The sequence below is a fragment of the Pseudomonas sp. XS1P51 genome, from assembly GCF_054897845.1.
Genome location: NZ_CM142707.1, coordinates 1,877,584 through 1,989,000 on the forward strand (window position 1 = coordinate 1,877,584; position 111,417 = coordinate 1,989,000).

The 111,417-nt window shown below is 60.2% G+C and carries 113 protein-coding genes and 4 pseudogenes (2 of these 117 cut by a window edge); 37 read left to right on the forward strand and 80 right to left on the reverse strand.

Going from position 1 to position 111,417, the window contains the following annotated elements; translation table 11 throughout:
• The 6 genes from tssF to tssA all read right to left on the reverse strand — a co-directional run.
• Window positions 1-1,504: the 5' portion of a type VI secretion system baseplate subunit TssF gene (gene tssF, locus ACYZUD_RS08550; RefSeq protein WP_462023559.1), read on the reverse strand. Its footprint begins 212 nt before the window's first position; 1,504 of the gene's 1,716 nt are visible here — the first part of the coding sequence; the start codon lies at window positions 1,502-1,504; the stop codon falls past the left edge of the window.
• A gap of 3 nt (window positions 1,505-1,507) precedes the next feature.
• Entirely contained in the window at window positions 1,508-1,927 is a 420-nt protein-coding gene (tssE, locus tag ACYZUD_RS08555) for a type VI secretion system baseplate subunit TssE (protein ID WP_462023561.1), read from the reverse strand.
• 70 nt (window positions 1,928-1,997) lie between these two features.
• A complete protein-coding gene (locus ACYZUD_RS08560) occupies window positions 1,998-2,486 on the reverse strand; it encodes an Hcp family type VI secretion system effector (protein ID WP_020291465.1) in 489 nt (162 codons plus the stop codon).
• Between the two features lie 159 nt (window positions 2,487-2,645).
• Window positions 2,646-4,130: a type VI secretion system contractile sheath large subunit gene (tssC, locus tag ACYZUD_RS08565; protein ID WP_462023564.1), complete on the reverse strand. Its 1,485-nt coding sequence runs from the start codon at window positions 4,128-4,130 to the stop codon at window positions 2,646-2,648.
• A gap of 3 nt (window positions 4,131-4,133) precedes the next feature.
• The gene (gene tssB, locus ACYZUD_RS08570; protein WP_247397917.1) at window positions 4,134-4,631 is read right to left on the reverse strand and encodes a type VI secretion system contractile sheath small subunit; all 498 of its coding nucleotides are present in this window, start codon (window positions 4,629-4,631) and stop codon (window positions 4,134-4,136) included.
• Window positions 4,632-4,729: 98 nt separating this feature from the next.
• Complete coding sequence (tssA, locus tag ACYZUD_RS08575) at window positions 4,730-6,286, reverse strand: type VI secretion system protein TssA (RefSeq protein ID WP_462023566.1); 1,557 nt, start codon at window positions 6,284-6,286, stop codon at window positions 4,730-4,732.
• 511 nt (window positions 6,287-6,797) lie between these two features.
• On the opposite strand from tssA, the gene ACYZUD_RS08580 reads away from it, so the two are divergent.
• Window positions 6,798-7,853: an AraC family transcriptional regulator gene (locus ACYZUD_RS08580; protein ID WP_462023568.1), complete on the forward strand. Its 1,056-nt coding sequence runs from the start codon at window positions 6,798-6,800 to the stop codon at window positions 7,851-7,853.
• Here ACYZUD_RS08580 and ACYZUD_RS08585 read toward each other — a convergent pair.
• Window positions 7,847-9,124, reverse strand: a complete 1,278-nt coding sequence (locus tag ACYZUD_RS08585; RefSeq protein ID WP_462023570.1) for an MFS transporter — start codon at window positions 9,122-9,124, stop codon at window positions 7,847-7,849. The two genes, ACYZUD_RS08580 and ACYZUD_RS08585, sit on opposite strands and share 7 nt — an antisense overlap.
• Window positions 9,125-9,345: 221 nt before the next feature.
• Window positions 9,346-9,762 (reverse strand): annotated as a pseudogene (locus ACYZUD_RS08590) (TolC family protein); the annotation flags it as partial.
• A 385-nt stretch (window positions 9,763-10,147) separates the two neighbouring features.
• Here ACYZUD_RS08590 and ACYZUD_RS08595 point away from each other — a divergent pair.
• Window positions 10,148-10,378 (forward strand): annotated as a pseudogene (locus tag ACYZUD_RS08595) (transposase domain-containing protein); the annotation flags it as partial.
• A 172-nt stretch (window positions 10,379-10,550) separates the two neighbouring features.
• Here the strand turns inward: ACYZUD_RS08595 and ACYZUD_RS08600 are convergent.
• Genes ACYZUD_RS08600 through ACYZUD_RS08615 form a run of 4 tightly spaced genes read right to left on the reverse strand, consistent with a single transcriptional unit; the run spans window position 10,551 to window position 15,662 of the window.
• A complete protein-coding gene (locus ACYZUD_RS08600) occupies window positions 10,551-11,525 on the reverse strand; it encodes an ornithine cyclodeaminase family protein (RefSeq protein WP_462023572.1) in 975 nt (324 codons plus the stop codon).
• Window positions 11,522-13,576 (reverse strand): oxidoreductase, encoded by a 2,055-nt coding sequence (locus tag ACYZUD_RS08605; RefSeq protein ID WP_462023574.1) that lies wholly within the window; start codon window positions 13,574-13,576, stop codon window positions 11,522-11,524. The genes ACYZUD_RS08600 and ACYZUD_RS08605 overlap by 4 nt, the downstream gene beginning before the upstream one ends.
• 17 nt (window positions 13,577-13,593) lie before the next feature.
• On the reverse strand, window positions 13,594-14,979 hold the full coding sequence (locus ACYZUD_RS08610; RefSeq protein WP_462023576.1) for an aminotransferase: 1,386 nt from the start codon (window positions 14,977-14,979) through the stop codon (window positions 13,594-13,596).
• A gap of 38 nt (window positions 14,980-15,017) precedes the next feature.
• The gene (locus ACYZUD_RS08615) at window positions 15,018-15,662 is read right to left on the reverse strand and encodes a TetR family transcriptional regulator C-terminal domain-containing protein (protein WP_462023578.1); all 645 of its coding nucleotides are present in this window, start codon (window positions 15,660-15,662) and stop codon (window positions 15,018-15,020) included.
• A gap of 190 nt (window positions 15,663-15,852) precedes the next feature.
• On the opposite strand from ACYZUD_RS08615, the gene ACYZUD_RS08620 reads away from it, so the two are divergent.
• From ACYZUD_RS08620 to ACYZUD_RS08635, 4 genes are all read left to right on the forward strand, one after another.
• Window positions 15,853-17,448 carry an ABC transporter substrate-binding protein gene (locus tag ACYZUD_RS08620; protein WP_462023580.1) on the forward strand — a complete coding sequence of 532 codons (1,596 nt, stop codon included), beginning with the start codon at window positions 15,853-15,855 and terminating at the stop codon, window positions 17,446-17,448.
• Between the two features lie 73 nt (window positions 17,449-17,521).
• Entirely contained in the window at window positions 17,522-18,505 is a 984-nt protein-coding gene (locus ACYZUD_RS08625; RefSeq protein ID WP_331190166.1) for an ABC transporter permease, read from the forward strand.
• Window positions 18,506-18,522: 17 nt separating this feature from the next.
• A complete protein-coding gene (locus tag ACYZUD_RS08630) occupies window positions 18,523-19,389 on the forward strand; it encodes an ABC transporter permease (RefSeq protein ID WP_462023583.1) in 867 nt (288 codons plus the stop codon).
• Window positions 19,386-20,969, forward strand: a complete 1,584-nt coding sequence (locus ACYZUD_RS08635; RefSeq protein WP_462023584.1) for an ABC transporter ATP-binding protein — start codon at window positions 19,386-19,388, stop codon at window positions 20,967-20,969. The genes ACYZUD_RS08630 and ACYZUD_RS08635 overlap by 4 nt, the downstream gene beginning before the upstream one ends.
• Before the next feature lie 753 nt (window positions 20,970-21,722).
• Here ACYZUD_RS08635 and ACYZUD_RS08640 read toward each other — a convergent pair.
• Window positions 21,723-22,802, reverse strand: a complete 1,080-nt coding sequence (locus ACYZUD_RS08640) for a tyrosine-type recombinase/integrase (protein WP_462025205.1) — start codon at window positions 22,800-22,802, stop codon at window positions 21,723-21,725.
• Entirely contained in the window at window positions 22,688-22,945 is a 258-nt protein-coding gene (locus ACYZUD_RS08645) for an integrase arm-type DNA-binding domain-containing protein (protein ID WP_462023586.1), read from the reverse strand. Before ACYZUD_RS08645 ends, ACYZUD_RS08640 begins: the two co-directional genes overlap by 115 nt.
• A gap of 129 nt (window positions 22,946-23,074) precedes the next feature.
• Between ACYZUD_RS08645 and ACYZUD_RS08650 the strand changes: the two are divergent.
• Window positions 23,075-23,524, forward strand: a pseudogene (locus ACYZUD_RS08650) (Arm DNA-binding domain-containing protein); the annotation flags it as partial.
• A gap of 441 nt (window positions 23,525-23,965) precedes the next feature.
• Window positions 23,966-24,514, forward strand: coding sequence for a hypothetical protein (locus ACYZUD_RS08655; RefSeq protein ID WP_462023588.1), 549 nt, complete (start codon window positions 23,966-23,968; stop codon window positions 24,512-24,514).
• Here the strand turns inward: ACYZUD_RS08655 and modC are convergent.
• The 4 genes from modC to ACYZUD_RS08675 are packed head-to-tail and all read right to left on the reverse strand — an operon-like array spanning window position 24,511 to window position 27,916.
• Window positions 24,511-25,611 (reverse strand): molybdenum ABC transporter ATP-binding protein, encoded by a 1,101-nt coding sequence (modC, locus tag ACYZUD_RS08660; RefSeq protein ID WP_462023589.1) that lies wholly within the window; start codon window positions 25,609-25,611, stop codon window positions 24,511-24,513. The genes ACYZUD_RS08655 and modC overlap by 4 nt on opposite strands.
• Before the next feature lie 2 nt (window positions 25,612-25,613).
• Window positions 25,614-26,309: a molybdate ABC transporter permease subunit gene (gene modB / locus ACYZUD_RS08665; RefSeq protein ID WP_462025206.1), complete on the reverse strand. Its 696-nt coding sequence runs from the start codon at window positions 26,307-26,309 to the stop codon at window positions 25,614-25,616.
• 12 nt (window positions 26,310-26,321) lie between these two features.
• The gene (gene modA, locus ACYZUD_RS08670) at window positions 26,322-27,074 is read right to left on the reverse strand and encodes a molybdate ABC transporter substrate-binding protein (protein WP_462023591.1); all 753 of its coding nucleotides are present in this window, start codon (window positions 27,072-27,074) and stop codon (window positions 26,322-26,324) included.
• Between the two features lie 23 nt (window positions 27,075-27,097).
• On the reverse strand, window positions 27,098-27,916 hold the full coding sequence (locus ACYZUD_RS08675) for a TOBE domain-containing protein (RefSeq protein ID WP_462023592.1): 819 nt from the start codon (window positions 27,914-27,916) through the stop codon (window positions 27,098-27,100).
• A 182-nt stretch (window positions 27,917-28,098) separates the two neighbouring features.
• Here ACYZUD_RS08675 and ACYZUD_RS08680 point away from each other — a divergent pair, with 182 nt between their 5' ends.
• Entirely contained in the window at window positions 28,099-28,530 is a 432-nt protein-coding gene (locus tag ACYZUD_RS08680; protein WP_462023593.1) for a TOBE domain-containing protein, read from the forward strand.
• A 108-nt stretch (window positions 28,531-28,638) separates the two neighbouring features.
• On the opposite strand, the gene ACYZUD_RS08685 is transcribed toward ACYZUD_RS08680, so the two are convergent.
• From ACYZUD_RS08685 to ACYZUD_RS08735, 11 genes are all read right to left on the reverse strand, one after another.
• A complete protein-coding gene (locus tag ACYZUD_RS08685; RefSeq protein ID WP_065835919.1) occupies window positions 28,639-29,181 on the reverse strand; it encodes a flavodoxin in 543 nt (180 codons plus the stop codon).
• 221 nt (window positions 29,182-29,402) lie between these two features.
• Entirely contained in the window at window positions 29,403-30,734 is a 1,332-nt protein-coding gene (clpX, locus tag ACYZUD_RS08690) for an ATP-dependent Clp protease ATP-binding subunit ClpX (protein WP_462023594.1), read from the reverse strand.
• On the reverse strand, window positions 30,727-31,614 hold the full coding sequence (nifM, locus tag ACYZUD_RS08695) for a nitrogen fixation protein NifM (protein WP_462023595.1): 888 nt from the start codon (window positions 31,612-31,614) through the stop codon (window positions 30,727-30,729). The genes clpX and nifM overlap by 8 nt, the downstream gene beginning before the upstream one ends.
• The gene (locus ACYZUD_RS08700; RefSeq protein WP_462023596.1) at window positions 31,607-32,074 is read right to left on the reverse strand and encodes a nitrogen fixation protein NifZ; all 468 of its coding nucleotides are present in this window, start codon (window positions 32,072-32,074) and stop codon (window positions 31,607-31,609) included. Before ACYZUD_RS08700 ends, nifM begins: the two co-directional genes overlap by 8 nt.
• A gap of 197 nt (window positions 32,075-32,271) precedes the next feature.
• Window positions 32,272-32,616, reverse strand: a complete 345-nt coding sequence (gene nifW, locus ACYZUD_RS08705) for a nitrogenase-stabilizing/protective protein NifW (RefSeq protein ID WP_462023597.1) — start codon at window positions 32,614-32,616, stop codon at window positions 32,272-32,274.
• On the reverse strand, window positions 32,613-33,152 hold the full coding sequence (locus ACYZUD_RS08710; protein ID WP_462023598.1) for a hypothetical protein: 540 nt from the start codon (window positions 33,150-33,152) through the stop codon (window positions 32,613-32,615). Before ACYZUD_RS08710 ends, nifW begins: the two co-directional genes overlap by 4 nt.
• Before the next feature lie 11 nt (window positions 33,153-33,163).
• The gene (gene cysE, locus ACYZUD_RS08715; protein WP_462025207.1) at window positions 33,164-33,952 is read right to left on the reverse strand and encodes a serine O-acetyltransferase; all 789 of its coding nucleotides are present in this window, start codon (window positions 33,950-33,952) and stop codon (window positions 33,164-33,166) included.
• A gap of 2 nt (window positions 33,953-33,954) precedes the next feature.
• Complete coding sequence (nifV, locus tag ACYZUD_RS08720) at window positions 33,955-35,103, reverse strand: homocitrate synthase (RefSeq protein WP_462023599.1); 1,149 nt, start codon at window positions 35,101-35,103, stop codon at window positions 33,955-33,957.
• Between the two features lie 45 nt (window positions 35,104-35,148).
• The gene (gene nifS, locus ACYZUD_RS08725; protein ID WP_462023600.1) at window positions 35,149-36,357 is read right to left on the reverse strand and encodes a cysteine desulfurase NifS; all 1,209 of its coding nucleotides are present in this window, start codon (window positions 36,355-36,357) and stop codon (window positions 35,149-35,151) included.
• Window position 36,358: 1 nt separating this feature from the next.
• The gene (nifU, locus tag ACYZUD_RS08730; RefSeq protein WP_462023601.1) at window positions 36,359-37,336 is read right to left on the reverse strand and encodes a Fe-S cluster assembly protein NifU; all 978 of its coding nucleotides are present in this window, start codon (window positions 37,334-37,336) and stop codon (window positions 36,359-36,361) included.
• Window positions 37,337-37,397: 61 nt separating this feature from the next.
• The gene (locus tag ACYZUD_RS08735; protein ID WP_065835928.1) at window positions 37,398-37,721 is read right to left on the reverse strand and encodes a HesB/IscA family protein; all 324 of its coding nucleotides are present in this window, start codon (window positions 37,719-37,721) and stop codon (window positions 37,398-37,400) included.
• A 317-nt stretch (window positions 37,722-38,038) separates the two neighbouring features.
• Here ACYZUD_RS08735 and ACYZUD_RS08740 point away from each other — a divergent pair, with 317 nt between their 5' ends.
• A complete protein-coding gene (locus ACYZUD_RS08740) occupies window positions 38,039-39,277 on the forward strand; it encodes an MFS transporter (RefSeq protein WP_462023602.1) in 1,239 nt (412 codons plus the stop codon).
• On the opposite strand, the gene ACYZUD_RS08745 is transcribed toward ACYZUD_RS08740, so the two are convergent.
• Window positions 39,244-40,020: a phytanoyl-CoA dioxygenase family protein gene (locus tag ACYZUD_RS08745; protein ID WP_462023603.1), complete on the reverse strand. Its 777-nt coding sequence runs from the start codon at window positions 40,018-40,020 to the stop codon at window positions 39,244-39,246. The genes ACYZUD_RS08740 and ACYZUD_RS08745 overlap by 34 nt on opposite strands.
• Window positions 40,021-40,555: 535 nt before the next feature.
• Between ACYZUD_RS08745 and ACYZUD_RS08750 the strand changes: the two genes are divergently transcribed.
• The gene (locus tag ACYZUD_RS08750) at window positions 40,556-40,774 is read left to right on the forward strand and encodes a Nif11-like leader peptide family natural product precursor (protein ID WP_065835931.1); all 219 of its coding nucleotides are present in this window, start codon (window positions 40,556-40,558) and stop codon (window positions 40,772-40,774) included.
• A gap of 75 nt (window positions 40,775-40,849) precedes the next feature.
• On the opposite strand, the gene ACYZUD_RS08755 is transcribed toward ACYZUD_RS08750, so the two are convergent.
• From ACYZUD_RS08755 to nifH, 19 genes are all read right to left on the reverse strand, one after another.
• Window positions 40,850-41,269, reverse strand: coding sequence for a hypothetical protein (locus ACYZUD_RS08755; protein ID WP_462023604.1), 420 nt, complete (start codon window positions 41,267-41,269; stop codon window positions 40,850-40,852).
• 2 nt (window positions 41,270-41,271) lie between these two features.
• Window positions 41,272-42,018 carry a Rossmann-like domain-containing protein gene (locus tag ACYZUD_RS08760; RefSeq protein WP_462023605.1) on the reverse strand — a complete coding sequence of 249 codons (747 nt, stop codon included), beginning with the start codon at window positions 42,016-42,018 and terminating at the stop codon, window positions 41,272-41,274.
• Window positions 42,015-42,386 carry a hypothetical protein gene (locus ACYZUD_RS08765; RefSeq protein WP_462023606.1) on the reverse strand — a complete coding sequence of 124 codons (372 nt, stop codon included), beginning with the start codon at window positions 42,384-42,386 and terminating at the stop codon, window positions 42,015-42,017. Before ACYZUD_RS08765 ends, ACYZUD_RS08760 begins: the two co-directional genes overlap by 4 nt.
• Window positions 42,386-42,886: a hypothetical protein gene (locus tag ACYZUD_RS08770; RefSeq protein WP_462023607.1), complete on the reverse strand. Its 501-nt coding sequence runs from the start codon at window positions 42,884-42,886 to the stop codon at window positions 42,386-42,388. The genes ACYZUD_RS08765 and ACYZUD_RS08770 overlap by 1 nt, the downstream gene beginning before the upstream one ends.
• A gap of 4 nt (window positions 42,887-42,890) precedes the next feature.
• The gene (locus ACYZUD_RS08775) at window positions 42,891-43,214 is read right to left on the reverse strand and encodes a 2Fe-2S ferredoxin (RefSeq protein WP_462023608.1); all 324 of its coding nucleotides are present in this window, start codon (window positions 43,212-43,214) and stop codon (window positions 42,891-42,893) included.
• Between the two features lie 28 nt (window positions 43,215-43,242).
• On the reverse strand, window positions 43,243-43,536 hold the full coding sequence (fdxB, locus tag ACYZUD_RS08780; protein WP_462023609.1) for a ferredoxin III, nif-specific: 294 nt from the start codon (window positions 43,534-43,536) through the stop codon (window positions 43,243-43,245).
• A gap of 68 nt (window positions 43,537-43,604) precedes the next feature.
• Window positions 43,605-43,814 carry a CCE_0567 family metalloprotein gene (locus tag ACYZUD_RS08785; protein ID WP_462023610.1) on the reverse strand — a complete coding sequence of 70 codons (210 nt, stop codon included), beginning with the start codon at window positions 43,812-43,814 and terminating at the stop codon, window positions 43,605-43,607.
• A 10-nt stretch (window positions 43,815-43,824) separates the two neighbouring features.
• Window positions 43,825-44,307 (reverse strand): NifX-associated nitrogen fixation protein, encoded by a 483-nt coding sequence (locus tag ACYZUD_RS08790; RefSeq protein ID WP_462023611.1) that lies wholly within the window; start codon window positions 44,305-44,307, stop codon window positions 43,825-43,827.
• Window positions 44,308-44,359: 52 nt separating this feature from the next.
• Window positions 44,360-44,836 (reverse strand): NifB/NifX family molybdenum-iron cluster-binding protein, encoded by a 477-nt coding sequence (locus ACYZUD_RS08795; protein ID WP_462023612.1) that lies wholly within the window; start codon window positions 44,834-44,836, stop codon window positions 44,360-44,362.
• A 3-nt stretch (window positions 44,837-44,839) separates the two neighbouring features.
• Entirely contained in the window at window positions 44,840-46,216 is a 1,377-nt protein-coding gene (gene nifN, locus ACYZUD_RS08800; protein ID WP_462023613.1) for a nitrogenase iron-molybdenum cofactor biosynthesis protein NifN, read from the reverse strand.
• Window positions 46,217-46,226: 10 nt separating this feature from the next.
• Window positions 46,227-47,642: a nitrogenase iron-molybdenum cofactor biosynthesis protein NifE gene (gene nifE, locus ACYZUD_RS08805; protein ID WP_462023614.1), complete on the reverse strand. Its 1,416-nt coding sequence runs from the start codon at window positions 47,640-47,642 to the stop codon at window positions 46,227-46,229.
• A gap of 226 nt (window positions 47,643-47,868) precedes the next feature.
• Window positions 47,869-49,449, reverse strand: a complete 1,581-nt coding sequence (locus tag ACYZUD_RS08810; protein ID WP_462023615.1) for a methyl-accepting chemotaxis protein — start codon at window positions 49,447-49,449, stop codon at window positions 47,869-47,871.
• A gap of 88 nt (window positions 49,450-49,537) precedes the next feature.
• Window positions 49,538-50,281, reverse strand: a complete 744-nt coding sequence (locus ACYZUD_RS08815) for a 4Fe4S-binding leucine-rich repeat protein (protein WP_462023616.1) — start codon at window positions 50,279-50,281, stop codon at window positions 49,538-49,540.
• A 3-nt stretch (window positions 50,282-50,284) separates the two neighbouring features.
• Window positions 50,285-50,554, reverse strand: a complete 270-nt coding sequence (locus tag ACYZUD_RS08820) for a DUF6129 family protein (RefSeq protein ID WP_065835944.1) — start codon at window positions 50,552-50,554, stop codon at window positions 50,285-50,287.
• Complete coding sequence (locus tag ACYZUD_RS08825) at window positions 50,551-51,300, reverse strand: dinitrogenase iron-molybdenum cofactor N-terminal domain-containing protein (RefSeq protein WP_462023617.1); 750 nt, start codon at window positions 51,298-51,300, stop codon at window positions 50,551-50,553. The genes ACYZUD_RS08820 and ACYZUD_RS08825 overlap by 4 nt, the downstream gene beginning before the upstream one ends.
• Window positions 51,301-51,304: 4 nt before the next feature.
• Window positions 51,305-51,526 (reverse strand): putative nitrogen fixation protein NifT, encoded by a 222-nt coding sequence (gene nifT, locus ACYZUD_RS08830; protein ID WP_065835946.1) that lies wholly within the window; start codon window positions 51,524-51,526, stop codon window positions 51,305-51,307.
• A gap of 110 nt (window positions 51,527-51,636) precedes the next feature.
• Complete coding sequence (gene nifK, locus ACYZUD_RS08835) at window positions 51,637-53,208, reverse strand: nitrogenase molybdenum-iron protein subunit beta (protein WP_462023618.1); 1,572 nt, start codon at window positions 53,206-53,208, stop codon at window positions 51,637-51,639.
• Window positions 53,209-53,301: 93 nt separating this feature from the next.
• A complete protein-coding gene (gene nifD, locus ACYZUD_RS08840; RefSeq protein WP_065835948.1) occupies window positions 53,302-54,783 on the reverse strand; it encodes a nitrogenase molybdenum-iron protein alpha chain in 1,482 nt (493 codons plus the stop codon).
• Window positions 54,784-54,989: 206 nt separating this feature from the next.
• Window positions 54,990-55,865: a nitrogenase iron protein gene (nifH, locus tag ACYZUD_RS08845; RefSeq protein WP_065835949.1), complete on the reverse strand. Its 876-nt coding sequence runs from the start codon at window positions 55,863-55,865 to the stop codon at window positions 54,990-54,992.
• Window positions 55,866-56,322: 457 nt separating this feature from the next.
• Between nifH and ACYZUD_RS08850 the strand changes: the two genes are divergently transcribed.
• Both ACYZUD_RS08850 and ACYZUD_RS08855 read left to right on the forward strand, forming a co-directional pair.
• Window positions 56,323-57,180, forward strand: a complete 858-nt coding sequence (locus ACYZUD_RS08850) for an SIR2 family protein (RefSeq protein WP_462023619.1) — start codon at window positions 56,323-56,325, stop codon at window positions 57,178-57,180.
• Between the two features lie 44 nt (window positions 57,181-57,224).
• Window positions 57,225-57,791, forward strand: coding sequence for a hypothetical protein (locus ACYZUD_RS08855; protein WP_462023620.1), 567 nt, complete (start codon window positions 57,225-57,227; stop codon window positions 57,789-57,791).
• Between the two features lie 197 nt (window positions 57,792-57,988).
• Here ACYZUD_RS08855 and ACYZUD_RS08860 read toward each other — a convergent pair whose 3' ends face one another.
• The 9 genes from ACYZUD_RS08860 to rsxA all read right to left on the reverse strand — a co-directional run bounded on the left by ACYZUD_RS08860 (window position 57,989) and on the right by rsxA (window position 64,620).
• Entirely contained in the window at window positions 57,989-58,399 is a 411-nt protein-coding gene (locus tag ACYZUD_RS08860) for a NifB/NifX family molybdenum-iron cluster-binding protein (protein WP_462023621.1), read from the reverse strand.
• 2 nt (window positions 58,400-58,401) lie between these two features.
• Window positions 58,402-59,130, reverse strand: a complete 729-nt coding sequence (locus ACYZUD_RS08865; RefSeq protein ID WP_462023622.1) for a dinitrogenase iron-molybdenum cofactor biosynthesis protein — start codon at window positions 59,128-59,130, stop codon at window positions 58,402-58,404.
• Window positions 59,131-59,209: 79 nt separating this feature from the next.
• A complete protein-coding gene (locus ACYZUD_RS08870) occupies window positions 59,210-59,476 on the reverse strand; it encodes an RnfH family protein (RefSeq protein ID WP_462023623.1) in 267 nt (88 codons plus the stop codon).
• 49 nt (window positions 59,477-59,525) lie between these two features.
• Window positions 59,526-60,251: an electron transport complex subunit E gene (locus ACYZUD_RS08875; protein WP_462023624.1), complete on the reverse strand. Its 726-nt coding sequence runs from the start codon at window positions 60,249-60,251 to the stop codon at window positions 59,526-59,528.
• Window positions 60,248-60,925, reverse strand: a complete 678-nt coding sequence (locus tag ACYZUD_RS08880; protein ID WP_462023625.1) for an RnfABCDGE type electron transport complex subunit G — start codon at window positions 60,923-60,925, stop codon at window positions 60,248-60,250. The genes ACYZUD_RS08875 and ACYZUD_RS08880 overlap by 4 nt, the downstream gene beginning before the upstream one ends.
• On the reverse strand, window positions 60,922-62,013 hold the full coding sequence (locus ACYZUD_RS08885; RefSeq protein WP_462023626.1) for an RnfABCDGE type electron transport complex subunit D: 1,092 nt from the start codon (window positions 62,011-62,013) through the stop codon (window positions 60,922-60,924). Before ACYZUD_RS08885 ends, ACYZUD_RS08880 begins: the two co-directional genes overlap by 4 nt.
• Window positions 62,010-63,464 (reverse strand): electron transport complex subunit RsxC, encoded by a 1,455-nt coding sequence (rsxC, locus tag ACYZUD_RS08890; protein WP_462023627.1) that lies wholly within the window; start codon window positions 63,462-63,464, stop codon window positions 62,010-62,012. The genes ACYZUD_RS08885 and rsxC overlap by 4 nt, the downstream gene beginning before the upstream one ends.
• Before the next feature lie 21 nt (window positions 63,465-63,485).
• Window positions 63,486-64,010 (reverse strand): RnfABCDGE type electron transport complex subunit B, encoded by a 525-nt coding sequence (locus ACYZUD_RS08895; RefSeq protein WP_462023628.1) that lies wholly within the window; start codon window positions 64,008-64,010, stop codon window positions 63,486-63,488.
• Between the two features lie 37 nt (window positions 64,011-64,047).
• Window positions 64,048-64,620: an electron transport complex subunit RsxA gene (rsxA, locus tag ACYZUD_RS08900; RefSeq protein ID WP_462023630.1), complete on the reverse strand. Its 573-nt coding sequence runs from the start codon at window positions 64,618-64,620 to the stop codon at window positions 64,048-64,050.
• Between the two features lie 440 nt (window positions 64,621-65,060).
• On the opposite strand from rsxA, the gene nifL reads away from it, so the two are divergent.
• The 10 genes from nifL (at window position 65,061) to ACYZUD_RS08950 (ending at window position 73,756) form a co-directional block, all read left to right on the forward strand.
• Complete coding sequence (gene nifL / locus ACYZUD_RS08905; RefSeq protein WP_462023632.1) at window positions 65,061-66,623, forward strand: nitrogen fixation negative regulator NifL; 1,563 nt, start codon at window positions 65,061-65,063, stop codon at window positions 66,621-66,623.
• Between the two features lie 17 nt (window positions 66,624-66,640).
• A complete protein-coding gene (gene nifA, locus ACYZUD_RS08910) occupies window positions 66,641-68,206 on the forward strand; it encodes a nif-specific transcriptional activator NifA (protein ID WP_462023633.1) in 1,566 nt (521 codons plus the stop codon).
• Window positions 68,207-68,267: 61 nt separating this feature from the next.
• The gene (locus ACYZUD_RS08915; protein ID WP_462023634.1) at window positions 68,268-68,957 is read left to right on the forward strand and encodes a thiopurine S-methyltransferase; all 690 of its coding nucleotides are present in this window, start codon (window positions 68,268-68,270) and stop codon (window positions 68,955-68,957) included.
• A 177-nt stretch (window positions 68,958-69,134) separates the two neighbouring features.
• Complete coding sequence (nifB, locus tag ACYZUD_RS08920) at window positions 69,135-70,643, forward strand: nitrogenase cofactor biosynthesis protein NifB (protein ID WP_462023635.1); 1,509 nt, start codon at window positions 69,135-69,137, stop codon at window positions 70,641-70,643.
• 36 nt (window positions 70,644-70,679) lie between these two features.
• On the forward strand, window positions 70,680-70,958 hold the full coding sequence (locus ACYZUD_RS08925) for a 4Fe-4S binding protein (RefSeq protein ID WP_065835964.1): 279 nt from the start codon (window positions 70,680-70,682) through the stop codon (window positions 70,956-70,958).
• Window positions 70,959-70,968: 10 nt separating this feature from the next.
• Complete coding sequence (locus ACYZUD_RS08930; RefSeq protein WP_462023637.1) at window positions 70,969-71,412, forward strand: ArsC/Spx/MgsR family protein; 444 nt, start codon at window positions 70,969-70,971, stop codon at window positions 71,410-71,412.
• A gap of 20 nt (window positions 71,413-71,432) precedes the next feature.
• Entirely contained in the window at window positions 71,433-72,005 is a 573-nt protein-coding gene (locus ACYZUD_RS08935; protein WP_462023638.1) for a nitrogen fixation protein NifQ, read from the forward strand.
• The gene (locus tag ACYZUD_RS08940) at window positions 72,002-72,328 is read left to right on the forward strand and encodes a thiosulfate sulfurtransferase GlpE (RefSeq protein WP_462023639.1); all 327 of its coding nucleotides are present in this window, start codon (window positions 72,002-72,004) and stop codon (window positions 72,326-72,328) included. Before ACYZUD_RS08935 ends, ACYZUD_RS08940 begins: the two co-directional genes overlap by 4 nt.
• Window positions 72,329-72,377: 49 nt before the next feature.
• Window positions 72,378-72,722: a Grx4 family monothiol glutaredoxin gene (gene grxD / locus ACYZUD_RS08945; protein ID WP_462023640.1), complete on the forward strand. Its 345-nt coding sequence runs from the start codon at window positions 72,378-72,380 to the stop codon at window positions 72,720-72,722.
• Between the two features lie 14 nt (window positions 72,723-72,736).
• The gene (locus tag ACYZUD_RS08950; RefSeq protein ID WP_462023641.1) at window positions 72,737-73,756 is read left to right on the forward strand and encodes an FAD:protein FMN transferase; all 1,020 of its coding nucleotides are present in this window, start codon (window positions 72,737-72,739) and stop codon (window positions 73,754-73,756) included.
• Window positions 73,757-74,146: 390 nt separating this feature from the next.
• On the opposite strand, the pseudogene ACYZUD_RS08955 reads toward ACYZUD_RS08950, so the two are convergent.
• Both ACYZUD_RS08955 and ACYZUD_RS08960 read right to left on the reverse strand, forming a co-directional pair.
• Window positions 74,147-74,643: pseudogene (locus ACYZUD_RS08955) on the reverse strand (methyl-accepting chemotaxis protein); the annotation flags it as partial.
• 129 nt (window positions 74,644-74,772) lie between these two features.
• Window positions 74,773-75,633: a LysR substrate-binding domain-containing protein gene (locus ACYZUD_RS08960; protein ID WP_462023643.1), complete on the reverse strand. Its 861-nt coding sequence runs from the start codon at window positions 75,631-75,633 to the stop codon at window positions 74,773-74,775.
• 174 nt (window positions 75,634-75,807) lie between these two features.
• Between ACYZUD_RS08960 and ACYZUD_RS08965 the strand changes: the two genes are divergently transcribed.
• From ACYZUD_RS08965 to ACYZUD_RS08995, 7 genes are all read left to right on the forward strand, one after another.
• Window positions 75,808-77,016, forward strand: a complete 1,209-nt coding sequence (locus ACYZUD_RS08965; RefSeq protein WP_462023644.1) for a glutamine amidotransferase-related protein — start codon at window positions 75,808-75,810, stop codon at window positions 77,014-77,016.
• A gap of 214 nt (window positions 77,017-77,230) precedes the next feature.
• On the forward strand, window positions 77,231-78,055 hold the full coding sequence (locus tag ACYZUD_RS08970) for an ABC transporter substrate-binding protein (protein WP_462023645.1): 825 nt from the start codon (window positions 77,231-77,233) through the stop codon (window positions 78,053-78,055).
• A gap of 72 nt (window positions 78,056-78,127) precedes the next feature.
• Entirely contained in the window at window positions 78,128-78,853 is a 726-nt protein-coding gene (locus tag ACYZUD_RS08975) for an amino acid ABC transporter permease (protein WP_462023646.1), read from the forward strand.
• Between the two features lie 12 nt (window positions 78,854-78,865).
• Window positions 78,866-79,618 carry an amino acid ABC transporter ATP-binding protein gene (locus ACYZUD_RS08980; protein WP_462023648.1) on the forward strand — a complete coding sequence of 251 codons (753 nt, stop codon included), beginning with the start codon at window positions 78,866-78,868 and terminating at the stop codon, window positions 79,616-79,618.
• 11 nt (window positions 79,619-79,629) lie between these two features.
• Window positions 79,630-80,799: a M20 family metallopeptidase gene (locus ACYZUD_RS08985; protein ID WP_462023649.1), complete on the forward strand. Its 1,170-nt coding sequence runs from the start codon at window positions 79,630-79,632 to the stop codon at window positions 80,797-80,799.
• On the forward strand, window positions 80,796-81,896 hold the full coding sequence (locus tag ACYZUD_RS08990) for a mandelate racemase/muconate lactonizing enzyme family protein (protein WP_462023650.1): 1,101 nt from the start codon (window positions 80,796-80,798) through the stop codon (window positions 81,894-81,896). The genes ACYZUD_RS08985 and ACYZUD_RS08990 overlap by 4 nt, the downstream gene beginning before the upstream one ends.
• Before the next feature lie 2 nt (window positions 81,897-81,898).
• Window positions 81,899-83,071 (forward strand): M24 family metallopeptidase, encoded by a 1,173-nt coding sequence (locus ACYZUD_RS08995; RefSeq protein ID WP_462023651.1) that lies wholly within the window; start codon window positions 81,899-81,901, stop codon window positions 83,069-83,071.
• An 87-nt stretch (window positions 83,072-83,158) separates the two neighbouring features.
• On the opposite strand, the gene ACYZUD_RS09000 is transcribed toward ACYZUD_RS08995, so the two are convergent.
• The 3 genes from ACYZUD_RS09000 to ACYZUD_RS09010 all read right to left on the reverse strand — a co-directional run bounded on the left by ACYZUD_RS09000 (window position 83,159) and on the right by ACYZUD_RS09010 (window position 86,259).
• Window positions 83,159-84,364 (reverse strand): pyridoxal phosphate-dependent aminotransferase, encoded by a 1,206-nt coding sequence (locus tag ACYZUD_RS09000; protein ID WP_462023652.1) that lies wholly within the window; start codon window positions 84,362-84,364, stop codon window positions 83,159-83,161.
• Window positions 84,365-84,476: 112 nt separating this feature from the next.
• Entirely contained in the window at window positions 84,477-85,262 is a 786-nt protein-coding gene (locus ACYZUD_RS09005; protein WP_462023653.1) for an SDR family oxidoreductase, read from the reverse strand.
• A 43-nt stretch (window positions 85,263-85,305) separates the two neighbouring features.
• Window positions 85,306-86,259, reverse strand: coding sequence for a GntR family transcriptional regulator (locus ACYZUD_RS09010; protein ID WP_462023655.1), 954 nt, complete (start codon window positions 86,257-86,259; stop codon window positions 85,306-85,308).
• Window positions 86,260-86,440: 181 nt separating this feature from the next.
• Here ACYZUD_RS09010 and ACYZUD_RS09015 point away from each other — a divergent pair, with 181 nt between their 5' ends.
• The 3 genes from ACYZUD_RS09015 (at window position 86,441) to ACYZUD_RS09025 (ending at window position 89,336) form a co-directional block, all read left to right on the forward strand.
• Entirely contained in the window at window positions 86,441-87,364 is a 924-nt protein-coding gene (locus tag ACYZUD_RS09015; RefSeq protein WP_462023657.1) for a dihydrodipicolinate synthase family protein, read from the forward strand.
• 77 nt (window positions 87,365-87,441) lie between these two features.
• Window positions 87,442-88,395, forward strand: coding sequence for an agmatinase (speB, locus tag ACYZUD_RS09020; RefSeq protein WP_462023658.1), 954 nt, complete (start codon window positions 87,442-87,444; stop codon window positions 88,393-88,395).
• A 146-nt stretch (window positions 88,396-88,541) separates the two neighbouring features.
• The gene (locus tag ACYZUD_RS09025) at window positions 88,542-89,336 is read left to right on the forward strand and encodes a transporter substrate-binding domain-containing protein (RefSeq protein WP_462023659.1); all 795 of its coding nucleotides are present in this window, start codon (window positions 88,542-88,544) and stop codon (window positions 89,334-89,336) included.
• 103 nt (window positions 89,337-89,439) lie between these two features.
• Here the strand turns inward: ACYZUD_RS09025 and hutG are convergent, their stop codons facing one another.
• The 3 genes from hutG to pxpB are packed head-to-tail and all read right to left on the reverse strand — an operon-like array spanning window position 89,440 to window position 91,970.
• Window positions 89,440-90,243 carry an N-formylglutamate deformylase gene (hutG, locus tag ACYZUD_RS09030; protein ID WP_462025208.1) on the reverse strand — a complete coding sequence of 268 codons (804 nt, stop codon included), beginning with the start codon at window positions 90,241-90,243 and terminating at the stop codon, window positions 89,440-89,442.
• A 33-nt stretch (window positions 90,244-90,276) separates the two neighbouring features.
• Window positions 90,277-91,242, reverse strand: coding sequence for a 5-oxoprolinase subunit C family protein (locus ACYZUD_RS09035; RefSeq protein ID WP_462023660.1), 966 nt, complete (start codon window positions 91,240-91,242; stop codon window positions 90,277-90,279).
• Window positions 91,239-91,970: a 5-oxoprolinase subunit PxpB gene (gene pxpB, locus ACYZUD_RS09040; protein ID WP_462023661.1), complete on the reverse strand. Its 732-nt coding sequence runs from the start codon at window positions 91,968-91,970 to the stop codon at window positions 91,239-91,241. Before pxpB ends, ACYZUD_RS09035 begins: the two co-directional genes overlap by 4 nt.
• Before the next feature lie 162 nt (window positions 91,971-92,132).
• Between pxpB and ACYZUD_RS09045 the strand changes: the two genes are divergently transcribed.
• Complete coding sequence (locus ACYZUD_RS09045) at window positions 92,133-92,906, forward strand: LamB/YcsF family protein (RefSeq protein WP_462023662.1); 774 nt, start codon at window positions 92,133-92,135, stop codon at window positions 92,904-92,906.
• Window positions 92,907-92,972: 66 nt separating this feature from the next.
• Here the strand turns inward: ACYZUD_RS09045 and ACYZUD_RS09050 are convergent, their stop codons facing one another.
• The 5 genes from ACYZUD_RS09050 to ACYZUD_RS09070 form a co-directional block, all read right to left on the reverse strand.
• The gene (locus ACYZUD_RS09050; protein WP_462023664.1) at window positions 92,973-94,292 is read right to left on the reverse strand and encodes an OprD family porin; all 1,320 of its coding nucleotides are present in this window, start codon (window positions 94,290-94,292) and stop codon (window positions 92,973-92,975) included.
• A 131-nt stretch (window positions 94,293-94,423) separates the two neighbouring features.
• Complete coding sequence (locus ACYZUD_RS09055) at window positions 94,424-95,719, reverse strand: TRAP transporter large permease (protein WP_462023665.1); 1,296 nt, start codon at window positions 95,717-95,719, stop codon at window positions 94,424-94,426.
• Entirely contained in the window at window positions 95,716-96,243 is a 528-nt protein-coding gene (locus ACYZUD_RS09060) for a TRAP transporter small permease subunit (RefSeq protein ID WP_462023666.1), read from the reverse strand. The genes ACYZUD_RS09055 and ACYZUD_RS09060 overlap by 4 nt, the downstream gene beginning before the upstream one ends.
• Before the next feature lie 7 nt (window positions 96,244-96,250).
• Window positions 96,251-97,276, reverse strand: a complete 1,026-nt coding sequence (locus ACYZUD_RS09065; protein ID WP_462023667.1) for a TRAP transporter substrate-binding protein — start codon at window positions 97,274-97,276, stop codon at window positions 96,251-96,253.
• Window positions 97,277-97,631: 355 nt separating this feature from the next.
• Window positions 97,632-98,879, reverse strand: coding sequence for a D-amino acid dehydrogenase (locus ACYZUD_RS09070; RefSeq protein ID WP_462023668.1), 1,248 nt, complete (start codon window positions 98,877-98,879; stop codon window positions 97,632-97,634).
• 133 nt (window positions 98,880-99,012) lie between these two features.
• Here ACYZUD_RS09070 and ACYZUD_RS09075 point away from each other — a divergent pair, with 133 nt between their 5' ends.
• Window positions 99,013-99,369, forward strand: coding sequence for a RidA family protein (locus ACYZUD_RS09075; RefSeq protein WP_462023669.1), 357 nt, complete (start codon window positions 99,013-99,015; stop codon window positions 99,367-99,369).
• On the opposite strand, the gene ACYZUD_RS09080 is transcribed toward ACYZUD_RS09075, so the two are convergent.
• The 8 genes from ACYZUD_RS09080 to ACYZUD_RS09115 form a co-directional block, all read right to left on the reverse strand.
• Entirely contained in the window at window positions 99,366-100,814 is a 1,449-nt protein-coding gene (locus ACYZUD_RS09080; protein WP_462023670.1) for an N-acyl-D-amino-acid deacylase family protein, read from the reverse strand. The two genes, ACYZUD_RS09075 and ACYZUD_RS09080, sit on opposite strands and share 4 nt — an antisense overlap.
• 2 nt (window positions 100,815-100,816) lie before the next feature.
• Window positions 100,817-102,460, reverse strand: a complete 1,644-nt coding sequence (locus ACYZUD_RS09085; RefSeq protein ID WP_462023671.1) for an ABC transporter ATP-binding protein — start codon at window positions 102,458-102,460, stop codon at window positions 100,817-100,819.
• Window positions 102,457-103,332, reverse strand: a complete 876-nt coding sequence (locus ACYZUD_RS09090; protein ID WP_462023672.1) for an ABC transporter permease — start codon at window positions 103,330-103,332, stop codon at window positions 102,457-102,459. Before ACYZUD_RS09090 ends, ACYZUD_RS09085 begins: the two co-directional genes overlap by 4 nt.
• A gap of 10 nt (window positions 103,333-103,342) precedes the next feature.
• Window positions 103,343-104,284, reverse strand: coding sequence for an ABC transporter permease (locus tag ACYZUD_RS09095; RefSeq protein ID WP_462023673.1), 942 nt, complete (start codon window positions 104,282-104,284; stop codon window positions 103,343-103,345).
• A 35-nt stretch (window positions 104,285-104,319) separates the two neighbouring features.
• A complete protein-coding gene (locus ACYZUD_RS09100) occupies window positions 104,320-105,918 on the reverse strand; it encodes an ABC transporter substrate-binding protein (RefSeq protein ID WP_462023674.1) in 1,599 nt (532 codons plus the stop codon).
• 115 nt (window positions 105,919-106,033) lie between these two features.
• Window positions 106,034-106,888 (reverse strand): D-amino-acid transaminase, encoded by an 855-nt coding sequence (locus tag ACYZUD_RS09105; protein ID WP_462023675.1) that lies wholly within the window; start codon window positions 106,886-106,888, stop codon window positions 106,034-106,036.
• A 17-nt stretch (window positions 106,889-106,905) separates the two neighbouring features.
• On the reverse strand, window positions 106,906-107,892 hold the full coding sequence (locus ACYZUD_RS09110) for an N-carbamoyl-D-amino-acid hydrolase (protein ID WP_462023676.1): 987 nt from the start codon (window positions 107,890-107,892) through the stop codon (window positions 106,906-106,908).
• Between the two features lie 59 nt (window positions 107,893-107,951).
• Window positions 107,952-108,872: a LysR family transcriptional regulator gene (locus ACYZUD_RS09115; protein ID WP_462023677.1), complete on the reverse strand. Its 921-nt coding sequence runs from the start codon at window positions 108,870-108,872 to the stop codon at window positions 107,952-107,954.
• Window positions 108,873-109,043: 171 nt separating this feature from the next.
• Here ACYZUD_RS09115 and ACYZUD_RS09120 point away from each other — a divergent pair, with 171 nt between their 5' ends.
• The gene (locus tag ACYZUD_RS09120) at window positions 109,044-109,943 is read left to right on the forward strand and encodes an AEC family transporter (protein ID WP_462023678.1); all 900 of its coding nucleotides are present in this window, start codon (window positions 109,044-109,046) and stop codon (window positions 109,941-109,943) included.
• A gap of 4 nt (window positions 109,944-109,947) precedes the next feature.
• Here ACYZUD_RS09120 and ACYZUD_RS09125 read toward each other — a convergent pair whose 3' ends face one another.
• The gene (locus ACYZUD_RS09125) at window positions 109,948-110,883 is read right to left on the reverse strand and encodes a hydroxyacid dehydrogenase (RefSeq protein WP_462023679.1); all 936 of its coding nucleotides are present in this window, start codon (window positions 110,881-110,883) and stop codon (window positions 109,948-109,950) included.
• A gap of 120 nt (window positions 110,884-111,003) precedes the next feature.
• Here ACYZUD_RS09125 and ACYZUD_RS09130 point away from each other — a divergent pair, with 120 nt between their 5' ends.
• Window positions 111,004-111,417 carry the 5' portion of a DUF1989 domain-containing protein gene (locus ACYZUD_RS09130; RefSeq protein WP_462023680.1) on the forward strand. 222 nt of this gene lie beyond the right edge of the window, so only the first 414 of its 636 coding nucleotides appear in the window; it begins with the start codon at window positions 111,004-111,006; its stop codon lies off the right edge, out of view.

Below are 111,417 nucleotides of genomic sequence, written 5' to 3' on the forward strand. Positions count from 1 at the left end.
CACGAATAAAGCGCCGCTCGTAGCTGACGGTGACTTTTTCGATGGCATCGATGCGCCGCTGGTTGGCGTCCTGGGCACCTTCGCCGACACTGGGCAGATAAAGCGCGAGCAGGCCGCGCAGGTAGTCGCGATCGGCCAGGCGGAAGTGGTTGGCATTGAGCTGCGAGAGCATGCGCCACAGCAACTTGTCGTCGAACTTGGGCGGCTGGCACGGTGTAATGCCGCGAATGCTCTTGAATTCGACCCTGGGCGGCGTGTTGTCGGTAGGCTGGTTCAAATCCCCGAGGCGCAGGCTTTCCGGCAGCTTGCCATTGGTGCAGAGCAAGCCGATGGACAAGGTCATCTCGCCCGGCACTTTGCCTTCGCTGTAGGGCAGGCTCAGATAGTGGTCATAGCCTTGGGCATCGATGCTCGACGGGCGGATGCGCAGGTTATAAGTGTCGCGCTGCGAGAAGGTATTGAACGGTTCCAGCAGCCGCTCCCCTCCTCCGGCGGAATAAGCACTGACCTTGAGCACCGAATGAATCCGCATGCTCATGCGCTGTCCATGGTCGGCAGGCTGGATGCGATAGTCGACTTGCTTGTGGTCGATGCGCAGCGGGTGCGCTTCCTGGGCGAACAGATTGATCGCCGGGGTCACCCCCAGCATGAAACTGTTGGCCGACAGATTCGGCGTCCAGTCCGGCAGGTTTTCGAACATCAGGCGCACGCTGAAGCGCCCGTCCGAGCCTCTTGCTCGCCACTGTTTGAACCCGCGAAGCTCGATAAACAGAAACTTCTCGGGCAACGCGAAGTATTCCTGCAGGCAACGATAGGCCGGGTGCGCGGTATCGGGAAACGGCAGCAAGGTGTTGCTCGCATCGAATCCCAGGCCACGCAAATGGCTGGCCGGCAGTACGGTCATGGGCTGCTCTTGCGCAGTAATACGAATCTCACGCAGGTTGAGCTGCAGCAGACGCAACAACTTGGAGCCATCGACCAGGCCATCACCCAGATAGAAACGCAGGCTGTCGGCCAGCCAGCTATTGGGATCGGCGGTGGTAAAAGCGAAGTCCAGAACCAGACTGCGCTCTTCACCGGCGCCGCCGTCCCAGCGGCTACCGACCAGTTGCAACGGTTCCAGATCGACCGCCGCGGTGCTGCTAAAGCGCACCCGCTGGCCATCGACCGGCACCGAGGCAATTTCGCATCCGGTCTCGATACGCGACACCTCCTGCAATGCTGTACGGGGCTGAAATTGCAGCAGCGTCAGGCAGGGCAAGGGTTGCAGGTAATGGGGATAGAGCAGTTGCGCCAACTCTTGAATGAACTCGGGAAACTCGTCGTCCAACCGTTGGCGAACCATCCCGGTAAGAAACGCCACGCCTTCGAGCAAGCGCTCGACATCCGGGTCATTGGCCGAGTCCACCCCCAGCAGCGGCGCCAGGGCCGGGTTGCGACGGGCAAACTCATCGGCCAGACGCCGCAGTTGGTTGAGTTCACTTTGATAATGGCTGTTGAGCATGACTTAGTGCATCGCCAGGGACACGCGACCGTCCGAAGACACACGCGTTGCCAGGTGAATGGGAATGTCCCGGTCGTCGATCGACACCACGCCTTCAAGGTTGAAACTCAGCGACAACACTTCCTGGGCGCCTTCGGCGACCAGGATGCGCGGCGACTTCAAGCGAGGCTCATAGCGGGCGATCATGCGAGTCATGTTCTCGATTATTTGCGTGGTCTCGCCGGTCGCAAACGAACCGGCCAGATTGGTGAAATCGGGTACGCCAAACTCGGCGTCGATAGGCACGCTGCCGCGCCGGGTATTCAAAATGCGTTGCAGGTGCTGGACGATCGACTGCGTCAACACTTCAGCCTGGGTCAGGTGTGTACGACCGGTTTCGGCCTGCAGGCTTGTGATGCGCTCCAGCAATCGCTTTTCTCTCAACGCGGTGTACCTTCTGCAATGGCAAGAACACCGCCCTGGACCAGGGCGGCATTGAACAGTCGAGCCTGGCTTACGCTTTTGGCGCCAACCACGAGTCTTCGGCTTCGATACCGTCCGGAACCCAGGTCCAGACGATTTTTTCGTAGGTGATGCCGATGTCTTCCATATGGCCCATTTGCTTGAACTCAGGGTTCAATACGTTTGGCACCCAGGTGTGGGCCGAAACGAGCACGGCATTGCTCAGGGTGATGGTGTAGTACTTTTCTTCGGTGCCTTTAGGCGAGATCCGATAGAACTCCAGTACAACGGACTTGAGCTGCTCGCCGGAGGTCAGGGCTTGCAGCAGCTTTGGAGAGGACTTGTCGATTTCCTTGGTCAGGGTCATGCCCTGGTGAACACGTTTGCCGGCCGGCAGGCCGGTCTGCGGATTCTTGGGAATATCGATCAGGTGTTCGACGGCCTGAACAAGGATCATTCCTTCATGACCGGTAACGGTGCTGGAACCTTCGATCTTGCCTTGGTTCTGGCCTTCGATACTCAAGTAGCATGGCATTGGCATAACGTGTACTCCGGGTTTAATCAGTTAGTTTTCAGGCATCGATCAGAGCCTCTGGCCCTGTCTCGCTGCGTTGAATCCATCTTATGGAAACGCCGAGGCAATGACCCTCGGGTGAACACCTGAATGGGCAACGGCTGCGTTGCCCATTCGCGCTACCGATCAGCTCTTGTCGAGCTTGCCCACCAGCGACAGCGTGAAAGACGCGCCCATGTACTTGAAGTGCGGGCGAACTTTCAAACCGACGCGGTACCAGCCTGGATCCCCTTCGACGTCGCTGACGGTAATGTCCGCCTGACGCAGTGGACGACGGCTGCGCACACCGGCCGCGGGGTTATCCATATCGGCCACGTACTGGCGAATCCAGGTGTTGAGTTCTGACTCCAGGTCGCCGCGCTCTTTCCAGGTGCCGATGTTTTCGCGCTGGATGACCTTGATGTAATGGGCCAGGCGACTGACCACAAAGATGTACGGCAGTTGGGTGCCCAACTTGAAGTTCAGCTCGGCTTCCTTGCCTTCTTTGTCATTGCCGAAGAACTTGGGCTTCTGGCACGAGTTGGCGGAGAAGAACGCCGCGTTATCAGTGTTCTTGCGCATGGTCAGTGCGATAAACCCCTGCTCGGCCAGCTCGAACTCGCGGCGCTCGGAAATAAGCACTTCGGTCGGAATCTTGGTCTGGGTTTCGCCCATGGCCTCGTAGTTGTAGATCGGCAAATCACCGACAGTACCGCCACCCTGTGGGCCAATGACGTTGGCGCACCAGCGGTACTGGGCAAAGCTGTCGGACAGGCGACTGGCGAAGGCAAACGCGGCGTTGCCCCATAGGAAGTCCTGGTTACCACCACCGACGTTTTCGTTGTAGCGGAAAGTCTTGGCGGGAATAGTGTCTTCGCCATAAGGGGTGCGCAGCAGGAAGTGCGGCAAGGTCAGGCCAACGAAACGCGAGTCGTCGCTTTCGCGAAAGGCATTCCATTTGGTGAACTGCGGCCCCTCGAAGACGGCTTGCAGATCCTTGAGATTGGGCAGGTCGGCAAAGCTGTCGATGCCGAAGAACTGCGGTCCGGCCGAGGCGATGAAGGGCGTGTGGGACATGGCCGAAATGGCGGCGACCGATTGCAGCAACTTCATGTCCTGCGGGCCCGGGTTGAACTCGTAGTTACCAATGATGGAGCCGAACGGCTGGCCGCCGAACTGGCCGAACTCTGCGGTGTACACCGCCTTGTACAGACCCGAACGGGTGATCTCCGGCGCATCCTCGAAATCTTCGAGCAGCTTCTCTTTGGAAACGCTGAGGATTTCCAGCTTGTTGTTCTCGCGAAAATCCGTGCGGTCGACCAGAAACTTCAGCGAGCGCCAGGACGACTCCAGCTTCTGAAACTGCTGATGGTGAATGATCGCGTCGACCTGCCGACACAGCTTGGCATCCAGCGTGGCGATCATATCGTCGATCAATCCGGCGCTGACCTTCTCGGTCTGCCGGGCCGGCTCGAGCAGCTCGGTGACAAAGGCTTCGAGGCCCTGACGGGTGACGGCATAAGCCTCGTCGCCCGGCTTGACGCGAGTCGCTTCCACCAACTGATCCAACAGGGAAATCGACTCGACCGCTTGGCCGGTCGTGTTCGCTGCCTGACTCTTTTCTTCGCTCATGGGTTATTCCTTGTCCTTTACGCCGAGTTCCGAGAGCAAACGCTCGCGGGCACCGTCATCGTTCATCAGGGCCTGAAGCTGCTTGCGAAATTCCGGCAAATTGCCCATCGGCCCTTTCAAAGCCTTGAGCGAATCACGCAGGGCGATCAGTTGCTGCAACTCGGGAACCTGGGCCACGATGGCATCCGGCTCAAAATCGCGAATGGACTGGAAGGTCAGCGATACCGGGAGCTGCTCATCCTCTGGCGCGTTTTCCGCCAGACGATTGGGTACCGCCAACTGCAGACTCAGGTTCTGGCCCTTGAGCACATCGGTGAAATTGTCTTTGTCGACGCGGATCGGTTTGAGGTCTTCAACCGGCGTATCGTCTTCACGCAAGGTGAAGTCGCCGATCACCAGTTGCTTGAGCGGCAGCTCGACCTGTTCCTGCGCGCCACCGGTGTCAGAGCTGTAAACAATATTGACGCGCTCTTTAGGCGCGACCGAACCTTCACTAGCCATTAAATCTCACTCCTGTTTAGCGGACTCGCTCAACGCAGCCGTTAGAAAACTCATGGCATGGATATGCACACGCCTGTCAGGTATTGCCTGTTGCCCATTCAACTTGCCTGCGGGCTGGCCAACCGCCAGAAAGCCGGCAAATCCATCGCAGCCAACCGTTGCGCCCACAACGCACTCGAACCGCCGTCGTCATGCGCCAGTGCCGACTCCAACAACGGCCGGACCAGATCCGGCTCCCAACGATCCAGGCCCTGCTCCGTCGCTTCCTGGAGCAACACATCCAAGGCCACACGCAACTGAGCGCGAGGGTCGAAACGCTGTAGCAAATGGCACTGGGCCGCGCGCAGGCGAAACCGCTCGCGGCCACTGCCGGCCTCTCGCACGGCGACCTGCAAGCGCGCCAACGCTTCGTTCAAACGTCCTTCAGCGGCATCACGCCCGACCTCGTCGATCAGCGCCTGCAGCCCGTTTGTGGCGCCGCTGCTGGCCGCCGGTGCCAATCCTTCGAGCCAACTGCGGGTTGCGCCATCGGCGAAGGGCTGGCCGTCGGCGAATGTCAGCTCGACCAGCGACGGCAAGCGCGCCAGAAAATGACGTGTTTCCAGGGCCAGGCTGGCGACACCGGCCATCGCCTCCGACCCCAGCCGTGAGAGCGCGGCATGGCTGGCCCTATTGAGGTCCAGCCAAAAGGGATAGTTCGTCAACCGACCTTCGCAAAAGCGCACGATGTCCAATGGTTCCCCGACGCTCTGCAAGCGACTGAAAGCCTCAAGTTCCGCATCCGAGGGCGGCGGTACGCGCGTCGTGCAGCCTTGCGCCGGAGGTGCGTGCTCCAGGGTCGTCCAAGCCAATTGGCGATTGAGGCGAAACAGCAACGGCAAGGTCGCTCTGGACTCCAGACAGAACCCCAGCAGCGGCGCAAGCGAGGCAAATACTGTATTGACCGCGTTCTCGATGGCCTCATCGCTCTCAAGACGGCCCAATGGCTGAACCGGCGCAAGGACCAGAGGCGGCGCCGGGGCTGAGGGCGCGTGCGCAACCGGCGTCGGGATCGCCGCAGCCGCATCGACTGCCGGCGCAACCTCCTGCGACGTAGCAGCTATCGGCTCGACACTGGCTTGCACCGGTAACTGCGATAGACGACGACGCAACGCAAAAAAGCTCGGACCGTCGGCGTCCCGATCCCGCCACTGGCTATCGATGGCGTCCCAGTCTTCGAGCAAGCCCGCCAATTGTTCGCCAGGCACCGCTTCAAAGCTGCCTTCAAGCTTCGCTGCAAGCCACTCGAGCATCCACTCGGCCTGGTTGCGCCGGGCACGCAATCGCGCCGGCGGCGGGGTCAGGATCTCCCAATACAACTCAAGCATTTCGCGCAAGATGTGCACGCCGTTCGCCAGGCCGGAAGCACCTTGCAGGGTGGTCCAGGCACATAACAACCAGACCGCGGCATTGAAGTCCTTGCCCTCTTCTCGAAGCACTTTTACGCAGGCATCGGCGACTTTCTGCCAATCCACCCCGGACTCGGCGTGGATATTGTTCAATTTGTCCACTTCGATTTGCGCGAGCGAAAAAGCCGCGCCTTCTCGAGGGTTGGCGCCAGCAGGATGAGTCAAACTGATCGCAAACGAACCTACTTCCCGGTCGAGGCAACTCATCCGTTACTCCTGATACTTCAATAGGTTCAAAGGTGTCGCTCACTCAGCCGCTGGACAAGCATGTGCCAGCCAAGACATCGGGACCATCAGGTGAACACCTGAATTACTTGCCCGTTGAAACTGCCCTTTCAGATCAGCGCTGCGAACATGACAAGGCCAATACCGACGGGACTTTATTTGAGAAACAAGCGCACGCGTTCAACGCGTGGAAACACATTGACGCGGTGAAACTCGAATTCGCGTCAATCTATCAAGCGTCTTGCAGACGGCTTGACCCTGCGTTGCAACTTTTCAATTATTTTCAGGCGCCCTGCCCCGTGCTTGACGGCGCCGGGAAGTGCACAGGTTGGATGCCGAGAAGGATTGTCATTACTTTCACGGAGAAAGCGGCTATAAGGAGATCGACAGAGAATTCTGACTGGCTGTCGGCAAGGGGCGTGGACGTATATCGGGTAGAGGCAATGCCTGTTCACGGGTCGATAACATAGGCTTTGCGGGCTGTAGTGAATTCATGAGTAAACCAGCTTCAGTCATATACGCCCCTGAACACTTCGGCTCCAGGCACGCCCATGATCGCTTTGAGGTCAGCGCCGAGCCTGTTGCCAACCAATTGCTGGCGTGGCGTGATCGGGTCGGACACGTCATCGACGTCCTGCCGACATCCCACGCAACGACCACGCACTTCAACGCGAGCATTGACCGCTACAAACTGGGTGATCGAGTCTTTACCGACTGCTCAAGCGACGCTTTGTTGCTGGACCGTTCGATCGCGCGCATCTCTACCGACAAAGTCCGGGACTATGTGTTTCAGGTCTTCACCCAAGGCGCAATGGAGTCGATTCGAGGCGGCTCACAGGACAGTGGCACATCCGCCATGGCAAGCATCGTTGCCATGGACATGAACCAGCCGATCAGAATGAACCGGGGATGTTGCCGCGTATTGACCTTCTTTGTCTCGCGCCCGGTCGTGGAGGCCGCGCTGCCCCATGCCGAGTCGATCCACGGGCGTGTCTTCGAGAATACGACGCCTATCACCCAGTTGATGATCGAGCATGTCGCGGCGTTTTCAAGAAAACTGCCGGGCATGACCAGCGCCGAGGCTGCGTCGTCATTCGATACCGCCGTTCAACTCATGCTCGCGGCGTTTTCGAAACAGGCCAAGCTGGGCGGGCACGTGCGGGCGGCAGCGCGCAGCGCGATGTTCGATAAAGCCAGGCGTTATGTGCAAAACAACCTGTACCAACCCTGGTTGACGCCAGAGTACGTGCTGATGGCCATGCAACTGCCTCGTGCCACGCTCTACCGTCTGTTCCAGCATGAGGGGGGATTGGGTCGCTATATCCTCAACTGCCGACTGCGCGAAGCCGCAGATGAACTGGTGCGCTATCCGGACCGGCAAGTGATTGAGATCGCCTACAGCCTGGGGTTTAACAGCGCATCGGCCTTTACCCGCGCGTTTCGTCGCCGCTATGACCTGGCTCCGCAGGACCATCGCCTGACGGCGGCACAGCGGATAAGCAAAGCCGCGCAGGGTAACCGTAACGTCGCCGGCCGAATCGATCAGTGAGTCGGCCGGCCGGCGGGAAACCTGACTAATGCGAACAGGCTGACCAATAGCGCACCCAGCAGATACCAGGAGGGCGCCATTGCGTTCTGGGTAACACCGATCAACCAAGTCACAAAAAACGGACAGAACGCCCCGAAGATAGTCACGCCGAAACTGTAGACCACCGACATCCCCGTGGCACGATGATGCGCCGGAAAAGCCTCCATGATCATAACGGTGGTGACACCGTTGTTGCCCATCGCGACAGCCGAATAGACGCCGATGATCAGCAACGAAGTCAGCTCGCCCACACCATGGGTCAAGGCGAGAAACACCGGATAGACCAACAGGATGCTGACGATCATCGTCACGTATTGGGTAGGTTTGCGTCGCGGCAGCTGATCGGCGAGCCGGGCAAACAATGGCGCGGCGATGAACAGCATCGCACTGGAAATGCACGCCGAGAGCAAGCTCATGCTCGGCGACAGGCCTAACGTGCGGACCAGATAGGTCGGCATATAGAGCACCATCAGGTAGATGCTTGCGGTGGGGGTTGCCATCATCAAAATCCCCAGCAATAGCTGGGGGCGGTGGCTGTTCAGCAAGACACGCAGCGACGGTGAATGGGGACCGCGCCGTGTTGTCTCCACCATATTGCGACGAATGAACCACCCAAACGGCGCAATCAAAAGCCCAAGCACGAAAGGAATACGCCAGCCCCAGGCCAGCAACTGCTCGGGCGTCAGCAACGAGGTCGTGGCGGCACCGACGACAGCACCCACCAACACCGCGGCAGCCTGGCTGGCGGAGCGCCAACTGACCAGATAGCAGCGTTGATCGCGGGGCGCCAGCTCCATCAGCACCACAGACGACACCCCTATCTCCCCTCCGGTTGCGACCCCCTGCAGCAACCGCGAGAGCACCAGTAACAACGTTGCGGTGACGCCGATAGATGCATGCGTCGGCATGAAAGCGATCAAGGCGGTACCTGTCGCCATCAATAAATTGCTGACATTCAAGCCGGCTTTTCGCCCTTTGCGGTCAGCCAGGTTGCCGATCACGATTGCGCCCAGCGGGCGCATCGCAAAACCGATGCCAAACGTCAGCAAGGCCATCAGCAACGAGGCGAACGAGCTGTCCGATGGAAAAAAAAGCTTGCCGATGATCACGGCAGAAAAGCTGTATACCGTGAAGTCGTAGATCACCAGGCCATTGCCAACGACCGTCGCCAGTATCACCTTCTTCGATTGCCTGAAGGTCACCGGACAAGCGCCAGATTCAAGATTCGACATTTAGGGGCGGTCCCGTCGAGTAAATCAAAGCGCGCTTGGTAGCGAACACGTCGGCCAAAAAGCCCATCATGGGCACCTATGGCGCTAACAGCTCGAGAGACCGGCTATTGGGTGTGCAGCGCCTTCCTGGCGAGTGCATCCTACGGAACAATGTCGGACTTGTATGTACCCATTTACAACGCAAGCAGGCGTGCATCCACGGCGGCTCAGTGATACGGTTTCTACAATAGCCTCGCGAATCTTCCAGCGTAACGCAGTGTGATCAAATCCTGCTGAGCGCTGTACAGCGAACGCTGGGCATCCAGGGCTTCGAGGTAACTTTGCGAGCCTCCGCGGTAAAGCGCGTCGGCCAGTTCAAAGCTTTTGCGACTAGCGTCGGTCAAGGCTTGCTGAGCGGTGAGGCGTTGGTCCAGGGTGCTACGCACCGCCAAGGCATCGGCCACTTCCTTGAAGGCTGTCTGCAGGGTTTGTTGATAGGTCTGCACCTGAATCTCGTGCTCGACCTTGGCCGCGTCCAGAGTTGCGCGGTTACTGCCTGCATCGAAGATCGGCAGGCTGACGCTCGGGCCAAACGTCCACGCGCCGCTTCCGGACTTGAACAAGCCGGACAACGCCGAGCTCGGGGAGCCGCGGCCTGCGCCCACCTTACAACGACCCCGCTTGGGATGAATACTTCGAGTCCCGCTGGGGCAAGAGGATGCTCACTTCCGTAAAAGGTCGAGCCAAGCTGTATCGAATATGGGTGCGACAGAGCGGCCACTGCTACGTCTGCTTCAAGCCGGTGACCAAAGACACACCGTGGCATAGTCGCCATATTGTGAAGCTAGCTCATGGCGGGACGGACGCGGCGGCCAATTTTGAGATCTACCACCTGCGCTGCCCGAGGGATGTGCAATTTGCCTATGCCGATGATGTGCAACCGGGTGCCTAGAGGTGCCTTAGCAGAGGCTTGAGCCGTGTGCTGGGGAGCTCGCATGCACGGTTCTTAGGGGGTTGGACGCGAGCAACCGCGTCTGACTACCCGACCAGCAGATCCGGCCATGGGCTCTTGGACGCAAGAACTGGTTCTTCGCAGGATCGTTGCGCAGTGGCAAACGCGCGGCGGCGCTGATGAGCCTGATCCAGTCGGCCAAACTCAACGGGCATGACCCATATGCTTACTTGAAAGACGTTCTGGCGCGACTGCCAATGCAGCGAGCAAGTGAGATTGCCGAGTTGTTGCCGCATAACCGGATGCCGTTGCGCAACCTGTGATCCCCGTTCGTTTACGACCGATCACCTTCTTGACGGATTCTGGATATTAGGAAGGGCAGTGTCACCGGGCCGTTGATGGAAGGTAGCCACCTATTTCTGGGATTATTTCAGGCAACTGAAGCGTGAAGCAAACCGATCAGGGACTTGTCAGAACTCCTGGATCAATGTGGACTTATGAGGCCCACTCCACACCCACCTCAGTCGCCAGAAACTGCGCGGCGAACAGATCCAGATGCGCCCCACCAGCATTCTTGAACAGCGTCACCTGCCCTGCCTCAAGGGTAGGTATTTCATACCCTTGGCACAACTCGAACAGATCGGCACGCACATCGGCCCAACTGATCAAACCGCTGACGACCGGTTGCAACAGGTCACCACTGTGCCGGCTGACCTCGCGCGAATCGACATAAATCTGCGCCCGTGCAATCGTCGCGTCGTCGGCCTCGCGCATATCTTCCTGCCAACTGCCAACCAGATTGACATGGGCGCCGGCCTTGAGCAACGCGCCCTTGATCAGCGGTTGCTGGCTCATGGTCGCACTGCAGACCACATCAGCTAACGGTAGGGCTTGATCCAGGTCAGTGACCACCTGGCAGTCGATACCGGACGCCTGTAGGTGCGCCGCTAGTGCTTCGGCGCGCGGCATCGTACGGTTCCACAGCAAGACCCGCGTCAGTGACGGCCGTATTTGGATGAAGGCCTCGACCAAGGGTCCGGCCATGTCACCTGCGCCGATCATCAGTAGCGTCGAGACGTTGATAGGCGCCAGCAGCTCCAGCCCCAGTGCCGAGTCGGCGGCGGTCTTGCGCAACGTCAGCGCGGCACCGTCGGCAATGAACAAGGGCGTACCGGTGCGCCCGTCGAAGGCAGCGTAAATGCCTTGCACCGTGGGCAACGGCACCCGAGCCCGAACGTTGTCCGGGAACACCGAGAGCAGCTTGACCCCCATCATGCGCTGCCCACTCCAGGCCGGCAGCAGCAAAAAATTATTACCGCGCCCCGCACCCGGTTCATCCATGCAGACGTCTTCACTGATCGGCATAGGCTGCAGATGCGCCTCGCGCAGCGCCTGCACCAGGCGGCGATAGTCCAGCAGACGGTGGACCCGCTGCGCATCGATCCACAGCAGCGTACTAGCTTCACTCATAAAACCAATCCCAGACGCATCGCATCAAGCATGGCGGCGTGCACATTACGACTGCTCAGTGCATCGCCGATACGGTACAGCGCAAACCCGTCGCGCCCCCCCATAGGCTGCGGCTTAAGTTGCAGAAACTGAGGTATCTCCAACACCCCATCGTTGCAGGACATTCCCCGAAGCCCTTCAAACACTTCGTCCAGTGGGGCAGTACCCCGTTCCACCACCACCTTGTCGGCGCGCCGCTCAAGCAATGTGCCCGTCAACTCATGACGAAACGTTGCCATCAGGCCACCTTCGGCATGACGGCTGACTTGGATCAGATGGTGATCACCGGTCACGTCGATGCCGTGCTGGGCATATTGCTTGCGATAGATCGCCCGGGACGAATACTCCATTTCCATCGCCAGACTTTCGTCGATTCCCACCAGTGATACCTGCGCGCCTTGCTCGGCAAGGTGCAGCGCCGTTGACACGCCTTCATGGCGGCCGCTGCCGTCGTACAACAGATAATGCCCGCTGACCGGTGCCGTGCCCGCCAGCACGTCCCAAATGCTGAGACAGTGTTCAGCACCTTCCAGCCAGTCAAGATCCGGTAGTCCACCGGTGGCGACAATCACGACCTCGGGCGATTCGGCCACGACCTCTTCGACGCCGGCATAGACGTCATAGCGCACCTCCACACCCAGGCGTTGCAATTCAGCCACACGCCAGTCGACGATGCCGATCAGATCACGCCGCCAGGTAGCCCGAACCGCCAACAGCAGTTGCCCGCCCGCCTGGCTACCGGCTTCCAGCACCAGCACTCGATGTCCACGTTCGGCCGCCACCCGTGCGGCCTCAAGCCCCGCTGGCCCGGCGCCTATCACCAGAACTTTGCGCGATGGCTGTGGGGACCGCTCGATCACCTGAGGCAACTGCGTCTCGCGCCCTGAAGCCGGGTTGTGGATGCAGTTGACCTTCTTGTGCATGCAGTACGAAGCGCCCACGCAGGGGCGGATATTGGCCTCTTCACCGCGCATCAGTTTGTTGACCAGTTGCGGGTCGGCCATGTGCGCGCGGGTCATGGCAACCATGTCCAGCAACCCCTCACCGATGGCGTAACGCGCCGTAGCCAGGTCGGCGATGCGCGCGGCATGGAACACCGGCAGGCAGACCTCGCGACGAAACGCGCCAACGTTGTGCAGGAACGGCGCGCTGGGCGAAGCCATGCCCGGCATGTTCTGTTCGGCGAGGGCGATGACGGTGTCCATGCGCCCGAAGATGCAGTTGAAATAGTCCACCAGCCCTTCACGCTGGAACAGTTGGGCCAAGGCTATGCCTTCTTCAAAACCGAGGCCATCGTCGATACCTTCATCGATGACAAAGCGGATGCCGACGATCATCTTCTCGCCGACCTGCCGGCGAATTTCCTCGTAGACCATCAGCCCGAAGCGCGCACGGTTCTCCAACGAACCGCCGAAACGGTCATGGCGCTGATTGGTACGCGGCGAAAAAAACTGCCCCAGCAGGTGCCCGCCGGTCAGGGTTTCCAACCCATCCAGGCCGCCCTCCAGGCAACGCTTTGCAGCAGCCCCGTAAGCCTTGACGATGCGCCGGATGTCGTGCTCGTCCATTTCACGGGAAAACGCCCGGTGCTGGGTCTCCCGGGAGCGCGATGGTGCAATGCTGGGCAACCAGTTATACGACGTGGCATCGGCCCGCCGCCCCAAGTGAGAAATCTGGCACATCAACGCGGCGCCATGCCGATGGATACGCTCGGAAAACTGTTGGAATGGCGCAATAATCCCATCGTTGGACAAGTCCAGCTGTCCGCTGCCACCCCAACTGGAGTCGGCATCTACCATTGACGAACCACCGAACATAGTCAGTGCGATGCCGCCTTTGGCCTTTTCCTCGTGATAGCGCTGGTAACGCTCCAGCGGCAACCCGCCCTCCTCCAGAAAGGGCGCGTGGCTGGTGCTCATGATGCGGTTGCGCAGAGTCAAGTGCTTGAGTTGCAAAGGCGCGAGCAAGGGGTCCTGCTTGCGGCCCGGAACAATCAACGGCGAACTGGACATCGACCACCTCGTGGCGATTAGCGGGCGTATTTTTCGGCAGCGTGCAGCAAGCTTGCGCGCAGGATCTCGATCATGCTATCGATCTGCTCGCGGGTGATAATCAGCGGCGGCGACAGCACGCACATGCTGCCAATGGGCCGCACGATCAGACCCAGTTCATAGCATTGGCGGTCGACGTACTGGGCGATCTCGCGGTCCAGTTCCGTGGCCGCCGGCGTGGTTTCGCCCGCAGCGCACTCGATGCAGCCGAGCAGGCCGATGCTGCGCACATCACCCACCAGCGGCAAGCCGGCCAGGCTCTGCAGGCGTTCCTGAAAATACGGAATGATGTCCCGGACATGTTCCAGCAGATGGTCGTCGTCGAACACCTGCATGTTGGCCAGTGCTGCCGCGCAGCTGACCGGGTGCCCGCTGAAGGTATAGCCGTTGCTGTAGCAACTGCCGTTAGCATTGTCGCCACTCACACGATCAAGCACTGCGTCGCTAATCACAAAGCCCCCCAGCGGCACATAGCCGGAGGTGACGCCTTTGGCGAAGGTGATGATATCCGGGGTGATGTCGAACAACTCTTGCGAGGCGAACCAGTGCCCGCAACGACCGAAGCCGGTGACCACCTCATCACTGATGTAGAGGATGTCGTGGCGCCGGCAGATATCCAGAATGCGACGGTGGTAGCCCTTGGGCGGGATCAGGATGCCGCCAGAGGCCAGCACCGGCTCGGCGATGAAAGCGCCGATATTGTCCACGCCAATGGACGCAAGACGGTCTTCGAACTCAGCCAGTAACTGCTCGAGAAATTGGGCCTCAGAGGTGCCCGCCGGCTGGCGATACAGGTTCGGCGCGCTGAGAAACGAAAGCTCCGGCAGTGCCAGGTCAAAATTCGGTCGATTACCGGCGCGCCCCGAGCAAGCAGCAGTCAGATGCGTGCTGCCATGGTAGCCGTCGATGCGGCACAGAATGCCCTTCTTGTTCGGCCGGCCCAGCACATTGTTGTAGAACTGCACGAAGCGCAGCGCCGAATCCACCGCCGTCGAGCCGCCGGTGGTAAAGAACACCCGGTTCAGATCGCCCGGCGCCACTTCGGCGATACGCTGGGCAAGCTCTGCCGAGGGGCCGTTCATGGAGTACCAGGGCGTGTTGTAGCACAACTGCATCGCCTGTTGCGCCAGGGCGTCAGCAATTTCCTTGCGCTGGTAGCCGATCTGCGTACACCACATGCCAGCCGGGCCGTCGATCAGCTTGTGGCCCTGAGCGTCGAACACGTAGACGCCCTCACCCTTCATCAGCAAAGGCCGGGTGCTCCGACCCAGCTCCGTCATGTCTTCGGCGGGCACCAGCAGATGTTGGCGAGCGGCCTGACGCAGTTGAGTGGCGTCAAGCGGGAGATTGAGGCGTTCAGACATGGCGAAACTCCTTTAAGGGCAGAACGATCAGGGCGCATCTAGGGCGCGGGCAATGAGAATTCGTCAGGAAAAAAAACGGCCATGTAGGCGTAGCAAAGCCTGCGCGACGCCTCTCGCTGGGCAGGTCCCGTCTCGCCGGTGACATGGTTGAACGTCCAGCAGCCGTCGCTCAGGGCATACAGGCCAAAAGCGATTTGCGCAGCCGGCAGGTCCAGTTGTCTATCAACGGCCAGCGCCTCAACCAATTCGGTTATGGAGGCCAGCGAGCGCCGCTTGAGCTCACCGCAACGTGCCCGATAAGCCGATACCCGCGAGGTCTCGGCCCAGAAGGCCATCCACACGGCGACGTTTTTGGGTTTGGCGATGCGCTTGTCAAAGTCCAGGTCGATGACCAGCCGCAGGCGTTCGGCCACGGTGGCAGTATTGGGCGCCAGAATCTTGTCCCAGAGCACTTCGTATTCCTTGACCAGCATATCGAGCGCCGCCAGCAGCAGGCGTTCCTTACTCTTGAAATGGAACGCGACCACACCGTAGCTGCAACCCGCTTCTACGGCGATGTCATTCATGGTGATACCCGACAGGCCCTTGCGAGCGATGACCGTGACTGTCGCCGCGAGCAATTGCTCCTGGCGCTCAGCGACCTGATCGGATTTGTTGGCAGGCTTTGCAGTGACTTTAACCAATCTATTTCCCCCAGCATTGTAGTGGGCCGTCAGCAGCCCAGTTGCCATGTGCCAGAGAAGATAGACTGACTGGACAATCAATATCAAGTGGTTGACTAATCAATCAACCACGAATAGCTTGAGTGGCACGCAGGTCAGCTGCGTCAGGGGTTCGAGAAAACAGCCATGCATTTTTTTCGGGGATGATCAGATGACGCACAGCAAAGACCCAGATGACACCTGCAACGGTTTTTCACGCCGACGCTTTCTGGAAGTGGCCACGGTTCTGGGTGCCAGTGCCGCCATGGCTTCAGCATTACAACCGGGCATGGCGTTCGCTGCCCCCGCGACGCCCAAGGCTGGCGGCCACGCCCGCTTCGCCATCAACGACGGCGCACCCAGCGATAGCTACGACCCTGCTGGCTGGTTGACCTCTTTTGCTCAGGCTGCATTTGGCGGCACCCTCACCAATGGTCTGACGGAACTGGCGGTCGACGGTTCGATCGTGGCGGCACTCGCCGGGAGCTATCAGGCCAATGGCGACCTGACGGTGTGGACCTTCACCCTTCGCCCGGGCCTGGTGTTCCATGACGGCCGCCCGGTCACCCCCAATGATGTGATTGCCTCGTATCGTCACCACATGAGCAAGGACTCCACCTCCGGGGTCAAAGCCTCACTCGATACCCTCACCGACATCAGCGCCAAGGGCGAGCACGATGTGGTGTTTACCCTCAGTGGTGGCAACGCCGACTTCCCGTACACCGTGTCCGATAACCACCTGGCGATCATGCCGGCCAACGCTGACGGCAGCCTGGACTGGCAAAAGGGCGTCGCTACCGGTCCGTACATGGTCGAAAGCTTTCAGCCAGGCACCGTGCTAAAAATGAAGCGCAACCCGCACTACTTCAAGAAAGGCCTACCCTGGTTCGATTCAGTTGAGTTCGTCAGCATTGCCGACGTGGCGGCGCGCACCAATGCCCTGGTTACGGGCGAAGTCGACTACATGGTTGACGCCGATATCAAGACCCTGGCCATGCTGGAACGCAACCCCAAAGTTCACGTTTTACGCACCGCTGGCGTGCGGCACTTCAGCTTCGACATGAACGCCAAAGTCGCGCCCTTCGACAAGCCTGAGGTGCGCCTGGCCATGAAGTACGCCATGGACCGTGAGGCCATTCTCAAGAAGGTTTTCCTGGGCAACGCCAAAATCGCTGACGACAACCCCATCGCACCGCAGATCAAGTTCGCCACACAACCCAAACCGCTGCACACCTATAACCCGGACAAAGCTCGCGCCCTGCTCAAACAGGCGGGCCTGGACAGCATTGAAGTGGATCTATCGGTCGCCGATACCGCTTTCCCCGGCGCTGTCGATGCCGCGCTGTTGTACAAGGACTCGGCGGCCAAGGCTGGCATCACCATCAATGTGATCCGCGAGGCAGATGACAGCTACTGGGACAAAATCTGGCAGCACAAGCCGTTTGTCGCCTGCGACTGGCTGGGTAAACCGACCCTGGACGCCATGTTCACCACGTCCTATGCCAGCAACGGCCCATGGAACGACACTGGCTGGGCCAATCCGACTTTTGACCAGTTACTGGTACAAGGCCGCGGCGAGTCCGATCCGGTAAAACGCCAAGCCATTTACGCGCAGATGCAGCAAATCTTGCATGACGATGGCGGGGCCATTGTGATGGTGTACGCACAATTCATCGACGCCGTGTCGGACAAGATCGCCCATGGCCCGCTGGGCAATATGTTGCAGTGCGACAACTTCCGCATGGCCGAGCGCTGGTGGATGGCCTGAGTCGACTGCGCACCCTGTACTGACACCCTGCACGGCATGGGGTCGTGCGGCTGGCAAAACTCGGGAAATAACCATGGACAGTGCGCTTTCAAACCCGGTATTGCGAACCACTGTGCAACGCCTGGGCATGGGCCTGGCAACGCTGGCGGCGGTATCGCTGCTGGTGTTTTCAGCGGTATTGCTGCTGCCCGGCGACTTCGCTAAGGCTACCCTCGGCCGCTCCGCCACCCCTGAAACGGTGGCGGCCCTCCAACGCCAACTGGGCTTGGACCAACCGTACAGCGAACGTTACCTGCACTGGGTGGGCGGCGCGCTGACCGGCGACTTCGGCCTATCGTTCACTTCCCGCGCCGGTGAGCCGCGTCCGGTCATGGGCATCGTCGCACCCCGCCTGAAAAACACCCTGTTGCTGGCCGGCATCACCGCACTGGTGGCGGTTCCGCTGGCGCTGCTGCTCGGTATTCTTGCCGCAATCAAGCGTAACAGCTGGCTCGACCGGTTGTGCAACCTGACGACGCTGGTGAGTATTTCGTTTCCAGAGTTCTTCGTGGCCTACACGCTGATGCTTTTGTTTGCGGTCAAGCTGCCGTGGTTCTACTCACTGGCTCGCATTACCCCCGGCATGAGCGTCGGCGACATCGCCTTGCACCTTGCGCTCCCGGTGCTGACCCTGACTCTGGGCATTGTCGCGCACATGATGCGCATGACCCGCTCAGCCATCGTCAGCCTGCTGACCAGCCCCTATATAGAGATGGCCACGCTCAAGGGAATTGCCCCATGGAGGATCATTCTGCGCCATGCCCTACCCAATGCCTGGGCACCGATCAGCGCGGTGGTGGCCTTCAACCTCGCTTATCTGGTGGTCGGCGTGGTCGTCGTGGAAGTGGTGTTCGTCTACCCCGGTGTCGGTCAGACCATGGTTGACGCAGTACGCTCGCGAGACATTCCAGTGGTGCAGGCCTGCGCGCTGATCTTCGCCGCAACCTACATCGCCCTCAACCTGGTGGCCGACATCGTTGCCATCACCACCAACCCACGGTTGCTGCACCCGCGATGACAGACGAGACCCCACCCATGACGGTACTTTATACGGCCCCGCTCGAACGTGTGACGGTCAGTCGCTGGCAGCGCTTGAAGCGCAAACCCTGGATGGTCTACCTGTGTGCGGCGATCGTTATCGGCTACCTGCTGGTGGCGTTGTTGGCGCCCTGGCTTGCGCCCCACGGCGAAGCAGAGGTCATCAGCGACCAACCGTATGCTCCCTGGAGCAGCGAGTTCTGGCTGGGTACCGACCAGATCGGTCGCGACGTGCTCAGCCGCCTGATCTACGGCACACGCAACTCGGTGGGCATCGCGGTGCTCACCACCCTGCTGGCGTTTTCCGTCGGTGCCAGCCTGGGCGTGTTCGCCGCGATTCGTGGCGGCTGGATAGATAACCTGCTGTCCGCCGCCATCGAAACCTTGATGGCGATACCGCAACTGATTCTGGCCCTGATTCTGCTGGCAGCGCTTGGTCCGTCGATTCCCAATATCGTGCTGATCATCGCCGTGATCAACGCCACGCAAATCTACAGGCTGGCACGCACCACTGCACGCAACGTGGTGGTGATGGATTTTGTCGAGGCCGCACGGCTGCGCGGTGAAGGCACAGCATGGATACTGCGCCGTGAGATCCTCCCCAATATCCTGCCGGCCCTGATCGCCGAGTTCGGCCTGCGCTTCTGTTTTGCCTTCCTTACCATCTCGGCCCTGTCATTCCTGGGTCTGGGCATCCAGCCGCCCTCTGCCGACTGGGGCACCATGGTGCGCGAAGGCGCGACCTTCATCAGCTACGGCGACATCACTCCGCTGATTCCGGCCGGTGCCATCGCCCTGCTGACCCTGGCGGTGAACGTGGTGGTCGACCATTTCCTCGACCCGACCGACGAGCACCGACCATGAGCACCGAGCTGCTGCGCATCTGCAACCTGACCCTGGACGCACGTAACGGTAACGACTGGCAGCCCATCGTGCAGGAAATCGACCTGACTCTGGCGCGTGGCGAGGTACTGGGCCTGATAGGCGAGTCCGGCGCCGGCAAATCCAGCCTGGGCCTGGCAGCCGCCGGATTTACCCGCGCCGGCTGCCGGGTGCGTACAGGCGAGGTCTGGTTCGACGGTGTCGATCTGATCAAGGCCGGCGACAAGCACTGCCAGCAACTGCGCGGGCGACGTATCGCCTATGTCGCGCAAAGCGCCGCCGCTGCTTTCAACCCGGCACGGCGCCTGCTCGACCAGACCATCGAAAGCGCCCTGCTGCACGGCATACCCCGTGACGAAGCCGAAGCCATCGCACGGCAGCTATACAGCCAACTCAGTCTGCCTGACCCGGATCACTTCGGTGAGCGCTATCCGCACCAGGCCTCCGGTGGTCAGTTGCAGCGAGCGATGACCGCCATGGCGATGATCTGCAAACCCGATCTGATCATCTTCGACGAACCGACCACTGCGCTCGACGTCACCACCCAGGTCGACGTGCTGACGGCTATCCGCAACGCTATTGCGCAGTCTGGGAGTGCCGCTCTGTACATCACCCATGATCTGGCTGTGGTGGCGCAAATGGCCCAACGCATCATGGTACTCAAGCGCGGCAAACTGGTGGAACAGGCGCCCACCCGGCAAATGCTTGAAGCCCCGACCCAGGCTTACACGCGCAGCCTGTGGGCGGTGCGCCAGTTGACCAAGGCAGCGGAGCCTGAGGCAAGCTCCCAGATCTTGCGCATCGAACGACTCAGCGCTCACTACGGACACGTGAAGGTGCTCGACGACATAAACATTGATGTGCCCCAGGGTCGCACCACCGCAATCATCGGCGAGTCTGGCTCAGGAAAGTCCACACTCGCCCGCTGCATCACCGGCTTACTGGCGGTGAGCGGCGGGACGGTGCAGTTTGCCGGGCACCCCCTGACAGCGCGTTACGCTGAACGGCCGCTGGAGCAATTGCGGCAGATCCAGTTGGTTTACCAAAGCGCCGACACTGCCCTGAACCCGAAACAGACCGTGCGTGAATTGCTCGGGCGGCCATTGGCGTTTTATCACGCCCTGGGCGGGGCAGCGCTGCAGCAGCGTCTGCGCGAACTGATGGAGATGATCGAGCTGAGCCCCGATCACCTCTCGCGCCTGCCCGGCGAACTCTCGGGCGGACAAAAGCAGCGCGTGGCGATTGCCCGTGCCCTGGCGGCCGAGCCACGCCTGATCATCTGCGACGAAGTGACCTCGGCATTGGACAAGCTGATCCAGCAAGGCATCATCAACCTGCTGTTGCGCCTACAGAAGGAACTGGGGGTGTCGTACCTGTTTATCACCCACGACATTGCGACCGTACGCGCGATTGCCGACCGCATTGTGGTAATGCACCAAGGCCAGGTGGTGGAACAAGGCACCCGCGAACAGGTGCTCAACCCGCCTCATCCAGCCTATACCGAGCATTTGCTGGCGTGTGAACCGCAGATGACCGAAGGATGGCTGGATGCGCGGATCTGAGGGGCACGCCCGTTGTTATTAGCCAGCAGATCTAAAGCTTAGATAAGAGCGTGATTTTCGTTCTGATGCACATATTTGATATCGAGCGTGGTTGGACAGAAACAAATCCGCCTGCGCCGCTGTCATCGCCAACAATACATCCAAGATCATTCGTACCTTGGGCTGGATATAGCGCGTGCGCGGCCAGATGACATGGATCGGCATCTGCGCTCCGCGGTGGCAATCTAGAACTGTAAACAACGCACCACTGCGTAGATGGTCATCGATTAGCCAAGAGGGCAACTAAGACAACCACAGCCATCCCAACACCGCCTCGTTAATGCGTCTCAACGCGCGCGGGAGCGGTGTGGATTCCACCAAAAGCCAGTGTGAGCTGGCGGGACATTTGGCACAAAAGGACGTCATGTTTCCGCTGAATATTTTCTTTCACTACAATTATTTAGCTCACTTTTCAGTGCGAAAGGTGTCGCAAACCCAAAAAGTGACTTTGACGCTGTTTTAGCGGTTTTTTGGCACAGAAATCTTGCTCTAACGCCCGTCGCTGCTGCTTGTGCCAAAGCCGGTACAAAGCAGTGCCATAGTTGTCGCTTGCTCACAGTGGGCAAAAAGTGGGGTCAAAACTCATTTATACAAAAAAATCACCCCCCATAAAAAATCCAACCACCGCTAAGTGGCTGGATTTTCTATGTAAATATGGTCGGGACGGAGTGATCCGAACACTCGACTCGCCCTCCTAGCACGCCATGTTAGGAATCAACATAGTCCAGCTGCGAGCCCAGAAAAACCCGTTGGAGCTCGGCCGAGCTGCGGCATGTGTGCTTCGGGCGTAGGCGGCGGAACGCCGACCTCTAGGGCATCTAACAAATCCGCCCAATATTGCATCATCCTACGTCTAGGCTCGACGTATTCCGCATGATTGTACGCAGCCCGAATTTGGTTGGCATCAGCGTGAGAAAGCTGCGCCTCGATCCATTCCTCTACAAAGCCAACCTCGTTGAGCGCCGTTGAGATGGTAGCCCTGATGCCATGACCGGTGAGCCTCCCTTTGTAACCCATCCGGCTGATCGCGGTGTTAAGGGTATTTTCACTGATCATTTCCTGCGGTTCGTATCGGTGAACCAGCAGATACCGTGCACCGCGCGCCCTTAACTTCATCATCCGCTGCACAATTACAATTGCTTGAGTGGAAAGCGGAATCACATAAGGTGGAATCTCATTCCCCTGTGTTCGCACACGACTTCGGAGCTGCTTCACACCCTCCGGTGGTACCAGCCAGATCCCCTTGTCGAAGTCGAATTGGTCTGGCGTCGCCGCCCGCAGCTCTCCTGTACGCACGCCCGTCAGCAGCAATAGACGAATGCCAAGTCGTGTCTTTTCTGCACACCCATAGTGGGTGACGGTCCTGAGCAATCCTGGAAGTTCATTTACTTGGAGGAAAGGATTATGGCGAACTGGCCGCGGCGTCTCGGCAACGATATCAAGGTCTGCTGCAGGGTTCACATCAATGAGCCCTTCCGCCATAGCAAAACGAAAGATCTGGTTGAGCCAGGTGCGCACCTTTCGAGCAGAGACCAGCGCACCTCTGCGCTCAATTCGCCTAATGAGCTCCAGCACGTCACCACGAGAAATATCCGCGATCGGAAGATCGCCCAAACACGGCAGCATGTCCTTCTTCAGGTATTTGCTGGCTTGCCCTGCACTGCCCTTATTGCTTTTCGTCAGTTTTTTACTTCGGAACTCATGCCAGCGATCAGAAACCGCTTCAAACGTGTTGTTGACGGCGTGAGAGGCTTTCTGCCGCTCTGCGCGACGATGCGATCGGGGATCGGGGATCGGGGATCGATATTGTTGGCCACCAGCGCACGCGCAGCCTCTCTCCGCCGACGAACCTCCTTGAGACTCACGTCGGGATAGGTACCGAGGGAAATACGCAATTGCTTGTCATCTCCTTTTTCATACTTCTTGAAAGATTCCAAAATTTTACTCTGGATTTTTCCAAGCGAGTATTTACTTGAGTTCCAGCGGTGTTCTGCTCTACGAGAGCCCAGTAACGTCCATCAAGAGCCGACGTTTTTGTGGGGGGAAAAGTAGGGGGAACTCATTTTATGGCCAAAATCACCATCAAAGAACTCGAGTCGCTGACCGCCGATGATGCCGGCCGAATCCTCAGGGAGGATGGCAATCTCGCCGGTCGAATCTCAGTCCGCAAGGACGGTGTGTCGGTCAGCTTTTTCTATCGTTATCGCTGGGGCGACCAGAACAAAGAGTACGCCTGCGGAACCTGGCCGCGCAAATCCCTGACTGACATCCGCAAGGCGCGTAACCAGGCCAGGGCGCTCATTGACGAGCAGATCAATCCCAGCGAGCAAAAGAAAACCGCCAAGGCACAGGCATACGCCGCTGCTAACGTAGAGGCCAAACAAGTAAAAACGACGAAGGTGCAAACGCTGACCGTCCAGGATCTGGTCAAGGCCTGGCTGTTGGATGGCGTCGCGCGTAAAGACGGCAATGCCGAGTTGCAACGACGCTTTAACAAGGACCTTTTGCCAGCACTCTGGATTTCAGTGGTTCCCGCTGGAACGAAAAAAGGACCCGAAGGTCCTGATTTCAATCACTTACAGAATTCAGTGGAACTCTGCGGCGCAATATTTGGAGCGGGAAACGAGACTCGCATCTGGCGTCCGACCCATTGAAATCTAAGGGGTTTATTTTCTTGCCGGAGCAGGAAAAGACTTAATTCTGGACTTGTTTTTGAAGGGTATCAAGGGCCAGGAAAGATAGCTTCGGACTACACGATCTGATTCGACCCACAGCCAATTGGGCGGCAAGCAATCTCACGACGCCTGAGCACGTACCGACTGTGTGAAAGTTTTCCAGCACCTGCCAAAGAGACACGATCCGGTCGTAGAGTTGTTGGACACCGCGCTCCCCCGGAATTTAACATCCACTCAACCTGCGTTGACCTTCACTCGCGATCGATAAAGATGGCCCACTGCATGTACACATTCGTGAGCTTCACCGTTGCGGAGCTGTTCGAGAAGGTTTGGGAAACGCCCATGGTCAAATTGGCTCAGGAAATTGGTGTTTCCGACGTCGCCGTCGCCAAGGCTTTCCGTAAAGCTGGCATCCCCCTCCCCGGTCGTGGCCATTGGGCAAAGCAGGAAAAGCGGCGAAAACGCAAACCCACGCCTCCACCAATCGAAGGTAAAATCCGATTCCAGCTTCTCGACCCTGCCCCCCCGCCCGCTGAGACTAGCGCAGAGACAAACTCACCTACCGTCCGGCGAATTATTGAAGTCCCGTCTCAATTGACCGCGCCCCACCCTTTAGTGAGTCAATGGCTGAAAAGCACAAGAGCATCAAAGCTCAAGGATGGCTACCTCGATTACGCAGGCAAGCGTGTCTTGAATTCAATGATCTCCTCGTCATTGATAGAACGTTGCGCAACCCTATTTGATGCGCTGATCAAAGAGGGTGAGAAGGTTATTCATGGAAGATCAACGCTGAAGGAAAAACCATCGTCACCGTCAACGATGAGCACTTAATTCATCAACGCCACAGCCTTGACTAGCGCATACACCGGCATGCCTGTGCTTAGCTCAAGGTCCACTGCCGAGCGGCGAGTTATGCGTGAAAGCATCACAGCGCCGTCCAAGTTGATGCGCACCAGTGTTTGCGCACTCTGCAGGTCATCGATAAGGTCCAGTACTTCGCCTTGCAGCATATTGAGGATGCTGCTGCGTTGCGGTTTTTCCAGCGCCAGGGCGACATCACGGGCCTGGATGCTGACGCGCACGCGTTGGCCCAATGGCAGTTCGCTCAACGGCAAGACCAGCAAACCACCGGGCACGCGCACCCGGCTCAGGTGGAAGGTTTCGTCATGCGATTCGAGCACACCTTCCAGCGCAGTTTCAGCTTCATTCAGATGAGCCAAGGGCAGATCGGCACGGGTCAATAGCTGGTTAAGCGGTCCGACGGCGCGCAGCTGGCCATTTTCCAGGTAAAGCATGTGATCGGCCAGGCGGCTGACTTCCGCCAACGAGTGACTCACGTAAAGCATTGGGATACCGAGTTCACTGTGCAACCGTCCCAGGTAAGGCAGCACTTCCTGTTTGCGCCCTTGATCCAGGGCTGCCAACGGCTCATCGAGCAATAGCAGGCGCGGGCTGGTAGCCAGCGCGCGGGCAATCGCTACCCGCTGACGTTCACCACCGGACAGGTGTTGTGTCGAGCGTTTGAGCAGGTGACCAATGCCGAGCAACTCCACTGCCAGCTCCAGTGAGACGCGACGTTCATTAGGCGCTATACGCCGCTGGCCGTATTCCAGATTCTGGCGCACATCCAGATGCGCAAACAGGCTAGCCTCCTGAAACACGTAACCCAACGGCCGTCGATCAGGTGGCAGAAAGAACCTGCGCGCCTCATCCTGCCAGCATTCACCAGCGACTTCGACGTAGCCGCTCTTATCCCGCTCCAGTCCAGCAATACAACGCAGCAAGGTGGTCTTGCCCGACCCGGATTGACCGAAGATCGCCGTGACCCCATTGGCGGACAGACGTACTTTGACCTGCAGATGGAAATCACCCCAACCGTGATCCAAACGCAGATCAATGCCGCAGGGCGAAAGTGCAAGATCGGTCATATTCACAGCATCCGCAGGCGGGCGTTAAAGGTATAAAGGGCAAACAACACCAGAAAGGCAAAAACCAGCATGCCCCCTGCCAGCCAATGCGCCTGGGCATATTCCATCGCTTCGACGTGATCGTAGATCTGTACCGACACCACACGTGTACGCTGTGGGATATTGCCACCGATCATCAGTACCACACCGAACTCGCCAACGGTGTGGGCGAAACCGAGGATCGCTGCTGTGATAAAGCCAGGACGCGCCAGCGGCACGACCACGGTGAAAAACGTATCCAGAGGTGATGCACGTAGCGTCGCGGCGACCTCCAGCGAGCGCTTGCCAATAGCCTCGAACGCTTGTTGCAACGGTTGTACGACGAAAGGCATGGAATACAAGGTAGATCCAAATACCAGCCCAGCGAAGGTAAAAGGCAACAGGCCCAAACCGAGTGTTTGAGTCAGCGCGCCCAGCGGGCCGTGCGGGCCGAGACCGATCAACAAGTAAAAGCCAAGCACCGAGGGCGGCAGCACCAACGGTAACGCAACCATGGCACCTATCACTGCGCGCAGGCGCGAACGAGTAATGGCCAACCACCAAGCGATCGGCGTGCCAATAACCAATAGGATAAGCGTGGTGAGACTGGCCAGTTTGATGGTCAACCAGACTGCGTCAAGATCGAATGCAGAGAGCAATAGAAGCTCCTTAAAGACCAGGACACCCGAACACTAGAGCGTGTAGCCATACGAGCGGATGATCGCTGTAGCCTTGGGCCCCTTGAGGTAGTCGATCAATGCCTTGGCTGCCGGGTTGCTCTCGCCCTTGGTCAGGATTTGCGCGTCCTGGCGGATGGGTTTATAGAGATCGTCCGGCACCAGCCAGTCCGAACCGCTGACCAGCTTGCCGTTCTCGGTTACCTGGGACAGCGCAACGAAACCAAGCTCGGAGTTCCCGGTAGCAATGAACTGGTAGGCCTGGGAGATACTTTCACCGGTGACGATCTTGCTTTCGACTTGCTGGGTCAGGCCAAGCTTATCCAGTGTTTGCATGGCAGCGGCGCCGTAGGGCGCGGCTTTTGGGTTGGCAATGGACAAATGCTTGAAGTCGCCTTTCTTCAGCACCTCCCCCTTGGCGTCAACATAGCCGGGCGTAGCCGACCACAGCACCAGCTTGCCGATGGCATAGGTGAATCGACTGCCCTGGACACCCGCCTTCTCGCTTTCCAGCCTGGCGGGAGTGGTGTCATCAGCGGCAAGAAACACCTCAAAAGGCGCACCCTCTGTGATCTGGGTATAGAACTTGCCGGTAGCGCCAAAGATCAAAACCGCCTGGTTGCCGGTGTCTTTCTCGAATTGCTCGGCAATCTTGCGCATCGGCTCAGTGAAGTTGGCAGCCACGGCCACCTGCACTTGCTCGGCCTGCACCAGGGTCGAGATCAACACGAAGCCAATGCAGACAAGCAGACTGGAACGGACTTTCATATGTAAAACTCCTTGAGTCGTGATCAATCGTATACGGCGAGGATAACGCTGGAAGCCTTGAACAGAGCGCACGCCTGCTGCCCCACTGCCAAGCCCATGATGTCGCAGCTGTCGTGAGTGATAACCGCGGTAACACTGCGCCCGGACGGCAACAGCAGGCTGACTTGATCGTTCACCGAGCCTTGTTGAATCTCGACGATCTCGCCCCATAACTGGTTGCGTGCGGTAAGACGCAAGTCGCGGTCAGTGCAGAGCATCACCGATGAGGATTTGACGAAAGCGAAAACCTCCTTGCCAATGGCCAGCGCGAGATTCTCCGCACTGGCTTTAGTGATGACTGAAATCAGCTCGCTCTGCGCATCTAGACGCAGGCGCACTTCGTAGTCCACGCCCCCATCGCGTAGACCGGCAATAGGCCCAGAGAATTGGTTGCGTGCGCTGGTCTTCATCGAAAGTCGGTGCATAAGGCTTTGAAAGTCATGAATATCGGCCCCTCCCACGTCTCCCAGACGTACGCTGAGCCGGTCGAGCGCAACCTGATATTCGAGTTCCAACGCCCGGTACATGGCGGCAATGCTGCGCCCGTAGTCGGTAAGCTGAGTACCGCCGCCCTGCCTGCCACCCGTAACCCGGACCACCAAGGGTTGCGCCGCCATGTTGTTCATTGCATCTATCGCATCCCATGCCGCCTTGTAGGACAGCGGCACCGCTTTGGCCGCCTGGCTGATAGAACCACACACGCCGATCTGTTCGAGCAGACGAATACGTATTTCGGAGAGTGAAACGCCAACCGCGCCTTCAAGCGACAAGTGGCCGATGAAGCGCTGCGGGGTATTGGTCATATTGGCTCCATCTGTATACGTCGATACATAGCGATAAACGTGCCAATTATGAAGGCGCTATGGTTGTGCCTATATCAAAGCCTTTCCTACAGTAATAGCGACCGAACAGGAGTCCCTATCCGGGTTTTCTATGTAGCAAACACTACAACGTGTCGCGAAGCCGACATCCGCGGAGAATCAACATGCAAATCAGCGCGCGTAATCGTTTGTGGGGAAAGATTTCACAGTGCCATCCTGGTGCAGTTAACGCAGTGGTGGATATTGACCTGGGCAACGGCGACCAGTTGGTCGCCGTAGTAACCATGGACAGTGTGCGCGAGCTGCAACTGGCCACCGATGTCGAAGTGGTTGCATTGATCAAGGCTCCTTGGGTCATGTTGATGACCGATGCCAGCAACTTCCAACTGTCCGCGCGCAATCAGCTACCGGGCACCGTGGAGTCGGTAGAAGCCGGGGCGGTAAATAGCGAGGTGACGCTGCGTTTGACGGGTGGTGCGCAAATCACCGCTATCGTTACTCGTGAGGCGGTGGCTGAGCTCGGGATAGCGCCCGGTGTGCAAGCGACGGCAGTGATCAAGGCCTCGCATATCATTTTGGGCCGCAAGAAGACCTGATTTTTCCAGATCAGGTCTTTGACAAGGCTGTGAGCCGATGGGCCCTTTCAAAAGAAAGAGCCCATCAATCGTACGACTTTCAAACCAGATACCGAATTAGACGCCAGGTTACAGCGCCAGACCAAAGTCCGCCGAAATCGACTTCAACCAGACATCCAGACGCTCCTCCGTGAGACCACTCTGATTGTCCAGATCCAGCGCCAGGCCAACGAACTTCCCATCGACCACCGACTCAGAGTGCTCGAACTCATAACCTTCGGTTGGCCACGCACCGACCAGTTTGGCACCCAGCCCGGCAAAGAAGCTGTGCAGGACGATCATCGCGTCGAGGAACTCATCGCCGTAGCCGACTTGATCACCCAACCCGTACAGCGCGATGGTCTTGCCGGAGAAGTCCAGCCCTGCCAGTTTGGGCAGGAATTCTTCCCAGCTTTCGGTCTCGCAATCGGCGGACAGGCCCGGCAACAAACCATCGCCCAAGGTCGGTGTACCGAGGATCAAGTGCGAGTAACTGGCGAAGTTTTCGGGTGTGGTGCGATTAACATTCAGCGGGTCTGCCATGGTCTCGTCATCGAAGCGCTTTTTGATGATTTTGGCGACCTTGCGGGATTTGCCCGTGTTGGTGCCGAAGAAGATTCCAATTCTGGCCATAGTTCACTCACCTCTGGCTGCTGCATAAATAAGAAAGCGTTCCGGCACCCTTCAAAGCCCGGCTCACCAAGACAAGAGCACGAAACGAGCCATGCCGGACGCTCGAAATATCGACATAACAAACTGATACTTAAAGAATTTTTATAATATTCTGAAGTGCATGTCGCAAAACCGACGTGGCGCTTCGCACGCGATGGCAGGCTCTGTCGGTTTTGCGACACTCAAACATCAACGCTCAGGCGCACCGGCTCAGGGCTGGCCTCCCCGACCGATTGATGCGCTTGAGGCATCTCTTCGTCTTCCTCCGCCAGCCGCTCTGCGACACGCAAACAGTCGCTGCCATCGACATCGCCCTGATCAAGCTCCAGGGTGCAGCCGCGCAATTGGGGACGCGACGGCATGCTGAACATGGTCGGTTGCAGCGCGGCTTCCAATACGGCACGCAAGCCCCGGGCGCCCGTCTTGCGTTGCAGTGCCTGATCGGCAATGAAGCTCAATGCCTCGGGGGTGAAATCCAGGCTCACTCCCTGATAAGCGAATAACTGCTGGTACTGTTTAATCAGCGAATTACGCGGCTCGGTGAGGATGCGCAGCAACGTGTCGTGGTCCAGTTCCTGAAGAAAGGTAATGATCGGAAAGCGCCCGATAAACTCAGGAATCAGACCGTATTCGTGCAGGTCGTCCGGGAGTAGCGAGGTCAGCAACTCGTTGACCGAGGGTTGCTGCCAACGCGGCGGTGCATGAAAACCGATGCTGCTGGTCTTGGGCTGGATACGGCTGCTGATCAATTGCTCCAGGCCCGCGAATGCTCCCCCGGCGATGAACAGAATATTACGCGTATCGACCACCTGCTCTTCGCCCTGCTCGCTGCGCCGCCCTGCCTTGCCAATGCGGACTTCGCTGCCCTCGATCATCTTCAGCAGGGCTTGTTGCACGCCCTCCCCGGAAATATCACGCACCGCCGTACCGCCACCGCTGCGCCGCGCCAGCTTGTCCACTTCGTCGATGTAGACGATGCCCCATTGCGCCTGCTGCACGTCACCGTTGGCGGCTTCGAGCAAGCGGGCAATGATGCTGTCGACATCGTCGCCGACATACCCGGCTTGGGTCAGCGTGGTGGCGTCGGCCGTGGCGAAGGGCATCCCAAGCGTACGCGCCAGGGTGCGCACCAGCAGGGTCTTGCCGGTGCCGGACGGGCCAGCCATCAGGATATTGGATTTTTCCAGTTCGACCCGGTCGCCCAGCTGACAGACCGGCTCGCGGTCACTGTTGAGCAAGCGCAGGTAGTGGTTATACACCGCCACCGCAAGGGTTTCCTTGGCCGTTTCCTGGCCGATCACCGAGCCGTCCAGGTGTTCCCTGTAGGCGGCGGGCGTACTGAGTTTGGGCACCAATTGTTGGTGTTTACGGCGCTGCCCCCAACTGTTCACCACCTGATGGGCCAGGGTGACGCAAGCCTCGCAGATCCGCCCTTCGTTACCGGCGATCAAGGGCACCGTGGAGCTTTTTTCCGCGCCGCAGAACGAGCAGCAGGGTTTCTGAGTATCAGCCATGGGAGCGGCTCTCCATTGATGGGGGGTGTTGCAACAGCTGCTCCAGCCATTGCCGTTGATGGGCCTTGCGCTGACGATCCCGGAGTTTTTCACGCAGGTGCGGCAAAACGGCGTCCAGAGGCGCGCACATGGATGGCTGGACCGACTCGCAGAACAACAAATGAAAACCCAGCGGCGACTCCACCGGCGCACTGATGCGTCCCACCTCAAGGGCGAACAGACTGGCCTCCAGTTCCGGATAAAGAACCCCCGGCCTGACATTGCCCAGTTGCCCGCCTTGTAACGAGGTCGGGCATTCGGAATGTTTCAGGGCCTGCTCGGCGAAACGCCCCGGCTTGCCGTGCAGGCGCCTGGCAATGGACTCGACCCGCGCCAGAGCGGCTTCCCGAGTGTTTTCTGCGAACTCCGGGTTGATGGTGATGAGAATGTGCCGGGCCTGACGCGAGGCAGGCCGCATGAACTGTTCCAGATGATTGAAATAGTAAAGGCTGACTTCGACGTCGCCGATTTCCGTCAGGTCTTTGCACACTCGGTCCAGCACCGTCTCGACCTTTAGTTCACGGGCCAGCAGCGGGCGAATACGCGCCTCGTCCAGCGCGCTGTCGAAGAGTTCCAGACGCAGCGCTTCGGGGTCGTCGTAGCGGCTGGCGATACGTGCCCAAGCATCATCGATTTGCCCCGGCGGGATCATCACGCCGAGCGCCTCGGCGCTGTGCAGCACCGCTTCTTCGATCTGGATCTGACGGCTGACGATGCGCTCGGCTTCAAGCAATTGCTCGTTGCTCAGCGCGGCGGGCGGGCAACCGAAGTGCTCGTGAGCGACCTTCAGCAACTGATAACGGCTTTGCCCGGAAGACAATTGCCGGTTGTGACTACTCATCGCTAACCTCCACTGGCGATTCGGCCATCGCCAGGCTCTGCTCGGGTACTTGCAAGACATAGCCATTGCCAAAATGCACGTGGTACTGGATGCCCTGCGGCAGGTCGCGCAGGACTTTCTCGATGTTGCCGCCACGCCCGGCCTCGACCACCACCTCGCCGCGCAACGACAAGGCGCAGCGCGTAACCACCGAGTCGCGGTACTCGAACAGGTTTGGAACCCACGGGGCCGATGCCAGAATCAACTCCTCTTCACGGCAACCGATCATTTTCCCGTCCCCGAGAAAATGCACGCGGTAGATCAACTGGTCCTGCAAGTAGGTGCCCACATCGTAGACACACCCCACCGCGCCGCGGCGGATCAACAGCGTGCCGGTGTCCAGGCCCGGATAGGTGCCGTCGTTACGCACATTGCGGATCAGACGGACTTCGTCGCCATACTCAAATAGCGGAAGGCTCATGATGCTCTCCTCCTATTTCCAATACAGGACACTAGTGGCCTGTACGGTTAATTCGTTACCTCAAATTCGGATGCCGCACGTCCCTAGCCAAGGCGCTGTGACGAGTCATAGCCCGCTATGGCGAGGAACAGCAACGCAGGATAGGGGCGTGTGGCGCCGAAGTTGACTAACAGAATTAGCCACACAGGCCACTAGGTTCACCCCAGCAACTGATCAATGGAGACGAAAGTCGTCTGCGGCTCATTCATGCGGAACACCTTGAATACTTTTTCGGTCTGCGCATCGGACGCCACAAAGTCCTCATAAGCGCGGCCAAGCAACTGGCGGTAAACGGCCAGCCGCACATTATCGTCGTGGTGGTCCAGCTCGCCGGCCTTGCTCAGGTAGTCGTGGTAACGCTGCATGATGTGCAAGCGATTGACGTGCACGATTTTCTGCTCATAGGGCACGTCGAACAAATCGAGGAAATCCTCTGCAGAGACCAACTCCTCCATCGCCTCATCAAGGGTCAGTCCGGCAGCTGCATCAAAGGCTTGGGTCATGGTCGTATCTCCGCGGTGGCCGCAGTGGGAAAGGGGATGATCTGAGCATTGCGCGCCTCCAGCACCTCAAGCAGCAACCGGGCACCGAGGCGGTTTTCGGCGTCCAGCTCGACAACCTTGGTGAGCATCGCTTTACCGTGCTCGAAATGGCCCAGGCGCAGGCACAGGTAACCGGCACCCTTGAGCGCCAGCAGGTAGAAGCGCAACAAGCCAATGCCGTTCTGCGCCGCCGTGACCAGATGCGCAGGCTGGATGTCGCGCCACAGCGCCGGCAATGCCAGCCGCGGGCCAACGCAAGCCATCACCCGTGCAGCGATACCCAGGGCATTCTGATAACGATGCTGGTAGTAATAAAAACGGTACAGCCCGACTAGCACGTTAAGGTCGTGCGGTGCCAGCGCCTGCGCCCGCAACAACGGCTGCTCGCCCGAGCCCTCGCTGTATTGCTCGGCGGCAGCCTTCAGGCAGTCGGCAACTTCAGCGCTTTGCGGCTCGTCGAAGTAAAGCCCGGCGCCATCAAAATCTTGCAGGTCCATGGGCGCAGCCCTCACTCGGCCAACGGGCTGACAGTCACGCGTCGGCCGACCGAAACCTTGGCCAGCGCAACGGCAGCACCCGGACAGTCGCTTTCACAGACCTCGTTGTCCGGTTCACAACACTGGTAAAACTGCTCCTGAGAACCCGGCGCCAGCAACCCACCGGCCTCGACTTTGCGTTCCAGGCTGTCGATGCGCTCCAGCAGACAGGCAATGGCCTTGCCTACCGGGTCGGGGATCAAATGATGGTCGAGGTCGATGCCATACGGGTTGAGCCGTCCGGCTTCACGCAGGCGAACCACCTTGCCGGGAATGCCCACCACCGTGCAGCCATCGGGCACATCCTCGACCACCACTGAATTGGCACCCACCCGGGCGTTATTGCCGATGCTGATCGGCCCGAGGATTTTCGCCCCGGCGCCGACCAGCACGCCGTCGCCCAAGGTCGGGTGACGCTTGCCCTTGCGCCAACTGGTGCCACCCAACGTGACGCCGTGGTAGAGCGTCACGTCTTGGCCAATTTCGGCGGTTTCACCGATCACCACACCCGCTCCATGGTCGATGAAGAAACGCGAACCGATGTGCGCCCCCGGATGGATATCCACATTGCTGATCAGCCGTGCGAAAAACGACAGCAGCCGGGCCAGATAGCGCCATTCACGCAGCCACAGGCGATGGCCTATGCGGTAAAGCATGATCGCGTGCAGCCCTGGATAAGTAGTGAGCACTTCCAGCGTCGAGCGCGCTGCCGGGTCGCGCTGAAAGACGCAAGCCAGATCCTCGTGCCACTCGCTGAACAGGCTCACTTCAACGCCCCAAACAGCAGCGCGCCGTCTTCGCAAACCTGGCGATACAAGGCATACAGATCGCTGGTCAGCGGGCTGCGCTTGGTCCGGGTGGAAAAGGCACGAATGCACCCCAGCAGCATATTGCTCTGCCCGGCATCCAACTCGATGCCCAGGGCCAGATAACTGGACTCGACCATGCGCGTGCCCGAATGCTTACCGAGCACCAGACTGTGACTACGGCCAAGCCGGTCCGGGTTCAGGCCCTCGTAGTTGCTGCGGTGCTTGAGCAATCCGTCGACGTGAATACCCGCCTCGTGAGTGAACACCCCGGCACCCACCACGCTCTTCTGCCAGGCCACCTTGCGCCCCGAGGCTTGTTCCACCAGTGCGGAAATCGCCCCAAGACCCAGCATGTCGATACCGGTATCGATGCCGTGCAACTGCTCCAGTGCCATGGCGCATTCCTCCAGCGCCGCGTTGCCCGCTCGCTCGCCCAAGCCGTTGACCGTGGTGTTGATGTGCGTTGCCCCACCCTTGACGGCGGCCAGGGTGTTGGCGGTGGCCAGGCCAAAGTCGTCGTGGGCGTGTACCTCCAGTTCCATGTCCAGGCGCTGACGCAGAAAGCTGAAGCGCTCGTACATGGCGAAGGGTTCCATCACCCCGACCGTATCGGCAAAGCGCAGGCGTCGGGCCCCTGCTATCTGGGCCGCTTCGGCGACCCTGATGATGAATTCCGGGTCGGCCCGCGAAGCGTCCTCGCATCCCAGGCAGACTTCCAGCCCGGCCGCGCGTGCCTCGCCGACCAGCCGCACCACCTCATCAAGGGCCCAGGTACGGTCGCGAGCGAGTTTATGTTGCAGCATCAGATCGGACACCGGCAGCGACAGATCGACCATGCCCACACCGCTGGCCAGAGCAGCCTGCAAATCGGTGTCGCACAGTCGGCACCAGGCCAGCAGGCGCGCCGGCAGACCCAGCCCGGCAATGGCACGCATGACTTCACGCTCCTCTTCACCCATGCTCGGAATGCCAATCTCCAACTCCGGCACACCGATACGGGCCAGGGCAACAGCGATGGCGATCTTCTCTTGGGCATTGAAGGCCACGCCGGCACTCTGCTCGCCGTCGCGCAATGTGGTGTCATCTATGATCACGCTGCTCATAACATCCTCCGACCCACGGGCCGTTATGGATTGACCCGGTCTGGGTCAGGCGTAGACCGGGGCGAAACCTTGATCAGCTTCTTGCGCCGGGCCGTTACCGCTCCAATACGGCGACAACGCACGCAGCCGGGCCACGATTGGCGGCATCTCGCGGATCACATGCTCGATTTCCGCTTCAGTGGTGTAGCGCGACAGCGAGAAGCGCACGGTGCCATGGGCGGCTGTGTAGGGAATGTCCATGGCGCGCATGACATGGGAAGGTTCCAGCGAACCTGAGGTGCAGGCCGAACCGCTGGAAGCGGCGATACCGACTTTGTTCAGCAGCAAGAGAATGGCCTCGCCCTCAATGAACTCGAAAGCGATGTTCGCGGTGTTCGGCAGACGGTTGCTCGGGTCGCCGGTGACGAAGGCATAGGGCACCACGGCCAGGATGCCGGCTTCGAGCTTGTCACGCAGGCGCTTGACCTCGGTGTTCTCGTGGGCCATGAACTGCAAGGCGCGCTCGGCAGCCACGCCCATGCCAACGATAGAGGCGGCGTTTTCGGTGCCCGCACGGCGACCGCGTTCCTGATGCCCGCCGCGCAGCAGCGGACGGAAGCGCGTGCCGCGCCGCAGGTAAAGTACGCCGACACCCTTGGGCGCATGCAGCTTGTGGCCAGACAGCGAGAGCATGTGAATCGCCGAATGCTGCAAGTCCAGCGGCACCTTGCCAACCGCTTGCACCGCATCGGTATGGAACATCACACCGGCCTCATCGGCCATCAGCGCCATCTCTTCGACGGGGAACAGCGTGCCCGTCTCGTTATTGGCCCACATCACCGAGACCACCGCCACATCGTCGCTCAACAGGCTGGCGTACTCGTCCAGGTTCAGGCGTCCGCGCTTATCGACCTTGAGCTTGTGGACCGTGTAGCCCTCGGTGACGAGGTGGTCGCACAGGCTGAGAATGGCCGGGTGCTCAACGGTGGTGGTGATGATGGTCTTGCGTTCCGGCTGAGCCCTGATCGCCGAGAGAATGGCGGTCGAATCGGACTCAGTGCCGCACGAGGTGAAGATGATTTCCGAATCGTGCTCGGCGCCGAGCAGCTTTTGCACGCTCTGCCGGGCCTGCTTCAACGCAAGGCCGACGCGATTGCCGAAGCTGTGCATCGAGGAAGGGTTTCCGAACTGCTCGGTGAAGTAGGGCAGCATCGCCTGCACCACTTCATCGTCCACACGGGTCGTCGCATTGTTGTCCAGATAGACATCGTTCATCTCACACCTCCGCCATTTGGGTCGTGGCGCTGACCGGAATCACTTTGACGAACTCACCGAGTTCCTCGATCAGCCGCTGCTGGATACCGCTCAGGGTGGTGCTGGCCAACTGGCAACCGGTGCAGGCGCCGGTCAACTTGACGTAGACGTTCTTGCCGTCCACATCCAGCAATTCGACATCGCCATGATCACGCTGCAAGGTCGGCCGGATGGATTCCAGCACTCTCTCGATACGGCGGATGCGCTGCAAATTGGTCATCTTGCCCGCGTCCGGCACGCTGGTCTTGGTGACCACAGGTTCGGCCTGTGGCGCCGCTGCGGCAGGCGCAAACGTTGCGTCATCCAGGGTAACCAGTTGGGTTTTCTTACGCTGCTTGGCCTTGGTCGGTGCCGCCACGAAGGACTCGCCACGCGCTGTCAGTTCTTCACTGAGGATGCGCTCGATTCCTTCATGGCAAGACGAGCAACCGCCGCCTGCCTTGGTGTAGTTGGTCACGTCCTCGACGCTGGACAGGTGGTTGGCGCGGATGGTTTCGCGCACCATCACCTCATCCACCGCAAAGCACTTGCAGATCAGCGCGCCTTCTTCGTGGTCGTCTTCCAGCGCCTCGCCACGGTAGTTGGACACCGCCGCGCGCAGCGCTTCACGGCCCATCACCGAACAATGCATTTTTTCTGGCGGCAGGCCGTCGAGGTAATCGGCGATGTCCTGGTTGCTGATCTTCAGCGCATCGTCGAGCGTGAGCCCCTTGACCATTTCAGTCAGTGCCGACGAGGACGCGATGGCCGAGCCACAACCAAAGGTTTGAAAACCGGCGTCGAGAATCACGTCAGTCTTGGGGTCGACCTTGAGCGACAAGCGCAAGGCGTCACCGCAACTGAGCGAGCCGACATCGCCAACGGCGTTGGATTCAACCACCGCGCCAGCATTTTTCGGGTTGTAGAAGTGCTCTTTGACTTTTTCCGAATAGTCCCACATAACGGCTAATCTCCCGGTGAGTCCTGGGCTGTGCCGGCACCGCCGACGGCCTCAGGGGCGCCTAGCAGGCGAAGGATTTTCCGCAGCCGCAGCTGCTGCTGGCGTTCGGGTTAACGAAGGTAAAACCACTACCTTCCATGCCCTCGATGAAGTCCATGGTCACCCCGCCAAGCAATGTGCTGCTGGCTTCGTCGATGAGCAGGGTAATACCACCGCAGTCGACCTTCTGGTCCTCGGCGCTGACGTTCTCTTCAAGCTTCAAACTGTACTTCAACCCCGAGCAGCCCCCGCCTTCGACACGGATACGCAGTCCGGCGACCGGCTTGGCGTTGCTGCTGATGAAGCGGCTGACGGCGGCCATTGCGCTGTCTGTCATAGTGATCATTCGCGTATCTCCTCGGCTTGCGTTGCTCTTGGGCCAATCTCACGAAACAGCAAGTGCAAAGCCGGTGCCACGCCGGGAAATAACGAATAATCGGTTAGATATCAATGAGATGAAAAATATCAAGATGGATATCGGGCTGTAGCGAACAAGACCACCGACCCTTCATGTAGGCTTCGTGACAAATCCAGGAGGTCCACGGCGCAGTCCAGCGCAAGGCTCGGCGCGAGCCCGCGTGGCACAGCCTTTTCTAGTCTCTGGCGCGCACTTTGCATTCGATGTTGCAATCGAGGTCGAACCGTCCTTTGCCAGGGTCAGCCATGCTCCGTCATACCTTTCGCGCGCTTGGCCACGCAGGCTATCGCTGCTACTTCATCGGTCAGGGTATTTCCCAGATCGGCAACTGGACTCAGCAAATTGTGCTGTCCTGGCTGACCTACGCGCAGAGCGGATCGGCCTGGACCCTGGCGCTGGTGGTCGCGCTCGGCCAACTGCCGCTGCTCTTGTTGGGCCCTTATGCGGGCGTGCTGGCCGACCGGCATCCGCGGCGCCCTTTACTGCTGGCCTGTCAGGTGCTTGGCTTACTGCTGGCCAGCGGCCTGGCGCTGTCGAGCCTCAGCGCTGAACCGAGAGTCGGCCTGCTGCTGGCCGCATCCTTGGGGACGGGCCTGTTGAATGCCCTGGAAATGCCGGTGCGTCAGGCCCTGCTCGGCGCCCTGATCGGCAACCGCGACCTGCGCGACAATGCGCTGGCCCTGAACGCGCTGTCGTTCAATGCCGCCCGGCTGATCGGCCCACCCTTGGCCGGGCTGCTGTTCACGCACTATGGCGCGGCGTTGTGCTTTGCCCTGAACGCCCTGAGTTATCTGGCCGCGCTCTACAGTCTGCGGCGAATGCCGGTCATGCCTGCGCTGGTGAATCCCCATGCGCGGGCCGGACTCGATCAAGCGTTACGCTGGCTGCGCGATACGCATCCGGCGCGCTGGCTTTTACTCGCGGCCGGGATCAGCAGCCTGTGTCTGGCGCCCTTTATGGCGCTGTTGCCGGTTTATGCACGGGATATTTTCGCACTCGATCCCGCCGGGCTTGGCCAATTGCTCGGCACTTCCGGGCTCGGTGCGCTGCTGGCAACCCTGCTGCTGGCCTCGCGACGCAATCAGTGGCGGCTGGAAACCTTCATGGCGGGCGGCGCGTTGCTGTTCGGCCTCAGTTGCCTGGGCTTCGCCTGCAATCGGCACCTGTGGCTGGCCTGGCCGTTGATGGTGGCCGCCGGTGCCGGTCTGGTCGCCTGCGTCACGTCCAGCGGCATTCTGTTGCAGAGCCTGGTGACGGATGCGTTGCGCGGCCGGGTGATGGCCTTACATGGCATGGCTTACGTCGGCAGTATGCCGTTGGGTAGCTTGCTGGCCGGTGGCCTGGCGGCCCAGCTATCGGTGCCAGCGGCGTTCGCCATTGCCGGGCTGGGCATGCTGATCCTCTCGGCACTGTTGTTGCGCTGGCTACCGAAACCGAGCATATGCCCGGCTCAGCCCACCAGCGAACCGCTGTCGCTGAAATAGTGATTACGGTGCAGCTGTGTAGCGCTGTAACGCACCACCAGACAACTGCGGCTGTCGAGCCGTTGGGCATTGACCAGCAAGCCTTGCTGCTGAATCAGCACGTCGCCCTTGTTCAGCGCCAGCAAGCGCAGACCTTGACCCGAAGCCTGGGTTTGTCGGGTGTGCATGCCTTCCAACAGGCGACTTTCGAGTGCTTGCCATTGCTCCAGGCTGGCGCCCTCTTCGCGCATCTGTTGCAGAGTCCCGGCCAGCTCCGGGTCTTCGGCCAGCAGGCGTTCCAGGCATTGCCGGTTGTCGGTGTGGCTACCCGGCAAGACACTCAAACCGGCCTCCAGAGTAATCGGCCGCAGGGCAATCCAGGCGGTTATGTGCGGGCTGCCGCCATTGGCCGAGCAAGCATGACAAGTGCGCAACTCCTGGGTGCTTTCCGGCGAACCGATGCCAACCGGGTAACTGCGCTCGCCTGCCAGCATATGCAGCGTCGCGAGCAAACGCTCGTGATGCACCAGCGTCATCACGCCGCTGGTGCGGCACTCGTAGGCTTGGCGACGGCGAAGGATTTCCGGATGGGCACGGGCGCCAGACTTGCGAATCGGGTCGCTGCGCAATAGGTAAGTCGCCACGGTGGCGGCCTGTTGATCGATCAGCGTCGGTGACAAACAATCGCGTAGCAACAGAAAGCCATCGCGAGCGAAGGCAAAACTGTCCAGGGGCGGCGCTGAAGAGGATAGGGAGTGAAGCATGATCGTTTACCTCGGCTGGCAGAATCCATTTACTGAGAATAATTATCATTCAGATAAATACAAGCACTTTCACTTAAATCTGTTCCAGCGGCCAATCTATATAAGACCGTATACAGATATATTCGACAGGCACTTCTCATGCCAGTCCGCCATGATCAATGATTCATGGGTATTGAGCCGATATTTAAGGGCATGATTGTTTATTTATATACATAAGACCATAACGACCAGACGCAATTGTCTGCATACCTACAAAGTGCTTTTGCTTTATCGCTGCGGGGGGTCTGGCTTGAGCATGTCGTTCGTCATCAGGATTTTATGTCGTCGATGGATCAAGCACAGACGTAGGTCAGGGCTGGCTTCCCTGGCTGTCGGTTGTCGTATCGGGCTTTGTTCGATTGTCGACAATACGACAATAATTTTCACGTAACTCATTGATTTAACAGGACCACTGTGAGGCATCAATGTTGCAAAGAGACTACTGCGAGGCGCCGTTTTACCTTGCACTCCGTCAACCGCAACAGAGAGAACAGTAATGTCCATCAAGGAAATAAAAGCGTTTTCCGAACACGCCAAAGCGGATCAGGATCTGGCCGAAAAGTTGAAAACCTGTGAGAAGGTTCGCGAGATGATTGCGCTGGGCAAAGAGCACGGCTTTGCCATCGACGAAGTTGAGCTCTATCCGCCTAACGAGCCGCAGTTCACCGAAGACCAGCTCTCCCTCAAGCTGGGCAAGGCGCTGCTGCGCGTCTGAGAACAACCACCGCCAGCCTGGATGGAGTCCACAGACTGCACGGGAGTCTGTCCAGGTTGAGCTGCCCTACCAACACTACCCGATCAGCACCTCATAGGCCCGACGCAGCAGTTCGCGATCGAGCCAGGGCATACCGATGCTTTTCGTCAGCTCGATCCAGCAGGTACCGGTAGGTGCCGGGCACAGATCGTAGCCGGTCAGCGCGGCGAGGTAGACCGGCATGAGCATGCGCGGGACTTCCAGACTGACCTGAAACTCGCTGACCAGTTCAAGGGCCTGGGTAATGCCAAGATCCTGTTGCAGATGACACAAGGCACTGGCGGGATGGGTCTGTACCGGGTTGTCCGGTCTGCCTTCGGCAAATACGGCAAGGGGCGGTAAAGGCAGCGGCAACACCACGCCCTCGCGCTGCGGGATGAGAAAGTGCAGACGCGCGCTGACCGGATGCTTGTGACACAGCAACATGCGCCAATTCAGAGGATGTTCTTGGCTCATGGTCACAACTCAAGCAAGGCGTATTCGACGGGGCCTGCGAATAGCCGGGTGCCGCCGCCTTCCATGACCACTTGCTGCGCGGCCGCGCCGTCCAGCACGCGCACACCGGCCAGGTAGTTAACGCCGAAAAGACTCCACTCGCGAAGCCATGGCAGGCTCGGCCCCATCAACACCACTTGGGCATGGCGCGACAGCTCCAACAGGCGTGGCAAGGTTTTGTTGGCGATGCTGCTGGCGCTGACGAACACCCAATCCGCCTGCGGCAGCAGGTATTCAGCGGCGCTGTCCGGCAGATCGCCCTCCTGCACCTGACGCTCCAGACAGTCATAGGCGACGTCCCGCCACAGCTGTTCGAGGCCGGGATAATGGCCGATCACTGCGACCTGCTGCCCCTGCAGGCGTGGACCGAAATGGCTGAACACCCGCAGATGACCGGGCACTGTGTCGCTGCGCAGCGGGGTGGCCTGCCCGGCGCAGCCATCGGCGGTATTGATGCAGGCATTGAGCACTGCCAGACCGATGGCCGCCTCCGCGTCATTCCACGACAACAGCCAGCGGCGCAGTTGCTCACTGGGCTGCCCCCGCAGCGTGCCTGCCCAGCTCAGGGTGCGCGGCACCTGTCGCGGGCTGAAGGCGAAGCCCTGATGATCAGCCACTTCGGCCAACGTCCAGTTCAAACCCAGGCAAACGCGCTGCACCGGCGCGACGTGTGTGCTGCTGCCCAGCAGCCAATCGTAGAGCGCGTTCATTCGCCCAGCGCCGGCAATAGACGCAGCTCACTTTTCAGCGCGCCGGGTTTGCCCCAGGCAGTGACGGCTTCGATGACCCATTGCGGCTTGGCCGGGTGTGGTAACAGGATGTCGAATTCAGCGAACACCTGACCATCGCCGGTGAGCAGAATGCTGCCCAAATAACTATTGCGCTCGCTGCGCCATTCGGCATACACCGCCAGGCTGTGATCGAACGGATCTTCGCGCAGCTCACTGCGACTGTTTGGCGTGCCGACGACGGCCAAGCCGCCCTCGATACCGGCCCGTTGCAGACAGCCAAGCAAGGCGGTCCAGGTCTCCGCGAACAAGGGCTGGGCCTTTTGCAGCATGTGGTCGAGCAGCATCATCAGAAAATATCCTCATCGAAAGACTGGGCGATCCGCAGAAAGGCCGCACCGCCAATTTCGTCGAACGGGTCAAGCTCAAGCAGTTTTTCCAGCACCCGCCGCGCGCCCGCAACCTTTGCCCGACGCAGGCGGATCACTCCCAGTGCTTTAAGGCTGAACAGGTATAAGCGTTCGGCGCCATCGCGGCGGCTCCAATCAGCGCTGTCAGGCCCCAAACGACGGTAGTTGCGACTGAATCCGGCGTTCGTGGCGGCGATGCGCAACGCCGCCCACACCGCCGCTTCAGCCTCAACGTAACGGCTGGCGACGAAGTAGAACTTGTACAGACCGATATGCGCGTCCGGCTCTTTGGGCCAGCGCCTGCGCGCTTCCAGCAAGGAGGTCTCGATGACCAGCGGCGACTGGGCGCACAGCGCATGGTCAAGCAAATAACGCAGCCCCTGCGGTGTTTTGCTGGAGAAGTACGCACGCCGGGAACTGAGCAGCGACACGTCAGCCATTGCGTTACCAGATCTGCGCTGGAGTGAGTTTGTCCGCGTAGGGTTCGCCGCCCAGCAAGTGCTGCTGCACGATCAATTCAGCATCCTGCGGCTCGACCCAGCTGTACATGATCGAGCCGGGATAAATCAGCACATTGGCACCCGCCTGGCACGGACCCAGACACCCGGTGCCGGTCAACGCCATGCGCCCTTGCAGGTTGCGACGGATCAACGCCTGAGCAAAAGCATCAAACACCTTTTCGCCGCCCTTGGCGCCGCAACTGCCACGCGGATGCCCCTCCTGGCGGTGCTGGGTACAGATGAAAATATGGAAATCGGGTTTGGCCATGATCGCTTCCTCACTCCTCAACAGACCGTCAGGCCGCTGCGAATTGATGGGAATGACACTGCTTCGGGCAGACCCTGGAGCACGATGTGCAGCCAATGCAATCCAGACCGTTCTGAATGCTCATGACCTGCATTTCGTCATCGTCGTCGTAATCATCGTCTGCCTCGACCACGCTGCCGCGATCTACCAAAGTGAAGACGTCCCGTGGGCAGACCTTGTAGCAACGTCCGCAACCGATGCACTTTTGTGCATCCAGAGCGGTAATGAATTGCGGCGTCCACTCGGCCCCGCCCCGGGTAAGCCCGGTGATTGTTCCAGTCATGCCTTATCTCCTCCCGACGCCTTGAGCGCTGGTGGCCAACGGTTGTACTGCTGCCTGTATTTTTTATCTCAGGACGCCGTGGCCCGGTCCAGCCGGGCTTTGGCGTCTGCCCAGTCCACACACGCCTGATGGGTGTGCTGCGCCAGTTCCGGTAGCTCTGCATAGGCGCTGAGCAGGCGATCCTCGACCAAGTCATGGATCTGCCCGGCCCAATCGCTGGCAATGCGTTTCTTCTGGCTGACTTCCTTGTGCAAAGCTTTCAGTTCTTCTTCACTCATGCCTGTGTCCTCAGAGTTCGGCCACGCTACGGTTTTCAGCGATCAGCCGGGTGGCCGTGCCCAGCGCCTTCTCGGACTCAACGATCAACGCCTCAAGGGACTCGAAGCCGAAACGGTGGACATCGCGTAATACCTTGTCCAGCGCCACCAGTTTGCCAACCAGGATCAGCGCCCGGCCAAAGCCTTCATGGCTGATATTGATCATTGGCGCCGCCATTAACCCGGTTTCGCGTTCGATCATCTGCGCAATGGCGTTGTAATAAGCCTTCACCCGCGCCAACGTGGTCTCGTCCGGGTCGCCAACCACTGGAATAAGGCGCCGCCGTTCCTTGGTCAGGACAATCGGGTCGAGCACGCGGGCGTCGCTCCAGGTGTCGTAGGTGCCATAGCTGTCCATGGCGCGCAGTTGCACCACCATCTGACGGATGACCGGCTGTTGCAGCGCCGTATCATTTTCGCTGACCACCTGTGGCTGTTGCGGCTCTTCGTACATGTTTATTTCCTCGTCCGATGGTTGTTGTCTAGAGGGCTGCGTTCAACACCCGCTAGTCATCCCAGCCTTCGGCGGCCATGGCGTCGAAACGCTGCGGGCCTCCAGGTTGGGTACGTCGAATCGCTTTTGCCAGCCAGGTAGAAGGGCCAGCACGAAGTTCTGCTTGCAACGCCTGGATCAACTCGCCGATACGCGCCGACTCGCCGACCTTTACCGGCTGCACGCCAAGGGCAAGCAGCTGTCGCACTGCCGATGCGCCACAGGCACGGCAATACACGGCGATGCAGCCATCAAGCAAATCGAGCTTGCTGAGCAGTTTGTCTTCGTTGCCGTCCTGCTCCTGATCGTCGAATTCGGCGAGCGATAACAGCTGCGCCCGCTCCAGGTTGACACCATAGATAACGAAGGCACGCGAGGAGCCGAAATGCTGATCGACCTGATCGCGGTCCGATGAAGCGAAGGCCACTTTCAGCAGCGTGCCGTCATCCTCGCCACCAAGGACTTGCAGTTGTCGAGTAGGGCTGGCCATGGCTCAGTGCCTCTTCTGGTTACGTTCGTCAGTGGGTTTCTGTGCGTAAATCGAGTGATACGCGGCGATGCCCGCATGATGTTCGGTCAGCAGGTTGGCGATATCGAACAGTATCTGGCTGGTGCCGCGATAACCCAGCCAGCAACGTTGAAAGCCCCCCATCAAGTCGTACTGCGGAAAGCCCATGCGCAACAGCGGTAGATCCAAACGCCGGGCGCAATCGAGTGCATGGCTGTTACCCAGGATCAGTTGCGCCTGCTGCTCGCGGGCACTGTGTTCGAGGTCTTCGAGATCGCCGACCTGGATCTGTGCCAGGGGCGATGCCGACAGTGAGGCTGAACGGGCCGGGACCACCGCACTCACTGTGCGTGCGCCCATGCCGCGCAGCAGCGCATCGAAGCCGAGCAACAAATCCGGGTCGGCGGCAATCGCCACCCGCGCATCGCCGAGCATGAAGTGAGTGTCGAGCATGCAGTCCTGCAACTGTCGACGATGGCGCTGCCAACGCTCCGGGACCGGGTGGCCGCTGATCTCGGCCAGCGCCATCAGCCAACCATCCACCGCATCCAGCCCGAGCAGCAAACCGAAGCGCCAATCCGGCACGCCGGTACGCGTGGCCAAGGCATCGGCCGCGCCATGCAGGCTCTGCCCGACCACCAGCGTCGCAATACTCAGCGGCGCGGTCGCCAGCTCAGTCAGGCTCAAGCCGCCGGTGGTCAGCGGGTTGAAATCAGCATCGTCCAAGTGCCCGTCCAGCGAGCCGGACAGATCGGGAATCAGCAGCGGGCGCAAACCGAAGCTTTCGATGCTGTCGCAGATAAACTCCAGATCGCCCGGCGTCAGATTGGCCGAACACAAGACGTTGACCTGACGCGGGCGTTGACCGGCGCGGCCCCGCTCATTTGGAATCAGGGTTTCGATAATGGCTTTGACCGCCGCCGCGAACCCGCTCTCGAAGCAACCGCTGAAATCCGGTGTGCTTACCGCCACCACCGCCACCTCGTTGTACTCCTCATACTCCTGGCGGAATTCATGCACGGCCCGGGTCATGTCGCAGCCCTGGGTTTCCGCCAGGCCGGTGCTGACCAGGCCGATAATGGCTGGTTGCTGCTTTTCGCAAATCGTCTTCAGCGCTTCGATGATGTTTTCATCGGCGCCCATGACCGAGCTGACCTGATCCATGGCCGTGGTCTGCAAGGGCACCGGTTCGCGGAAATGGCGTACGAAGAACACTTTGGCGAACGCCGTGCAACCTGCCGAGCCATGCATCAACGGCATGCTGCGTTGCATGCCAAGGAATGCCAGCGCGGCCCCCATGGTCTGGCTGGCCTTCAGCGGGCTGACGGCCAGGGCTTTCTTGCGGTTGACTATCTCGGCCATGTCGCGCGCCTCAACCGTTGACGACTTGCGGATGCGCCAGAACCTGCGCAGTACCGGCCCACGGCGCGGGACGGCGGACCGCCTCCCAGACCGGGCTTTCGATGGTCAGGCACAACTGGCGCACCAACTCCAGCATGCCGTCGTAACCGGCGTAGCCAAACTCGCGTTCCTGGTTGATATCCAGGAACGGAATGCGCGCTTTCAGCGCGGTATACATGTTGCGACCGCCCGCGATAAGAATGTCGGCGCGGTACTCATCCACCGTCCTGAGCAGGGCCCGCGGATTGCCTTCCTCAAGCATCTTCACGTCGTCGCCCATCAGTTCGCGGATGCGCTCCTTGTCTTCCTCGGTGGACTTCTTGGTGCCGGTGGCGACCACCTTCATGCCCAGATCCTGCAGGGCAGAAATCACCGACCAGGATTTCACCCCGCCGGTATACAGCAGCACGCGTTTGTCCTGTAGACGAGCGCGCCAGGGTTCCAGCGCGGTGCGAATCTTCGCTTCCTCGCGAGCGATCAGCACTTCGGTACGCGCACTCAGATCGTCGTCGCCGATCAGCCGGGCGAAATCGCGCAGCGCTTGCGAGGTGTCGGTGATGCCGTAGAAACTGCCCTCGAACCACGGCGTGCCGAAACGCTCCTGCAACTTGCGCGCGACGTTGAGCATGGCCTTGGAGCAGACCATCATGTTCACCTCGGCGGCGTGCATGCTCTGCACCTCGCGAAAGCGCGCATCGCCGGACAGCGTGCAGAGCACCCGCAGGCCCAGTTCGTCGAGCAGCGGCAACACATGCCAGAACTCACCGGCAATGTTGTATTCGCCGATCAGGTTTACATCGTGCACGCGGACGCCTTCGCGCAGGCTCTGTGGCGGCAGTACATCCGGCTCCCGGGTGCCGATCACGTACTTGACCATCGCCTCTCCGGCAATGCGGTTGCCCAGGTTCTTGGTGCCGTAGAAACCCGCTGCGTCCACGGGAACTACGGGCGTTGCGAACCGCTCACTGGCAGCCTTGCAGATCGCATCCACATCGTCGCCGATCAGTGCCGGGACGCAGGTGTTGTAAACGAACACCGCTGGCGGCGCATACGTCTCCACCGCCTGGCGGATGGCATGAAACAGGCGTTTCTCGGCGCGCCCCATGATCACGTCCTGCTCGGTCAGGTCGGTGGTCATGCCGATGCGGTACAACTCTGGCCCGCTGGAGCGGGTGCCACGGTTGTCCCAGGAACTCCCGGCACAGGCAATCGGCCCATGGACGATATGCGCCACATCGGCAATGGGCAGCAACGCGATCTGCGCCCCATCGAAGGCACAACCCCCATCGGTGGCGCCCGGTGCAGGTTTGGCGCAGCCGGACTTCTCCTTCTTGTTATGGGTGCAGGCAGGTTCGTCGAGCAACTCGGCAATATTCTTGGCTTTCATCGCACACCCTCCGGTCTTGGCGCATCGCGTAAACCAACTGACGCGACCTGTGAATGACCTTTTGCAATGCCTGTACCAACGCTTAGTTTGTTGTTTTATATAAGGTTTTAAAGAAACAGAATTGTCGTGAACATACCCTGATGTCGGGTTTGCAACAGACCGAGGGCGGATTGCATCCACGTTTTGTCTTGGGGGAAGGCTTGCGCATGGCGTGGGTCGCCGGTACTCAGCGCTGTTTCACCCAGAACTGATGGGTCAAGGCATCAAGATTGGCGGTCAATCGGGCCATTTCTACGGCACTCTCGCGGTTGTTTTGCCCGGTCTTGACGTTCATATCAGCGGCGTCACGGATGCTGCTGATACTGCGATTGATATTTTCGCTGGCCGCTCCCTGCTGCTCTACGGCTGCCGCTATTTGCCTGTTCATTTCATTGATTTCGTTCACCTGTCGGCCAATCCCGGACAGCGCATCGGCTGCCTGTTGCGCACGACTGACACTCGCCTGGGCCTGCTCGCGACTTTTACCCATGACGCTCACCGCGCTATGCGCACCGGCCAGTAATACGCTGATCATTTGTTGAATATCGGTAGTCGATTGCCGAGTCCGTGAGGCCAGCGCACGCACCTCGTCGGCAACGACAGCGAATCCCCGGCCTTGCTCCCCCGCACGAGCGGCCTCGATGGTGGCGTTGAGGGCCAACAAATTGGTTTGCTCTGCGATACCTCGAATCACATCCAGCACTTTAGAAATAGCGTGGCTGTGGTTTTCCAACTCATGGATGACCTGTGCAGCCCGCTCGATATCGTCCTCAAGCTCGCTGATCGAGCCGCTGGTGTGGGCCATCAACTGTTGGCCGCTGAGGGTTTCATCGTCGGCTTTTTTTGCCGCGCCAGCAGCGCTTTGGGCATTGTTTGCCACTTGTTGAACGCTAACGACCATTTGGTTGATGGCGATGGCGATTTGATCGGTTTCAGCGTGCTGCCTTGCGGTCAATTCGGTGCTGTCGTCGATCTGTTTCACCAGCAACTGGGCATGGGCCCCAAGGCCATTGGCCGAATCCGCAATACGGCCTATCACTGAGGCGGTCTGCGCTTGTGCCATGCGCAAGGCGAAATCAAGTTGCCCGAACTCATCCAGGCTGGCGCTATAGAGCATCTGACTCAAAGGATTGTCGGCAACGCTGCGAGTCATGTCCACCAAGGCGCCGAGGCGCGCCAGCAATACCTTGATGCACAACGCACTCAGTCCAGTCGCGACCCCTGACATAAACAAGACGCTGCTCAATGGCAGAGAAAACAGGGCATCACCCGCCAGCAACGCCAGGACGATGACAAGACCGACCAGCAACGAGAGCTTTACCGTCAGGCTCAAGCCAAGGCGCCGGTTCAGGGGCCTGCTGCCCTCGCGCAACTGCGCGTACAGCTTTTCGGCCGCGAGCACTTGGGCCTGATCCGGCTTGGTGCGCACTGATTGGTATTCGACTGTCTGGCCGTTTTTGGCAATAGGCGTGACATAAGCGCTAACCCAGTAATGATCGCCATTCTTGCAGCGATTTTTTACCAAGCCCATCCAGGAAGACCCGGACTTGAGGGTCGCCCACATGTGTTTAAAGGCCGCATCAGGCATGTCTGGATGCCTGATGATGTTGTGGGGTTGCCCCAATAACTCGGCTTCAGTAAACCCGCTTATCCTGACGAAATCAGGATTGACGTAGGTAATGTTGCCCTGAATGTCAGTCGTAGACAGGATATTGGCATCTGCGGGCAGCTCTATGAACTGTCCGGTTACGGGTTGATTGTGCCGCATTCATGTGTACTCGTATCAGGTTCTCAGGGGACTCCCGTACAGGAGATGGCATGCAGAAGGTGGTCTCGATTGGTTTCCCGCTGCGCAACTAATTGAGAACACCCTCTAAGCGTTGTGCTATTGCCATTTTTACTTCGGGGTCTTGCTCGTCCAGTTTGCGCAAGGCATCGAGAGAGGCGTTCTCCACGGCGGCCAGGCGCACGGTCCAATCGGAATCGTGGAGCAGATCAAGCAAGTCGTCGCCGCTGAGGCGTGCAGCGACCAGGCGCCGAACTTCAGGTTCGGGGTCGGTGCTCATCAGCCCGAGGCTTTCTTCGGGTAGGCGCTGGGCAACGAATTTACGCACCTGACGATCATCGTCACGGATAAAGCGAAACAACCGACCCGGCGCGATACGCTGCACGACGTAGGCGCGAACCAGATAGTCCAGGTCGCCAGCCATCTGCTCCAGTTGTTCGACCGGAAGACGGTCAGCGACGGTGATGCGCACTTCGCGGTCAGGGTCATGCATCAGTTCGCCGAGCTGTTCGCGCGGCAGACGGTAGGCGACGGCGCGGCGCACCACTTCGTCTTCGTCCTGCTTGAGGTTGACCAGCCCCTCCACCGGGGCGTAGCGCACGGCGATGGCCCGGCGCTCCCAAAACGGGTCGGCGAGATAACGCACGGCTATCTGCGGATTGTTGCGAAAGAAACGATCAATCTGCCGACCGCTGTACACCGCCACACAGGTGACGCCGGGGGTGCAGCGGCCGCTGAGCAGCAGGTTGCCGTGAAAACTGCAGGCGCGGCAGTCGGCAATCGGGGTGATATCCGCAATCGGGTCGTCGGCCATGGCTCAGTCCTCGATCACTTGGGCCAGGACGATGCCGGAGGCGGCTTCAAGGTCGTTGGTGAGCACCGAGCAATGGCTGCTGGAGTTGACCAGATAGACGTTGAAACCGGGGCAATGGGCAACCGGGCGGGCGTTGGCGACAATATCGTCGTCCATGCAGCAGGTGAAATGCACGCCGGGCCAGGCGCCGCGCAGGCTGGCGAGCAGCGCATCGTCAAGCGGGCTGCGCTCGGCCTGGTTAATCACGTTATCAAGCAGGCTCTGTTCGATCATGATGGTTTCCATCCGTTGCTATTGCCGGTAAAGCGCACGCGCTGATCGGGCTCGGCACCCATGGCCTTGGCCAGCCAGGGTGGCGGTGCGCTGGCGAGTACCCGTTGCAGTTCTTCGACGATTTCATGGGCTGGCACTGGGGCGGCGACTTTGATCGGGTGTACCCCGACGCGGATCACCTTGGCCGCCGCCGGGCCGCCGATGCTCAGGGTGTAAAGCAGTTGGCAGTCGTGCAGCAGTGCGGCGCGGCGGACCAGACGATCCTCTTCCTCCTGCACCGGAGCAGGTTCGCGCAGGGCGATCAGCCGACTGGCCTTGGGCGAAATCTGATAGATGAGAAAACGCGCACAGTTACCGAAGCTGCCGTTCAAGCATTCGCCCTGATTCGAGGCACAGGCGATGCGCACCGAGTCGCGCAGGTCGCCGTCGCGGTAAGCCTCAGGCGTTGGCAGCGGCTCCTGCGGCATTTGCACACCACGCCCGCGCAACAGGCTAACGGCACGTTGCAGCTGACGCTCGTTAATGGCCTGCGGCTGTGCGCTGCTCTCGGTCGGGATAAGCAAGCGCGCGCGCAAACGTGACAGGCGTAGTTTTTCCAGGCGTGAAGCAGTGATCGGCTCTCCGGTCACAGCAAGAACTGCACGTAACAAACGTGCGCTATCCATACCCTTGATTTCGCGCGCCGCCAAAGCGATGCGCAAGGCGAGGTGGGGTGGCAGGCGGGGTCCTGCGTTGGCTGCGGCCATGGGCTCAATCCTCGCTGGCTCGCTTGGCCCGCAGGGTGATGGGCAGGGTCGGCGGGATAGACATGGGCTCCAGGTAATAAGCACTGCCATCGCCCAGAGTGACTTTTCCGCCCCAGCAGTCAGGGCTGTCATGCTCAAGACTGACGATGGTTTCTTCCAGGTCTTTTTTTGCAACGTAGAAGGTCAGTTGACCTTGCGAGTTACGACGGATCATGACGCTCGGCATGGTGTTGCTCCATGGGCGAAGAGTTGGCCTGGCGCTGTATGAAAAGTGGCTGCGACCAACGAAAAATGCGGGAGGGCGAGCCCTCCCGGCACATACCGGACAGCGACGACTCAGCGAACCAGGTCGTAGTTGTAGTCGGTGGTTTGCATACCACGGGTTTCTTCGTCCAGACGCTCAAGCACGGCGTTGACCAGGGTGGTCAGCATCTGCATGGCGCCTTCGTAACCCATGGTGGTCTGGCGGTGCAGGTGGTGCCGGTCGAAGATCGGGAAGCCGAGACGGATCAACGGCACCTCGAACTCTTTGCCCTTGTGCAAGGTGTCGCGCTGGATGAACTTGCCGTAGCTGTTGCCGATCATGAAGTCCGGCTTGTCGGTGAAGACCAGCGAACGCATGTGCCACAGATCCTTGCCGGTGTAGACCGTGCAGTTTTTGCCATACGGTGAGGTTTCCAGCAGGGCTTCGACCGCCTTTTTCCAACGCTTGTTACCGTTGTTGCACAGGATGTGTACGGGCTCGGCGCCCAACTCCAGCAAGAACTTGACCATGCCCATAACGAAGTCCGGGTCACCCCATAGGGCGAAACGCTTGCCGTGCAACCAAGTGTGCGAGTCGGTCATCATGTCGACCAGCCGACCGCGTTCCTTGCTAAGGCTTTCCGGAATGTCCTGGCCGGTGACTTCGCTGACTTTCATCAGGAATTCGTCGGTCCAGTCCAGGCCCATGGGCACGCTCAACTTGGGCACGTCCTGCTTCCAGGTGCCTTCGACCAGTTTGCGGGTCTTGTCCAACTGCCAGGGTTGCAGCAAGAAGGTGGTGTAGGCGTTTGGCGCGTCCTTCATCTCGTCTTGGGTGGTGCCGCCTGAGTACATGCGGAAGTGCCCGTCAGCCGGGGTATCCAGCACTTCGTCCGGGTCGGAAAGGAAGCTGTAGCCAACGTCCATTTCCTTGAGCATGCGCTTGATTACCCGGAAGTTGCCCAGGTAAGTCTCGAAGCCCGGCACGATGTTGACCTTGTGGTTACTGCCAACCACCTTGTCGTCCATGGTCTTGAGGGTGAAGTAGCGGGCGATGCCTTCGAACATGTTGTCCCAGCCGGTGACATGGCTGCCAACGAAGCTCGGGGTGTGGGCGTAGGGTACGGCAAAGTCTTCGGGAACTGAGCCTGCGACCTTGGAGTTGTTGATGAAGGCGTTGAGGTCATCGCCGATAACTTCAGCCATGCAGGTGGTGGAGACCGCGATCATGTCGGGCTTGTAGGTTTCCCGACAATTTTGCAGGCCGTCCTTCATGTTCTGCTGACCACCGAATACCGCGGCGTCCTCAGTCATGGAGTCGGAGACGCAGGAAATCGGCTCCTTGAAGTGACGGTTAAAGTAAGTGCGGAAATACGACACGCAACCTTGCGAGCCATGCACATACGGCATGGTCTTCTCAAAACCCAAGGCACAGAGCACCGCACCCAGTGGCTGGCAAGCCTTGGCCGGGTTGATGGTCAGGGCCTCGCGCTTGAAGTTCAGCTCCTGGTATTCCTGAGTGGTGGTCCACTGGAAGACTTCGTCGATTTTTTCCTGGGGGTGCTTCTCTTCGAAATCATCCCGCTTGCGGGCGAGCGAGTCCTTGTATTCGTCTTGCAGAAACAAGGGATAACTGGCTTTGATGTTGTCGACTTGCTGGCTCATGATTCTCTCCTTCGCCTCACTCATCTGTGAACGGCGATCACGGAAATCGGCTGCGGGCGAGCCCGCAGCGGATGTTGCACTCCAATGGGCGAATCAGGCGCTGGCCGCGACTTTCTCGGCGACCTGCTCCGGTTTCTGCCACGGTGCTTGCAGTTTTTTCCAGCATGGGTTGTTCAGGGTCATGTCCATGTCACGGGCGAAAATGGCGAAGCCGTCGAAGCCGTGGTACGGGCCTGAGTAATCCCAGGAGTGCATCTGCCGGAAGGGCACGCCCATTTTCTGGAAGATGTACTTTTCCTTGATGCCAGCGCCGATCAGGTCAGGTTTGACCTTCTTCACGAACTCTTCGAATTCGTAGCCGGTGACATCGTCGTACAACAGCGTGGCGCTCCCCATTTCCTTGAGCGTGCGGTCGTAGTCGTCGTTGTGACCGAACTCGTAGCCGGTGCCGACCACTTCCATGCCCAAGTCTTCATAAGCGCCGATCACGTGACGTGGGCGCAAGCCGCCGACGTAAAGCATGACGCGCTTGCCTTCCAGACGTGGCCGGTACTTGGCGATCACCGCTTGCCATTCAGTCTCATAGCGGGCGATCACTTCTTCGCACTTGGCCTTGATGCTGTCGTCGAAAAACGCAGCAATGGCGCGCAGCGACTCGGCTGTTTTGGTCGGGCCGAAGAAGTTGTACTCCAGGTACGGAATACCGTACTTCTCTTCCAGGTGGCGGGAGATGTAGTTCATCGAACGATAGCAGTGCAGCAGGTTGAGTTTGACCTTGGTGGTCAGCTCCATCTCTGCCAGGGTGCCATCGCCGGACCACTGGGCCACGACGCGCAAGCCCATCTCTTCGAGCAGGATGCGCGACGACCAGGCGTCACCGCCAATGTTGTAGTCGCCCAGGATAGAAACGTCGTAAGGCGTGCTCTGGAAGCTGTCGTCATTGTCCCGATTGGGCAGTACCCAGTCGCGGATCGAGTCGTTGGCTATGTGGTGACCGAGCGATTGCGACACGCCACGGAAACCTTCGCAACGCACCGGAACCACGGTGGTTTCATGCTCGATGGCCTTTTTCTTGGCCACCGCTTCAATGTCGTCGCCGATCAGGCCGATAGGGCATTCGGACTGGATCGAGATGCCCTTGTTCAGCGGGAACAGGGTCTGGATTTCGTCGATCAATGTAGAGAGCTTCTTGTCCCCCCCGAAAACGATGTCCTTCTCCTGGAAATCCGAGGTGAAGTTCATGGTCACGAAGGCGTTCACGCCGGTGGTGCCGATGTAATAGTTACGCCGACCGGCACGCGAATATTGACCGCAGCCCACCGGGCCGTGGGAAATATGGATCATGTCCTTGACGGGCCCCCACACCACCCCTTTGGAGCCAGCGTAGGCGCAGCCACGGATGGTCATCATCCCCGGCAGAGACTTCTTGTTGGAAGTGATGCACTTCTTGGACTGCTCCAGCGTTGGATCATTGGGCGCCAAGTGTTTTGCACGCTCTTTGCGCGCTTTTTCGGGGTAAACCTCCAGGACTTCCTGGATAAGGGATTCGACTTCCTCGCGTGACATACCGGACATGGTATGAACTCCTCTTGCCTTGCGTTCGTGTGCGGGTAACGGAGGCCCCGCATTGCGCCAGACGCAACGCGGATCTCCGGCAGGGCTAATCTGCCCTGCCCCGTCCGATGAACCCTCACGGCATGCCTGGCCTGAACTATCGGCAGCCCGTGATCGGGTTCTGAACCTGCGCATGCCTGAACACGAGCAGGTTCATGGCAGAGCTATCAGGCAATTTCTTCAGCGGTCTTACCGACAATGGCAGCGTCTTCTTCATCCATGATGCCGAACTCCATCAACAGCGCTTCGAGTTCGTCCATGGTGATCGGGGTCGGTATGATCATTTTCTTGTTGTGCAGGATTTTGTTCGCCAGCGAACGGTACTCGTCAGCCTGCTTGCAGGTAGGGTCGTACTCAATCACCGTCATGCGGCGAATTTCAGCGCGCTGCACAATGTTGTCGCGGGGTACGAAGTGGATCATCTGCGTGCCCAGCTTCTCGGCCAGAGCGATGATCAACTCATCTTCACGGTCGGTCTCGCGGCTGTTGCAGATCAACCCCGCCAGGCGAACGCTGCCAGAGTTGGCATACTTCACGATGCCTTTGGAGATGTTGTTGGCCGCGTACATGGCCATCATCTCGCCGGAGCAAACGATGTAGATTTCCTGGGCTTTGTTCTCGCGGATGGGCATGGCGAAACCGCCGCACACCACGTCGCCGAGTACGTCGTAGAACACAAAGTCCAAGTCTTCATCGTAGGCGCCTTCCTCTTCGAGGAAGTTGATTGCGGTAATTACACCGCGACCAGCGCAGCCGACACCTGGCTCAGGGCCGCCCGACTCGACGCACTTAATGCCGCCGTAGCCAGCCTTGAGCACATCTTCAAGCTCCAGATCTTCCACGGTGCCGGCCTCAGCCGCCATTTCCATGATAGTGTTCTGAGCCTTGGCGTGCAGAATCAGGCGGGTGGAGTCGGCTTTAGGGTCGCAGCCGACAATCATCACTTTTTTGCCGCTTTCGGCCAGGGCCGCTACGAGATTCTGGGTGGTTGTGGATTTACCAATCCCACCCTTTCCGTAGATAGCGCATTGACGCATTGCCATAATAAAAGTCCTCGGTTTCGTTCCACATCGACAGTGGGCTGTAGGCACGAACAAGCCTGCGCAACTGGACAAGTGCAGTGTTTGTGCCAGCGCTTTAAAATTAAGATAGCCGATTGTTTTAAATCAAATTTTTTATGAATCGCAAAACACCTGAGACAGTGGCATACACAACAAAAAGTCGCGACTGTCGGTTGTAATGGCGACAACCCAACAAACTTCGCGGCCGCTTTTTATTCATGACCGGCCTGCCTTCAACTGCCTATATAGAGTTGCCTGGGGATAACTTCTGGCGAACTTCGGTAACTGTGACAAATACGACAATTGTCGTGAATACCCCGCCCCACGCCCAACCCTGTGCCGCACTCAATATCAGCGATATCAACGAGTTGCCGGGCAATCAACGCTTGGCGTGTTTATTGCGAATTGCTCCTGCGAACATTTACAGCAGGAGCGTCCCGTGAATAACAGCTCGATGCAGAACATTCTGAACAGCCTGGCGAGCGGCAATATCGTTCCCTACCTGGGTCCCGGCGTATTGCAAGGCGTGGTCGACCGCACAAGCGGCCTGCCGATACCGGCCGACAGTAATAGCCTGATCCTGGCCATGACCGGAGGCCAACCCATGGCGCCGCGACTCATGTATGAGTTCCCGCGTGCCGCCATGCACCTGGAAAACAAGAAGGGCCGCAGCTTCATTGAGCGCTTCCTGACACAAACCTACGGCGGCGATAACTGGACGACCTCACCCTTTCACCAGTGGCTGGCCAGCCTGCGCCTGCCTTATGTGATCGATTGCAACCGCGACACCCAGTTGCAACGCGCCTACGCCGACCGCCTGCACACCCTGGTCGTGGGCGCGGCACGGATCGCGGCCACCCCCTACCGCTTCGACCTGTATCAGTTCGACGGCACGCGCTATCACCCCATCAGCCTGGAACAGGTGGATTCGGAGTTGCCGGTGTTGTTCAAACCGGTAGGCACCCCGCTGCCCAAACCGAACTACGTCGCCAGCGATGCTGACTTTGTGGACTACATCACCGAGCTGATGGGCGGCTTTGCCGTACCCGCCTGGATAAAGCTGCAACGCCGCAACAAGCGCTACCTGTTCCTGGGCATGCGCTTTAACCGTGACACCGAACGCATGGTCATGAGCGACTTGATCCATGACGCCGCCGACGATGCTGGCTGGGTGCTGATCGCCGACCCCAGCGCCAAGGAACGCAAGGTCTGCGAGCGCAAGAACCTGCAACTGATCGAGGCCGACTGGAGCGAACTGTTCGCCCTGGCCTCTCCCGACACCGCCAAGGTGGCTTGACGACACCTTCTACTGAACCCGTTCCACAGAGAGAGAGCCCAACCATGCTGCTGAAAAACTACGAAACCCGATGTCTGCTATGCAACCTGAGCATCCTCGGCGCGTCTACCCAGCCCGACACCTTCGCCTTCCGTGGCGACCTGGTGCTCGAAGAAGGCGACATCGCGGACGCTTCCGGTCGCCGCATGCCTCCCAAATCAGTGGTCAAGCAGGCCGCAGTGCTGGAACACAACGGCAAGCTGAGCATGGTCGTCGGCGGGCTGATTGACCTGGCTACCCTGCCACTGTTCGTCGAAAACTATCGCGCAGACCTGGCACCGGACATTCAGGTGCTTTTCTACGTAGAAAACCTCGGCAAAGCACTGATCGTTGACCTGGACGGCGTCAACATCACCCTGCTGCCACACTACGACGGCGGTGCGATATGGAATACCTTGATGGGCGACCTGAAACTGGACAAGGACGACTTCAAGGGCTACAGCGCCGAAGACAAGCTGCTGGTCATCCAGAAGGCCCTGGCCGAGTACTCACCAAAGCTGGACAGCCTCAGTTTCCCGCAAGCCCTGGGGCATATCGTCGAACTACGCCGCGAGGCACGCGGGCCAATCTAAACAACGGCTCCCGGACACGGCAGAGCGGTGCCAGGTGCCGCTCTTTATTAGCCGATAGATAGCTGTCCATTTTGCGGGACTGATCCTGGTTTTCAATTCAATTACTTTTTTGGTTAATTGGACGCCCCCTGGTTTTGTACAAAAGCGCAGTAAACCAGGGGAACGGACACCCAGCCTAAAGCAGGCCATAACCAGCTTCAGGGATGCTGATGCCCTTCGCCGCCGCAGGCCTGTTCATCGTGGGGTTGGCCGGTCGGCAGGGTGCCGGCCAGGTAGGCTTTGACCGCCCGTTGCGGGTCGGTTTCGACGGTCGTCAGCAGGACCACGCCGCGTTCACCCATGCGCCGGGTTACGCCTTCGCCGGCACTGCCGGCAATTGCGATATCGACGCTGTGCAGGGGGTGGCGTTCCGGTTGTGGGCAGACGTGCCATTCATGCAGGCAGGCATGTTCGTCCAGTTCCAGGGTGTAGGCGCCATCCGGCGCCTCGCCGGGCCAGACGTCGAATACCCGCCAACGGTGCGCACGGCCGGCGTGCCCGGCGATCTGGCCGTGGCGGTCGATGGCCACGGCGATCAGTTGACGGGCATTGTGTTGCTCTTGGCCCATGCTCACGCCACCTCATCCGACAAGGCAAAACGCACGCGCTGCTCAGCCGCGACACCCAGCAATTTGGCCAGCCACGGGGGCGGCGAGTTGCTCATTACGGTTTGCAGTTGGGCGATGACCTCTCGCGCCAAACCACCGTCGACCGTCTTCATTGGGTAGATGCCACCCTTGACCACTTTGGCTGCCGCCGGGCCGCCGATGGAGACGATGTAGAGCACCTGACAATCCTTGATCAACTCGGTGCGGTAGGCGTTCTTGTCCTCGGCGTATTCCGCTTCGAGCGCGGAACGGATGTCGACCAGCACCGTGCTGTCCAGACCCACCTGATAGACCAGAAAGCGCAGGCACGAGCCGAAGTGGCCGTCCAGCCGTTCACCGTTGTTGGAGGCGACGGCGACGCGGATGGTGTCCGGCGGCATGCTCTCCAGTTGCACCGGCACTGGCATGTCTTCAGACAGGGTTTCGCCCCAAAGAATGCGCACCGCGTCTTTCATGGCGGGCAAATCCAGGCCAGTGCCAATGTCCTCGCCATCCTCGTCGCCATCGATGATGCCCAGGCCGATCTTGATGTCGGTCACGGTGATGGTTTGCAGGCTTTGCTCGCTGAGTCCACCTTCGATGCGCTGGTGCAGCACTTCCAGCAACTTGCCGACACCGACGCCGGGCATGGCCCTGGCGGCCAGGGCGATACGTAAAGCGGTTTCACGGTTCATGTTCACGGGAGCATTCATTTTCAGGCCTCCTGGGGTCTGTTGGCGCAATCCAATAAGGCGCTCGAAGGGCTACGCTGCCTTCCTCGTCGCCGATCATTCATTCGTCGTCATCGTCCTCATCGTCCTCATCGAGCACCCGCGTGATGCGCTGGTAAATCTCTACGCGGTCGCCTTCCTTCAACGGGCTGTCGAGCTTTACGAACTTGCCGAACACACCGACCTTTTGTGTGCGCAGGTCGATTTGGGGGCAGCAGCGCAACAATCCGGATTTTTCTATGGCCTGCTCAACCGTGCTGCCGTCGCCGACCTGACAGGTCAGCAGCAACGGCTGGGTGGGCGCGGCATACACGACGGCGACTTTCATGGTGTGCCTCCAGAGTCGGTCATGGCAGAAGGGCTCACTGCGCAGCGGTTCATTGCAAAACCACCAACTCGCCGTGGGTCTTGATACGCCGCTCGGAACGGCGGCGGTCGAGGATGCGTTTGCCCGCCAACAGAAAGCCCAGGACGATGAACGCCCCCGGTGGCAATACGGCCAGCAGCACGCCTGAATAATTCGGTATCACCGTGATTTCCATCCAGTGGAAATGCGGCCCGAGCAGCAACGAAGCCTGGGAGAACAGCGTGCCACTGCCGATGATTTCGCGGATGCCGCCGACCAGCGTCAGGAACCAGGTAAACCCCAGACCAATACCGGCACCATCGAGGATCGACGGGATCAGCGGATGCTTGAGGCAGAATGACTCAGCCCGGCCCAGCACGGCGCAATTGGTGACGATCAGCGCGATGAACAGCCCGAGCACCTTGTACAGTTCATGCACCCAGGCGTTCATGGCCATGTCGATGATCGTCACCACGCCCGCGATGATGCCGATCATCAGCGGGTTACGGACTTCCGGGGAAATGGTATGGCGCATCAGCGAGATAATCGCGTTGGTGCAGATCAACACGGCGGTCGTCGCCAGCCCCATGCCCAGCCCGTTGGTCGCGGTCGACGTGACCGCCAGTACCGGACACAGCGCAAGGATCTGCACCAGCGTTACGTTGTAATCCCAGAGCGCGCCCGTGAAGAAACGCCAGGTCGGGACGTGCTCAACAGCGCTGCTGCTCGCAACAGTGGGGGAACATTGGCTACTCATGGTTGTGACTCCTGTTTCAGCTCAAGACTTTCGACGTGGCGCGCCTGGAACTGCAACGCCTGGAGGATGCCCTTGACCACCGCACGCGGGGTAATGGTGGCGCCGCTGAACTGGTCGAACTGGCCGCCATCCTTCTTCACGGCCCAGGCCTTGATCGGGATATTGGTCAAAGACAAGCCGTTGAAACGGGTGATCCAATCACTCTTGGCAATGTCGATTTTGTCCGCCAGACCGGGGGTTTCCTTGTGGGTGAGCACACGCACCCCAAGGATTTTGCCGGAGCTGTCCACGGCGATCAGTTGCACGATCGGCCCGCCATAGCCGATGGTGCGCACGCGAAAGGCGATGGCCGTGAGTTGACCGGCCAGCCGCGCCGGATAAACCTCCACATCACCCAATACGCTATCGGTGACGTGGAAGGCATCACCCAGCGGGTTGTTGTCATACAGCTTGGCGGGCAGTACCTGACGCAGCACCGCGAGTTGGTCATTCTGTTGTTGGCGAAGGATGCCGTCACGGGTGTAAAAGTCGCTCAGCAGCAGCGCAAAGGCCACCAATGCACAGACCACGCCGAGCGATACGCTCTGGTAGGCCAGCTTGGCGCGCCAGCGTTCGAACAGCGAGAGCGGTGTCGGCGGCGGCAGGCTGTCCGACTCGATTCTTTCACTGCTCATACCTTGTCCACCTCTTTGGTTTGCCGGGTCCAACTGGCCGCCACCAACGGCTTGCCACGCACGTTTCGACCGTAGACCCGCGGCCGACAGTAGCGATCGATCAGCGGCGTGAGGGCGTTCATGAACAGTACGGCGAAGGCCACCGCCTCGGGAAAACTGCCCCAGGTGCGGATGACATAGATCAGCACGCCGCTACCGACGCCGAAGATCAAGCGACCCGTGCGGCCGACCGGCGAGGTGACCGGATCGGTGGCGATGAACAGCGCGCCCATCATCAGCCCGCCCGAACTCAGGTGAAACAGCGCGCCGGGGTAGCGCAATGGTTCGAGCTGGTGAGCCAGCGCCGCGAGCAGCGCCACGCTTAACAGCATGGTCACGGGGATTTCCCAGTGGATGATGCGCAACGCCAGCAACCACAAGCCACCGACCAGCAGCAGCACTTCGGAGGTTTCGCCCAGGCTGCCACCGCTATACCCCAGAAGCGCCGGTAGCAGCGAGAAGTCACCGGCCAGAATGTCGGCGGCGCTGCGGTGCAACGTCAACTGGGTCTTGAGGTTACCCAGCGCAGTGGCGCCGGAGACAGCATCCGCTTGCGGCGCACCAGCAAACGTAATGCGCAGCCCTTCGAAGAAATCCGGCGAGCCAATCGCCCACAACGAGTGCGGCAGCGCCCAGTGGGTCATTTGCAGCGGGAAGGAAATCAGCAACGCGACTCGCGCCGCCATCGCCGGGTTGAACGGGTTCTGGCCGATGCCACCGTAGACCTGCTTGCCCAGGCCAACGGCGAAAAAGCTGCCACCTACGCCGATCCACCAAGGTGCCCACGGCGGCAGTGTCAACGCCAGCAGCCACCCGGTGACCAGTGCCGAGCTGTCCAGCAGGCGCCGTTGCGGCTGCTTGAGGAAGCGCAGGCACATCGACTCGCAGAGCACCGCACTGGCTGTGGTGACCACCCAGAGGTTGATCGCGGGCCAGCCGAACAGGTAGCAGCCAAAGAAGGTCGCTGGCAATAAGGCCAGGCAGACATGCACCATGATGCGGCGGACCGACGAGCGATCATGGGCGAACGGACTGGATGCGATGCTCATGGTTGCACCTCCTCATTGGCCGTCACCGGCTTGGCGCGGTTCTTCTTGGCTGCCTTGAGCGCAGCTTCCTCGGCCAGACGCTGCGCACGAGCATCGGTCGCCTGCTTGATGTAGTCGTTCTTGCGCGTGGCATTGCGCTGCTCGTCATGTTTGCCCATGGCGTATTGGAAATACTGCACAAGCGGGATGTGCGACGGGCAGACATAAGAGCAGCAACCACAAAGGATGCAATCACGCAGGCCAAAGTCGTTGGCCCGTTCGAAGTCATCGACGCGGGTGTGGGCCGCCATTTCCAGCGGCATCAGGCCCATCGGACAGGCGTCCACGCAGCGCGCGCATCGGATGCAGGGTTCGGCCTCGTCGTGCGGCACTTCATGGCGATCCAGCGCCAGCACGCCGGTGGCGCCTTTGATCACCGGCACCTGACTGGACGGCAACAGCGCGCCCATCATCGGCCCGCCGAGCAACAGGCGTTGCGGCTCATGGGTGAGCCCGCCGCACGCATCCAGAAGCGTTTGCACCGGGGTGCCGATCCTGATTTCCAGATTGCGGGGGGTGGCCACACAACCGCCGGCCACCGTAACGACACGGGATATCAACGGCCGACCGAAACGTAGCGCCTGCTGGATGGCGTAGACCGTGCCGACGTTATGCACCAACACCCCGACCGAGGTGCTGCGCCCTTCTGCGGGCACTTCGCGCCCGGTAATTTCCTGAATCAACTGCTTGGCCGAACCCATCGGATAGAGCGCCGGAATCGCGACCACCTCAATGGCCCCATGCGTCTTGCTGGCCTCGCGCATCGCTGCCAACGCCTCGGGCTTGTTGTCCTCGATGGCGATAACAATGTTGTAGGCGCGCAGGATGTGTTGGACCAGCCGAGCACCTTCAACGATGGCATCGGCCCGTTCGCGCATCAGCATGTCGTCGGTGGTGAGGTATGGCTCGCACTCGCTGCCGTTGATCAGCACCGTCTTGATTTCGTGTTTCGCGCCCTGCTTGAGCTTGACCGCTGCCGGGAAAATAGCGCCGCCGAGGCCGACGATACCGGCCGCCGCCACGCGGTCAGCGAGTACCGTGGGGTCTTCGTCGAACGGGTCGGCTGGCACATCCAGCTTCACCCAGCGGTCTTCGCCGTCACACTCAATGACGATGCCGTTGGTGACCAGGCCCGAGGGGTGCGGTGCGTTAATCGGGCCGATCTCGACAATGCGCCCAGAGCTGGGTGCATGCACCGGTGCCGACAGCTCGGACGGCGAACTGGCAAGCAACTGACCCTTGAGCACCAGATCACCGACCTGGACCAACGGCAGGCATTCGGCACCGGCATGTTGCCGCAGCGGCAGGTACAGATGCTGCGGCAGCGGCACTTCGCCGATGGGCAGCAACGTTGACCGTTCCTTGTTCGGCGAAGGGTGGATACCACCGCGTATACGGGCGAAATTGAACATGGGGAAGCTCCGTGAATCGGCTCAGGCGATCTGAGGTTTTGCCCACTGCCAGTTATCCAGGGACAGGCCCTGCGGATTAAGAGAAACGCAATCTTCCGGGCAGGCCGTTTTGCACTTGCCACAACCGGTGCAGATACTCTGCAACACGTTGTGGACCTGCCCGTTGGCGCCAACGATGGCGTCGGTCGGGCAGGCCCGGTAGCAGCGGGTGCAGCCGGTACACTGTGCGGCATCTATGTGCGCCAATAACGGCACGCTCATTGTTCCGGGGTCCAACCCCACACCGAGCAGCTCCGAGAGTTTTTGCGCCAGGGCCATGCCGCCGGGAGGGCAACTGGTGACGCTGGCGCGACCCTCTACCATCGCGTTAGCCGCGGCGGTGCAACCGGGAAAACCGCATTGCCCACACTGGCTGCCAGGCATCATTTCCAGGACTTCCTTGAGCAGCGGGTCTTCATCGCTCACTGCGAAAATTCGTGCAGCTACACCCAAACCGCTGCCCAGCAATACACCTATCAACGCCAAGACCGCTGTCGCTATCAACATATCCATCTCCATGCGCGGCAATGGCCGGGAATAGTTATCAGACCAGGCCGCCAAAACCCATAAAGATCAGCGCCAACATGCCACCGGTGACAAAGGCAATCGGCGGACCGCTGAAGGACACCGGCACGGTGGCCACATTCAGCCGCTCGCGCAGCCCGGCGAAGATGATCATGACCAGAGAAAAGCCGACCGACGAACCGAAGGCGAACAGCCCCGCCTGAACCAGCGTATGGCCTTCACGCACGCTGATCAGTGGCACCCCGAGTACGGCGCAGTTAGTGGTGATCAGCGGCAGGTAAATGCCCAGCGATCGGTAGAGCTTGGGGCTGGTCTTGCGCAGCGCTATTTCGATCAACTGGACCAAGGCCGCGATGATCACGATGTAAGCCAGGATGCGCAGGAAGCCGATACCCAGCGGCTGCAACACCATGTGTTCGATCAACCAACTGGAAATCCCCCCCAGCGTGATCACGATGGTTGTCGCCACGCCCATTCCCAGGGACGGCTCCAGCTTGCCGGACACACCCATGAACGGGCACAGGCCGAGGAAGCGAACCAGCACCACGTTATTAACCAACACGGTGCCTAGCAAAAACAGCATGTAATCCATAGACGCCCACCTTTTGAATCCGATCCCCGTGCCCGCCATGGACGTCGAGTGCTGAGGGCGTTTTTGCATCAACTATGCCAGATACCTCCTAGCTGCCCTTGAAGGCCCCAGGAGCCGAAAAAACATGACCCAGATCAATTCAAACCCAGAAAACCCAGCCCACCCCTACACGCGTCCGGGGGTACGTGTAGGTTTTACGACAGAGAAGGCCAGCCACAGCCCAGCCTCTGTGAGCTTACGTACAAGAAAACACCGCTACGCAGGCAAACCGGCTTCTGTATGGCGTTGTTATGCAGTAAACCCGCAGGCTGTCGGGTTTTTTGTGCAGCGGCATAGGGTTTGCAACTTGTAGTCCAAGCGGCCCTATCTATGTAGAACCATCAAGTGGTTCTGCTGCATTTCAAGTTCGCGGGTGTCCCTCATTAGACGAGGCAAAGCGCATGACCCAGGCCAAGCAAATCCCAGGCAGTGAAACGCCGAGCGCTACCACGATTGATTCCGAACTGTTGCCGGAGGTATTCCAACAGGTGGTGGAGCACGCCCCTGTCGCCATCTCGATCACTGACCTGCGCGCCAATATCCTTTATGCCAATCGCGCATTCAGCAGCACCACCGGCTACTCGCGCGCCGAAGTGCTGGGCAAGAATGAATCGGCGCTGTCCAGCGGTACGACCCCGCGACTGGTCTACCTGGCGCTGTGGAGTCGACTGGCGCAAAAAAAGCCGTGGTCAGGCGTGCTCGTCAACCGACGCAAAGACGACAGCCAGTACCTCGCTGAACTGACCGTGGCGCCAGTGCTCGACGAGCAGGGTGAAACCATCTACTACATCGGCATGCATCGCGACACCAGCGACCTGCATGAACTGGAGCAACGCGTCAGCAATCAGCGCCTAATGATCGATGCGGTGGTCAATGCGGCGCCTGCGGCGATGGCTGTAGTCGATCGCGAGCATCAAGTGCTGCTGTCTAACCCCAGCTTCTGCCGACTGTCACGCGAGTTGACCTCCGACGGTTCGGCGGAAAGCCTGGTGACGTTGCTGCGCGATAACCTGCCCGGCCCGTTCAATGACCTGGAACAACAAGACAAAGCGTTCGGCGGCAAGGAGATATCCTTCGACCTCGGCGGCTACTCACCACGCTGGCTGTCCTGCCATGGTATGGCGATTCATATCGAGGACGAACGCGCCGACGTATTCTTCGCCCCCGGCGAGGATCGCTACCTGTTGCTGACCCTTAACGACATTTCCGAGCTTCGGCAGAAGCAGCAGGACTCGCAACTCAATGCCCTGAAGGCGCTGATGGCCGAGGAAGAATTGCTCAACGGTATGCGCGAGACGTTCAATGGCGCGATCCATCGTCTGCAAGGGCCGGTCAACCTGATCAGCGCCGCCGCGCACATGCTCGAACGCCGCCTGGGCGACAAGGCCGAGAACGATGCCGTGCTCAAGGCCATGCTCGATGCGAGCGCGGCCGGCATGGAAGCACTGGAAAGCCTCAGTGGCTCGATCCCCGTGCGCATGGCCGAAGCCAAGCTGCCAGTGAACATCAACCAGTTGATTCGCGAAGTCATCACCCTGTGCACCGACAGCCTGCTCGGCCAGGGCATCATTATCGACTGGCAGCCCGCGATGCGCCTGCCTTGGGTGCTGGGCGCCGAAAGCCGGCTGCGCAGCATGATCAAGCAGTTGATCGAAAACGCCATCGACGCCATGAGCCAGAATCAGATCGTGCGCCGCGAGCTGTTCATCAGTACCCGCGTGGAGAACCAGCAGGTGGTGCGTATGGAGATCAACGACAGCGGACCTGGCATCCCGCCGGAACTGATGTTCAAAGTCTTCCAGCCATTCTTCAGCACCAAGCCACCGCATAAGGCCGGGCGCGGCATGGGGCTGGCGGTGGTCCAGGAAATCGTGACCGAACACGCAGGGGTCGTGCATATCGACAGCCAGTATCACGACGGCTGCCGGGTGATAGTCGAACTGCCTTTCTCGGCAGCCAGCTGATCAGCGGAGGACACCCTATGAGTTCGTCGTTAGCCCAACGCCCTGTCATGCCGACCCGAATCGAGCTGTACGACGGACAATTACAGGCTCTGTCAGGGATTGCCCGGATCATTTCCCGAGAACAGCAGATCGAGGAAGTCCTGGCCAAGATTCTCGCCGTTATGCACAACGACCTCGGCCTGTTGCACGGGCTGATTTTGATTTCCGACCCGGCCAACGGCTCGGTGCTGGTCGGTGCCATCCACAGCGATTCGCAGGATGTAATACGCGCTTGCGAGAACGTGCGCTACCGGGTTGGCGAAGGCGTCATCGGCAATATCTTCAAACATGGCAACAGCGTGGTGTTGGGGCGCATATCCTCGGACCCGCGCTTCCTTGACCGTCTGGCCCTGTATGACCTGGAAATGCCTTTTATTGCCGTGCCGATCAAGTCCCATGAGGGCAATATCATCGGCGTGCTCGCCGCGCAGCCCGACAGCCGCGCCGACGACTTGATGGCCGAGCGCACGCGCTTTGTGGAAACCGTCGCCAACCTGCTGTCGCAAACCGTGCGCCTGGTGGTGAACATCGAGAACGGCCACGAAGTCAAGAATGAGCGCGATGAGCTGCGCCGCGAGGTTCGGGCCAAATACGGTTTCGAGAACATGGTGGTCGGCCACACCACGACCATGCGCCGGGTATTCGATCAAGTGCGCCGGGTCGCAAAATGGGACAGCACGGTGCTGATCCTCGGTGAATCGGGCACCGGCAAGGAGCTGATCGCCAGTGCCATCCATTACAACTCGCCGCGCGCGCATCGCCCACTGATCCGCCTGAACTGCGCCGCGCTGCCGGAAACACTGCTGGAGTCGGAGCTGTTCGGCCACGAGAAAGGCTCGTTCACCGGCGCGGTAAAACAACGCAAGGGGCGCTTTGAACAGGCCGATGGCGGCACGCTGTTCCTCGACGAAATTGGTGAAATCTCACCGATGTTCCAGGCCAAGCTGCTGCGCGTATTGCAGGAAGGAGAACTGGAGCGGGTCGGCGGCACCCAGACGGTCAAGGTCAATGTGCGAATCGTTGCAGCCACCAACCGCGACCTGGAAAGCGAGGTGGAAAAGGGCCGGTTTCGCGAAGACCTCTACTATCGCCTGAACGTCATGGCTATCCGCGTGCCACCGCTGCGTGAACGTACCGCCGACATCCCCGAGCTGGCTGAGTTTCTCGCCGAAAAAATTGGCCGCCAGCAAGGCCGCAAACTGACCCTGACCGACAGCGCAATCCGCCTGCTGGTCAGCCATCGCTGGCCGGGCAATGTACGTGAGCTGGAGAACTGTCTGGAGCGCTCCTCGATCATGAGCGAGAACGGCAGCATCACTCGCGATGTGGTATCGCTGACCGGCCTGGATAACGACTCCCTGCCGCTGACACCACTGCCGGAGGTGAACCTGGCCGATGACAACCTGGACGACCGTGAAAAAGTCATCGCCGCGCTGGAGCAAGCCGGCTGGGTTCAGGCCAAGGCTGCGCGCCTGCTGGGCATGACACCACGGCAGATCGCGTACCGCATCCAGACGTTGAACATCCACATGCGCAAGATATGAAGGCCCTGGCCCCCGCCCAGCTGCCCACGCCTGCTTGCGGCCGCGTGGCCATTGGCTGTTTATGACCGGCCGCGACAACAACCTGTGGCTGGAACTGTGGCGCAAGCGCACAACTGACTTTCATCAAATCGCCGTCAACCCCTTACTGTCGCGCTTCTGGCCTGCCTTGGGGCTTGAGCCCGGCTGTCTGGTCTTTGTGCCTTTGTGCGGCAAAAGCCTGGACATGCTCTGGCTCGCCGAGCAGGGCCACGAGGTGATCGGCGTCGAGTTGAGCCCGTTGGCGACGCGGGCATTCTTTCGGGAAAACAGGCTGCACCCCACACGTACCCAAGAAGGCCAATTCACCCGCTGGCAACATGGGCGAATCAGCATTCTGTGCGGCGACTACTTCGCCCTGACGTCAGCCGACCTCGGGGACATCGACACGGTATACGACCGTGCGGCCCTCACGGCGCTGCCGATGGAGCTGCGCCAGCGCTATGTCGCGCACTTGCGGCGGATCGTACCGGCCAGCGCCAACGTGTTTCTGCTGACCATCGAAGACGCCCAAGCAAGCGACACCCTGCAACAAACCATGGGCGTGGATCAGGAACTGGCCGCGCTGTATCGGGCTGATTTCGAGATCAATCTGGCCCATGTCGAAAGCCTGTTCGAGAACGACCCGCAGGCACCGCAAGCCGCCCCGACCCGCGCTGAATACAAGGTGTACCGACTCACCGGCAAATCCGCCGTTGACGCTGCGAAAACCTGAAAGCGCTGTTTGTCATTTGTCTTACAGTTCCTCTAAATGGGCCGTGCGCTTTGTTAGCTGCCAAACAAAATCTGCGGCCAACATAAGTAAAAAACCTTTTAAATCAAATAGTTAATAAATAGGCACGCGCTTTGCTCAGTATTACTCCACAGACTCTCTCTGCAATGGGGATCGACCATGGAACTGAGCATACTCGGGCAAGACGAATCGGCGCAGCACAGTGCGGGGGGATGCTCCTCCGGCTCTTGCGGCAGCACCGACGATCAGCTCAACCATCTTCCGGATGACATCCGTGAGAGGGTACAAAACCATCCTTGCTACTCCGAAGAAGCTCACCACTACTTCGCCCGTATGCATGTGGCGGTGGCACCGGCCTGCAACATCCAGTGCCATTACTGCAACCGCAAGTACGACTGCGCCAACGAATCACGCCCAGGCGTAGTATCGGAAGTGCTCGACCCGATCCAGGCGGTGAAAAAGGTCAAGGCAGTGGCAGCGACCATCCCACAGATGACCGTGCTGGGCATCGCCGGCCCCGGCGATCCGCTGGCTAATCTGGAGCGTACTTTCGAGACCTTCCGCATGCTCAGCGAGCAAGCGCCGGACATCAAACTGTGTGTATCCACCAACGGGCTGGCGCTGCCGGATGCAGTGGATGAACTGGCCAAGTACAACATCGACCATGTGACCATCACCATCAACTGCGTAGACCCGGAAATCGGCGCCAAGATCTATCCGTGGATCTTCTGGAACAACAAGCGCATACGCGGCAAGAAGGCGGCGAAGATCCTCATCGAACGCCAGCAGAAAGGTCTGGAGATGCTGGTGGCACGCGGCATTCTGGTCAAGGTCAACTCGGTGCTGATCCCCGGCGTCAACGACGAACACCTCAAAGAAGTCAGCCGCGTGGTCAAGGCCAAAGGTGCCTTCTTGCACAACGTCATGCCGCTGATCGCCGAGGCTGAACACGGCACCTTCTACGGTGTAATGGGTCAGCGCAGCCCTGAGCCCGAAGAACTTCAAGACCTTCAGGACGCCTGCGCCGGCGACATGAACATGATGCGCCATTGCCGTCAGTGCCGCGCCGATGCGGTCGGCCTGCTGGGCGAGGATCGCGGTGAGGAGTTCACCCTCGACAAGATCGACGAGATGGAAATCGATTACGAAGCCGCCATGGTCAAACGCGCAGTGATCCACGCGGCAATCAAAGAAGAGCTGGACGAGAAAGCCACGAAAAAAGCGCGTCTGGCGAACATGTCGGTCAACGCCACCACCACCGGCGAAACCGCCAGGCATCACCGCCCCGTGCTGATGGCCGTGGCCACCAGTGGTGGGGGTCTGATCAACCAGCATTACGGCCATGCCACTGAGTTCCTGGTGTATGAGGCTTCGCCCGCCGGGGTGCGTTTCATCGGCCACCGCAAGGTCGACCAGTACTGCGTGGGCGACGACAGTTGCGGTGAGAAAGAATCCGCGCTGTCCGGCAGCATCCGCGCGCTCAAGGGTTGCGAAGCGGTGCTCTGCTCAAAGATCGGTTTCGAGCCCTGGAGCGATCTGGAAGCGGCAGGTATTCAACCTAACGGCGAACACGCGATGGAGCCCATCGAGGAAGCCGTTATGGCGGTTTACCAGGAAATGAGCGGTCGGCTGGAGACTCAAACACCACAACTGCGAGCCAATGCCTGACCCAGGTCTATGGATCAACGTTTAGGGAGGTGCAAGATGGCACTGAAAATTGTCGAGTCCTGTGTCAACTGCTGGGCCTGTCTGGATGTTTGCCCGAGCGAGGCGATTTCGTCGGGCACCACCCAATTCACGATCAGCGCGCAGAAGTGTACCGAGTGCGATGGCGACTTTAGCGAGCAGCAGTGCGCAAGCATCTGTCCGGTAGAGGGTGCCATTCTGCTCGCCGACGGCAGCCCGGCCAACCCACCGGGTTCCCTGACGGGAATTCCACCGGAGCGTCTGGCGCAGGCCATGCGTGAAATTCAGGCTCGTTGAGGAAACGACTATGTCTTGTATCGTCTTCTACGAAAAACCCGGCTGCGCCACCAACAGGCTGCAGAAGGAGTTGCTGCGTTCCAAGGGCCTGGAACTGGAAGTACGCAACCTGCTGGACGAACCCTGGACACGGGAAAGCCTGCTGCCGTTTTTCGGCACTCGGCCGGTTGTCGAGTGGTTCAATTCGTCGGCACCGGCGATCAAATATGGCGAGCTTGGTCCGCTCCAGCAGACCGCCGAGCAAGCATTGGCACTGATGCTGGAACGACCGCTGTTGATCCGTCGCCCACTGATCCGCTTCGGCGAACAGTTCATGGTCGGCTTCGATCTGGTCGCGCTCAATGCCTTGCTGCCCTGCAACGGCAATCTGTCCACGCTGCCCACGGCTATCGACAGCTGTAGCCGCGGTCAACATTCGCATCAGGGTTGCCAGCCCATGGCAGATGCATCGTGAACGGCGCTCAGGCGTTTCGGATGGAGCCCCCCCAGGCGGCTCCATTGCCAAGCCAGCGGCGGGCCAACCATGTCTGGCTGGCGCGCATCATCCAGGCACAACGCATCGGGCAAAGCTGCCTCCCGTTTCACTTGGGTCTGGCCGAGCATGAATATGTCCAATTGATTGGCGAGCACTTTCCCGAGCAGGCCGGTGCGACCAGCAAGGGCTTGGGGCTATTGGCTCACGAATGCGCCGAGTTACGCGAAGAGCTGCTGATGATGCGCAACGACGAATGGCAGGACTTGCGGGGCTTGCTGCTCGCTGGCCGTCGCGGACGCGGGGTCGATGAACTGTGGATGGCCAGCATCGTCGCGGCGGGCTGCATGGGAGGCAGCCACCTGTGGCGCGACCTGGGGCTCGCTTCACGCCTGGATCTGCGCGAGCTGCTGGCGCACAACTTCCCGCTGCTGGCGATGCGCAACGTATTGGACATGCGCTGGAAGAAGTTTTTTTACAAACAATTGTGCGAACAGGAAGGCGGTTATGTCTGCCGCTCGCCCAGTTGCGATATCTGCCCAACCTTTCAGGACTGTTTTGGAGAAGAGCTATGAGCACCAAGCGCATCACCGTAGAACAAGCCCAAGCCCTGCTTGCCGGGGAAAATAACGTCATGCTGCTGGACATGCGCGATGTGCAAGCCTATTGCCAAGGCCATGATCCACGCGCCCTGCACCTCAGCGACCCGACTCTGCGCGGCCTGCTGAAAAATCTGCCCCGCGACATGCAACTGATTATCAGTTGCTACCAGGGCAAAGCCAGCCAAAAAATGTCAAGCCTGTTTGCCGACTTCGGCTTCACCGCCTGCTATAGCCTGGACGGTGGTTACGAAGCCTGGAAATCGCGACCACTGTTCACCTCGCCTTTGGCCAGTTAGAAAAGAGCAAACCTGGCAATCATTTCGGCCTGATCAGGAGCACATGACCATGCAAGTACTCGACACCGAAGCCCGCATCCGCCAGCAACTCGCCGAGAACCCGGTGATCCTTTACATGAAAGGAACGCCCGATAACCCAGAGTGCGGCTTTTCCCGTGCGGCAATCATCGCACTGAAAGAAATGGGCTGCCCGTTCTCCTACACAAACGTACTGGCCGCCCCGCATATTCGTGAAAAATTGCCAACAATCTCGAACTGGCCCACCTACCCTCAGCTGTTCGTCAATGGCGAGTTGGTGGGTGGCAGCGATATCGTGCTCGCCATGCAAGCCGACGGCAGCCTCGCGGCGCTCTTGGTCAAGGCCGGTTATCCATCTAAAACACCGGAGCTGTGACATTTGGAGGCGACATGCGCCAACTCAAGCCCGGAGTAGTCGTCGTGGTCATGGCCCTGCTCCTGGCAGGTTGTGGTGACAAAGTAGAAAGCTTCGGTGGCCCGACCATGGGCAGCACTTACTCAGTGAAGTATGTGCGCAGCCATGGCGGGCCCGATCCAGAACAGGTGCAGGCCAAGGTCGAGGCACTTCTGACAGAGGTCGATGAACAGATGTCGACCTATCGGGCTGATTCACTGGTTTCGCGTTTCAACGACCTCCCCGCACAAAGCTGCATGCAGCTACCTCAACCCATGCTCGACCTGGTTCGATATGGCGACCAACTATCAAAAGAAAGCGATGGCTCTTTCGACCTTACCGTCGAGCCGTTGATGGACCTCTGGGGCTTCGGCCCGCATGGCAAGGGTGAACGAGTGCCGAGCGCCAAAGACATCGCTCAGGCTCGCTACGACGTCGGCTTCGGTCATTTGAGAATCGACGGCACGCAGCTGTGCAAGGACGTCGACATCAAACTGGATTTCGATTCTATCGCCGCCGGCGATACCGTGGAGCGGGCTGCCCAACTGGTCGAAAGCCTGGGCATCAGCAGCTACCTGGTCGAGTTCACCGGAGAGCTTAAGGCCAGCGGCCACAAGCCCGATGGCAGCGCGTGGCGGATCGCCATCGAAGCTCCCCATAACAACGCACAGATAGCACAATTGGTCATTGCGCTGGATAACCTCAGCATGTCCACTTCAGGCGACTACCGTAACTACTTTGAAGAACATGGCAAACGCTACTCGCATACCTTCGATCCGCATACCGGCGCCCCGATTACCCACAACCTGGCCTCGGTCACTGTGGTTGCGCCTTCGGCACTGCACGCCGATGGCCTCTCCACCATGCTGGAGGTCCTGGGGCCGGACAAAGGCTATCGCTACGCCGTCGACCACCAGATCGCTGCCTTCTTCATCACTCGCGAAACCCAAGGCTTCGTCACGCGCAGCACCCCCGCGTTCACTGCAGTGCTTGCGCTACAGGGAACCCCGCGGTGACTGCGCCCAAGGAAGGCACATAAACCAGCAGTCCGCGCGACACTGGCCAGCGAAGCCCAGGGCGGTGAAAATGTCAAAAACCCGCTACCCGGTGGATCGCAATGCTGCCCGCTTAAGTGAACAGCATTGGACTCAAGGACGGGGTTATCTCGACCGTTAGCGTGCGGGGATCAGATGATGGCCCATTCGCTGCTGACCAACACCCCGGACGCTGCGGTCGTCGGTAACCATCCGGGCAACACACTTTTCTGATCCCAACGCTTAGGACGATGCTGGACATCATGCCCTGGCTTCGCTGGGCTAACTAGTTGACTGAGCGGTTAATTAACTTATCTACTGTGCGCCCAATGTCATGGATTGGTTATGCGCATGACCCGACCGCCCCCCCTCAAGGGTGCTCAATGCCCGTTCGCTATTGAGTTGAATCGAATCGACCGCGATGCCGGTGCTGCTCTGGATACTGGCAATCATCCGCTCAATTTCCAGCGTCGACTGTCGAGTACGATGGGCCATTGTTCGCACCTCATCGGCAACCACTGCAAAGCCACGACCTGCCTCTCCGGCACGCGCTGCTTCAATGGCCGCATTAAGTCAAGCAGGTTAGTTTGTTCGGAAAACGAGCAGATCACATCGAGCACTTTGCCAATATCATCGGCTTGGCCGGCGAGGAGTTGGATCTCAGAGCCAGTATTTTGTACATCGCTGCTCATGGCACCGATTTCATCGAACACCTTGCGCACCTGTTCGCGGCAAGAGTGTGCCAGGCGAATGGAGGCACTGACCGCTTCGGAGGTTGAAACTGCGTTACGCGTCACCTCCTCAACCGCCACGGTCATTTCCGTCACCGCGGTAACCGCTTGCTCCAACTCGGTGTTTTGCTGCAGCAGGCTGTGGGTACTCTGCACTGAGTTCCTGAGGCGGTGTTTGGTGCGGCGCAGCAGCTATTCAGCGTCTGCGCGGTTGACCCAGAGGCCTCCAGCCGGACGCAGGAGGTACCGAAGGCGCTGTGGCCGGGGTCAATGCGTGGGAGTCAGCGCTCGCAACAGCGCGGCGATCATCTTCGGGCGCTCGGTCTGTACTCGCGTGACCAGCACGATCTCGCGGTCATACCCCTCCCCGACCGGCGTCACCGTGAAATTGTCGGTCAGGCGCTCCAGTCCGGACCACAATGGCACCAGGCTAACCCCGACGTCGTCGGCCACCAGCATGGCAATGGCCTCGAGCCCGTCCAGGTCGAACAGTGACCTCGGCGCCAGGCCTATATCGCTCAAGTAGCGCTCGGCATGGCGCCCGCCCCATGAACTCGGGTCGTAGCTGATATACGGCTGCGTCTGCAGCGCCTCGGCGATACTGCCGGTTGGCCGATGCCGCGACAATAGCACCAGGCTTTCGCTATGCAGCGACACGCTACGTAACATCTTGGGTAACTCGAACGGCGGCGCGACCAGGATCGCGGCGTCCAGCTCGTCGGCTTGCAGCGCGTGGTACAGCGAACGCGAAGTACCGGGCAGGATCGATGGTTTGATGCCGGGGGCTAGCCGGGTCAATTCGAGCAAGGCTCTGGGCAGGAGCCCCGTGAGCATGGTCGAGATCGCGCCGATTCGCAGCGTACCGGTCAGGCCGTCCAAGTCGGCATCACCGGCCAGCAAGCTCACTTCCCGTACGATCCGCCGTGCCCGCGGCAACAGCGCCAGACACGCTTCAGTGGGCCTGGCCGAATGACCGGCACGCGACAACAACGCAAATCCGAGCTGGCGCTCCAGGGCCTGAATCCGCTGGCTGACTGCCGCTGCGGTAAGCCCCTCGCTTCGCGCCGCATCGGCGATGGAGCCACAATCGATCACCGTGATGAGGCTCTTGAGGTAGCGGCTATCCATAAGAATCTCTTTCGAACGAAGATAAAATTACATGCTATCGCTATTGAACTGAAAGCAACACTCTAGGGCTTATCCATCGTCGCGGGAGATCGACCATGCACGCACTGTTTCACTTGGCTTATTCGAAGTAACGGCCCGTAGGCCTCGGCGATCAACCCTTTGACGGAGCGGCATATGCCTTTGACCATCGTCACCCACACCACCAACGAACCCGCCCTGTTCGGCGCCATGGCCGCTGCCGTGGCGCACCGGCAGGATGGCGAGCTGCTGCATTTGCCGAGCGACTTCGCCCCGGCACTTGGCGCGGATGCGGTGCAGTGGGTAGCCGCTTCCGGCGCACTGATCCCCAGCGGGCTCCTCTGGTACGAGCGTTTCACCGGCCGCCAGGCTTCCCGCGCCAGCAGCCCGCAGGCGATTGTCGAGGCGGCCCGGGCACGCCCCATCATCGTGCCCTGGCACCCCGGCGTGCAAGCCGAAAACGACCTTTCCCATTTACGGACCCTGGCCATTGCGCAAGGTATCCAGGTACATGACCTGAGCGTCGAATCGGGCGCGCAGTGCTGGCACTTGGTGGAACCGGACAGCACCCCGGCGCCCTATGGCCTGTGGTACCGCGACCGCTTCGGGCGCCTGGTATCGACCCCGGCCCCCACCTCGCCAGAAGCCGGCAGGCCCCTGCGCATCGCCCTGGTGGGCGCCTACACCGATCAGCTTCACGTCTACCCCGCCACGCTCGCCGCACTGGGCGACGCCATCGATGCCTTGGGACTGTCGGTGAGCGTCGATTTTGTCGACCCCCGGCAACTGGACATGAACGTACTCGAACAGGCCAGCGGAATCCTCCTGCCAGGCGGTTCGGACATGGCCAATGTGCCGGGGCAACTGCTCGCCGCACGCCATGCCCTGGACAGCGGCACACCTTGCGTCGGGTTGTGCCTGGGTATGCAGACCATGGTCACCGCCCTGGCCCGGACCCTGCCGGCAAGCCGTGAAGCGAACCTGGAAGAAGCCGAGCCCGGCGCACCGTTCAAGAGCTTCGTACCAATGGCCGACACCCCGGGCATGCCGGTGTATCGACTGGGCACGCAGCGCCTGTCGATCGCCGATGAGCGCTTCGCCACGTTGCTCGGCGAGCACGCTCAAGTGCGCTGCAACCACCGCTACCAGCTCAACCCGGAACTGGCGAAGGTCCTCGTCGAGCATGGCATGCGCATCACGGCCACCGATGAAAGCGGGCAGATCGTCGATGCCATCGCCTACCCGCCGCATCCATTCTATATGGGCATGCAGGGCCACCCGGAACAAAGCTCGCGGACAAGCCAACCCCATCCTTTGTTGACGGCCTTCCTCGAGGCCGCCCGGCACGGTGCGACACAGAAATAATTGCTCAATTCAAACCATAAAATACATGGAATGGTAATTGCTACACTCCTTATGGCGTCGCTTTGACGCTCGCAACTCCTGCTGAATGATTCAGCCCCGAACTAAATCGCCCCACTCAGGGGCATGAGCCCCGAGATGGGGCTTGTTCAGGCTAAGCATTTTTTGTACTTATTGATTCAACTTATGCAATTAACCTATCACCTTGGAGACTCATATGACCGCTACATTTCGCCTCAGCTCGCTGTTCGCCCTGGTGGCCTTGCCGCTGCTCATTGCCTGCAAGGCCAACGCCGCGTCAATCGAATCGACTGCCCTAGTCACCCCGGGACAACTGACCTACGGCACCGCCGCGACATTCGCGCCGTTCGAGTTCCAGGCCGACGGCAAGCTCAGCGGCTTTGACATCGACCTGATCGAGGCCATCGGCGCCAAGCTCAAGCTCAAGCCGGTCGCCATGAACATGGACTTCCAGGGCTTGATACCCGCCTTGCAGGGCAAACGTCTGGACATGATCAACTCAGCGATGTACATCAACGAAAAACGTGCCGCCCAAGTCGATTTCGTCCCCTACCTGAAAATCGGCAATCAGGTGGTGGTCGACCTGAACAGCCCGAGCAACATCACCGGCCGCGACAACAGCCTGTGCGGCAAGACCATCGCCGTCACCCTGGGCGGCATCGAAGAAACCTACGCCCGCCAGGACGACGAGCGCTGCAAGGCCGCCGGCCTGGCCGCAGTCAAGGTGCAGACCCTGCCTACCGCCCAGGCATCGGCACTGAGCCTGCGCCAGGGTCGCGCCGATGCGATATTCGAATCCACCCCTGGTGTCGTGCAACTGCTGCGCGACGTGCCGAACGTGTACAAGACCGTCGGCCCGGAATTCGAATCCAGCACCCAGATCGGCTTCGCCGTGGACAAGGGTAACAGCGTCATGCGCACCGCCCTGGAAGCAGCATTGAAGGAAATCGTGGCCGACGGCACCTATCGTCAGATTATCGCCAAATGGAAATTCCCAGCGACCGTCGCGCTGTTCGATTGAAGCCGTCACGCCTGTTCAAGCCATCGCGCTCGGGTTCCTCCGACGCGTGGCTGATTTTGCCGAGGGGCTACCATGTCATTCGAACTCGTACTGCAATACCTGATCTCTCCGGCATTTTTTCACGGTGCCCTGATCACCCTGCTGATCACCGTCTACTCGCTGGTTTTCGGTGTCGCCGTCGGCCTGGTAATCGCACTGCTGCAGGAAAGCCGCACACGCTTGGGCAACGGCGCGACGCTGGTCTACCTGTGGCTGTTTCGCGGCACCCCGGTGCTGTTCCAGATCATCTTCATCTACAACGTGCTGCCGACCTTTGGCATTCGCCTGTCGGCGATGGTGAGCGCCGTGCTGGCGCTGTCACTCAATGAAGGCGCTTACATGGCCGAGATCATCCGCTCCGGCCTGCAAGCCGTGAAAAAAGGCCAGCGCACCGCAGGCCTGGCACTGGGCATGAAACCCTTCGCGGTGATGCGTCACATCGTCATCCCGCAGGCTGCGCGGATAATCCTGCCACCTATCGGCAACCAGATGGTCGGCATGCTCAAGCTCAGCGCGCTGGTGTCGGTGGTGGCCGTGGAAGAGCTGATGCTGGTGGCCAATCAGACCGCCAGCGCCAACTTTCGCTACTTCGAAGCGCTCAGCGCTGCGGGTATCTACTACCTGGTGCTGACCACCCTGTTCATGGGCGTGCAAGCGCTGATCGAACGCAAACTCGACCCCAGGCATCGCCGCAAGGGCCGCCCCGCCTCGTTCACCGAACGCATGCTGGGCACTTCCCGCGGCACGACGGTTCGCTAGGAGAGCACGCTCATGCAACACAACGACTCAACCCGACCGCTGGTGGAAATCATCGGCGTGGATAAGCATTACGGCCCTTTCCAGGTACTCAAGAACTGCTCGCTGAATGTGCACAGCGGCGAGACCGTGGTGATCATCGGCCCCTCGGGCTCGGGAAAATCCACTCTGCTGCGCTGCGTCAATCAGCTCGAGCCGGCCGATGGCGGCGATATTTTCTTCGAAGGCCGGCGCATCGATTTCGACCGCAAGACCGTACACCTGCTGCGCCGTGACATTGGCATGGTGTTCCAGAACTTCGAGTTGTTCGCACACCTGTCAGTGGTGGAGAACATCATGCTCGCGCCCATGAACGTGCTCGGCATGAGCCGCGTCGATGCCCATGACATCGCCCTGGAACTGCTCGGCAAGGTGCGCATCCCGGAAAAGGCCGATGCCTTCCCCGACGAGATCTCCGGTGGCCAGCAACAGCGCGTCGCCATTGCCCGCGCCCTGGCGATGAAGCCCAAGGTCATGCTCTACGATGAGCCGACCTCGGCGCTGGACCCGGAGATGATCCGCGAAGTGGTCGATGTCATGGCCGAGCTGTCCAGCGAGGGCATGACCAGCCTGGTGGTCACCCACGAAATGGGATTTGCCCGGCGCGCCGCCGACCGCATCGTGTTCATGGAAAGCGGTGAAATCATCGAGAACGCCAGCAGCGCCGATTTCTTCGGCGGCACAGTGAATGAACGTACCCGTCACTTCCTCGACCAGATCCTGCATTGAGAAAAACCGCCATGACCACGCAACCCGATTTCAACCGCATGAAACGCGACCTCGCCACGCTGGTCGCGATCAACACCGAAAACCCGCCGGGCCACGAACTGGAGGCGGCGCTGTGCCTGCGTGACCTGCTCGAAGCCGAAGGCTTCGACCTGTCGCTGTCGGAATACAAGCCGGGCCGGGTCAACGTCATCGCCACCTTCAAAAATGGCCCTGGCCCGACCTTCGCCTTCAATACCCACATCGATACGGTACCGGCCGGCGACGGCTGGCAGACCGGCCCCTTCGTGCTGCATGAAGCCGATGGCAAGCTGTATGGCCGCGGCAGTTGCGACGCCAAGGGGCCGATGGTGGCGATGATCGAAGCCACGCGCATGCTCATCGCCGCCCGCCAGCTGTGGTCGGGTACGCTGATGGCGGTGTTCACCGCCGACGAGGAGATCGCCAGCGAGGGCGCCAAGCACTATGTCGCTCACCAACCGCCGCACATCGACTTCGCGGTGATCGGCGAACCGACTTCCAACTGCGCCTATACCGCGCACAAGGGCAGCTTGCGACCGTTGGTGCGGGTACACGGGGTCACGGCCCACTCCGGCACCCCGGACCTGGGGGAGAACGCGATCTATCGTGCGGCACAACTGCTGGGCCTGGTCGAGCAGCACCACGACACGGTGGTCAAATGTAACTGTCACGCGCTGGTCGGCACCGCCAGCCTGACCGTGACGCGCATCCACGGCGGGCATGCCGACAACGTGCTGCCAGGGGCCTGTGATCTGTTGCTGGACCGGCGCATGGTGCCCGGAGAGGACGAGGCCGCCGTGAAACTGGAAATCGAGCAACTGCTCGCGCTGGCCAACGAGCGCTTCGGGGTCCGCGCCGAAGTGCTGGAGTACAAACCCACCACCGGCGGTGCCACGGAAACGGCACTGGAAGAACCCATCGTGCAAGCCAGCCTGGCCGCCTGCCGCGAGCACAACCATGGCATCGCCGGCCCTTTTGGCTTCCAGGGCGGCTGCGACCTGGTGCACTTTCGCAGCCTGGGCACGACCGGCACGGTCATCGGCCCCGGCACGCTGGCGGTCGCGCACAAACCCGACGAGTTCGTACCGATCGACGAGTTCATTGCCGCCAGCCTTATCTACCGTGACATCGCACTGCAGATGATGCCCAGGGTAGGCGAATGACCCTGCAGGCATCACTGCACCGGGCGGATCTGCACTATGGCAACGGCGTGCAACTGCACACCGCAGCGTCTGGCAGCGTCGGCGAGTTGCAGGCGCTGTACTTGTGCCTGAACGATGGCGAGCATCAGGCGCTCGGCGAAGTGCGCATCAACATCGCCTACCTCAATGGTTACAGCGCCCCGCAAATAGTCACCGAGGCGGTGCAGGTGCTGTCCCGCCTGGACCTGAGCGTCGACCCGGCCGAGTTGCTGGCAAACATGGCGCACTGGGGCGCGCTTGTCAGCATGCCGGTGCGCAGCCTGATCGACTGCGCACTGCACGACCTGCTGGCGCTCCGCGCCGGCATACCGCTGGCAACCTGGCTGGGTGCTACGCCGGGCATCGACATCGGTTACGCCAGCAACCAGACGTTGTTCTGGTCACCCTTCGAGGTGTTCGTGAGCCAGGCAGAGCAATACGTAGCGCGGGGCTTTCGCGACCTCAAGGTAAGAATCGCGGTTGCCGATTTCGAACAGGATCTGCGCCGGTTGCGCGCGCTGCGCGAACGCTTCGGCAACGAAGTGAAAATCGCCGTCGACGTCAATGGCCAGTGGTCGCAGGCCCAGGCACTGGAGCATCTGGATGCCCTCGCCTACTTTGACCTGGCCTATGTCGAGCAACCCATCGCCGCTGGCGACTGGGCGGCGATCGAGCGACTCGCCGCGCGTACACCTCTGCCGCTGATGCTTGACGAGGGCTTGGCCGGCGAAACCGATGTCGAACGCCTGTGCAGTTTGGGCGGCGCACTATGGGCGCACCTGAAACTGGTCAAGCTCGGCGGCATCGCACCGTGCATGGCGGCGGTTCGGCGGCTGACCGCGGCCAACGTACCCTGCATGATCGGCCAGATGAACGAGGGCGCGGCCGCCACCGCCGCGGCCCTGCACGTCGCCTGCGCGAGTAGGCCGCAGTTCGCCGAGCTGTATGGCGCCGACGGCCTGATGGACGATCCTGCAAGCCCCGTGAACTACCTCGACGGCTGGGCCCGACTGCCCGCGAGCCCAGGTCTTGGCGTCGAACTGAATGTCCGTCACACCCAACTTATTCGGAGCTTTTGAACATGCAAACACCCCCCCTAAACATTCGCCAAGGTGGCGAGTCGGCCTTCGGCGCCGAGGAATATGCAGGTCGCATGCAGCGCGCCAAGGCCAACCTGCAAGCCGCCGGCATCGACGTGATGATCGTTACCGGCCCCGAGAACATCTTCTACCTGACGGGCCAGCAGACTCCCGGTTACTACACCTTCCAGGCCCTGGTACTGCCGGTGGACGGCGAGCCGATGTTCATCATCCGGCAGCTGGAGTACTTCAACTTCATCTCCAACACCTTTATCAGCGACGCTTCGGTATATCTGGACGGCGACGATCCGGTGGACTTCCTGGTGTCGGCCATCGAGAACAAAGGCTGGGCCAATCGGCGGATCGCCATCGACAAGCGCGGCTGGTTCCTGCCCATTACGGTGTATGAAGCGCTACAGGCCAGCCTGGGGACGATCCTCGACGGCGCCGGGCAGATCGAACAGTTACGCGCAGTCAAGTCTGCGACCGAAATTGGCAAACTGGAACACGCGGCGCGCTACGTCGACGCCGGGATGCGCGCGGGCATGGCAGCGGTAAGAGCCGGAGCCAGCGAGAACGATCTGGTGGCGGCCATGCTGCAAGCGTCAATTGCGGCAGGCTCGGAATACATGGGCATGGAACCGTTGGTGTCCACCGGGCCACGCAGCGGTATCCCCCACGGCACATGGCGGCGGCGCGTCCTGCAACAGGGCGAACCGGCGTTTCTGGAAATGGCCGCCAGCCACGACCGCTACCACGCCGCGTTGATGCGCTCGGCCTGGGTTGGCGAGCCGCCGAAAGTCGCGATTGAGATGGAAAAGGTCTGCCAGGAAGCCCTCCAGGCCGCCCTCGAAGCCCTGCGTCCAGGCGAACCCTGCGAGGCTTCGCACTTCGCTTGCCAGGCGGTCATCGACCGCGCCGGCTACACCGATGCATTCAAGAAACGCACTGGCTATTCGGTCGGCATCTCGTTCGCCCCCGACTGGGGCGAAGGCGCAATCCTGAGCCTGTACAGTGGTGTCAAGACACTGCTGCAGCCGGGCATGAGTTTCCACATCCCGCCGGCCTTGCGCATTTACGGCGAGTTCACGGTTGGCGTCAGCGAAACCGTGGTGATTACCGAAACGGGTTATCGGGTGCTTGGGACACTGGAGCGGCCTTTGCTCAAAGTGTAATAGTTCGAGCCTGGAGGCGGCCATGCGGTCGCCTTCACGGGTTTGCCCGCGATCATTAGTGTCGCAGGCAAACACCGATCTTGCGTCCTACACCAACATCGCGCAGGCCGCCTCGATCCGCTGGCAGGCAATATCCAGCACAGCGTCATCCACCGCATAGGCAATGCGCAAATACCCCGGCGCGCCGAACGCCGAGCCATGCACCGTGCCGACCTTGGCGCTGTCAAGCAGGTAGCTGGCGAAGTCCAGGTCACTGCCGATCGACACGCCATCCGGGGTGCGCTTGCCATACATGCCCTGACAATTAACGAACAGATAGAATGCACCCTCCGGCATGGCGCAATTCAACCCGTCGATACGTCGTACGCTAGCCAACACGCGGTCGCGGCGCACGGCCAGGCGCTCTATCCACTCGTCGATGAAACCCGTGCCGCCCTCCAGCGCCGCGACGGCCGCCGCCTGGGAGATCGAACTGGGGTTGGAGGTGCTTTGCGATTGCAACACGCCCAATGCATCGACCAGCCACTTCGGCCCGCCCGCGTAGCCGATACGCCAGCCGGTCATGGAAAACGCCTTGGACAGGCCGTTGACCGTCAGTGTGCGTTCGGCCAACCGGGGTTCGACTTGTGTAGGGGTGAAAAACGGGCGGCCGAAACGCGTGTGCTCATAGATATCGTCGGCCAAGACCAATACGTGCTCATGACGCAGCAACACATCGGTCAGGCCACGAATCTCGGCTTCGCTGTACACCGCTCCGGTCGGGTTGTTTGGCGAGTTGAGCAATACCCAGCGGGTGCGCTCGGTGATGGCCGCTTCCAATGCAGCCGGCTGCAGTTTCCAGCCATCGCGTTCGTGGCAGTCCACCACCCGCACCGTGCCCTCGGTCAGCGCCACCATGTCCGGGTAAGACACCCAGTAAGGCGCGGCGATGATCACCTCGTCGCCGGCTTCGACCGTGGCCAGCAGGGCGTTGAAGATCAACTGCTTGGCACCGGCTCCGGCGATCACTTCGCCGGGGCCGAAACTCAAGCCATTTTCACGGCCGAACTTGTCGATGATCGCCTGCTTGAGGCGCGCGGTCCCTGGCACGGCGGTGTACTTGGTTTCACCCGCCTTGATCGCGTCGATGCCGGCCTGGGCGATGGCGGGTGGGGTAGCGAAGTCCAACTCACCTTCACCCAGGTTGATGACACTATGACCTTGCGCGGTCAGCGCTCGCACCTTGTCGGAAATCTCGGCGGTCGGGGACGGACGAACTCGGCGCATGCGTTGCGCCAGCACAGGTTTGAACATGAGGTGTTTTCGATCCCATTAATTGCATATAGTGATACATATAGATCACCACATGCCGTGAGTATGCCTGACCGCCCGACATCGAGCGGCCCATCAGGGTCAGATCAGGGTGTTAGAGACTACGGATCAGCCCGCCATCGACCCGCAAGGTGCTGCCGGTGATGTAACCAGCGCGACTGCTGGCCAGGAAGCACACCGCGTCGGCGAATTCCGCCGGTTCGCCATAGCGTCCCATCGGGATGGTGTTGCGCGAGGCCTTGGCCACTGCTTCAGCGGTGCTGCCTGTGCGCCTGGCGGCGGCTTCGTCCAGCTCACCCACCCGCGCAGTGGCGATGCGGCCAGGCACCACCGAGTTGACAGTGACCCCTTCGGCGGCCACTTCACCGGCCAGGGTTTTGGCCCAGCCGATCACACTGGCCCGCAGGGCATTGGAGATACCAAGGTTAGGGATAGGCTGTACCACGCCGGAAGAAACCACGTTGATCACCCGACCCCAGCCGCGTTCACGCATGCCGGGCAACAGCCGGGCGGTGACTTCGAAAATGGCGCTGACCATGCTGTCGAACGCGCCCTGCCACTGCGCGGTGGCCACCGCCGAAATCGCCCCCGGAGCCGGGCCACCGCCATTGTTGACCAGGATGTCGTACGCTCGGCCATCGGCCATCAACGCCTCCAGAGCCTCGACGCGCTGTTTCGGATCGGCCAGGTCGAGTTCGATGAAGTCCGCTGTGGCTCCCGTTGCCAGCAATTTATCGACGGCATTGGCCAGTACCTCGCGGCTGCGCCCGCACAGCGTCACTGCCGCGCCTTCGGCTGCCAGGCTCTGCGCGATGGCCAGCCCCAGCCCGCGACTGGAGCCCAGTACCAAGGCACGCTTGCCTTGCAATCCCAAATCCATAAAAACCTCTCTGTCAACGTATGCGACGGCCCGGTGCGGGCCATCAGGAATGTGTGGCGACGGGTTCTCGTGGCGGCCTGGCGCGCTTGATCGTTGGCTTTTTACCGATTTTTTTGCCGGGCTGGGCGGCACCATCGGCATGGGTGAGGTGCTTGCGCATCAGCTCGCTGGCGACCTGGAACTGTCCGGCGGACACCGCGTCGATGATCGCCATGTGCTCCGAACACCAATCACGCACCCGGCGTCGATTGGCATAACCGGCGAACTCCAACAGCTTGCGCAAGCGGTTTTGCTGCTGAATGGCCTGCAGCACAAAAGTATTGCCGCCGAACTCGGCGAACATCTCGTGAAAAGCCGCATCGGTTTCGAACAACAGCGCGTTGCTGACCGCTGCGGAATCTGAATGACTGGCCAAGTACAAATGCTGTAAGCGAGAGCGCTCCAGGACGGCGGTATTGGGCGTGAAATTGGGCTGCAGGAAGTTGGCCGGCTCGACCATCAGGCGGAACTGGTAACCGGCACGTAGCGCCTCGTCATTGTCCAGAGTCGGCAGGAAACTCCAGCCGTGGCCCTTGTTGCGCAGCAGCAAACCGTCCTCGGCCATACGCGTGAGGGTCTTCATCAGCGTCACCCGGTCGACGTTGTAACGCTTGCCGATCTCGGTCTGGGTCAGGGAATTGGCGACGGCACCGCTCAGGCGGTCATTGACCAGCCGCTCGTACAGCGACTCTTCGAGGCTCGACGACACAATCAACTCGACGCGCTGCAACGCATCGAAGGCCTTCAACAGGAAAAAACCCTGATTGCGCCGGCTTTCGACGATGCCTTCCTCGGTAAGCAAGGTCAGCGCATGCCGGATCGGCGTGCGCGACACCCCGAGCAGGTCCGCCAATTGCTGTTCACGCAGGTGGTGGCCAGGCTCGAAACGCGCCTTGCGCACGACGTCAAGGATCTGGTTGGCCAGACGGCGGCTGTTCTGACCGGTTGACGGAACCATGAAAAGTGAACCTCTGGAAAAGAAAAGTGCGTACATCCTACCAAGGACACCCGCGCCCACCACCTGCGCAGTTCAGCAAAAAAACAATCGCCTCGCCTGCTTGAGATTTTTATTGTACATATGATTACAATTAATACAATATCAACCCGTCCTTTCAGTTCACCCTTACCCGGAGATCACCATGCAATCGATCCAGGAATGCCGCGAACGCCTTCACGGCATCTTCAACATCACCGTCACCCCCTTCACCGCTACCGGCGAGTTCGACTTCGCCGCCATGGCCGAGAACATCGAACGGGTGATCAACCTCGGTTATGACGGCCTGTTGATTGGCGGCACCTATGGCGAATTCCCGGTCATGACCGTTGCGGAGCGCGCCGAAATGTTCCGCCGCGTCATGGACATCGTCGCGGACCGCGTACCGGTCATGCTCTGCACCGCAGGCTCCGACGCCCGTACCGTGCGCGAACTCACCGTACTGGCCGGCGAGTTGGGCGGCCTGCCCATGGTCACCCCGCCGTTCGTTTCAGAAATCACCGACGGGCAAATCGTCAGCTTCTTCAAACAGATCGCGCCACTGTCGAAAACCGGAATCCTGATCTACAACGCACCGGGCATTGGCATCACGTTGTCAGTGCCGGTCATCGAACAACTGGTGGCCATCGAGGGGGTTGTGGGTCTTAAGCAAGGCGACCTGACCCCGACCGTGATCGACCGCATCGCCAATAAGCTGGGCGACAAGATCAAGCTGTTTTGCGCCTCCGACCTGGTCTTCGCCGGCCCGATGATGGCGGGCTTCGACGGCATCAGTTCCACCAACAGCGGCGCCCTGCCCGAACTGATCCTGGCGACCTATCGTGCCCTCGAAGGTGGCGATGCGAAGACCGCGATCGAACTCCACCGCCTGTGGTTCCCGTTGCGCGAACTGGCTCGCAAACACGGCCAGCCGCAAACCACCAAAGCCATCATGAACCTGCGCGGATTCAAGGGCGGCTCGGTTCGCCAGCCGTTGCTTGACCTGCAGGGTGCAGCCCTGGAGGAAGTGGCTGCAGCCCTACGCACGCTGGCCGGCGACAGTCGTGCGGCGATTGTGCTGCCAGAGTAAACCCGTAACCCGAGACTCGCCGATGGCTATCCATGCTCGCCGCTGGCCTCGAACATGCTGAGTACCTGGAGCACGACATGAGCGTATTGCCCACCGATTCCCTTTCCACACCACGGTTCTGTGGTGTGCCCACCTTCATGCGCTTGCCGATGGCAAACACGCTTGAGGGCCTGGACGCCGCGGTCATCGGCCTGCCGTCGGACTCCGGCGCGGCGTTCCGCACCGGCTCGCGTTTCGCCCCCAACGCCGTGCGCGCCATGTCGGTGATGCTGCGCCCGATCAGCCCTTACCGTGACAACATCAATATCTTCGAAACCCTGAACATCGCCGACGCCGGTGACGCTGCTGTGGTTCCGGGCTATGAAGAAGAATGCCTGGCTCGTATCGAGCAAGCGGTCAGTGCGCTGGTCAACGCAGGGGTCGTGCCATTCGGCATCGGTGGCGATCACTCGGTGACCCTGGGCGAACTGCGTGCAGTGGCCGCCAAACACGGTCCGGTGGCGCTGGTGCAGTTCGACTCCCACAGTGACACCTGGGATAAGTACTTCGCCGACAAGCTTTACAGCGCGGGCACGCCGTTCCGCCGTGCCGTGGAAGAGGACCTGGTCGACCCGGCACACTCGATCCAGATTGGCTTGCGCGGCTCGCTGTTCCGCACCACCGACATCAGCCAGTCGATCGACCTCGGTTACGAAGTGGTGACCACCGACCAGATGTTCGAAATGGGCATCCAGGCCCTGGCCGAACGCATCAAGGAACGCACCGCGGGCCGCCCGACATTCATCACCTTCGACATGGACTTCGTCGACCCGGCCTCAGCGCCGGGCGTGCAAACCCCGGAAGCCGGCGGACCGTCCACGCGCGAAACCCTGCAACTGCTGCGTGCCATGCACGGCATCAACCTGGTCGGGTGTGACGTGACCGAAATCAGCCCGATGTATGAAGGCCCGGGACAGATCACCTCGCTGCTGGGTGCCACGGTGCTCTGCGAGTTCATGTCACTGCTCGCCAGTGAGCGCGCCCGCTGCTGATTATTTGACTGATTGATTCGATTAGCTTGATGGAATAACGCCCCGGCCTGCCCATGCCAAGCAAGGGTGCTCGCCTCTGTGGCCTCTCGCGGCCAAGGCTGCACCCATCACCGAGTTCAATATCAACCAGCAAAGAGAGCGTGACCATGAAAGTCAGAAATGTCCTGCAAATGTTCGCTGCACTGTCGGTGCTGACGTTTGGCGCTTGGGCGAGTGCCGATGAGCCACTGGAGTTGATCCATCCAGGCAAATTACTGGTGGCGACCGAAAGCACCTTCCCGCCGTTCAGCATGCGCAGTGCGAGTGGGCAACTCGATGGCCTGGAGATTCGGGTCATGAAGGAGGTCGCCCGACGGCTGAATCTGGAATACACCCCTGTATTGATCAAGTGGGATGCACTGTTGGTGGGTCTTGAGACCAATCAGTTCGATGTGATCAGCGCGGCGATGGACATCACACCAGCGCGTCAGCAGCAGATTCTGTTCTCCGATGGCTGGCTGGAGTCAGGCGGAAGGGTCGTCACACCGCCGAATTCACCGATCAAATCGGCGGCGGACTTGCATGACAAGAACGTCGGAGTGCAGGTGTCCACGACCTTCAGCGCCATCGCCGAAGACAAAGGCGCGGTACTGAAAAACTACAAGGCTGAATCCGACGCGATCCAGGACTTGGTCAACCACAACACCGATGCGGTGATCACCGACTCCATCAGTGCCGCTTACTTGATGAAAACCGTGCACCTGCCCATCGTCATGACCGACGACTACGTCAGTCACATCCAGAAAGGCTTCGCCTTCAAGATGGGCAAAAACAATCTAGTGAAAGCGGTGAACAAGGCGCTGGCCGACATGAACGCCGATGGCACTTACGCCAAATTGACCCTGGATCTGGTGGGCTACGACCCGGCACCCAAAGAGCCGATTCGCTCGATCATCAATTAACTCCTCATCCCCTGCTCTGAACCGCGCGCTTCCAGATTCACCGTAGCACCGGTTCCAGCAGGGCAAGCTCTCCACCCCTTCAGTGTTCTCACGGGATACGCCTTCAACGCCCGTAGCGCTCTCGCCCCCATGCGAGCATTTCTTTGAGCAAGCGTTCGATCACCTGCTGAACGGGTGCCGCCAGATCCTCGCGGTAGGCAAACGGCGCGGTCTCTTCCATGTAACTGCGTTGCGTCAGCTCCAATTGCACCGCATGGATATCGGATTCCGGCCGGCCATAATGGCGCGTGATGTGTCCGCCCTTGAAGCGACCGTTGAGCGAGTAACTGTAGCCCTGGGCACTGGCGCAGATCGGCTCAAGACGGCTGGCCAATTGCGGATCGCAGCTGGCGCCGTTGAAGGTTCCGAGATTGAAGTCGGGCAACGCACCATCAAACAGCATCGGCAACACCGAACGAATCGAATGGGCGTCCCACAGCAGGGCGTAGCCGAAGGTTTCGCGCAGACACTTGAGCTCCTGCTCCAGAGCCTGATGATAGGGCCACCAGATGCCCTCCAGATAAGTGGCGCGCTCGACCGCTGAAGGCGCCTGCCCTTCTTCGAACAACAGAACGCCATCGAACAAGATGTCCGGATAGAGCCCGGTGGTGACCCCGGCGTACAGAGGGTTGTCATCCTCGGGACGATTGAGGTCGATCATAAAGCGCGAATACTGCCCGGCGATCACACTGGCGCCCAGCTCCACGGCGACCTGATACAAGCGCGGGATATGCCAGTCGGTGTCCGGCACGCCTTTGGCCGCTGCCACCAGACCCGCCTCGACCGCAGGGGTCAAGCGGGTACCGGCATGGGGAATGCTGATCACCAACGGCAACGTGCCGCGATGGATGCTGACAGGCTCGTTCATCATGGTGATTCCTGAGTTTAAAAATGGGGGCTTTCAGCTGCGACGGCGGTAGCGCATCAGCAGATCATCGAGGTAAGCCTTGAGCAGCACCTGACGCTCGCACCACAGGGTTTCGGCCTCTTCAACCGACACTTCGGCGAACGTCAGCCAGTCACCCGGCTTGAGTTGCCCCAGGCGCGCCAGATCGGCACGAATGACCGTGGCGATTTTCGGGTAGCCGCCAGTGGTCTGGCGGTCGTGCATGGCAATGATCGGATGCCCGCTGCCCGGGATCTGCACGCTGCCGGTGCTGATGGCGTCCGACACGATATTGAACCCCTTGAGGTGAGCGATCACCGGGCCGGTCATGCGGTAACCCATCCGGTCGCTCTGCGCGGACACCTGGAAGGACTCGCTGAGAAATCGATCGATTTCAATGCGGCTGAAATGTTCCTGTTGCGGGCCCAGCACCACACGCAACGGGCGATGCTCACGCTGCGGCAGAAAGCGTTGCGCCGGAGCCCGGGCCGCCAGCGGCAGGTACTGTGAGGGGGCCGTCAGTGGCAGATCGTCACCCTTGGTGATGGCACGCCCGGCGAAACCGCCCAATTCGCCCCGCATCAGCGTAGAGACACTGCCCAGCACCGGTTCGGCTGCGAAACCACCCGCCACTGCCAGATAACCCCGCGCGCCGCTCAATGCCCGACCGACTTTCAGCACCGCACCCGAGCGCAGCACATGGCACTGATAAAGCCCGACCGGTTGCTCATCAATGAAAACTTCCATGTCACCGGTGACTGCAATCACGCAGCCACCCTGCCCCACACGGAACCGACCGCCGACGAGGGTGAACTCCAGGGCGCCGGTACCGGCAGGATTTCCCACCAAGGCATTGGCGATGGCAAAGCTCAGCTCATCCAGCGCACCGGAAGGCGGTACGCCACGATCCTCGTAACCGACCCGACCACCGTCCTGCAACGTGGTGAGCAAACCTGGATTCAAAACATGAAAACTGCTCATGTGCGCCAGGTCCACTGCGGGAGGTAATCCGGTTGTGCGGATAACGCGTCGAACTCATCGACACCTATGGGCACGAAGCGAATCTCGTCACCAGCCCGGAACAGGAACGGATCCTCACGGGAGGGCACGAAACTGCGCGCAGGTGTACGGCCGATCAGGTTCCAGCCGCTCGGGGCTTCCACGGACGCCACCGCGGTTTGCATGCCACCGATGCTGACAGTCCCGGCGGGCGTTTTCAGGCGCGGGGATTCGCGTCGCGAGGTGTGCAGGCGCTCATCCAGGCCGCCGAGATAAGCGAACCCCGGCATGAAGCCGATCATGTAAACCCGATAGCTCACCGCGCTATGCAGGCGAATCACGTCGACAGGCGCGAGGTGATGATGGTCGGCCAGCCAGACAAGATCGATTCCGTGCTCGCCGCCATAGGCGACAGGCACTTCCCAGCAACGCACGGGATCAGCCGTCGCGTCAGGCTCGGCCAGCAGTCGCTCCAAATGTTCACGCAAGCGGGACTGACGAATACGCGTGCAATCGTAGGCCACCGTCAACGCGCGGTAGGTCGGGATGAGCCCGGTCACACCGTTGATTCCAGCCCCGGCGACCCGTCGCGCCAGCGCGGTGACGCGCTCATTGACCGCGACATCGATCACCTCGCCAAAGTCGATATACAGCGCATGATCGGCGATGGGCGCGATTCGGAAGGGCGACTCCTGCTCCTCGGTGTTCACTGCTGAATTCTCCGCCAAATGATGGAATGCTTTTGGAATACCGTAGGTATTCTGTCAATATACACACCTGAAAGCTACCCCTTCCACACCCCTTGTTGCCCTTGCATACTGCCGGGGTCGAACTTAATCAATGACGGCGTCAAACGTCTCACAGGTAACTTTATGCTTATCGACTTGAACTGCGACATGGGTGAAGGCTACGGCGCCTGGAAGATGGGCGACGACAGCGCCATGCTGGACATCGTCAGTTCCGCCAACATCGCTTGCGGCTTTCATGCCGGTGACCCGGACATCATGTTCAACACCGCGGACCTGGCCCGACAAAAAGGCGTGGCCGTAGGTGCCCACCCCAGCTTTCTCGACCTGCATGGCTTCGGCCGCCGACAGATCCGCGGCGACAGCCCGGCGCAGATCGAACGACAGATCATTTATCAGATCGGTGCATTCAAGGCACTGGCCGAAGCTGCCGGTTTACCGTTGCAACACGTGAAGACCCACGGCGCGCTGGGCAACATGGCCAACGAAGATCCCGAATTGGCCATGGCGGTGGCGCGGGCCATCAAAGCGGTCGACCCCGAGCTGATTTTCGTGGTGATGCCAGGCCTGGAAACCGAGCGTGCCGGCGAGCAGCTAGGCCTGCGCATGGCTCGGGAAATCTACGCCGACCGCGCCTACGCGGCCAACGGCAATCTGGTCTCACGCAAGCTGCCGGGGGCGGTCATCCATGACAGTGAAATGGCTGCCGCTCGCGTGTTGCGCATGATCGAGGAACAAGCGATCACCACCGTGGAGGGTATCCGCATGCCGGTACGCATCGACACCGTCTGCGTGCATGGCGACACCCCGGGCGCAACTACCATGGCGCAACACCTGCGCGCATTACTGGAGAACGCCGGTGTCCGCATCGCACCGATGGCAACCGTCATTGGCGCCTGAATCACGGTAAATAAAAACAACCACGGCCCTTTTTCAGGGCCGTGATTGTTTTCAAAACACGATCGTTTACAACAGCGGTATCGAGTAGCTGACGATCAAGCGGTTCTGATCGTAGTCACGGGTGGCCTCACTGCGCGCCATGCCGTTACGCCAGGCCAGACCAACCCCCTTGAAGGTGCCTGACTGCACGACGTAATCGAGGGTGATGTCACGCTCCCACTCCGACTGATCGCCAGCGCGGGTGGTCTGGATGTTGGTCCCTTTCAGGTACGACACCGACGCCTTGAGGCCGGGGATGCCCAGGCCGGCGAAGTCATAGCCGTACTGGCCGAACGCCGTGCGCTCCCCTGCCCGGGTGAAGTTCTGGATCAGCTTGTCGGTGAACAGATAAACACTGGCACCCCCTGCGCCCTTATCGGTCAGCCCGCTTTGGTTGAGCTGGACGAAATTGCTGTCGTCGGAAACGCTCTGGTAACCCAAGGTGAATGAGTGCGCGCTCAAGGTGTAGGTACTGAACAGGCTCCAGGTGTTGTTGTCGATCTCGCCGTCGCCATTTTTCGTGTAGCCACCGACCTTGTAACCTTCGCCACGACCGCCCGCCGAGCCGTTCTTGCCGCTGGACTGGGTATTGAAGTAGCGCAAGTCGGTGGTCAACGAGCTGTAGTCGTTGATCGGCAACACATGCAGCAAGCCGACGAAATGCTGGTCGTAGAAGTCGTCCAGATTGGCGAAGTAATACTGCGCCTTGAGGTTCTTGCTGACGGCGTAATCGAGACCGGCGAAGGTGAACTTGTTGCTGTCTTCGGCACTGCCAGCGACCGACATGCCGGTGCGATCGGTGGAAGCCCGGCCCGTCACCTGATTGAGCATGCCGCCGGTCAACGTCAGACCGGCGATGTCCTTGGAGTTGATCTGTCCGCCCTGATAGGTTTGTGGCAACAGGCGACCGTCGTTGGCCACCAGAATCGGCAGCTTGGGCATCAGCGTGCCGAGGCGCATTTCCGATTGCGCCAGCCGCGCTTTGGCGGTTGCGCCAAAGCGGCTCCAGGTGCCAACTCCGCTGTCACCGTCGTCGGGGACGATGGTGCCGCCGGCATGGCTGCCGTCGCCGGTATCCAGGGTCACGCCAGTCAAGCTCAGCAGGTCGAGACCGAAGCCCACCGTGCCTTCGGTAAATCCCGACTGGTAATTGAGCATGAAGCCTTGAGCCCACTCTTCGGACTTCGAAGGAGAGGCGGTGCCGTCACGGTTATCACCGTTGACGTAGAGGTTGCGCATCGACAAGGTCGCCTTGCTGTCCTTGAGGAACTCAGCGGAGGCTCCCGAACTGGCACCGCCTACCAACGCGCCCAGTGCAGCGCAGGTCAATCTGGCTTTTACGTTCATCAAACAATTCCCCGGGGCGCACCCAACGGTGCACCCTATGACTTTTAAAGTTGGTGTGTGTGGGCAGTTACAAACGACTGTCTTCTTTTATTGTTGAATCAGTGGGCCGCGGCCATGCCAGCTCTAGGTCCTCAATGCTCCAGCGTGCGCGGCAAATACAGGACGATCTCCGGGAACACCGTGATCAGCACGGTGAATGCCACAAGGATGAAAAAGAACGGCAGTGCCGCCCGCGCCAGGGTGGACAACGGCATCCCCGACAAGCCATTCAGCACGAACAGGTTGAACCCCACCGGAGGCGTGACCTGGGCCATTTCCACCACCAGGATCAGGAATACGCCAAACCAGATCGGGTCGTAACCCGCGGCGGTGATCAGGGGCAAGGTGATCGGCAATGACATGACGATGATCGACATACCCTCCAGCACCGCGCCGAGGATCACGTAGAACACGATCAGCAACATGATCAGCGCGAACGGTGACAGCCCCAGATCGCCGATGGTTTGCGCGATGGTGGCGGGTACTTTGAGAAAGCCCATCGCCACCGACAGGAACACCGCGCCGATGATAATCAGGCCTATCATGCTGGAGGTCTGCATGGCCCCCATCAACGCTTCCCACATGCCCCGCCAGCTGAAGCAGCGTTGCAGCACGCAGATCACCAGGGCACCGAGCACGCCCATGGCAGCCGCCTCGGTCGGCGTGGCGAAACCGAACATCATCGACCCCACCACGAAGCCGATCAGCATCACTACCGGCCCCAGTTGCAGCAATCCGCGAAGCAACTCACCCACGGTGGTGCGGGTATCGTCTCGGGGCAAACGATCAGGGTTGAGCAACGCATAGACCGCCACGTAAGTCATGAACGCCAGCGCCAGCAGCAGGCCCGGAATGATCCCGGCCATGAACATCTTCAGCACCGACACTTGCGCCAGTACGCCGTAGACGATCATCAAGGTACTGGGCGGAATCAAAAAACCCAGCGTACCCGCGCCGGCCAGCGAACCGGCCGCGATGCGTGGGTCATAACCCCGAGAGGTCAGTTCCTTGAAGGTAATGCGCCCTACCGTCGCCGTGGTGGCCGCAGAAGAACCGGAGATCGCGGCGAACAGCGTGCAGCCCAGCACATTGGTATGCAGCAGACGACCGGGGATATGCCGGGTCCAGGGTGACAACCCGTCGAACAACAACTTCGATAGCTTGGTACGAAACAGGATTTCCCCCATCAGGATGAACAATGGCAGGGCCACCAGCTCGGGTGACATGGACACATTGGACACGGTCTGCGCCAGCAGCTTGTCCACCGGCATGTGGCGAAAGATCTCCAGCGAGAAGATCCCGACACCGGCCAGCGCGACACCGACCCAGACCCCCATCGACAGCAAGACCGCCATCGCCAACAGGGTCACGACAATGATCATGCTCATGAGGCGTGCACGCTCGCTTGGGAAGTGGAGGATGTTTGCTCGTGGCCCAGTGCGAGGGACAGCGTTTGCGCGAAGATTTGCAGGCAGAGCATGCCCGAGCCGAGGGTCAGCAAGGCCCGGGGATATACCAGTGGCACTTTCTCCGGCGTGCTGGAAACGATGTCGCGGCTGTAGGCCTGCCAGGTAAAACCCCACAGGGAATAGAACAGATACAGCGCGATCAACAGCCCGCACAGACAGGCCAGCAGGTCGAGCAGCCGTGCCCAGCGCGGCGGCAGCATGTCGAGCATGAAGCGGATGCGCACCTGCCCACCGCAGCGCAAGGTCCAGGCGCTGCCCAGAAAGACGATCGCGCCGAACAGGTAACCGCTGAACTCCCAGGTGAACCCCAGGCTGCGACCGGTAAGGTTGCGATAGAAGACCTCTGCGATCATCAGGAGGAACAACAACGCCATCCCTGCGCCGGCCAGACCACCCAGCACGCGGCTGAGACGCTCGATAAAGACGATTGGAAAGTTGTTCATGGACACCTCACTCAATCAGTTCGGCGCGACCGGTTTGCGTCAGGTATTGCTTGATCAGCACCTGGGCATAGGGACCGGCCTGCTTGATGAACGCGTTCCAGATCGGCGTCGCCGACTTGCTTAACTGCTCGTTGAACTCAGGCGTCGGACGGGAGATGGCAATGCCCTTCTCTTTGAGCACGGCTTCGGCTTGTCGGTCCTCGTCCTGCGAGACCTGACGGAACGTCGTCTCAAGGCGCCGGGCCGCGTCGGTGATGGCCTGCTGATTGGCCGCCGACAATCCCTTCCATACGTCGAGGTTGACCGACACCACGTCCGGCGCAGACTGCCAGTTCATCTGGTTGAAATAGCCGGTGAATTCCCAGAACTTGCCGTCGACTCCCGAGGTGCTGGAGGTCGTCACGCCGTTCAACGCGCCTGATGCCAGGGCCGGAATCACTTCACCCCACAGCATTTGGATCGGCGATGCCTTCAGCGCACCGAAGAAGTCGGTGCCGTTCTTTTCGACGGTACGGATTTTCATGCCCGACAGGTCGGCCTGAGTGGCCACCGGTGTCTTGCTGTAAAGCCCCTGTCCCGGCCATGGCACGGTGTAGAGAAACTTCTGGTTGTTGCGCTCGGCGATCTTCGCGTAGTACGGCCCTGCCACCGTGCCCATGGTCAACTGCTCACTGGCATTGCGCACCAGATAAGGTAAACCTTGCAGGCCCATCAACGGTTCTTCGCCGACCTGTTGACTCATCAGCAGGTCCGCCATATCGACGATGCCGTCCCGCACCGACGCCAGCAGCTCCGGCCCCTTCATGCCCAGATCGCCGCCACTGTGCACATCGATGATCACCTCGCCATGGGTGACGTTCTTCACCTCGGCGGCAAAGGTGCGCAGGTTCTTGACGTGGAAGTTGGCCTCCGGCCAGACCGAGACCAGCGTCAGGCGGGTTTCAGCAAGCGCCGGTAACGAACAGGCTGCGCTGGATAGCATGACCAGCACGAGGGTGTTGAGTGAGCGGGTGAAACGTCGCGAGTTCAGCATGTCCTGATCCTTGTCTCTGGTCGTAGGAATTCATCATGAATACGGCAGATTGAAGCGGCAGGTCTTGCTGAATGTGATGCGTGATTTTGGGGATTCTCGCCTCTGCGGGCGGTCTTGAAGTACGGGTATAGTTTCGGCATACCAAAGGTACTCTGTCAACATACCTTCTGAATTCAAGCGATTAAATGTACACCAGAGAATATCAAGGGCGAGTGAACCTGCTCCTCGGCAGACGCTGCCGAAGACGGGTGCGATGAGCGGGCTCAGTGAGCCGCTCACGGGCTATGCGAGGTCTGTATCGCCCATTTTCGCCGGCCATCCACGCCAGAGACGTGTACAGCCAGCCACAACCTGTTCAGTGCAACTGAAAAGGTGACGGGTCTATCGGGGGGACTTCATTCATCATTTGTGCAGCCAGCAGCTTCGCGCTGCCCAGTGCCAGGGTGAATCCCAGGGCGCCCTGCCCGACGTTCAGCCACAGATTGCTGAAACGTCCGGCCCGGCCAACGATCGGTTTGCTGTGTGCCGTGCTGGGCCTCAAACCCGCCCAGGCCTGGGCGCATTTCAGGTCCAGTTGCGGAAACGTCTCTGCCACCTGCTGCTTGAGCAGCGCGATACGTGCCGGATCGACGTCGGCCCGATCCACTCCCATGTCGACCATCGCCGCAATGCGCAAGCGCTCACCCAACGGCGCAAACACTACCTTGCGCGCGGCATCGGTGACGCTCAAGCGTGGCGCCTGCATTCCTGCGTTCAGCGGTACGTTCAGGCTGTAGCCACGCAGACCGTACAGCGGCAACGAGATCCCCAGTGGCTTGAGCAACGGCACACTGAACATGCCTGCTGCCACCACAACGGCATCGGCGGGCAGATCCCCTTGAGCGGTGCGCACCGCGACCACCCGCTGTCGTTCGTGGACCAACCCCTGCACATCTGTGCTCAGGGCCAGACGCACGTTGGGCAACTGCCCGAGTAGCGCCTTCATACCATGGCAGAAACGCAGGCAATCGCCCGTCGCTTCACCCGGCGTGTAGATGCCGCCCGCCAATTGTCCACCGACCGCCTGCAATGCCGGTTCAAGCGCCACACAGTCTGCGCCGTCGAGGATCTTCTGATCAGCCCCCAGCGAGCGCTGCCAATCGACCATCGGCGCAGCACCGGCCAGGGCTACCGGATCGCGATAGACCACCAGCTTGCCGGTGCGAATCAGATCGAATTCCAGCGGATGCTGCGCCAGCAACTCGTCCAGCGAATCGCGGCTGAGAAACGACAGGCCGAGCATCTCGCCGATGGTGCGGCGCACACGCGCATCGTTGCAGGCGCCAAGAAAGGCCATGCACCAGCGCCATTGCGCCGGGTCCAGCCGTGGCCTGAAACGCAACGGCGAATCGGCACGCAACAACCACTGCGGCAGTTTGCCGATAACTCCGGGGTCGGCCAACGGCGCCACATAGCTGTAGCTGAGCTGCCCACCGTTGGCGAAACTGGTTTCCTGCGCCACGTCGGCATGCCGGTCCACCACAGTGACCTGCACGCCCTGGCGGGCCAGATACCAGGCGCTGGTCAGGCCCACCACCCCCGCGCCTATCACGACTACCTGCACACTGTGTCTCCTTCGATTCGTTACGGCGATGATCAGCCTTAGCAATGCGTTATGGCTGACCGCCAAATTGGTCATGGCGCTCGACGACAAGGTTGGCTAGCTTTGCCGGTCCATCACCCCATCAGGAATTGCCATGAGCATTCAGAGAATTTCCGTCAATCCACGTCTCGCGGGCGCCGTCGTCCATGGCGGCCTGGCCTGGTTATCCGGCCAGGTGCCCGACGACCGCAGCCAGGATTGCGCGGGCCAGACACGCCAGGTGCTGGCGAAGATCGACGCTTTGCTGGCCCAGGCCGGCAGCGATAAGTCGCGACTGTTGAGCGCACATATCTGGCTCAAGGACATCAACGCGGATTTCGCCGCGATGAATGAAGTCTGGAGCCAGTGGTTGCCCGAAGGCGCCGCACCGGCCCGCGCAACCATCCAGGCCGACCTGGCGTCGCCGGACGTACGGGTCGAGATCATGCTGACCGCAGCCACGAGCGCTTAAACCGCCACGGCGGCAGGCTGGCGCTTCAACAAGCGCCCCTGCCGTCCTTGCACCTGACCGCCCTCGTAGCTCACCACCCCGTTGACCACCACCAGATCGATGCCCGGAGCCTGCCGACAGGGGTCGCTATAGGTGGCGACGTCCTGAATCCGCACCATGTCCACCAGGGCCAGGTCGGCGAATGCACCCTCGCGCAGCACGCCACGGTCCTGCAACCGAAAACGCGCCGCCGACAGACCGGTCATCTTGCGTACCGCTTGCGCCAGGTCGAACAGTTTCAGGTCACGGCAATAGTGCGCCAGCACCCGGGGAAAAGTGCCCCACAAACGCGGGTGCGGATTAGGGTCGTTGGGCAGACCGTCCGAGCCGATCATCGACAGCGGGTGGGCGAGGATCTTGCGCACGTCGTCTTCGCTCATCATGTGGTAGATCGCCCCGGCCGGACGCAGGCGCTCGGTAGCCTCCAGCTGTGACACGCCCCACTGCGCGGCAATCTCCTTGAGCGTCTGCTTCGCCATCTCCGGGTGCGGGTCCGACCAGGTGATGTAGATCTCCATCTGCTCATTGACCCGCCACGCATCCAGCGTCGTAGAGCTGGCCGAATACGGATAACAATCGCAGTTGCAGGATTGTTCGCTCGCGGCTTTTTCAAGGGCTGCCAGGGCCAGTGGCGCACGCCCCCAGTTACCGGCCCCGGCGCACTTGAGGTGAGAGATCACCAGGTCGGCGCCCGCTTTGCGTGCGGTGCTGAACGACTCCTCCAACGAATCCAGCAAGCCGTCGTGCTCGTTGCGCATGTGCGTGGTGTACAACGCACCGTGGGCACCGACAATGTCCACCAGCCGCTGCATTTCCGCCACTGGCGCCTGTTTGGCGTTGGTGTAGGCCAGCCCCGAACTGAGGCCGATGGCCCCCGCGTCCAGGGCGCCTTCCAGTGCCTCGCACATACCGTCCAGTTCGTCTGTTGCGGCTGGGCGGTCGAATCGCTCCATGACGTTGGCGCGCAATGCGGTGTGACCGATCAGCGCCGCCACGTTGACGCTCGGACACGCCTGCTCGACCGCTTCGACGTAGGCCTTGAAAGTCGGGTAGACAAACGCGTCCCGTGCGCCCAGCAGGTTCATCGGGTCCGGCGGCACACCCGGCAGCGTGACCGGCGAGGCACTGATCCCGCAGTTGCCGACGATAACCGTGGTGATGCCCTGGGAGACTTTGGCGAGCATGTCGGGGTTGCGAATGACGTTGGTGTCGTCATGGGTGTGCACGTCGATGAAACCCGGCATCAGGCAACGCCCGCTGCCGTCGATCACCCGCAGAGAGACCTGACCGGCGAGACTGCCGATGGCCACGATGCGGTCACCCTGCGTCGCCAGGTCAGCGACATAAGGCTCGGCGCCCGTGCCGTCGACCACGGTGACGTCGCGAAACAGTAAATCAAACGCCATGCTCAAATCCTCTGGCCCGCGGCGAAATCCCAACCCTTGCCCGGGACCGCGTCCATCAATTGCTGTGTGTAGGGGTGCTGCGGACGGGCCAGCACATCGGCCGCCGGTCCGTATTCGATGACCTGACCACGCTGCATCACCAGCACGTCGTCGCACAGTTGCGCCGCTACCCGCAGGTCGTGGGTGATGAACAAAATGGCGACACCCATGCGGCGCTGGATGTCCTCCAACAGATTCAGCACTTGCGCCTGCACCGACACGTCGAGGGCAGACACAGCTTCGTCGGCGACGATCACGTCCGGCTCCATGGCCAGGGCGCGGGCGATGGCGATGCGTTGCCGTTGTCCGCCGGAGAACTGATGCGGGTAGCGGTCGATGGCGTCGGCCGGCAGCCCCACCAGCTCCAGCAATTCCTGGCCGCGCGCCCAAGCCTGGGCAAATGGCACACCATGGTTCATCGGACCTTCCACCAGACTCTTGCCGATGCTCACCCGAGGATTGAGCGAACGGTTGGGGTCCTGGAAGATCATCTGGATGCGTTTGCGGTGTGGCTTGAGCCCGGCCGCCGACAACTCGGAAATGTCCTTGCCGGTGACCCGCACCGCGCCATGACTCGGTGTCAGCAGGCGCATCACGCAGCGGGCCACGGTCGACTTGCCGGAACCGCTCTCACCGACGATGCCGAGCGTCCGACCGCGCTTGAGGGTGAAGGACACGTCATGCACCGCACGTGCGCCTTCACGCTGCTTGACGAACCAGCGCAATGCTCCGCCCGCCGCCGGATAGACCTTGCCCAGCTCGCTGACATCGAGCACCACCTGCATGCTGAACGCTTCCCGGCGTGCTGCCCTCGGCTTGAGACCCGGCACCGCCGCCAGCAAGGCTTTGGTGTAGTCCTCGCGGGGTTGTGACAGCACCTCTTGAACCGTACCGGATTCGACGATGTGCCCCTGGCGCATCACGCAGACGCGGTCGGCGATGTCCACCACCACGCCCATGTCATGAGTGATGAACAACACGGCCGTGCCATGTTTTTGTTGCAGCTCGCGAATCAACTTGAGGATCTGTTGCTGGGTCGTCACGTCCAGCGCGGTAGTCGGTTCGTCGGCGATCAATAGACGCGGCTCGAGTACCAGCGCCATGGCGATCATGATGCGCTGACGCTGCCCGCCGCTGAGTTGATGCGGGTAAGCGTCGTGAATGCGGTCGATGTCCGGCAGGTGCACATGCGCCAGCGCGTTCATCACCTGCGCGCGGCGCTGCGCGGCACTCAGGTCGGTATGGGTCTGCAGCACTTCGTCGATCTGCCGCCCCACGCTCAGCACCGGGTTCAGCGCAGTCATGGGCTCCTGAAAGATCATCGCCATGCGGCGGCCGCGCAGGGCCTTGAGTCGACCGTTGCTGACCTGTAGAACGTCTTCGCCATCCAGCAGAATGCGTCCGCTGACGGCATTGAGCGCGTCCTTGGGCAACAGCCCGAGGGTTGCCAGTGACGTTACCGACTTGCCCGAACCGCTCTCGCCCACCAGGCACAAAGTCTCGCCCGCTCGAATCTCGAACGAGATGTCCTGCAGGATCGGTTTGCCTTCTGCGGTGTTCACGCATAGGTGTTCCACCCTCAGCGTGTCGCTCTGCTGCTCGCTCATGCCGCGCCCCTTTTCTTCATGCGTGGGTCCAGCGCATCCCGCGCCGCGTCACCCAACAGGTTGATCGACAATATACACAGTGACAGCGCCAGTCCCGCCCACAGCACCAGCGAAGGCTTGAGCTGGAAGTACACCCGGCCCTCGGAAATGATGTTGCCCCAGGTCGGAATTTCGGTGCCGATACCAGCGCCCAGGAACGACAGGATCGATTCGGTGAGGATCGCCGAGGCGCAGATGTAAGTGCCCTGCACGATCAGCGGCGCCAGGGTATTGGGCATCAAGTGTCGGGTCAGGATCTTGAAGGTCGAGGTGCCCATCAGTACCGCCGCTTCCACGTACGGTTCCTCGCGGGTCGACAACACCCGTGAGCGCACCAGCCGCACCACCTGCGGGATCTCCGGCACCATGATCGCGATCATCACCGTCCAGATCCCGGCGCTGCCAAGGGAGACGATGGCGATCGCCAGCAGGATGCCGGGAATTGCCATCAGCCCGTCCATTACCCGCATCAACAACGCATCAAGGCTGCGGAAATAGCCGGCGATCAGCCCCAGCGGCAAACCGATGAGGATGCTCAGCACCGTCACGCCCACGCCGACCGTCAGTGAGATCCGTGCGCCATAGACGATGCGGGAAAACAGGTCACGACCGTAAGCGTCGGTGCCCAGCCAGAACTCGGTGCTGGCGGGTTTCAGCCGCAAGGCCGGAGACAACGCCACTGGATCATGGTTGGCAACCCACGGCGCGAAGATTGCCATGCCGACGATCAGTACCAGGCAGATCAAGGCAATGGCCGAGGTCAATGGCAGTTGCGGCAGTCTGAGCAGTCGGCGTCGGGGTGCAGGCAACATCAGAGGAACAGGTTTACTCATGGCCGTGCCCTCAGTAACGAATGCGGGGATCGCTGATCGCGTACGACAGGTCGATCAACAGGTTGATGACGACATACACACCGCTGGTCAGCAGGATCATGCCCTGAATCACCGGGTAGTCGCGGGCCAGCACGGCGTCGACGATCAATCGCCCCAACCCTGGAATGTTGAACACGCTTTCAGTGACCACCACCCCGGAAATCATCAGCGCGAAACCTGTGCCGATCACTGTCAGGATCGGGATCATCGCGTTGCGCAAGGCATGCCGGAACAGCACGTGAATCTCGGCCAGACCTTTGGCCCTGGCAGTGCGGATGTAATCCTCGCCCAATACTTCGAGCATGCTGGCCCGGGTCATACGGGCCACCAGCGCGACGTATACCGAAGACAACGTCAGCGCCGGCAACACGATGCGTTGAGCGAACAGACCGAGACCATCGGTGATGCTGCGAAAGCCCTGCACAGGCAGCCACTTCAGCTCGATGGCGAAGACAGTGATCAGCACGTAACCGATCACGAACACCGGCACCGAAAAGCCCAGTACCGAGGTCGACATCACCAGGTTGTCGATCCAGCTGCCGTGCTTCCAAGCCGCCAGCACACCCAGCGGCACCGAGATCACGATGGTAAAAACAATCGCCACCAAGGCCAGGCTCAAGGTCGGTTCCAGGCGCTGACCAATCATGCTCAGTACCGGTGTATGAGCCATGAGCGAGGTGCTGAAATCACCCTGAAGCAGTTGCCAGATCCACACGAAAAACTGCCGGTACAACGGCTGATTCAGGCCCAGGCTTTCGCGAATGGCCGCCAGTTGCTGCGGGGTGGCCATGTCACCGCCGATGATCGCGGCCGGATCCCCCGGCGACAGCCGCAGCAACAGAAAGACGAACAGTGCGACCACCAGCATGACCGGGATCGCCGCCATCACACGGTGTAAGAAGTAACCAAGCATCGAAGCCTCCGAGGGCAAGAGTCATGTCGCAGCAATCAGTCGCTTTTCTCGACGCTCCAGAACACCGTGGAAGGCCCGGTCATCAAGTGGCTGATACGGCTGTTCCAGGCGGCGACATCGAAGTACTGCCCCAGCGGGATGTAGCTGACCTGATCCATGGCACGTTTCTGGATCTGGACCGCGATTTCCTTCTGCTTCGCAGGATCGGTCGCAGTGGCGAAATCCACCCGCAGTTCATTCATCTTCGGATCTGTCGGCCAACCGAACCACGCGCCCTTCTGCCCGCCACCGTCTAGCATCGGATTAACCACCGGGTTCCAGATGGTTTCAGCGTTCCAGTAGGTGAAGAACAGGTTCCAGCCACCCTGGAACGGTGGATTCTGATTGGCCCGACGCGACACCAGGGTCTGCCAGTCCATCGGTTGCAGATCGACGTTGAAGCCCGCCTTGCGCAACGCCTGGGCCGCGACAACTGGCTGCGGTGCCTGGCTAGGGACATCGGTCGGCTGCATGATCACCACCGGGGTGCCGTCGTAGCCGGCTTTCTTCAACAGCGCGCGGGCCGCTTCCAGATTGCCGCCATTGAGCAGTGATTCACCGCCGACTTCACTCTGCAACGCCGTGCCACAGCCGAACACCGAGGCGCATTGTTTGAAGTACTCGGGGTTGCCCACCAGCGCGTCAAGCACGTCTTTCTGGTTCATCGCCAGCAGTGCGGCTCGGCGAATGTCGGGGTTGTCGAACGGTGGGTAGAGGAAGTTCATGCGCCCACCGGTCATTGAGCCCAGCTTGCTCAACACGCCGGACTTGAGGTGATCGTCGGCCTGGACCATGGGCAACAGGTCGATCGGCAGTTGCTCGATGAAATCGATGTCGCCGGACGACAGCGCATTGATCGCGGTCATGCGATCCGGCATGTTGATCCACTCCACGCGGTCCACCTTGACCACCTTGCCCCCGGCAGTACCGCTGGCCGGTTCCTTGCGCGGCACGTACTGCTTGAATTTCTCGTAGACCACGCGATTGCCGGGGTCGAATTCACTGGCAACGAACACGTAAGGCCCCGAACCGGTGTAGTCGGTGATCATCTTGCCGTCAGGGATGTTGGCGACCCGCTCCGGCATCATGAACGCGGCTACCGACGACGGTTTAGCCAGCAGTTGCAGCACGTAGCCAAAGGGTTTCGCCAGGGTCAGGGCGATGGTCTTGTCGTCGGTGGCGGTGATGCCGGCGGTGTACTTCATCATCAACTGGCCACCGACATCAAACCGCGCCCAACGCTTGAGCGAGGCGACGCAATCGGCGGCGGTCACCGGTTTGCCGTCATGCCAGAGCAGGCCGTCACGCAGTTTGAAGGTGTACGTCAGACCATCGGGCGAGACAGTCCAGTCGGCCATTTGCGGCCTGGGTTCGAAGTGCTCGTCCATCCCGATCAAGGTGTCGTAGATCATGTACGCATGGTTGCGGGTGATCTGCGCGGTGGTCGCAATCGGATCGAGCACGCGCAAGGATGAAGACATCACCGCATGCAGGGTTTTCTCGGTCGCCAGGGCGAACGGCGCATTGAGGGCGGCTATCAGGCCGACGGGCAACAACAGGCGGGCAATCAGAGAACGGGATGGACGTGATTTCATGCTCAACATTCCTTACAAATGGCTACGTTCGGTGTCGGCAGTCTTCCTGTGTGGTGCAAATTGATGAGACAGGCCAGGAGCCTCTGCGGGCGCCTGAGGCCGTGACCTGTGGCAACTAGACAATCACCGCAAGTGCATGGTCGATGTACAGCTGGCGTAAACGCTGGGTCAGCGGGCCGGGCCGACCATCGCCGATCGACTGGCCGTCGAGGGTCACCACCGGATACACGAAGGAGGTGGAAGAGGTAATGAACGCTTCGGCGGCGCCTTTGGCTTCTTCCAGGGTGTAGGCGCGCTCCTCGAAACACAGGTCATGTTCCTTGACCAGCGCGATCAACGCGCCACGGGTGATGCCGGGCAACAATGCCCGAGACAATTCACGCGTCACCACCGCGCCATCGCGAGTGATGATGAAGGCATTGTTGGAGGTGCCTTCCGTCACCCAGCCATCCTTGATCAACCAAGCATCATCGGCGCCCTGTGCTCGGGCCTGTTCCTTGGCCATGCAGGCGTACAGCAGTTGCGTGGTCTTGATGTCGCTGCGGCCCCAGCGCAAATCCGGCAGACCAATAATGTTCATGCCGCGTTTCGCCAGCGGGCTGTCGAGCACCACCTTGGCCTGGGTATAAAGCACCACGGTCAACGGGCTGCCAGCGGGCGGATACAGAAAGTTGCGGTCTTCGACGCCCCGACTGACTTGCATGTACACCAGGCCCTCCTGTAACTCGTTACGCTCGATCAGCGTGCGATGGATCGCCAGCAGCTCCTCGCCGTCGAGTAGTAATTGCAACGCCATCTCGCCCAGCGAACGACGCAGGCGTGCCAGGTGCAGATCGAAATCCACCAGCTTGCCTTGCAGTACCGCAGTCACCTCATAGATGCCATCGGCGAACATGAAGCCTCGGTCGAAGATCGAAATCTTCGCCTCGTTTTCAGGAACGAACTGCCCGTTCAGGTACACGGTGCGCATGAGTCGTTGTCTCCAGGTCAGGGGCGCTGAGCGCCGGTCTGGCGGGTGATGATGCCGTAGTGTTCGATGCGCCGATGACGGGCGAAATCAAAGATGGTGGTCTTGCCGAAATTGCACAGGTCCATGTCGCAGCGATGAGTAATCAGTTCATCGCCCTGCCCCTTGGCCTTGGCGACCACGAAACCGTTGGGGTCGATGATCACACTGCCGCCCATCAACGGAAAACCGTCCTCGACCCCGGCCTTTGCCACGCCGACCACCCAGGTCGAGTTCTGGTAGGCACCAGCCTGCATGCACAGCTCGGAATGGAACAGCCGGTGCTCTTCACCTTCACTGCGGTTCTGCGAATTGACCGACGGGGTGTTGTACCCCAGCATGACCAGCTCGACCCCTTGCAGCCCCATCACGCGATAGGTCTCAGGCCAGCGACGGTCGTTGCAGATGCACATGCCGATCACCGCGCCTTGGCTTTCCCAGGTTGGAAAACCCAGATCGCCCGGTTCGAAATAGCGTTTTTCCAGGTGCTGAAAATCGCGTTCAGTGTCGAACTCGACGTGCCCCGGCAGGTGGACCTTGCGGTATTTGCCGACGATGTTGCCTTGGCGATCCGTGAGGATCGAGGTATTGAAATGCCGCCCCTCGGGGGTCAGCTCGGCGTAACCGAAAGACATCGCGATGCCATGCTCACGGGAGAAATCGAACAGCGGGCGCGTCACGTCACTCGGCATTTCACGCTCGAACCAGGTGTCGACTTCTTGCTGATCTTCCATGTACCAGCGCGCAAAGAACGTGGTCAGGGCCAGCTCCGGGAACACAACCAGCTCGCAACCCGGCTGTCGCGCCTGCTCCAGCAGCGCCAGCATGCGCTGGACCACGCTTTCCCTTGTGTCGCTTTTCTGGATGGCGCCCAACTGGGCGCCGCCGATGACGATTTCGCGCATGCCGCATTCCTCCCACAAGACCGACTCGGTGTCGGCAAACCCTTCCGCAGTGCGTGGGGCCATTGTGGGAGGGTCGAGAGCGGCTGTCGCATTCCAATATGTCGCCCTTTATTAACCTTTTGTTAATCCATGCTGAACAGCTCGAAGCCGCTGCCTGCAAGGGTGTTGCGCAACTGCTCGACGAACGCCTGGGCGAACTGCGCCAAAGGCTCGCGACGCAGGTGCACCAGGCTGATGGTCAGGCGTTCCTCGGTGAGAATCGGCAACACCGCCATGCGCTCAGTGCCCGACGCCCGATAAGAGATCTCGTCGACCACCGAAAAACCGGAGCCGTTCTTGACCAACGCGCAGGCGTGGTGAGGCGAGTCGACATCGATGCTCGGCCGATAAGACAGTCCGACACGCCCGAAGGCTGGCTTCATGAAACTGAAAAACGGGGTATCGGCCGGGTAACCCACGAAGGGGGTATCGGCGAGGGCTTGCGGCAGCTCGTCTACCGGGACGCGAGTCAAGGCGTGATCCGCCGGGCACACCACCAGCACGCGGATGTCGCTCAGCGGCACGGCACGCAGGTTGGGATGATCGATGGGGAACAGGGAAACCCCCAGGTCGGCTTGCTGATCGAGCAGCCGGTCACGCAGCAGGACGTGGCGCAAGCATTCAAGGCTGACCCGAATGTCTTCATTGCACCGCCGAAAGGCAGCGATGGCGTCCGGCACCAACTGATGCCCCAGGCTGGGACTGCTGGCGATACGCAGCACACCGTGGCGCTGCTGCACCAGATCATGCAACGTGGTGTTGACCCGCTGGATATCGCGATACACCGACTCGACATCACTGAACAGGCGCCGCGCCTCAGGCGAGGGATACAAGCGGCCCTTGACTCGCTCGAACAACTGGAAACCGATCCGCGCCTCGGTGTGCGAGAGCATGCGACTGACCGCGGGCTGGGACACCAACAGCAGTTGCGCCGCGCCGTTGATCGAGCCGGTGATCATCACCGCCCGAAACACTTCGATCTGCCGCAGGTTGAGCGACTGCATTCAACTCCCCTCTCTGAAGTTTACTGCGCCCGCACAGCTGCCAACGCTTAACAATACGTTATAGGTCATTAGCAATTAGTATGCCAACCAACCAAACAATCTGAAAAATGCGCTGACAGAGCAAAAGTTACGCGGTAATAATGCGCGCACTTTTTTCAGGAGGCTTCAACCGTGGCCGTTCCGCAAACGATCCTGCCCATCTTTCTGTTGATCATTCTGGGCTATGTTCTGGCACGCCGTGGCGCCCTGAAGACGGATACCACCAAGGCGTTGGGCAACCTGGCGTTCAAGCTGTTCATGCCCATGGTGCTGTTTACCGGAATGGTCAACGCGCCGCTGCACGACGGCTTGGACATGAAAGTCCTGGCCGCGTACTTCGTGCCGGCGCTGATCATCTTCATCGTGGTCAATCTGATTTCGCACCGCAGCATTGGCCACCCCACTCCGTTCGGGCTGACCGCCGCCTTTTCCAACAACGCCTTGATTGGCATCCCGATGGTGGCAGGCCTGTTCGGTAACGCCGGACTGGTGCTGCTGTTCACCGTGCTGGCGGTTCACAGCCTGTTGCTGTTCAGCTTTCAGAGCCTCTACAACAGCATCGCCGGCAGCGAGCCATTCAACCCCAATACCCTGGTGGCAAGCCTGGCCAACCCGATGATTGTCGGCCTACTGCTGGGCGTCGCGGTCAACCTGTCGAACCTGACGCTGCCGGGCTGGGGCACACAACTGGCGACCTGGCTGGCCCAGGCCGCACTGCCCTGCGCGCTCATCGTCCTTGGCGCGAACCTCTCCGGTTACCGCCTGCGCCCCAGCGTGTACGCCGTCGGCATCACCGTCGCCAAATTGGTCGCCATGCCATTGCTGGTGTTGCTGACCTGCCTGCTGTTGGGCATCGGCGGCATGCCGCGAGCGGTGCTGGTGCTGATGGCCGCCAACCCTTGCGGCGTCAATGTGCTGGGGTTTGCCCGATCACTGGAGGACAGCCAGAAAACCAGCTCGGCCATTTGCCTGTCGACTTTACTGTCGGCTGTCACTCTGCCCCTGTGGATGTGGATCAACAGCGCTTTTTGACGGACTACACCACGCGGTCCTCAGGTACTTTGCCTGCCAGCACATCCACCACACCCTGGGTCACCGCCGCGGCCATGCGGATCAACGACTGTTCAGTCGACGCGCCGGTGTGCGGGGTCAACACGACATTGGGCACATGCAACAACGGATAGTCGGTGGGCATGCTGTCGTAGGCGTAGACGTCCAGCCCCGCCCCGGCAATGACACCCGATTGCAGCGCCTCGATCAACGCCACTTCATCGATCAACGGCGCACGCCCGGTATTGATCAGCAAGGCTTCGGGCTTCATCCAGCGCAGTTGCTCGCGACCAATGAGGTGATAGGTCTGCGGCAACGACGGCAAATGCAGTGAAACAATGTCACTGGCATTCAACAGTGCTTTCAGGCTGTCTGCGCGTCCCATGCCCAGCGCGGCCAGTTGCTCCGTCGTGGCGCTACGGGCAAACACCTGCACCTGTATGCCCAATGCGATCGCCAACGCGCCGGTCGCCTTACCGATTGCCCCGAATCCCACCAAACCCAGAGTCTGTCCGTGCAGCTCGCGCAGTTGTGCACGGAAACGGAACGCCATATCTCCTGCGCGTGCAGCCTGATCGCTTTGCAGCAACTGCTTGCTCAAGGCGAACATCAAGGTCACGGCATGCTCGGCCACGGAACGGGCATTGCGGCCGGGTGTATTGAAGACCGTGATGTTCAGCTCCCGGGCCGCCGTCAGGTCGATGTTATCGACGCCAACACCGTGCACCCCAATGACACGCAGCTTTTTGAAGCGCTCCATTTCAGGGCGGCCAAACTGACTGCTGCGAAAGATCCCGGCCACCACTTTGTCCGGGTCAGCCAAATGACAGGCCTCCTCCCCCACCAACGGATTCAAGCCCGCAGCTCGTAAAATCGCGAGGCCCGAGGCGTGGATGGGTTGCGGCATCAAGCATTGATTCATGTTTCTCTCACCGGTTTTCAGTTGGAATATCACTATGGCATTCACATTGAATTCCAATGGTATACCGAAAATCTACAAGAACTGGAAGCCTTCTGCGATCCGTTCAATAGAGAGGACGCCATGCCCCACTCATCGCCCACCGCTTCGCCACATCAGGTCTTGAAGGCCTCCCGGGGAACCGCTATCAAGCTGTGCAAGGGTGAAGCCATCAGCATCATCAACCTGCGGGGCAACCAGGTCGTCGACACCTGGGCTGTCAACCTGACCGACGCCAGCGAATGCGGCGCGCTGGAGCACACCCGCTCGATCAACAGCAATATGTTTTTCGAAAAAGGCATGACACTGGTCAGCAACCTGCGTCGGCCAATGCTCAAGCTGATCGAGGACAGCTCCCCCGGCCGCCATGACACGCTGCTGTGCCCCTGCAACGCAGCCATCTACCGCGAGCTGGGCTGCACCGAGTACCACCGCAGTTGCACCGACAACTTCCACGAAGCACTTGCCGAGCTCGGCCTCGACTGCAGCTACACCCCC

Excerpts from the sequence above, each read along its gene's own strand:
- ACYZUD_RS08560 (WP_020291465.1), bottom strand. The coding sequence starts at position 2,486 with ATGCCAATGCCATGCTACTTGAGTATCGAAGGCCAGAACCAAGGCAAG.
- tssC (WP_462023564.1), bottom strand. The coding sequence starts at position 4,130 with ATGAGCGAAGAAAAGAGTCAGGCAGCGAACACGACCGGCCAAGCGGTC.
- tssB (WP_247397917.1), bottom strand. The coding sequence starts at position 4,631 with ATGGCTAGTGAAGGTTCGGTCGCGCCTAAAGAGCGCGTCAATATTGTT.
- tssA (WP_462023566.1), bottom strand. The coding sequence starts at position 6,286 with ATGAGTTGCCTCGACCGGGAAGTAGGTTCGTTTGCGATCAGTTTGACT.
- ACYZUD_RS08580 (WP_462023568.1), top strand. The coding sequence starts at position 6,798 with ATGAGTAAACCAGCTTCAGTCATATACGCCCCTGAACACTTCGGCTCC.
- ACYZUD_RS08585 (WP_462023570.1), bottom strand. The coding sequence starts at position 9,124 with ATGTCGAATCTTGAATCTGGCGCTTGTCCGGTGACCTTCAGGCAATCG.
- ACYZUD_RS08600 (WP_462023572.1), bottom strand. The coding sequence starts at position 11,525 with ATGAGTGAAGCTAGTACGCTGCTGTGGATCGATGCGCAGCGGGTCCAC.
- ACYZUD_RS08605 (WP_462023574.1), bottom strand. The coding sequence starts at position 13,576 with ATGTCCAGTTCGCCGTTGATTGTTCCGGGCCGCAAGCAGGACCCCTTG.
- ACYZUD_RS08610 (WP_462023576.1), bottom strand. The coding sequence starts at position 14,979 with ATGTCTGAACGCCTCAATCTCCCGCTTGACGCCACTCAACTGCGTCAG.
- ACYZUD_RS08620 (WP_462023580.1), top strand. The coding sequence starts at position 15,853 with ATGACGCACAGCAAAGACCCAGATGACACCTGCAACGGTTTTTCACGC.
- ACYZUD_RS08625 (WP_331190166.1), top strand. The coding sequence starts at position 17,522 with ATGGACAGTGCGCTTTCAAACCCGGTATTGCGAACCACTGTGCAACGC.
- ACYZUD_RS08630 (WP_462023583.1), top strand. The coding sequence starts at position 18,523 with ATGACGGTACTTTATACGGCCCCGCTCGAACGTGTGACGGTCAGTCGC.
- ACYZUD_RS08635 (WP_462023584.1), top strand. The coding sequence starts at position 19,386 with ATGAGCACCGAGCTGCTGCGCATCTGCAACCTGACCCTGGACGCACGT.
- ACYZUD_RS08655 (WP_462023588.1), top strand. The coding sequence starts at position 23,966 with ATGTACACATTCGTGAGCTTCACCGTTGCGGAGCTGTTCGAGAAGGTT.
- modC (WP_462023589.1), bottom strand. The coding sequence starts at position 25,611 with ATGACCGATCTTGCACTTTCGCCCTGCGGCATTGATCTGCGTTTGGAT.
- modA (WP_462023591.1), bottom strand. The coding sequence starts at position 27,074 with ATGAAAGTCCGTTCCAGTCTGCTTGTCTGCATTGGCTTCGTGTTGATC.
- ACYZUD_RS08675 (WP_462023592.1), bottom strand. The coding sequence starts at position 27,916 with ATGACCAATACCCCGCAGCGCTTCATCGGCCACTTGTCGCTTGAAGGC.
- ACYZUD_RS08680 (WP_462023593.1), top strand. The coding sequence starts at position 28,099 with ATGCAAATCAGCGCGCGTAATCGTTTGTGGGGAAAGATTTCACAGTGC.
- ACYZUD_RS08685 (WP_065835919.1), bottom strand. The coding sequence starts at position 29,181 with ATGGCCAGAATTGGAATCTTCTTCGGCACCAACACGGGCAAATCCCGC.
- clpX (WP_462023594.1), bottom strand. The coding sequence starts at position 30,734 with ATGGCTGATACTCAGAAACCCTGCTGCTCGTTCTGCGGCGCGGAAAAA.
- nifM (WP_462023595.1), bottom strand. The coding sequence starts at position 31,614 with ATGAGTAGTCACAACCGGCAATTGTCTTCCGGGCAAAGCCGTTATCAG.
- ACYZUD_RS08700 (WP_462023596.1), bottom strand. The coding sequence starts at position 32,074 with ATGAGCCTTCCGCTATTTGAGTATGGCGACGAAGTCCGTCTGATCCGC.
- nifW (WP_462023597.1), bottom strand. The coding sequence starts at position 32,616 with ATGACCCAAGCCTTTGATGCAGCTGCCGGACTGACCCTTGATGAGGCG.
- ACYZUD_RS08710 (WP_462023598.1), bottom strand. The coding sequence starts at position 33,152 with ATGGACCTGCAAGATTTTGATGGCGCCGGGCTTTACTTCGACGAGCCG.
- nifV (WP_462023599.1), bottom strand. The coding sequence starts at position 35,103 with ATGAGCAGCGTGATCATAGATGACACCACATTGCGCGACGGCGAGCAG.
- nifS (WP_462023600.1), bottom strand. The coding sequence starts at position 36,357 with ATGAACGATGTCTATCTGGACAACAATGCGACGACCCGTGTGGACGAT.
- nifU (WP_462023601.1), bottom strand. The coding sequence starts at position 37,336 with ATGTGGGACTATTCGGAAAAAGTCAAAGAGCACTTCTACAACCCGAAA.
- ACYZUD_RS08735 (WP_065835928.1), bottom strand. The coding sequence starts at position 37,721 with ATGATCACTATGACAGACAGCGCAATGGCCGCCGTCAGCCGCTTCATC.
- ACYZUD_RS08740 (WP_462023602.1), top strand. The coding sequence starts at position 38,039 with ATGCTCCGTCATACCTTTCGCGCGCTTGGCCACGCAGGCTATCGCTGC.
- ACYZUD_RS08745 (WP_462023603.1), bottom strand. The coding sequence starts at position 40,020 with ATGCTTCACTCCCTATCCTCTTCAGCGCCGCCCCTGGACAGTTTTGCC.
- ACYZUD_RS08750 (WP_065835931.1), top strand. The coding sequence starts at position 40,556 with ATGTCCATCAAGGAAATAAAAGCGTTTTCCGAACACGCCAAAGCGGAT.
- ACYZUD_RS08755 (WP_462023604.1), bottom strand. The coding sequence starts at position 41,269 with ATGAGCCAAGAACATCCTCTGAATTGGCGCATGTTGCTGTGTCACAAG.
- ACYZUD_RS08760 (WP_462023605.1), bottom strand. The coding sequence starts at position 42,018 with ATGAACGCGCTCTACGATTGGCTGCTGGGCAGCAGCACACACGTCGCG.
- ACYZUD_RS08765 (WP_462023606.1), bottom strand. The coding sequence starts at position 42,386 with ATGATGCTGCTCGACCACATGCTGCAAAAGGCCCAGCCCTTGTTCGCG.
- ACYZUD_RS08770 (WP_462023607.1), bottom strand. The coding sequence starts at position 42,886 with ATGGCTGACGTGTCGCTGCTCAGTTCCCGGCGTGCGTACTTCTCCAGC.
- ACYZUD_RS08775 (WP_462023608.1), bottom strand. The coding sequence starts at position 43,214 with ATGGCCAAACCCGATTTCCATATTTTCATCTGTACCCAGCACCGCCAG.
- fdxB (WP_462023609.1), bottom strand. The coding sequence starts at position 43,536 with ATGACTGGAACAATCACCGGGCTTACCCGGGGCGGGGCCGAGTGGACG.
- ACYZUD_RS08785 (WP_462023610.1), bottom strand. The coding sequence starts at position 43,814 with ATGAGTGAAGAAGAACTGAAAGCTTTGCACAAGGAAGTCAGCCAGAAG.
- ACYZUD_RS08790 (WP_462023611.1), bottom strand. The coding sequence starts at position 44,307 with ATGTACGAAGAGCCGCAACAGCCACAGGTGGTCAGCGAAAATGATACG.
- ACYZUD_RS08795 (WP_462023612.1), bottom strand. The coding sequence starts at position 44,836 with ATGGCCAGCCCTACTCGACAACTGCAAGTCCTTGGTGGCGAGGATGAC.
- nifN (WP_462023613.1), bottom strand. The coding sequence starts at position 46,216 with ATGGCCGAGATAGTCAACCGCAAGAAAGCCCTGGCCGTCAGCCCGCTG.
- nifE (WP_462023614.1), bottom strand. The coding sequence starts at position 47,642 with ATGAAAGCCAAGAATATTGCCGAGTTGCTCGACGAACCTGCCTGCACC.
- ACYZUD_RS08810 (WP_462023615.1), bottom strand. The coding sequence starts at position 49,449 with ATGCGGCACAATCAACCCGTAACCGGACAGTTCATAGAGCTGCCCGCA.
- ACYZUD_RS08815 (WP_462023616.1), bottom strand. The coding sequence starts at position 50,281 with ATGGCCGACGACCCGATTGCGGATATCACCCCGATTGCCGACTGCCGC.
- ACYZUD_RS08820 (WP_065835944.1), bottom strand. The coding sequence starts at position 50,554 with ATGATCGAACAGAGCCTGCTTGATAACGTGATTAACCAGGCCGAGCGC.
- ACYZUD_RS08825 (WP_462023617.1), bottom strand. The coding sequence starts at position 51,300 with ATGGCCGCAGCCAACGCAGGACCCCGCCTGCCACCCCACCTCGCCTTG.
- nifT (WP_065835946.1), bottom strand. The coding sequence starts at position 51,526 with ATGCCGAGCGTCATGATCCGTCGTAACTCGCAAGGTCAACTGACCTTC.
- nifK (WP_462023618.1), bottom strand. The coding sequence starts at position 53,208 with ATGAGCCAGCAAGTCGACAACATCAAAGCCAGTTATCCCTTGTTTCTG.
- nifD (WP_065835948.1), bottom strand. The coding sequence starts at position 54,783 with ATGTCCGGTATGTCACGCGAGGAAGTCGAATCCCTTATCCAGGAAGTC.
- nifH (WP_065835949.1), bottom strand. The coding sequence starts at position 55,865 with ATGGCAATGCGTCAATGCGCTATCTACGGAAAGGGTGGGATTGGTAAA.
- ACYZUD_RS08855 (WP_462023620.1), top strand. The coding sequence starts at position 57,225 with ATGCTGCTGAAAAACTACGAAACCCGATGTCTGCTATGCAACCTGAGC.
- ACYZUD_RS08860 (WP_462023621.1), bottom strand. The coding sequence starts at position 58,399 with ATGGGCCAAGAGCAACACAATGCCCGTCAACTGATCGCCGTGGCCATC.
- ACYZUD_RS08865 (WP_462023622.1), bottom strand. The coding sequence starts at position 59,130 with ATGAATGCTCCCGTGAACATGAACCGTGAAACCGCTTTACGTATCGCC.
- ACYZUD_RS08870 (WP_462023623.1), bottom strand. The coding sequence starts at position 59,476 with ATGAAAGTCGCCGTCGTGTATGCCGCGCCCACCCAGCCGTTGCTGCTG.
- ACYZUD_RS08875 (WP_462023624.1), bottom strand. The coding sequence starts at position 60,251 with ATGAGTAGCCAATGTTCCCCCACTGTTGCGAGCAGCAGCGCTGTTGAG.
- ACYZUD_RS08880 (WP_462023625.1), bottom strand. The coding sequence starts at position 60,925 with ATGAGCAGTGAAAGAATCGAGTCGGACAGCCTGCCGCCGCCGACACCG.
- ACYZUD_RS08885 (WP_462023626.1), bottom strand. The coding sequence starts at position 62,013 with ATGAGCATCGCATCCAGTCCGTTCGCCCATGATCGCTCGTCGGTCCGC.
- rsxC (WP_462023627.1), bottom strand. The coding sequence starts at position 63,464 with ATGTTCAATTTCGCCCGTATACGCGGTGGTATCCACCCTTCGCCGAAC.
- ACYZUD_RS08895 (WP_462023628.1), bottom strand. The coding sequence starts at position 64,010 with ATGTTGATAGCGACAGCGGTCTTGGCGTTGATAGGTGTATTGCTGGGC.
- rsxA (WP_462023630.1), bottom strand. The coding sequence starts at position 64,620 with ATGGATTACATGCTGTTTTTGCTAGGCACCGTGTTGGTTAATAACGTG.
- nifL (WP_462023632.1), top strand. The coding sequence starts at position 65,061 with ATGACCCAGGCCAAGCAAATCCCAGGCAGTGAAACGCCGAGCGCTACC.
- nifA (WP_462023633.1), top strand. The coding sequence starts at position 66,641 with ATGAGTTCGTCGTTAGCCCAACGCCCTGTCATGCCGACCCGAATCGAG.
- ACYZUD_RS08915 (WP_462023634.1), top strand. The coding sequence starts at position 68,268 with ATGACCGGCCGCGACAACAACCTGTGGCTGGAACTGTGGCGCAAGCGC.
- nifB (WP_462023635.1), top strand. The coding sequence starts at position 69,135 with ATGGAACTGAGCATACTCGGGCAAGACGAATCGGCGCAGCACAGTGCG.
- ACYZUD_RS08925 (WP_065835964.1), top strand. The coding sequence starts at position 70,680 with ATGGCACTGAAAATTGTCGAGTCCTGTGTCAACTGCTGGGCCTGTCTG.
- ACYZUD_RS08930 (WP_462023637.1), top strand. The coding sequence starts at position 70,969 with ATGTCTTGTATCGTCTTCTACGAAAAACCCGGCTGCGCCACCAACAGG.
- ACYZUD_RS08935 (WP_462023638.1), top strand. The coding sequence starts at position 71,433 with ATGGAGCCCCCCCAGGCGGCTCCATTGCCAAGCCAGCGGCGGGCCAAC.
- ACYZUD_RS08940 (WP_462023639.1), top strand. The coding sequence starts at position 72,002 with ATGAGCACCAAGCGCATCACCGTAGAACAAGCCCAAGCCCTGCTTGCC.
- grxD (WP_462023640.1), top strand. The coding sequence starts at position 72,378 with ATGCAAGTACTCGACACCGAAGCCCGCATCCGCCAGCAACTCGCCGAG.
- ACYZUD_RS08950 (WP_462023641.1), top strand. The coding sequence starts at position 72,737 with ATGCGCCAACTCAAGCCCGGAGTAGTCGTCGTGGTCATGGCCCTGCTC.
- ACYZUD_RS08960 (WP_462023643.1), bottom strand. The coding sequence starts at position 75,633 with ATGGATAGCCGCTACCTCAAGAGCCTCATCACGGTGATCGATTGTGGC.
- ACYZUD_RS08965 (WP_462023644.1), top strand. The coding sequence starts at position 75,808 with ATGCCTTTGACCATCGTCACCCACACCACCAACGAACCCGCCCTGTTC.
- ACYZUD_RS08970 (WP_462023645.1), top strand. The coding sequence starts at position 77,231 with ATGACCGCTACATTTCGCCTCAGCTCGCTGTTCGCCCTGGTGGCCTTG.
- ACYZUD_RS08975 (WP_462023646.1), top strand. The coding sequence starts at position 78,128 with ATGTCATTCGAACTCGTACTGCAATACCTGATCTCTCCGGCATTTTTT.
- ACYZUD_RS08980 (WP_462023648.1), top strand. The coding sequence starts at position 78,866 with ATGCAACACAACGACTCAACCCGACCGCTGGTGGAAATCATCGGCGTG.
- ACYZUD_RS08985 (WP_462023649.1), top strand. The coding sequence starts at position 79,630 with ATGACCACGCAACCCGATTTCAACCGCATGAAACGCGACCTCGCCACG.
- ACYZUD_RS08990 (WP_462023650.1), top strand. The coding sequence starts at position 80,796 with ATGACCCTGCAGGCATCACTGCACCGGGCGGATCTGCACTATGGCAAC.
- ACYZUD_RS08995 (WP_462023651.1), top strand. The coding sequence starts at position 81,899 with ATGCAAACACCCCCCCTAAACATTCGCCAAGGTGGCGAGTCGGCCTTC.
- ACYZUD_RS09000 (WP_462023652.1), bottom strand. The coding sequence starts at position 84,364 with ATGTTCAAACCTGTGCTGGCGCAACGCATGCGCCGAGTTCGTCCGTCC.
- ACYZUD_RS09005 (WP_462023653.1), bottom strand. The coding sequence starts at position 85,262 with ATGGATTTGGGATTGCAAGGCAAGCGTGCCTTGGTACTGGGCTCCAGT.
- ACYZUD_RS09010 (WP_462023655.1), bottom strand. The coding sequence starts at position 86,259 with ATGGTTCCGTCAACCGGTCAGAACAGCCGCCGTCTGGCCAACCAGATC.
- ACYZUD_RS09015 (WP_462023657.1), top strand. The coding sequence starts at position 86,441 with ATGCAATCGATCCAGGAATGCCGCGAACGCCTTCACGGCATCTTCAAC.
- speB (WP_462023658.1), top strand. The coding sequence starts at position 87,442 with ATGAGCGTATTGCCCACCGATTCCCTTTCCACACCACGGTTCTGTGGT.
- ACYZUD_RS09025 (WP_462023659.1), top strand. The coding sequence starts at position 88,542 with ATGAAAGTCAGAAATGTCCTGCAAATGTTCGCTGCACTGTCGGTGCTG.
- hutG (WP_462025208.1), bottom strand. The coding sequence starts at position 90,243 with ATGAACGAGCCTGTCAGCATCCATCGCGGCACGTTGCCGTTGGTGATC.
- ACYZUD_RS09035 (WP_462023660.1), bottom strand. The coding sequence starts at position 91,242 with ATGAGCAGTTTTCATGTTTTGAATCCAGGTTTGCTCACCACGTTGCAG.
- ACYZUD_RS09045 (WP_462023662.1), top strand. The coding sequence starts at position 92,133 with ATGCTTATCGACTTGAACTGCGACATGGGTGAAGGCTACGGCGCCTGG.
- ACYZUD_RS09050 (WP_462023664.1), bottom strand. The coding sequence starts at position 94,292 with ATGAACGTAAAAGCCAGATTGACCTGCGCTGCACTGGGCGCGTTGGTA.
- ACYZUD_RS09055 (WP_462023665.1), bottom strand. The coding sequence starts at position 95,719 with ATGAGCATGATCATTGTCGTGACCCTGTTGGCGATGGCGGTCTTGCTG.
- ACYZUD_RS09060 (WP_462023666.1), bottom strand. The coding sequence starts at position 96,243 with ATGAACAACTTTCCAATCGTCTTTATCGAGCGTCTCAGCCGCGTGCTG.
- ACYZUD_RS09065 (WP_462023667.1), bottom strand. The coding sequence starts at position 97,276 with ATGCTGAACTCGCGACGTTTCACCCGCTCACTCAACACCCTCGTGCTG.
- ACYZUD_RS09075 (WP_462023669.1), top strand. The coding sequence starts at position 99,013 with ATGAGCATTCAGAGAATTTCCGTCAATCCACGTCTCGCGGGCGCCGTC.
- ACYZUD_RS09080 (WP_462023670.1), bottom strand. The coding sequence starts at position 100,814 with ATGGCGTTTGATTTACTGTTTCGCGACGTCACCGTGGTCGACGGCACG.
- ACYZUD_RS09085 (WP_462023671.1), bottom strand. The coding sequence starts at position 102,460 with ATGAGCGAGCAGCAGAGCGACACGCTGAGGGTGGAACACCTATGCGTG.
- ACYZUD_RS09090 (WP_462023672.1), bottom strand. The coding sequence starts at position 103,332 with ATGAGTAAACCTGTTCCTCTGATGTTGCCTGCACCCCGACGCCGACTG.
- ACYZUD_RS09095 (WP_462023673.1), bottom strand. The coding sequence starts at position 104,284 with ATGCTTGGTTACTTCTTACACCGTGTGATGGCGGCGATCCCGGTCATG.
- ACYZUD_RS09100 (WP_462023674.1), bottom strand. The coding sequence starts at position 105,918 with ATGAAATCACGTCCATCCCGTTCTCTGATTGCCCGCCTGTTGTTGCCC.
- ACYZUD_RS09105 (WP_462023675.1), bottom strand. The coding sequence starts at position 106,888 with ATGCGCACCGTGTACCTGAACGGGCAGTTCGTTCCTGAAAACGAGGCG.
- ACYZUD_RS09110 (WP_462023676.1), bottom strand. The coding sequence starts at position 107,892 with ATGGCCCCACGCACTGCGGAAGGGTTTGCCGACACCGAGTCGGTCTTG.
- ACYZUD_RS09115 (WP_462023677.1), bottom strand. The coding sequence starts at position 108,872 with ATGCAGTCGCTCAACCTGCGGCAGATCGAAGTGTTTCGGGCGGTGATG.
- ACYZUD_RS09125 (WP_462023679.1), bottom strand. The coding sequence starts at position 110,883 with ATGAATCAATGCTTGATGCCGCAACCCATCCACGCCTCGGGCCTCGCG.